Raw genomic sequence first — 113,138 nt, forward strand, 5'->3', positions numbered from 1 at the left:
ACTTGATCTCCGGGTGGGCGTGGAAGTCACGTCGCCACTCGGTCATGTCGGCGTGGAACTCCGCAATGCGGTTGTTGACGGGCATCGATCGACTCCGAAGACGGGGCGGCGGCGCGGGCGGCAACGGCGGGCGCACAGGCCCGGCCCGCCCGGTTCACCGGATGAGACTGTGGCGATCATAGGCCGCAACCGGGGCTGTCAGGCAACTGCCAAAGCGAGGGGCCGGCATCGCACCGGCGCGTGCCTGGTCCCGAAGGGGCTTGACGTCATGCCGGACAGGCATCATTGTAAGTGAATGTTTACTAACTAAACAATCGCAGCCCGGGTCGGCGGTTTCCCCGAGGGACCGATCCGCGCCGCCCGTCGGAGTGACCGACCATGAGACAGTCCGAGTTCGCCCTGCTTGGGTCCCGCCGCTTCCTGCCGCTGTTCATCACCCAGTTCCTGGGGGCGATGAACGACAACGTGTTCAAGAACGCGTTCGTCATCTTGGCGCTCTACGGCATGGCCGACATTACGGGGCCCGCCGCCCAGGTGATGGTGACGGCGGCGGCCGGCGTTTTCATCCTGCCCTACTTCCTGTTCTCCGCCACCGCCGGCCAGCTCGCCGACGCCGTCGAGAAATCCAGCCTGATCCGGCGCATCAAGCTCGCCGAGATCGCCATCATGGCGGTCGGCGCGGTCGGCCTGCAGCTCGGCGATCCCTGGATCCTGATGGCGGTGCTGTTCCTGATGGGCGCGCAGTCGGCGTTCTTCGGGCCGGTCAAGTATGGGATCCTGCCGAACCATCTGGCCGAGAACGAGCTGGTCGGCGGCAACGGGCTGATCGAGGCCGGCACCTTCCTGGCCATCCTGGTCGGCACCATCGCCGGCGGGCTGCTAATCCTGCGGGCCGACGGCATCACCCTGGTCTCGGTCGCCCTGTTGGCGGTCGCCGTCGCCGGCTGGCTGGTGAGCCGGGCGATCCCGGTCGCCCCGCCCGAGGTTCCAGGCCTGCGCGTGCGTCGCAACTTCGTGGCCGAGACCGTCCGGATCGTCGCCCATGCCGGCCGCGACCGGACGATCTTCCTGACCATTCTCGGGCTGTCCTGGTTCTGGCTGGTCGGCGCCACCTTCCTGGCGCAGTTCCCGACGCTGGCGCAGGCGGTGCTGGGCGCCGACGAGACCGTGGTGACCCTGTTCCTGGTCGCGTTCGCGGTCGGCATCGCGGTCGGCTCGCTGGCCTGCAACGGCCTGCTGAAGGGCGAGGTCTCGGCCCGCTACGTGCCGCTGGCCGCGATCGCCATGACCGTGTTCATCGCCGACCTCTGCCTGGCGCTCGGCAGCCGGGCGCCCGGAGCGGCGACCGTGGACGCAGTCGCCTTCGTCGCCGCGCCGCAGAACTGGCGGATCCTGGTCGACCTGATCGGCCTGGCGATCGCCGGCGGTCTCTACAGCGTGCCGCTGTTCGCCATCCTGCAGGCCCGCAGCGAGCCCGCGCACCGGGCGCGCAACATCGCCGCCAACAACATCCTGAACGCCCTGTTCATGGTGGCCGGCGCGCTCTGGGCCTCGGTCATGCTGGCGCTCGAACTGGACGTGGTGGCGGTGTTCGCCTCGGTCGCGGCGGTGAATGCCGTGGTCGCCCTGTACATCTGCCGCCTGCTGCCCGACGAGCTGCTGAAGAGCCTGTTCGCGATCCCGCTGCGCCTGCTGTTCCGGGTGCGGGTGCACGGCCTCGCCAACTACCGCAAGGCCGGGCCGCGGGCGATCGTGGTGGCCAACCATGTCTCGTTCCTGGACGGCCTGCTGCTGGCGGTGTTCCTGCCAGGGTCGCCGGTGTTCGCAGTCGACACGCAGATCGCCCGGCGCTGGTGGGCACGCCCGATCCTGGCGCTGGCCCGGGTGTTCACGGTCGACCCGGGCAATCCGTTCGCCACCAAGGCCCTGGTCAAGGAGGTGCGGGCCGGCAATCACCTGGTGATCTTCCCGGAGGGTCGGATCACCGTGACCGGTGCGCTGATGAAGGTCCACGAGGGCCCCGGAATGATCGCCGACAAGGCCGACGCCGAGGTGATCCCGGTCCGCATCGACGGCGCCGAGGCCAGCGTGTTCTCGCGGATGCGGGGCAAGCTGCGGCGGCGGCTGTTCCCACGCATCGCCGTCACGGTGCTGGAGCCGCGCCGTTTCACCATCCCCGGGGAGATCCGGGGGCGGGCCCGCCGCCGGCTCGCCGGCGACCAGCTCTACGACGTCATGTCGGAGATGATGTTCGAGACCCGCAACCGCGACGAGACGCTGTTCGAGGCCCTGCTGGACGCCCGCCGGCTGCACGGCGGCCGGGCCGCGATCCTGGAGGACATCGAGCGCAAGCCGGCGAGCTACGACCGGGTGCTCACGGGTTCGCTGATCCTGGGTGCCAGGCTGGCCCGCCTCGCCGCCCCGGGCGAGCGCGTCGGTGTACTGCTGCCGAACTCGGTCGGCGCGGCGGTCTGCCTGTTCGGGCTGCTGGCCCGCGGCCGGGTCCCGGCGATGCTGAACTTCTCGACCGGGCCGCGCAACGTCGCCGCCGCCTGCCGGACCGCGACCCTCGGGACCGTCGTGACCTCCCGCCGGTTCGTCGAACTCGCCCGCCTGCAGGAACTGGTCGACGCCATCGAGCCGCTGGCACGGGTCGTCTATCTGGAGGACGTGCGCGCCGAAGTGACTGCGCTGGACAAGCTGCTGGGCGTCCTGGCGCGGCCGTTCGCCGGGCTGATCCACCGCCACCACCGGGTCCGCCCTGACGACCCTGCGGTGGTGCTGTTCACCTCCGGCTCCGAGGGCACCCCGAAGGGCGTCGTGCTGAGCCATGCCAACCTGCTGGCCAACCGCCACCAGATGGCGGCCCGGGTCGATTTCAACAGCACCGACCGGGTGTTCAACGCCCTGCCGGTGTTCCACTCCTTCGGCCTGACCGGCGGCCTGATCCTGCCGCTGCTGTCGGGGGTGCGGTCGTTCCTGTACCCGTCGCCGCTGCATTACCGGATCGTCCCGGCACTGGCCTACGACACCAACGCCACCATCCTGTTCGGCACCGACACCTTCCTGGCCGGATACGCCCGGCTGGCGCACCCCTACGACTTCTTCAACGTCCGCTACGTGTTCGCCGGCGCCGAGAAGGTGAAGGACGAGACCCGGCGGCTGTGGGCGGACCGCTTCGGCATCCGCATCCTCGAGGGCTACGGCGCCACCGAGACCGCCCCGGTGATCGCGGTCAACACGCCGATGCACTTCCGCGCCGGCACCGTCGGCCGGGTGGTGCCGGGCATGACGGTGCGGCTCGACCCGGTTCCCGGCGTCGACCGCGGCGGCCGGCTAGTGGTCGACGGGCCGAACGTGATGCTCGGCTACCTGCTGTCCGACAAGCCCGGTGCGCTGCAACCGGTCGAGAGCGGCTACGACACCGGCGACATCGTCGACATCGACCCCGAGGGCTTCGTCCACATCCTCGGCCGGGCCAAGCGCTTCGCCAAGGTGGCCGGCGAGATGGTGTCGCTCGCCGCCGTCGAGGAGCTGGCGTCCCGGACCTGGCCGGAAAGCGCCCACGCGGTCGTCGCCCTGCCGGACCCGCGCAAGGGCGAGCAGCTGGTCCTGGTGACCGAGCGCGGCGACGCCGAGCGCGGGCCGCTGCTGACGGCGGCCAAGGCGGCCGGGGTGGCGGAGCTCGCGGTGCCCCGCCGGATCGTCCCGGTCACCTCCCTGCCCCTGCTGGGGACCGGCAAGACCGACTACCCGGCGGTCGAGCGCATGCTGCGCGACGCCGACCGCGACGCCGGGCCGGCCGCCGTCGAGCCTTCCGGCGCGTCGCCCGCGACATCTTAGTGTTTCGTTAGCGCGTCGCCCGTATCATGCGAGTGGATCCGGCCGTCTGCGACGCAGCGGACGGCCGGACCGCTGGCCCGATGGACGGGTCGGGCGCAGCCCACCTGGAACCGCTCGATGTCGACTCCGGTGTCGCCTTTTCGGTCGTTGACGGCCCGGCTCCTGGCGCAGACCGCCGTGGTATCGCTGGTGCTGTTGCTGGCGGTCCTGGCGATCAACCTGGAGCTGACGATCCGCCAGACCTGGGAGCGCGCCGAGAAGGCGATCGCCGCCAGCGTCGTGTCGGTCGAGGGCGCCGCCGAGGAAGCGCTGTGGCAGTTCAACCTGCAGCAGGCGGAACGGCTCGTCCAAGGACTGACCAACAACCCCCTCATTCGCAGCGCGGTGCTGCGCGACGACTCCGACGATGTGGTCGCGGCATCGCGCCAGGACGCCGCCGGCGAGGACTGGCTGACCACGTCACTGCTGACCGGCGAGCGCCCGGACCTGGACCTGCTGCGGCCGATGGTGCGCCGCGGCGTGCTGCCCGGGGAGGTCAACCAGAAGGTCGGCAGCCTGGAACTGCAGATCGACTACGCCGCCCTGCACGCCCTGGTGCTGGACCAGTTCCTGAAGATCTTCTGGGCCGTCGTCCTGCTGGGCTTCGTGCTGATGGCCTCGGTGTCCGTGATCGGCCTGCTGAACGCCGCGCGACCGTTGCGCCGGCTTGCAGAGACCATCCGGGCCGCCGGCGGATCGCTGGAGCCCGGCAGCCTGACCGCCGACGAACTGGTCCGCCGCAACGACGAGATCGGTCAGGTGTCGCGCGCCTTCGTGTCCACGGTCCGCGACCTCGCCCACCGCACGCGCGAGGCCGAGGACGCCCAGACCAAACTGCGCAACATCCTGCACGGCTCGATCCAGGCGATCATCGTGCATCGCGACCTGAAGCCGATGTTCGTGAACGATGCCGCGGCCGCCATGTTCGGCTACGCCGACCCCAACGAGATGCTCGAGCAGTGCGACCTGCGCGAGACCTTCCCGAAACTGCCGGACGGCACCCTCGAAGGCTTCGTCGACATCCTGGGAAGCAGCGAGCTGGACGAGGTCCGCCTGCTGATCCGCCCACGCCTGCGTCGCGACGGCAGCCGGTTCCTGGCCGAGATCGCCGCCCGCAAGATCCGCTGGGAAGGCGAATGGGCGGTCCAGGTGGCACTGATCGACGTCAGTGCCCGGGTGCGCGCCGAGCAGGAACTGCGCGACCTGGCGACCCGCGATGCCCTGACACACCTGCCCAACAAGTCGCTGTTCCTCGAGCAGCTCGGCTTCGCATTGCGCGACGCCCGTCCCGGACGGCTCGGGATTCTTTTCGTGAACGTCAACCGCATGAAGGGCTTCAACGACGCCCTCGGGCTGGTCGGCGGCGACGAGCTGCTGCGCCAGATCGGCGAGCGGCTGCGCTCGCAGCTCGCCGGGCGGTCGCTGATCGCCAAGTTTCCGGGCGACAAGTTCGCCGTGCTGATGCCGGCCATCGACGACGAGAGCGACCTTATCGCCCTGGCCCAGCGCTTCGACGAGCTGCTGCGCGCCCGGTTCACCATCGCCAGCCAGTCGGTGCAGGCGACGCTGTCCTACGGGGCCGCGGTCTGGCCGTTCGACGGCCGCAACGCCGAGGAGCTCACGCTGGCGGCCGAGCGCGCCTGCGTCAGCGCCAACCTTCGGCGCGCCCGCCAGGTCGTGTTCTCCGACCAGTCGATGAACATCGAGGCGTCGCGCCGATACGACATCGAGCGTCAGCTCGCCGAGGCGCTGACGTCGGGCGGCCTGGAAGTGCACTACCAGCCGAAGGTAAGGGCCCGCGACGGCCGCATCGTCGGCGCCGAGGCCCTGATCCGCTGGCCGACCGCCGACGGCGGCTTCATCTCGCCGGCCGAGTTCATCCCGGTGTCCGAGTCCACCGGCCAGATCATCGATGTCGGACGCTTCGTCGTCCGCCGGGTCTGTGCCGACCAGGAACGGCTGGCCCGCGAGGTCGGGCTGATGGTGCCGGTGGCGGTGAACGTCTCGGCCATCCAGTTCCAGAACGACGACATGCTGCGGACCGCCCGCCAGGCGCTGGAGGCGCACCGGCTGCCGCCGTCGGCCCTGCAGTTCGAAGTGACCGAGAGCGCCACGATGGACCAGATCGACGAGGTGGTCCCGATGCTGGCGGCCCTGCGCACCTACGGCGTGCGGGTGGCGATCGACGACTTCGGCACCGGCTACTCGTCGCTCAGCCACCTCAAGCGGCTGCCGATCGACTACCTGAAACTGGACCGCAGCTTCACCCGCGACGTGCTCGGCGACGACGGCCGCTCGATCGCCTCGGCGATCGTCGGGCTCGGCCACGCCCTCGGTCTGACGGTGATCGCCGAGGGCGTCGAGACCGACGACGAGGCCGCGGTGCTGAGCCATCTCGGATACGACGAGTTCCAGGGCTTCCACTTCGCCCGGCCGATGCCGATCGAGAAGTACCAGGCATGGATCCTGGACCAGCGGGCGGTCGGCAAGGCCTGATGGCTGGGATTGCCTTGCCTGATATCGTCACCGATCGGTGCCGGTCCCTGCTCGGCCACTGGTTTAGCCTGCCGCGACCGCCACACAGCCTGATTCCGCTCAAGAGCGCGCTCGACCCGCTGGCGATCCCGAAACTCCTGCCACGTGTGCTGCTCCACGACCTCCGACAACCGGGCCGGGCGATCCTGCGGCTGGTCGGGACCGGTCTCGTCGAGCAGTACGGCTTCGATCCGACGGGCCACGACTACGAGCGCTATGTGGAGCCGGAGCGCTGGCCGTCGGCGCTCGCCGAGCTGGTGAAGGTGGCCGGGCATCCCTGCGGCATGCGCGTCCTGACCGAGCATGTGCATTCCGACGGACGGGTGCACGAGAACGAGGCGGTCGGCCTCCCGCTCGAAGCCGACGACGGCAGCGGCCGGTTCCTGCTGTTCGTGGACGAGATCGTGAAGGCCCCGGTGGGCATCGATCCGCGGCGGCGGCCGGTCAGGCATCTTGTCGTGAAGCAGCGCGACTACCTCGACATCGGCGGCGGCGCTCCCTCGGCCGGGGCGACCGCCGCGGTTCGATAAGCCGTCCGTCGCGCCGGTGCGTGATCCTTGCTTTCGCCCGGCTCCGCCCGGCACCCTTCCGGCAATGACGCGCCGCTTCCCCGCACCCTGGTTCCGAATCGCGATCGGCGCGCAGGCCACCCTGCTGGTGGGAATGGGCCTCGGGCGATTCTCCTACACGCCGATGGTGCCGGCGCTGATCGAGGGTGGCGGCGTCACGGCGGCCGGGGCGGGCTCGATCGGCGCCGCCAATCTCGGCGGCTACCTGATCGGCGGGCTCGCCGTGCCGTGGTTGCTGGCCCGGGCCCGTCCGGCCGACATCCTGCGGGCCTGCCTGCTGCTGTCCTTCGCCGCGCTCGCCGCCAGCGCCGTCCCGGCCGGCTTCGCCTGGCTGCTGGGCTGCCGCCTGCTGCTCGGAATCGCCGTCGCGGTCATGATGATCCTGGCGATCTCCGCCGTGACCGCCGCCGCCCCCGAACCGCTGCTCGGCCGGGCAACCGCCATCGCCTTCACCGGGGTCGGGCTCGGCATCCTGTTCTCCGCCACCGCGCTGCCGATGCTGCTGGCGCACGGTCTGGTCTGGGCCTGGCTGGGCACCGCCGCCATCGGCGCCGTTGGGGTCGGCGTCGGGCTGTGGGGCTGGTCCGGCGAACCGGTGACGGCACGACCCGCGACGGCGGCCCGGCACCGTCCGGGCCCGGACGCGGTTCGCCTGGTGATCGCCCAGGGGCTGTTCTCGATCGGGCTGGTGCCGCATTCGATCTGGTGGGTCGACTATCTGGTGCGCGGGCTCGGCTGGCCGATGGCGGCGGGCACCGCCCAGTGGTCGCTGTTCGGCCTCGGTGCCGTACTCGGGACCGTCGCCTGGGGCCGGCTGGCCGACCGCATCGGCTTCTCGACCGCCCTCGCGCTGGTGTTCGCCAGCCTGGCAGCCGGCATCGCCCTGCCGATGCTGGCGCCCGGGCCGGTCACGGTGGTGCTGTCCTCGCTGCTGGTCGGGGCCCAGCCCGGGCTGTCGGCGGTGATCGCCGGGCGGGCCCAGCGGGCGATCGGCCCCGGCTCGATGCTCGGGCTGTGGCGCTGGATGGTGCTGGCGGTCGGCACCGGGCAGCTGGTCGGCGGCTACGGACTGGTCGCGCTGTTCGAAGCCAGCGGCAGCTATCCGGCGGTATTCCTGGTCGGGGCCGCCGCGATGGCCGGGGGCGCGGTCCTGGCACTCGGGCTGCGGGCCGGCGACCGAGGCTAGCTCCTGCCCGTCGCCGGGACCGGCAACCGCTCGCGCACCGCATCCGCCAGCAGCGGAGCGAGGTCGATGGCGTTGGACGGATGGGCGATGGTGTTGCAGGTGACGATCCGGCCGGCACCGGCCGCCTGCAGGTCACGCCAGGCGTGGCCGGCGAACACCGCGTGCACGCCGACGCAGACCGGCGCCGCCAGCCCCGCCCGCCGCAGATGGCCGACCGTCTCGATCATGGTCCGGGCGGTCGAGACGATGTCGTCGACAAGCACCGGCGTGCGATCGCGCCAGCGCTCGACCGCCGGGACCGAGACCTCGACCGAGCGGTCGCCGTGCCGCGTCTTCTCGAGCACCAGACAGGGTGCCTCCGCCGCCGCGGCGACCGCCGAGACCCACTGCCCGCTCTCCTCGTCCGGACCGACCAGCAGGGGGGCGGGCACGGCCGCCCGGATCCAGTCCGCGATCGCCGGGGCGGCGTGCAGCACGGTGGCCGGCACCGCGTAGATCTCCGCCAGCGATCGCCGCCGGTGCAGGTGCGGATCGACCGTGATCAGCCAGTCGATCCAGGGGTCGAGCAGGCGCGCGAAGATCGCCGAGGTGACCGCCTCGCCGGACTGGAACCGGGCGTCCTGACGCATGTAGCCGAGATATGGGCAGACCAGTCCGACCGCGGTCGCCCCCAGCTCGCGGGCGGTCGCCGCCGCGAACACCAGCGGCAACAGTCGGTCGTCCGGGCGGTCCAGCGAGCAGACCAGCACCACCGGCCGGCCGGCCACCGGCGACTCAAGCCGGACATGGCTCTCGCCGTCGGGAAACCGATGGACCGTCAGGATCCCGGACTCGGCCCCCAGCCGCGACGCCAGGTCGGCGGCGAGCGCCTCGTTGCCGGGCAGCGGCAGCAGCAACGGGCGCATCACGCCGCCTCGACCCGGACGATCGGCGGGTGGGTGGCGACATAGTCCAGGGCATATTCGAGCTCGCCCGGGCTGTCGGCGTGCAGGGTGAACAGCGGCTGCCCGGGTTCGACCATGCGGTCCAGTCCGGCATGCAGCTCGAGGCCGGCGGCCTTGGCGACCGGTGCGCCGGCCAGCTTGGCCGCCATCGCCAGGGCGCGGTTGTCGATCGCCGCCACCCGCCCGGCCCGGACGGCCGTCACCGGCCGCCGATGGACCGCCTCCGGGGGTGTCCGCATGCCGCCCTGGGCCTCGCAGATCGCCTGGAACTTCCGCCACGCCCGGCCGTCGGCCAGCACCGCGCCGGCGATCGCGATCCCGGTGCCGGCGGCCGCCGCCCCGGCCATCTCCAGCAGCGCGCCGGCCAGCGCCAGCGACCGGGTCCGCAGGTCGGGCGGCGCATCCGGCCGGTTCTGCAGGACGTCCAGCACGTCGCGGGCCTCCAGCGCCGGCCCGATGCCGCGGCCGACCGGCTGGCGCCCGTCGGTCCGGATGCAGGACAGCCGGATGCCCAGGCTGGTCGCAACCACCGTCAGCGCGCCCTCCAGGCGCTCGGCGTCGGCCTCGGTCCGCACCTTCGCGGTCGGCCCCACCGGCAGGTCGAGCACCAGATGGGTCGAGCCGGCCGCCGCCTTCTTCGACAGTACCGAGGCGACCAGCTGGCCCTCGCTGTCGATGTCGAGGGCGCGCTCGACCCGGATCAGGGTGTCGTCGATCGGGCTCAGCCGCACCGCGCCGCCCCACACCACGCAGCCGCCCTCGCGCTCGACCACCCGGCGCATGGCCGGCAGGTCGAGGTCGACCGGCGCCATGGTCTCCATGACGTCGGCGGTGCCGGCCGGCGAGGTGATCGCCCTCGACGAGGTCTTCGGGATCGTCAGCCCGCAGGCCGCCACGATCGCGACCACGATCGGGGTAGTTCGGTTGCCGGGCAGGCCGCCGACGCAGTGCTTGTCGACGATCGGACCGGCGCCCCAGTCGAGCCGGTCGCCGGAGGCCACCATCGCCCGGGTCAGCTCCAGGACCTCGCCGTCGTCGAGTCCGCGCGCCGCGCAGGCGGTGATGAAGGCGGTCAGGTGGACGTCCGAATAGCGCCCGGCGGCGATGTCGCCGACGATCGTCGCGAGCGCGCGGTCGCCGAACCGGTTGCCGTAGATCTTGGCCCGCAGCAGGCTCAGGGAGTCGAGCGGGGCCGGATGGCTGAAATGCACCAGGTCCCCGTCCGACAGCGCCAGCCGCCGCCAGGCCGCCTCCGACAGCCCGACCTCGCCGGGGTCGAGCAGGTCGCCCAGGACCTGGTTCACCGTGGCGATGGTCGAGGCGCTGCCGCTGTGCACGCGAACCCGGGTGCGGGCGACGAAGCCCTCGGCCCGGCAGACCGGGCAGTCCCGGCGCATGTAGACCACCGCCTCCTGCTGGGTGTCGATCCCGAGACGCCGGGCCCGCAGCGCGTGGCGGCTTTCGTCCATCGGCTGCTCCTGTGTCGCCGGCATCGCTCAGTCCAGGGTCACGATGCGCCCGTGCTCCGGCACCTCGCAATCCCAGCCGAGCTCGTCGACGATCCGCCGGCGCAGCGCCTCCGACGCCGGCGGCTCGCCCTGCACCACGAAGGTCCGGCGCGGCGGCCGCCGGAAGCCGGACAGCCAGGCCATGATGTCGTCGGCGTCGGCATGGGCCGACAGCAGGTGCAGGTTCGCCACCTCCGCCCGGATCTGCACCATCCGGCCGTAGATCCTCACGGCCTCCGCGCCGCCGGCGATCGCCGCCCCGCGGGTGCCCTCGGCCTGGAGCCCCCCGAACACGATGGCGTTGCGCGGGTCGGAGGCGAAATGCGCGAGGTGGTCGAGGATCCGCCCGCCGGTCGCGCGGCCGCTCGCCGAGACGATCACCTTCGGGGCCGGGTCCCGGTCCAGGGCCGCCGACTCCCCGGCGTCCTGCACATAGGTCGCGACGTTGCAGGCGGCCCGGCACTCCGCCGCGGTCAGGCGGTGCTCGGCCAGGTACCGGCAGAAGATCTCGGCGGCGTTCAGCGCCATCGGGCTGTCCACGAACACCGGCAGGTCCGGGATCCGGCGCCGGGCCTTGAGGCGGTGCAGGTGGAACAGCAGGGTCTGCGCCCAGCCGACCGCCAGCGCCGGGATCAGCACCGTGCCGCCGCGGGCGGCGGTGCGCGAGATCACCTCGGCCAGCAGTTCCTCCGGATCCTCGGCGGCGTGTCGGCGGTCGCCGTAGACCGACTCCACCAGCAGGAAGTCGGTCTCCTCGACCCGGGCCGGGTCCGGCATGATCGTGCTGTTCCAGCGCCCGAGGTCGCCCGAGAACAGCACGCTGCGCGCCTCCCAGGACAGCGCCGCCAGCGCCGCCCCCAGGATGTGGCCGGAGGGTCGGAACCGCAGCGTCAGGCCGCCGCCGACGTCGAACGGCGCGTCGAACGGCACCGGCGCGAACCGGCGCAGCGCCGCCGCCGCGTCGGCCTCGGTGTAGAGCGGCAGCGCCGGGCGGTGCCGCGAGAACCCGTGGCGGTTGGCCAGTTCGGCGTCGCGTTCCTGTAGCCGCCCGTTGTCGCGCAGCAGGATCTCGCACAGGTCGCGGGTCGCCGGCGTGGCGTGGACCGGGCCGTCGAAGCCGTCACGGACCAGCCGCGGCAGGTAGCCCGAGTGATCCAGATGCGCGTGGGTCAGGACCACCGCGTCGACCGACCGGGGGTCGAACGGCATCGGTTCCCAGTTGTGCCGGCGCAGCGGCTTGGACCCCTGGAACAGCCCGCAGTCGACCAGGACCCGCCGGCCGGGTGCCTCCAGCAGATATTTCGAGCCGGTCACCGTTCCGGCGCCGCCGAAGAACCCGAGGCTGACCGCCATGTACCGTCCTCCCGGCCCGATGGGTGGGGCCCGATGGGTAGGGCATCGCCCATCCTGGCCAGCCGCCGGGGGCGGGCATTGACCTGCGTCAAGCGGATCCAGGCCCCCGTTGAACTGCCCCGCGCGGCCGTGACATCCTCGCCCGAGTGCCCGGGCCAACCGGGCCGAACACCAGGAAACGCCCTTGACCTCCTCGCCTTCGGCCGCCGACGGCGCCCCCGCCCCGCGCTCGCATCTGTTCGCGATTCCCGACTTCCGGCGGCTGTGGCTGGCCGGGCTGACCTCGTTCGTGGTGCGCTGGCTGGAGATGCTGGCGGTCGGCGTGTTCGCCTACCAGGCCACCGGCTCGGCCTTCCTGGTGGCCATGCTGACCATGCTGCGGCTGTTGCCTATGGGGCTGTTCGGGGCGCCGCTCGGCGCCTTCGCCGAGCGCATGGAGCGGCGCAGCGCCCTGATCGTCATCATGGCGTCGATGATGGCGACCTCGGCGGCCATCGCCGTCCTCGCCGGCCTCGACCGGCTCGAGGTCTGGCACCTGGCGGTCGCCGGCTTCCTCAACGGCCTGTGCTGGGCGGCCGACAACCCGGTCCGGCGCATGATGATCGGCGACGCGGTCGGGCCGGAGCGCATGGGCCCGGCGATGTCGCTCGACGTCGGTGCCAACAACGCCAGCCGCATGCTGGGCCCGACCGTCGGCGGGCTGATCCTGGCGACCCTGGGGATCGCCGGGGTGTTCTGGCTGGGCGCGGCGCTGTACGCGGTCGGGCTGGTGGCGTCCCTGCGCATCGGCACCCGCAGCCGTCCGGCCGCGGCCGACGCGGTGTCGGTTCTGACCCGCATGCGCGAGGGCCTGGCCTGGGTGCGCGGCGACCGGCGGATGACCGGCGTGCTGCTGGTCACTGTGATCTTCAACGTCTTCGGCTGGCCGTCGACCAGCATGATCCCGGTGCTCGGCAAGGACGAACTGCTGCTCGGCCCGGAGGGCGTCGGCCTGCTCGCCGGCGTGGATGGGGTCGGTGCCTTCGTCGGCGCGCTGGTCATCGCCTGGCTGACGCGGCCCGAGTGGTATGCCCGCATCTATCTCGGCGGGATCTCCCTCTACCTCGCCTCGATGATCGCCTTCGCGGCGCTTCCGGCGATCGCCGGGCCGGTGCCGGAACTGGCCGCCGCCGCCCTGCTGACCTGCGGCATCGGCGGCGCCGGCTTCAGCGTGATGCAGGCGACCCTGGTCTACCTGCACTCGCCGGCCGAGATGCGCGGCCGGCTGCTCGGCCTGCTGTCGGTCTGCATCGGCGTCGGGCCGATCGGATTCTTCTACCTCGGCTTCATGGCCGAGGCGTTCGGCGCCCAGGCCGCCACCGTGGCCCTGGCCGCCCAGGGCCTGGCGGCCCTGGCGCTGACGGCGCGCTGGTGGCGGGCGGTGTTCTAGCCGGCCTTCAGCAGCTTCGCCGCCTCCGCCCAGGCGTCCATGACGTGCTTCACGTCGGCGGCGTCGTGGGCGACCGAGACGTAGTACTTGCTCTCGCCCTTCAGGATGCCGCGCTCCCGCAACAGGGCGTTGAAGCGGCGCAGCAGCCCGGCGTCGGCGGTGATGGTGGTGCGGTAGTCGGTGACGTCGCGGTCGGTGAACAGAACGTCGAACAGCGGCGGCTCGCCGACCACGCGGACCGCGAAGCCGGCGCCGCGCAGGGTCTCCTCCAGGCCGGCCATCAGCGTCCGGCCGGTCTGGAACACCGCCTCGTAGGTGCCGGGGCGCCGCAGAATCTCCAGGGTGGCGAGGCCGGCGGCGGCGGCCACCGGGTTGCCGCTGAGCGTGCCGATCTGCGGCGCGAATTCGTCCTCGGCCACCCCGTCCTTGTCGAAATGCACCATCAGCTCGTCGCGGCCGGCGACCGCCGCCAGCGGGAAGCCGCCGCCGACGATCTTGCCGAGCGCGCACAGGTCGGGCGTGACCCCGTAATAGGCCTGGGCGCCGCCATAGGCGAACCGGAAGCCGGTCACCACCTCGTCGAAGATCAGCGGGATGCCGAGCTCGGCGGTGACCGCGCGCAGGCCCTCCAGGAAGCCCGGGCGCGGCGGCAGCAGCCGCTGGAACGGCTCGACGATCACGCCGGCCAGCTCGTCCCGGTATTCGCGGATCAGGCCGACCGCGGTCTCCAGGTCGTTGAACGGGGCGATCAGCATCTCGTCGCGCACCTTGGCCGGAATCCCGGCGGAGTCCGGCACCGCCTGCGGGAAGTTGGCCGGTCGCTTCGGCGCCATGCTCATCAGCGCGTAGTCGCTCATGCCGTGGAAGCCGCCCTCGAACTTCAGGATGCGGTCGCGCCTGCGGTGCGCCCGGGCGATCCGCATGGCGTAGAACGTCGCCTCCGAGCCGGTCGACACGAACCGCACCTTGTCGGCGCAGGCGACCGCGTCGCAGATCGCCTCGGCGAGCCGGATGCCGGCGGCGTTGTTGGCGAAGAAGGTCGTGCCCTTCGGCACCTGGGCCAGCACCGCCTCGGTCACCTCGGGACGGGCGTGGCCGACGAACATCGGGCCGGAGCCCAGCAGGAAGTCGACGTATTCGTTGCCGCTCTCGTCCCAGACCCGGCCGCCCCGGCCCTCGCGGATCACCACGTCGGCGGAGAAGTTGCCGAATGTCCCGGCCGGCAGCACCCGCCGGGCGGTTTCGATCAACGCCGTCTCCGCCTCGCTCTTCGCCGGCCCGCTCATTCCACACCTCTGGCTGTCGCTCGATTTCCGCAGGATCGCCCCGCGACCGTAAGCCCTGGCCAAGGCCGCGGGCCGGCGGCAAGCTTCGCTCCCACCGGACCCTCCGTACAAGCCTTCAATCGACCAGAGCGCCGCCCATGGAACTGTGGATCCCGATCACCATCGTCGGCGCGTTCATGCAGAACCTGCGCTCGGCGGTGCAGAAGCACCTGAAGGGCCGGCTGACCACGCTGGGCGCGGCCTATGTGCGGTTCCTGTACGCCGCCCCGTTCGCGCTGCTGTACCTGTTCGGCCTGAAGGCCGGCACCGGCCTGCCCTGGCCCGAGCCGAACCTGACCTTCCTGGCCTACTGCATCGCCGGCGGGGTGTCGCAGATCGTGTTCACCGCCCTGCTGGTCTGGCTGTTCTCGTTCCGCAACTTCGCGGTCGGCACCACCTACTCGAAGACCGAGGTGGTGCAGGTCGCGGTCCTCGGCTTCGTGCTGCTGGGCGACACGGTCTCGCTGGTCCCGATGATCGCGATCGCCATCGCAATGGTCGGGGTGATGGCGATGTCGGCCGGCCAGGCGCAGATCTCGGTCGGGCGGCTGCTGGCCGGGATGACCGAGAAGTCGACCCTCATCGGCCTGACCTGCGGCGCCTTCCTGGGTGCCTCGGTGGTGTTCTTCCGCGGCGCCTCGCTGTCCCTCGGCTACGAGCACGGCGCCTGGATGCCGGCGGCGTTCAGCCTGACCGTCGCGGTGGTGCTGCAGACCGTCGGCATGGGCATCTACCTGGCGGTCACCGAGCCGAGGACCCTGCGCGACGTGATCGTGCACTGGCGCTGGTCGTCGGTGGTCGGCATCGCCGGGGTGCTTGCCTCGATCGCCTGGTTCACCGCCTTCACCCTGCAGAACGCCGCCTATGTCAGGGCATTGGGCCAGATCGAGCTGGTGTTCACCTTCTTCGCGTCGGTGGTGGTGTTCCGCGAGAAGACCACCCGCGCCGAGGTGATCGGCATCCTGCTGGTGGTGGTGGCGATCCTGATGCTGGTGCTGGGCCGCTGACCGGAGTCGCGGTTCTTTGCACCGACAGGGGTCGGCGATAGAATAGAACATGTCTAATCGACGGCGCCCTCGAATCCTGGAGAGCGCGCTGGCGGAGGGTGTCTGGGCCTTCCGCCCGCCGCCGGCAGTGGCCGTGCGCACCGCGCTGTGGTTCCTGGTCGTCGCGGTGCTGGTCTCGCTGCTGTACGCCACCGCCCATCGGGTGACCCTGAAGCCCGCCGATCCGCTGACCTCCTATCTGTGGACCGCGATGCTGGCCTCGGCGGCGACCGCGGTGCTGGCGACCCTCGCGGCGTTCGAACTCGGCCAGCGGGAACGTTCTACATGGTGGGTGCTGCTGCCGATGCCGGCCCTGGGACTGTGGTTCGCCGCCACCGGCGTCGGCTGCGTCGATACCCTGTTCGCCCCGGACAGTTGGGGCATCGTCCGGTCCGAGGCACTGCGCTGCCTGATGTTCATCGTCGCCGTCTCGCTGCCGTTGTCGGCCGCGCTGCTGGCGCTGGTCGGCTGGGCTGCGCCGCCGCGTCCCGGGCTGGTCGGCGCGGTCGGCGGACTGGCGATCGCGGCGGCCGCCGTCAGCCTGCTGACCCTGGTCCACCCGCACAACTCGGCCCTGCTCGACATGGTGGCCCACGGTGCCGGGGTGGCCGCGGTGGTAAGCGTCAACCTGATCCTGGCGGGCCCGGCGGCGCGGCACCGGACCGTCGACGCCTGAGCCACAGGAAATTCGTCATCGCGTGGATCTTGTGGCGGCCGGTCAGCACCGCGATATAATGATCGACTAGACGGGCCGGCCTCCACGACGACGTTGCGTTCGCGTGCCGACCCCGCCGGAGCCGACGGTCGACGACCCGGCTGCCGGACCGAGGGAGCGGACGGACCTCCATGACGGGGGCTCACGACAGGAACCAGGGACCGGACGACGGCCGACGGCCGCGGCTAGCCGCGTTGCTGTGGCTGCTGGTCGTGCTGGCGGTCCTGCAGTGGGCGGTTCCCCCGGTCGGCCCGACACTGGCCGCTCGGCCGGCGGCGGAGGCGCTCCAAGCGGCCGGCCTGACCGCCGTCGAACGCCAGATGCCCGCCATCGAGGCTGCGGCCCCGGCCCCCTCCGTCACCTTCGAGAAACGCTCGCCCGGCAGCCGCTCGCTGCCTTCGGGCGGCGACCTGGAACTGCTGGCCGGCGGCCATCCGCCGGTCGACATGGCCGGGCGGACCGCTGCCGGAACCGCCGCCCCGAAGCACGGCCACGGCGGCCTCGCCGGGTTCACCTGCCCGGCTCGCGCTCCCCCGCCGGCCGGATGAGGCCCGGCCGCGCCTGAGCGGCCCCTCCATCGTCTTCGATCCGTGCCGTCGCGCGCTGCCCACTGGCGGTCGGGCGTCGGGCACTCCGTCCGGGCCACGGCTTCCGCGTGATGCCGTTGCACACCGGGTCCGCCTGAAAGGTGTCCACCCCATGTTGTCGTTCCTCGAGCATGCGGCCATCGGGGCCGTACTCATCGCCGTCGCCGCGATCGGCCTGGCCCGCGCCGCCGTCTACTTCCGCCGGACCACGTCGACCGGCGACCGGTTCTTCTCGACCTCGATGACCTCGGTCCTGCTGGTCGCGCTGACCATCGGCGGGGCGTTCTACCTGGGCCGTGCGGCCTTCGAGGCCGACGGCATCGCCGGGATCGCCGTGGCCGTGGCCGGCCTTGCCTATCTGGTCGTGGTGCCGACGGTCGCGTGGCGCGCATTCGGTCCGCGCCCCGAGGCCCTTGCCGTGCCGGTCTCCGCGTGAGTCTGACGTCGGAGGCCGGCTTCCCGGCGCCGGCGGCTGCCGCGATCACCCGGCCGCCCGCCGCAATCGTCACCGCCGCAATCGTCACCGCCGTATCGGTCGGCCTGCTGGTCGCCGGCACCCTCGGGATCGTCGGGGCCGTGATCGTGGGAACGTCCCTGCACCTGCTGGGGCTCCCCGACGACTGGTCGATGGTGGCGGCCGTCGCCACCGCGGCGGCCAGCCTGGTCCCGACCGCCGCCCTCATCCGCCGGGTCTGGCGGATCGAGCGCGACGGACCGGACGCCTGAAACGGACCGGACGCCTGAATACGCCATCACCCTCGTCACCCGTGCCTTGAAAGGACGCGGTTATGCTTACCGGACTTGAGTTCGTCTTCGCCGTCGCCGCCATCGCCGGCGGCATCGCGATGTTCGTCGTCGCCCTGCGCCGGCGCCCGGCCCGCGGAGACATCCCCAACAGCGACACCGGCACCGTCGGGATCATGCAGGCCAACCTGTACTCCCTGACGGTGATCGGCCTGATCTTCTTCGGCACCGCCTTCCTGGTCGACGTGTTCTCGTGACCGTCACCCGGTCATGAAGCCGGGACGCCGGTCGCCGCGGTCGAACCTTCGACCCGGCGGCCGGCGGTTCCCCGCCGGGCCTCCCTGATCATGTCCGCCGCCTTTTCGGCAATCATCAGGGTGGCGGCGTTGGTGTTGGCCGACACCATGGTCGGCATCACCGAGGCATCGACCACCCGCAACCCCTCGAGCCCTCGGACCCGGAGATCGGGCCCCACCACCGCATCGGGATCCGCACCCATCCGGCAGGTGCCGATGGCATGATACACCGTCGCGCCCTTGGCACGGGCGTAGGCCAGAAGCTCGTCGTCGGATCGGGCGGCCGGGCCAGGCAGGGTCTCCGGCCCGCGATACGGCTCCAGCGCCGGGCTCGCCAGCAGCCGGCGTCCCCAGCGCAGGCCGTCGACGATTGCCCGCCGGTCGGTTTCGTCCGCCAGGTAGTTCGGCTGGATCGCCGGTGGTTGGTCGGGATCGGCCGAGCGTGCCCGGACATGGCCGCGGCTTTCCGGCCGCATCTGCCAGACCCCGAGTGTCATGCCGGGCTCGCGCTGCAACTGCCCCACGACCCCGTCGGTGTAGCTGGCCGGCGTGAACACGAACTGCAGGTCCGGCAACTCCAGTTCCGGGCGCGAGCGGGCGAACGCCCCGACATGGGCCGGGCTGAACGCCAGCAGCCCGCCGCCGGTCGCCAGCCAGCGCGCCACCTCCCACCACAGCCGCAGGCCTCGGGCCCGCTCGTTGAGGGTCGCCGACCCGATCACCCGATGGACGACGCGCACCGCGTAGTGGTCCTGCAGGCCCTCGCCGACCCCGGGCAGATCGTGCGCCACCGGGATGCCGAGATCCCGCAGCCGGGCCGCCGGACCGATCCCCGAAAGCTGCAGCAGGTGCGGCGAGTTGACTGCGCCGGCCGCCAGGATCACCTCGGCCGCGGCGGTCGCGTGCTCGACCCGGCCGTGCCGCCGCCAAGTCACGCCGGCTGCCCGCCCGTCCTCGAGCACCACCCGAAGCACATGGGCGTCGGTCTCGACCCGGAGGTTGCGGCGGCCGCGGACCGGATGCAGGAAGCCGGTGGCGGCGCTGTGACGGCGGCCGTTGCGGATGGTGCGCTGGTAGTAGCCGACACCTTCCTGGACGGCACCGTTGTAGTCCGGGTTGCGCGGCACCCCGGCCTCCTCTGCCCCGGCGATGAAGGCCTCGCACACCGGGTGCCGCTCGTGGATGTCGGAGACGTGCAGCGGGCCGCCGGTTCCGTGGAAGTCGTCGGCGCCGGTGGAGCGGTCCTCGGCGCGCCGGAAGTACGGCAGCACGTCGTCGTAGGACCAGCCACGGTTGCCCATCTGCGCCCAGGTGTCGAAGTCCCGGGCTTGACCGCGGACGTAGAGGTGGCCGTTGATCGAGCTTGAGCCCCCCAGCACCTTGCCGCGCGGGAAGAAGATCGCCCGGCCGTCGACCCCCGGTCCCGGCTCGGTCGTGTAGCACCAGTTGAAGCGCGGATCCTGGAAGGTCTTCAGGAACCCGACCGGGGCCCGGACATAGGGATGGGCGTCGGAGCCGCCCGCCTCCAGCACCAGCACGCGGACGCGCGGGTCTTCCGACAGCCGGTTGGCCAGCACGCAGCCGGCCGATCCGGCACCGACGACGATGTAGTCCCAGTCGCCCGACGTGCTTGCTCCCGACATGCTTGGCGCTGACAGGCCGACCTCCCTCACGCCGCGACGTGCGGCACCGCCACGGTCGGTCCGTCGCCGGCGATCGTGGTGCGAACCATGTGCCGGGCCTCGGCGCTGCCGCGGAACGGGGTCGCCCGGTGCAGCACCGCGCGGTTGTCCCACAGGACCAGGTCGTGCGGCCGCCACTGGTGGCTGTAGACGTAGCGCTCCTGGGTCGCGAAGGCCATCAGTTCGTCGATCAGCGCCCGGCCTTCGGCCTCCGGCATGCCCTCGACGCGTGCGGCATGGGCGCCGAGATACAGCGAGCGACCGCAGGCCCCGTGGTCGAGCACCATCGCCTGGCGAACCGGCGGGACCACCCGCTTCTCCTCCTCGGTCACCAGTTCCGGATCGACCCTGCCGCGCGACCAACCGTAGTCGTGGATCGCCACCCGATGCTCGACGGCGTCCTTGAGACGCTGTGGCAGGTCGGCATAGACGGCACGCATGCAGCAATACTGGGTGTCGCCGCCGGCCGACGGGATGATCCGGGCCGACAGCATCGACGCACGCGCCGGCACCGGCTTGAACGAGCTGTCGGCATGCCAGAACTGGTTCGCCCTGTTGTTCAGCATCTGCCGCGAGGTCGGCGGGACGATCGTGCCGTCCGCCCCGAGGTTGGACAGAACGACCAGTTGGCTGCCGGCCCCATTGGTGCCGACCTTGGTGGTCTCAAGCGGCCCGAAGCGACTGCTGAACCGGATCTGCCGCTCGTCGTCGATGTCCTGGTCGCGGAACACCAGCACCGAGAAGCGCTCGAACGCATCGCGGATGCGTTCGAAGGTGGCGCCGTCCGGCCCGGCGACGAGGTCGAGCCCCCTCACCTCGGCGGCGAACAGGTCGTGCAAGGGAGTTATCCTGACCATCGGCGGGTTCCTCGGTACGGAAGGGAGCCCATGGTGCCGGATCGGCATTCACGCAAAAACCGGGAAAATACGGGAAATTCCATCCCGAAAATCGGGATCAACGCATACCGGACGAGGCCAGGAATGTCTGCAGATGCGCCACGAAGGCACGGGTCTTCGCCGGCACCAACGGGGTGCGTGCGTGTACGGCGTAGATCTCCTCTCGATACCCTTCCGGATAGCAGACGGATTCGGCGAGGCACCGCACCAGGGCTCCGTCGCGCAGGTCCCCAGCGACCATCCAGGTCGGCAGCAGCGCCAGGCCCAGCCCGTCGAGGGCGGCTGCCCGCAACGCCTCGCCACTGTTGGACCTCAGCGGGCCCGGCACCTGCACCTCGCGCCGGCCATCGGCGGTCTCGAACACCCACACCGGCGGCTCGAACGCCCGCCGGTAGCCGAGGCAGGCGTGGCGGACCAGGTCGTCGGGCCCGGCCGGCGGCGGGTTGGCGGCGAAATAGCCGGGGCTGGCGCACATCGCCCGCTCGGCCGACGCCAGGCGGTGGGCCTCCAGCGACTTCTCGGCCGGCCGGCCGAGCCGAATCACCAGGTCGACCCCACGGGTCGGGGCGATCTCGACGGTCTCGGTCAGCATCAGATCGACCTCGACATCCGGGCAGGCGGCGCGGAACGACGGCATCGCCGGCATCACATGCAGCATGCCGAAGGAGCGCCGGGCGGTGACACGCAGCACGCCGGTCGGCCGGGCCTGCAGCTCGCCGACCTGCCGCAGGGCCGAGTCGAGATCGTCGAGCAGGTCGGACACCCTCTCGTAGAGGTGCCGGCCGGCCTCGGTCGCCGAGACCGCCCGTGTGGTCCGGTCGAGCAGCCGCACCTTCAGATCGGCCTCGAGATCCTGCATGCGCTTGGACGCGGCGGTGCCGGAGAGACCGAGCGAGCGGCCGGCCCCGGTGATGCTGCCGGTATCGACGATCCGGACGAACAGGCGGAGGGCGGACAGGCGATCCAAGTCGCGATCCCCTTCGGCGGTTGACCGGACCGACTGTAGCGGCAGGCCGGACCGGACCGGAAGCGGCACCCGGCCGGCGCGCCCGATTGACCCCCCGGCAGGGCGGCTCTACCGTTTCGGTCCGTCTGCAGCGGAGGCCGCGATGTCTGGGTCCAACGTCTATGTCGCCGTCGCCCGGACCTTCGGGCGCCCCGACGCGCCGGGCGCGGTCGGCCTGTTCAGCCGCCCGACCGACGGCGGCGACTGGCGCCACGTCATCCAGGACGTCGAGGCACTGTCGATCCTGGTCCACCCGGCCGATCCGGACATCGTGTACGCCGGCACCACCGAGGGCGTGTGGCGCAGCACCGACCGCGGCGCCAGTTTCCAGCCCGCCGCCTCGCCGGACGGCCGCCGGCAGATCTGGAGCCTGCTGGCCAGCGGCGCCGACCCGGACCGGCTGTACGCGGGCGCCTCGCCGATCGGCGTCTACCGCTCGGACGACCGCGGCGAGAGCTGGCGCCTGCTGCCCGATCCCGGCATCGCCGAGCGCTGCGCCGGACCGTTCAAGCCGCGGGTCATGCGCCTGACCCAGCACCCGGAGCGCCCGGACGAGATCTACGCCGCCATGGAGATCGCCGGTGCCATGCGCACCGTCGACGGCGGCGAGACCTGGCAGGACCTGAGCGATCACCTGGTCGAGCTGTCGGCGCTGCCGCATCTGAGCAGCCGCATCGTGCAGGACGTCAGCGACGCCGAGGGCATGCTGGACGGCCACGCCATCACCATCAGCCCGGCCGACCCGGACGCGCCGATCATCGCGCTGCGCACGGGCCTGTTCCGCACCCGCGACGGCGGCACCACCTGGCAGGACATGGAGATCGGGCGGTTCTCGCCGACCACCTACGCCCGCGATGTCAGGGTATCGCCGCATGACCCGAAGACCCTGTACGCCGCCCTGTCGGTGGCCGCCGCCAGCCACGACGGCGGGGTCTACCGCAGCCAGGACGCCGGCGAGACCTGGAGCCGCTTCGACAAGGTGCAGGTGCACGGCACCATCATGTCGGTCGGCCTGCACACCGGCGATCCCGACCAAGTCTACGTCGCCGCCCGCTACGAGGGCGAGGTGTTCGGCACCCGCGACGGCGGGGCCACCTGGGATGCCATCTCCCTGCCCGGCCCGGTGCAGGACATCTACGCCGTCGCCGCCGGCTGACGCCGGACCGGCCAGTAACCGCCTCGCCTGCCCGCCCGCCTGTCGCCTGCCCAACCGAGACCCACCGTCCCGTTCCAGTCAGTCCGGAGGATTCCGATGCCCGCGACCACCGTGATCCGCAACGCCGCCTGGGTGGTCGCCTGGAGCGCGCGCGACAGCCGCCACGTCTATCTGCAGAACGCCGATGTGGCCTTCGCCGACGGCGCGGTCGTGCATGTCGGCGGGCGCTACGCCGGCGAGGCGGCGGTCGAGATCGACGGCAGCGACCGAATGGTCATGCCGGGCATGATCAACGTGCACAGCCATCCGACCAGCGAGCCGCTGCGCAAGGGTATCACCGACGAGATCCGCAGCCCCGGCTTCTACCACTCCTCGCTGTACGAGTTCCTGACGATCTTCGAGAACGACGCCGAGGGGCTGGCGGCCAGCGTGCGGGTCGCGATGGCCGAGCTGCTGAAGAGCGGCGTGACGACCGTGGTCGACTTCTCGGCCCCGTTCGACGCCTGGCTCGACGTGCTGGCGGAGTCCGGCATCCGGGCCTGCGTGGCGCCGGCGTTCCGCGACGCCCGCTGGTTCACCAAGGACGGCCACATGCTCGACTACGAATGGAGCGAGACCTCGGGCCGCGCCGGGTTCGAGAAGGCCCAGCGGGTCATCGACCTCGCCAACCAGCACCCCTCGGGCCGGCTGATGGGCATGATGGCGCCGTCGCAGATCGACACCTGCTCGGCCGACCTGCTGCGCGACGCCTACGACTACGCCGAGGAGAAGAACCTGCCCTGGCAGACCCACGCGGCGCAGTCGGTCAACGAGTTCCAGGAGATGATCCGCCGCCACGGCCGCACCCCGATCCAGTGGATGGAGGACATCGGCGTGCTGGGCGAGCACAGCATCATCGGCCACGGCATCTTCCTCGACCATCACCCCTGGGTGCACTGGTCGACCCGCGACGACCTGCGCCTGCTGGCCGACCGCGGCGCCACGGTCGCGCATTGCCCGACCGTGTTCATGCGCCGGGGCATCGCCCTGCAGACTTTCGGCGGCTATGTCCGCGAGGGCATCAACATGGGCATCGGCACCGACACCTACCCGCACAACTTCCTGGAGGAGATGCGCAACGTCGGCACCATCGCGCGCGCCGTCGCCGAGACCGTCGACGACCTGAACACCTCGGACATCTTCAATGCCGCCACGGTTGGCGGTGCGAGGGCGCTGCGCCGCGACGACATCGGCCGCCTTTCGGTCGGCGCCCGCGCCGACCTGGTGTGCGTCGACCTCACGGCACCTTCGATGATGCCGGTGCGCGAACCGCTGCGCAGCCTGGTATTCGCCGCCTGCGACCGGGCGGTGCGCGACGTGTTCGTCGACGGCAACCAGGTGGTGAAGGACGGCGAGGTCACCACCATCGACCTGCGCTCGGCGCTGGACGAGTTGCAGGCCGCCCAGGCGCGATCCATGCGCAGCATCCCCGACCTGGACTGGGCCGGCCGCAGCGCCGACCAGCTGTCGCCGATGGTGTTCGAGACCCGCGACAGCCTGAACTGAGACCGGTGACGCCCGTCGCCCCGTGGGTCCCGGAGCCGGGCGCTCACGCACCCCCTCCGGGATGACGGCCATCTTCTTTCGTGATCCCGGAGGGGCTGCGCCAGCAGCCGGCTCCGGGACCCACGGAGCGACCGGCACGTGAACGGGAGAACGCTGCCATGAAGACCCTCACCGCCGACGCCCTGCTGTCCGCCGTCCGGGAGTGGGTCGAGATCGAGAGCCCGACACAGGACGCTGCGGCCGTGAACCGGGTCGCCGATCTCGCAGAATCCCAGCTCCGCGCCATGGGGGCGGCGATCGAGCGGGTTCCCGGCACCGACGGCTTCGGCGACATCCTGATCGGCCGGATCCCGGGCGCGACCAACGGCGACGGCATCCTGCTGCTCGGCCACATGGACACCGTGCACCCGGTCGGCACCATGGCCGGCCCACTGCCGTTCCGGGTCGAGGGCGACCGCGCCTACGGGCCGGGGATCTACGACATGAAGGGCGGCAACGTCATGGCCCTGCAGGCCCTGGCGCATATCCACGCCCGGGGCGGCCGCCCCAGGCTGCCGGTCACCGTCATGCTCGTCCCCGACGAGGAGATGGGCAGCCCGAGCTCGCGCGCCCGCATCGAGGCCGAGGCCCGCAAACACCGCATGGCCCTGGTGGTCGAGCCCTCGGGCGACGGCGGGCGGATCACCGTCGCCCGGCACGGCATCGCCCGCTATCACCTGCGCACCGCCGGCCGGCCGGCCCATGCCGGCGCCTACCACGCCAAGGGCCGCAGCGCGATCCGCGAGATGGCGCACCAGGTGATCGCCGTCGAGGCGATGACCGACTACGCCCGCAACATCACGCTGAACGTCGGCACGATCGCAGGCGGCCGGCACGAGAACCAGGTGCCGATCCATTGCGAGGCCAAGGTTCTGGCCATGGTGGCGACCGCCGAGGCCGAGGCCGAGGTGCGCGAACGGCTGCTGGCGCTGCGCCCGGTCGACCCGGACGTCGAGCTGACGGTCACGCCCGGCCTGTTCCGGCCGCCCTTCGCCAAGAGCCCGGAGATCCAGGCGCTGTACGACCACGCCTGCGGGCTGGCCCGCGAGATCGGCTTCGAGATCCCCGGCGAGCGGGTCGCCGGCGGCGGCAGCGACGGCAACTTCACCGGCGCCCTGGGGGTGCCGACCCTGGACGGGCTGGGCGTGGTCGGCGACGGTCCGCACACCCACGAGGAGCACCTGCTGGTATCCTGCCTGGTGCCGCGCACGACCCTGCTGGTGCGGCTGTTCGAGACCCTGGAATAGCGGGGGGCGACGCGCATGTACGAGATCCTGCTGTATGACGGGGTCGAGCCAATCGACGTCGGTGCCGCCTTCGGCGCGCTGTCGATGGCCCGGCGGATCGCCGGCGAGACCGCGCCGCTGGACCAGCTGGCCGAACGCCACGAGACCGACACCGCCGCGATCGTCGACTCCGGCGACGTGGTGACCGGCGGCGTCACCCTCGGCCTCGACCTCATGTTCCACTGCCTGGCGCGCAGCCACGGCGCGGCGGTGGCGGCCGAGGTCGCCCGGGTCATGGAGTATTCGCGGGCCCTGGCGGCGAACCGGGCGGCGCTCGGCTACCGCTAGCCGGGCCCGTCGCGGCCGATCCGACAGTTCCCGGCGCCGGGCGTCTTTGCCAGAAAGGGCGTCGCGCGGCCGGACCGAGCCGCGGCCGGCGCCCGGGAGAGCAATGCGATGCAGCGTGATGCGGCGCTGGCCTACTTCACCCGGGCGATGCCGGGAACCATCGCGGTCGCCGCTGCCGGCTACGCGCTGAACACCCTGCTGTTCATCAGCATGGCGCGGTTTCTCGATCCCGCGAACTTCGGCAGCCTCAAGGTCGCCGGGTCGACGATGCTGATCGCCTCGCTGGTGGTCGGCCTCGGGGGACACCGGGCCGCCGGCCGGTTCCTGCCTGTGCGGCTTTCGGGCTCGCGGCAGGCCGTCGCCTATCTCCGGTTCTTCGGGTTGGCGATCCTCGGTCTCTCGATCCTGCTGGCGGCGGCGATCTGGGCGGTGGTCCTGACCGGCTCGGATCCGCTGCCGGACGACATCCACGGCCACCACCCGGTCTCCTTCGTCGTGATGCTGGTGCCGATCTGGGCCGGGCTGGACCTACTGTCGCAGACCTACATGGCGACCCGCCGCCCGGTGCTGGGAACGTTGCCGGCACGGTTCGTGTTTCCAGCCGTCGGCCTGGTCGTGATCGGCGTCGCGCACTGGAGCGGCTGGCGGCTCTCCGACGTGATGTTCGTGGCACTGCTGACGGCCTCGGGCACGCTGACCCTGTTGGCCTTCGCCGGCCATCTGGCGATCGCCGAGAAGGTCGCACCGCCGGACTCCGGATCGCAAAGCCCGGACACCGGCCGCCGGGCCACCTCCGCGGAGCCGCGCGACTGGCTGGCGCTGTCGCTGCCGATGATGGGGTCGAGTCTGCTGGTCATGCTGGTCGCGGAGACGCCGCTGCTCGCCCTCGCGCTGCTCGACCGGTCGCATTCCGCCGGTCTCTACGGCGCGGCCGCCCTGCTTACCCAGAGCTTCCTGGTGATCGTCGCCTGCCAGCGACAGATCTACGGCCCGGCGGTCGCCGGCGCGCTGGCCGAAGGCCCGGCGGCGGCGCGACGGCTGTACGCACATTCCCAGCGCCAGGCCCTGCTGTTCGTCGTCCCGCTGGCCGCGGCACTGGTCCTCGGAGCCGACCGGCTGCTCGGCCTGTTCGGCCCCGGCTTCGCCGAGGAGCGGGTGATCCTGTGGATCCTGGTTGCCGGGTTGACGGTCCAGGTCCCGATGGCGATGGCCAGCCGGTGGCTGAACTACGCGGGCCTCGCCCGCCAGGTGCTGATCGCGGAGGGGACTGCGGCGGCGGCCATGGTCGTCGGCACCGCCGTCTCGATCCCGCAGTTCGGGCCGGTCGGCGCGGCCGCCACCTATGCCGGCGTGGTCGCCGCGAAGTCGATCGCCCTCGCTCTCCTGGCGCACCGGCGGCTCGGTCTGCCGGTCCTGGCGGCCGGTACCGGGGCCTGACCGCGGCGGCGATCGGGCGCTTCGGGGAACTGGAAATCGCGAGGGGTTCGGTTACCCTGCCGCCATGACCATCGCCCTGCCCGAATGCCGGATCGTCTGGGATCCACTGGACAGTCCGGCCTGGGACGAGGCGTTCGCCGGGATCCGGCGCTCCAACCTGCTGCAGTCCGCCGGCTATGCCCGCGCGGTCTGCCCGCCCAAGGGGCAGCGCCCGCGCCGCGGCCGGATCCTGATCGACGGCGAGCCGGCCGGCCTGTTCCAGATCCAGGAGGCGCAGATCCTGTGGCGGGCGATCCACGCGGTGATCCTCGACCGCGGGCCGTTGTGGCTGGACGGCCATGGCGGCCCCGCTCATGTCGCGGCGTTCTTCCGGGCGTTCGACGCCGCGGTCCCGCGCCGGATCGGCCGGCGCCGGCGGATCCTGCCGGAGGTGTCCGACACGCCCGAGATGCGCGCCGCCCTGGACGGCACCCGGCTGCGGCGGCGCAGCGGGTCGGTCGGCTACCAGACCGTCTGGGTCGACCTGCGGCCCGAGCCGGAGGCCCTGCGGGCCGGCCTGAAGGGCAAATGGCGGGCGGAGCTGGCCAAGGGCGAGAAGTCCGGCCTGGCGACCGACTGGTCGTGGAGCGGCGCCACCCTGCCCAGGTTGCTGAAGGGCTACGAGCGCGATCGGACCGCCCGCGGCTATCCCGGGCCGGAGCCCCGCACCGTCGCCGAACTGTGTCGGGCGCTGCTGCCGGAACGCCGGGTGCTGGCCGGAACCGCGGCCCTGGATGGCCGGCCGGTCGCCGCAGTCCTGCTGTTCGGACACGGCGGCTCGGCGACCTACCAGATCGGCTGGACGACGCCGGACGGCCGTGACGCCCGGGCCGGCCACCTGCTGCTGTGGCAGGCCATGGAGCGGCTCAGGGAGGCCGGCTACCGCGACCTCGACCTGGGCGGCGTGAACGACGCCGAAGCCAGGGGCGTGAAGACCTTCAAGTCCGGCCTGGGCGGCGAGACGGTCACGCTGGTCGGGCAGTACGAGTGAGGGAGCGGCGGTACGCAGCTGCCCGTCGTCCCGTGGGTCCCGGAGCCGGCCGCTGTCGCGGCCCCTCCGAGATGACGACAATCCCCCATTTCGTCATTCCGGAGACGCGCGAGCGGGCTCCGGAACCCACCCGCCGCTCCATCGCCCGGGCCCAAAGGCTCAGTGCGCCTCGGCCCAGCTCCTGGCCCAGCCGGCGTCGGCGACCAGCGGGACCGACAGGTTCAGGGTCGGCGCCGCCGCCCCCTCCATGACCTCGCGGACCAGCGCCGCGGTCGCCTCGACCGCGTCCTCCGGCACCTCGAACACCAGCTCGTCATGGACCTGCAGCAGCATCCGGGCCGGCGAGTTCGCCTTCTCCAGGGCCGGCCGCAGCCGCACCATGGCGCGCTTGATGATGTCGGCGGCGGTGCCCTGGATCGGCGCGTTGATGGCGGCGCGCTCGCCGAAGCTGCGCATCGCCGGGTTCTTGTCGCGGATCGCCTGGATGTGGACCTTGCGGCCGAACTTGGTCTCCACGAAGCCGTGCTCGCGGGCGAACGCCTTCATCTCGTTCATGTAGTCGCGGATCCCCGGGAACCGCTCGAAATAGGCGTTGATGTAGGCCTGCGCCTCGCCCTGCGGGGTCTGCAGCTGGCGCGCCAGCCCGAAGCCCGAGATGCCGTAGATGATGCCGAAGTTGATGGCCTTGGCCTTGCGCCGGATGTCCGGCGTCATCTCGGCCAGCGGCACCCCGAACACCTCGGACGCGGTCTGCGCGTGAATGTCGATGCCGTCCAGGAACGCCTTGCGCAGGCTCTCGATGCCGGCAATGTCCGCGACCAGCCGCAGCTCGATCTGCGAGTAGTCGACCGACAGCAGGACGTTGCCCGGCTCGGCCACGAACGCGGTGCGGATCTTGCGCCCCTCCTCGCTGCGGATCGGGATGTTCTGCAGGTTCGGGTCGTTCGACGACAGCCGGCCGGTGGCGGCCCCGACCATCGAATAGGAGGTGTGGACCCGCCCGGTCTCGGGGTTGATGGTCTCGACCAGGGCGTCGGTGTAGGTCGACTTCAGCTTGGCGATCTGCCGCCAGTCCAGCACCTTGCGGGCCAGTTCCGAGCCCTCGGCGGCCAGGGTCTCCAGCACGTCGGCGCCGGTCCCGTAGGCGCCGGTCTTGCCCTTCTTGCCGCCCGCCAGCCCCATCTTGTCGAACAGGATCTCGCCGAGCTGCTTGGGCGAGCCGACGTTGAACGGCTCGCCCGCCAGGTCCTGGATCTCCTGCTCGAGCGCCACCATACGCTTGGCGAAGTCGGCCGACATGTCGCGCAGGATCGCCGGGTCGACCTTGATGCCGTTGCGCTCCATCGCCACCAGCACCGGGATCAGCGGCCGCTCCAGGGTCTCGTAGACCGTGACCATGCGCTCCGGCACCAGCCGCGGCTTCAGCAGGGCGTGCAGGCGGACCGTGACGTCGGCGTCCTCGGCGGCGTAGTCGCGCGCCTTGTCGACCGCCACCTCGGCGAAGCCGATCTGGGTCTTGCCCTTGCCGCACACCTCCTCGAACTTGATGTTGGTATGGCCGAGATGCAGGGTCGCCAGCTCGTCCAGGCCGTGGCCGTGCAGCCCGCCCTCCAGCACGTAGGACAGGCACATGGTGTCGTCGATCGGCGCCACCGCGATGCCGCCGTTGCGCGCCCGCCCCAGCACCTGGATGTCGTATTTGGCGTTGTGCGCGATCTTCAGCACCGCCGGACTCTCCAGCAGCGGCTTCAGCAGCGAAATCGCCTCGTCGAACGGCACCTGCCGGGGCGCCGCCTCGGCCGGCGCGCCGCCCAGCAGGTCGCCCTGCGGCTGGCGGCCGACATGGCGCAGCGGGATGTAGCAGGCCTTGCCGGGCGACAGCGCCAGCGACACCCCGACCAGGTCGGCCCGCATGGCGTCCAGACCGGAGGTCTCGGTGTCGAACGCTACGAAGCCCTGCTCCTCGGCCGCCGCGATCCAGCGCTTCAGGGCCGCGGCGTCCTGCACCAGCTCGTAGTCGGCAGCCTCGCCGGCGGCTTCCGAGATCGCCACGGTCGCCTGGCTGCGGCCGCCGGAAGCGTCGCCGTTGGACTGCGCCGCCTCGCTCTCGAACCGGGCGATCAGCCGCTTGAAACCCTGTTCCTTCAGGAACGGCAGCACCATCGTCGGGTCGATGTGGCGGACCGCCAGGTCTTCCAGCGGCTCCGGCACCTCGACGTCGTTCCGCAGGGTGACCAGCCGCTTGGAGATCCGCGCCTTCTCGGCATGCTCGATCAGGGATTCCCGGCGCTTCGGCTGCTTGATCTCGCCGGCCCGCGCCAGCAGGGTCTCCAGGTCGCCGTATTCCTCGATCAGCTGGGCCGCGGTCTTGATGCCGATCCCCGGCACCCCCGGCACGTTGTCGACGCTGTCGCCGGCCAGCGACTGCACGTCGACCACCTTCTCCGGCGGCACCCCGAACTTCTCGATCACCTCGGCCCGGCCGATCGGCCGGTTCTTCATCGGATCGAACATGTCGATGCCGTCGGTGACCAGCTGCATCAGGTCCTTGTCCGACGACACCACGGTGACCCGCCAGCCGGCCTCGCTCGCCAGCCGGGCGTAGGTCGCGATCAGGTCGTCGGCCTCGAAGCCCTCCATCTCGATGCAGGGCACGTTGAAGGCGCGCGTCGCGTCGCGGATCAGCGGGAACTGCGGGACCAGGTCCTCCGGCGCCTCCGGGCGCTGGGCCTTGTACTCGGGGTAGATCTCGTTGCGGAAGTTGGTGCGGGCGGCGTCGAAGATCACCGCCATGTGGTCGGCGTCCAGGTCGTCGATCAGCCGCACCAGCATCGACGAGAAGCCGAACACCGCGTTCACCGGGGTGCCGTCCGGACGGTTCATCGGCGGCAGCGCGTGATAGGCCCGGAAGATGTAGCCGGAACCGTCGACCAGGTAGAGGTGGCTCTGGCCTTCCTTGGCGGGCGGCGGGATGTCGACCTGGGCGGTCTCGGTCTTCGGGTCGGACTCGGCCATCGTCGGGCCTTTCTCGGGCGGGTTCGGACGGGCGTCGGACTCTACCCCGCCGGGCGCGAGGGACAAGGGGGCGCGGCCGGGGTTGACCGGCGGTCGTCGGCAGCTAGAGTGTTCCCGTATTGTTCCGATCGGTCAACCGCCCCCGGAGGCCCGGATGGACACCACCGAGACCGACCTCGACCGGCTGCGGCGGGACCTCGCCGACCGCCTGGACGGGCTGCGGCGCAGCACCGCGGCCACGGCGGACGACCGCAGGCCGGTGGCGCTCGACCAGTCGTCGGTCGGCCGGCTGTCGCGGATGGACGCCCTGCAGATGCAGGCCATGGCCCAGGCGACCGAAGGCCGCCGCGCCCTGGAGATCCTGCGGATCGAGGCGACGCTGAAGCGGATCGAGGCGGGCGACTACGGCTGGTGCGTATCCTGCGGCGAGGCGATCGCGCCGAAGCGGCTGGCCGCCGACCCTACCGTTGCGACCTGCATCGACTGTGCGGCCGCCGGCGGCTGACAGCGGCCGCCCCGGCCGGGGCAACCTCAGCCGGGGACACGCTCAGCCGGCGGCGCCGACATTGACCAGGACCACCTGGCCGGACTCCATGGTGATCGGCATGAACGGCTTGCTCTCGGGCGTCCGCATGAACTTGTTGACCGCCACCCGGGCGCCGATCATCGCCCCGGAATGGCCGGCGTCCTCGCAGATGATCACGCCTCTCGGCGCCATGCGGGGCGCCAGCGCGAGCAGCCCCGCATAGACCGCGTCATACATGTCGACATCCAGGTTCGCCACGGCGATCGGGTCGAGATCGCCCGGGAACTCGTCCGAGATGATGTTATGCCGCCGGACGTCCACCGTGACCCCGTCGCCGGCCATGGATCTGAGGCGCTCGGCCACGATGTCCATCGGGTCGCCGTTCACGTGGGTCGCCATCCAGAACGCGTCGGCGCTTTTCAACGCCTCTGCATAGACGAACCCCTCGAACACATCCATGAACACGCAGGACCGCTCGACACCGGTCAGGCGCATGTAGTTCAGCGCGAACATGCCGCTGACCCCATTGAAGACCCCGACCTCCACATACTTGCCCTCGACCTCGCGCGTGACGTCGATGAACTGGGCGATGTTGCAGAAGTCGAAAACGTCGACATGCGCCAGGCCCAGCGCGCCCGCCGTCTCCCGGGTCTGCGTGATCGCCTGCCGCGTCGGCCGGCTCACATGCATGTACAGCGCCGTGTCGGTCACCGACGCGGCGATGTAGGGGATGCCGCGGTCGATCAGATACTCCGCCATGCGAGCGGCGCTGTCGTCGCAGTCGAAAGCCAGCAAGGGCATGACGCCGCCCCGCTTCAGGGTGGCGACGGCGGGCGGGATCGGGTCGCCGGCGACGAAGGCGATCGGGGCCAGGTCCCATCCGAGGCCGGCGGCCTGGACCAGGTCAGGCGCATCGGTGATCACCTGCGCGACACCCTTCGGGTACCGGAGTTCGAAGCGCGTCTTTATGGCCCCCAGGACGTCGTTGTCCAGACGACGTTGCTTCCAGTTGCGTCGCGCCATGGTCCGCCCCTCTGACTTGGAGAACACCCTGACGGACATCTCCCCAACGGGACAACCGCTGCACCCGTCGATCCGGCAAAGCTAGTCCATCGGAATGACGCTGAGAAGCGCGACGCCGCTCGGCCGGCCGGCACGGGCGCGCCGCCCCTGTAACCCGGGCGCCCCCGGCGGCATTGGACGCCCGAGAACCCGACCACGGAGGTCCCATCATGCGGAAAGCCTGTATCGGCCTGCTGCTGGCCGCAGCCGCACTGGTCATGATCGCGGCGGTGCCGGCACGCGCTGGCGAGGCCCCGGTCTACACCGGCTTCCTGTCGAGCCTGGCGGTCAACGGCTACGACCCGGTCGCGTATTTCACCGATGGCGGGCCGGTCGAGGGATCGCCGGCATTCGAGAGCACCTACAGGGGCGCCACCTGGCGGTTCGCGTCGGCGGCTAACAAGGCCACGTTCGACGCCGACCCGGCGGCATTCGCCCCACAATACGGCGGCTACTGCGCCTGGGCGGTTTCCCAAGGCTATACTGCCAAGGGCGACCCGGCGATCTGGCGGATCGTCGACGGCAAACTGTACCTGAACTACAACGCGGCGGTGCAGCAAAACTGGGAGAAGGACGTCGCCGGCAACATCACCGCTGCCGACGCCAACTGGCCGAAGGTCCTGAAGTAGCCGGTCAGGCCGCCCGGTCGTCCTCGCCCGGCGCCACCTGGACATAGGTGCGTGAGCAGTACGGGCACACCACCTGGTGCTCGTCCTCGGGGATCTCCAGGAACACCCGCGGATGGCCGAGCGCGCCGCCGCCGCCGTCGCAGGCGACGGTATGGCTGGTGACCTCGATGGTCTCGAACGGCTGGGCCATCTGATGCTCCCCCGAACTCGGATGCGGTCGCGGCTGGCGGCCGGCTCGCCGGCCGCCACGCCCCATATGCGGGACCGGGCGCCGCTTGTCCAGCGCCACGCCGGATGATACCCAGGGCCGCGCCGACCGCAAGGATCCCAGGGCCCATGGCCGCCTGCGTCACCCCGTTTCCCGGCTCTCCCGCCGCCGTCACGCCCGCCGCCGACAGGCCCGACCGGCATGCGGCCTGACCGCCGCCGCGCCGGCGCCGTCCTGGCCGTCCTGCTGGCCCTGCTGCTGTCGGCCTGCGCGCCGACAGTGGTGTCTCCGGGGCCGGCCGACCGGAAGCCCTGGCTGGTCGACGGTCACGCCGCGCTGATGGCCGACGGCACCCGGCTGCCGCTGCGGGGCTGGCGACCGGCCGGCGAAGCGGTCGCTGCGGTGGTGGCCCTGCACGGCTTCGGCGACTACTCCAACGCCTTCGCGGAGCTCGGGCCGACGCTGTCCGGCGCCGGGGTCGCGGTGTTCGCCGCCGACCAGCGCGGCTTCGGCCGGGCCGGGCGCTGGGGCCGCTGGCACGGCGTCGATACCCTGGTCGACGATGCCCGCACCCTGGTCGCACTGGTGCGGGACGCCTATCCGGGCCGGCCGGTCTACCTGATGGGCGAGAGCATGGGCGGAGCGGTCGCGATGCTGGCCATGGCCGGCGACGATCGCCACGGGCCGGCCGCCGACGGCGCCATCCTGTCGGCCCCGGCGGTCTGGGGCCGCGAGTGGATGCCGTTCTATCAGGTCTGGGCCCTCGAACTGGCCGGCCACACCATCCCATGGTTGCCGCTGAACCCGCGCGGACTGCCGTTCAAGCCGTCCGACAACATCGCGATGCTGCGGCGGCTCGCCCGCGACCCGCTGTTCGTCAAGAACCCGCGGGTCGACGCAGTGTACGGACTGGTCGACCTGATGGACGCCGCCCAGCGGGCGGCACCGATGGTGCACGGGCCCCTGCTGGTGCTGTATGGCGGCAAGGACGACCTGGTGCCGAAGAAGCCGACCTGCGCGGTGCTCGGCAAGCTGCGCGCCCGGCCCGGCGACGGCATGCGGGTCGTGCTGTACCCGGACGGCCACCACATGCTGTTCCGGGATCTCGACGGCGCCCGGGTGGTGGCGGACATCGCCGCCTGGGCCGGCGACCCGCGCGCGGCCCTGCCGTCCGGCGACGAGCGCGATCCCGACGGCGCCTGGCTCGACCGGTTCTGCGAGCCGAAGGACTGACCGTCCCGTTGCGTGAAATGCCGTTTTATTTACTTTCCGCCCGCGACCGCCCTATGCTTCCCGTTCCTGGTTGAGACGGCCCGCAGAAGGCCGGCGCCTCGGCGCCCCGACGCAGGCCCGGCGCAGGGAGGAACCATGGCCCGCCCGCCCAAGCGGCCGCGTATCGCCTCGGTCGACGACTGGCAGACCGGCAGTGCGACCGAGCCCGGCTTCGTGACCGCCCTGGCGCGCGGCCTGGACATCCTGCGCGCCTTCGGACCCCAGGACGAACTGCTCGGCAACGGCGACCTCGCCGACCGCACCGGCATTCCGCGCTCGACCGTCTCCCGGCTGACCCAGACCCTGACCTCGCTCGGCTACCTGCGCCATGTCGGGCGCTACGAGAAGTACCAGCTCGGGGCCGGCATCCTGGCGCTCGGCTACCACCGTCTGGCGGCCTCCGGGGTCCGCGAGGCCGCCCGGCCGCACATGCAGGCGCTGGCCAACGCCGCCGACTGCGCGATCGCCATGGGTGCCGCAGACCGGCTCACCATGATCTACATCGAGGTCTGCCACGGCGCCGGGCCGATGATCCTGCGCCTGGGCGTCGGCTCGCGGGTCCCGATCGCGCTCACCGCCATGGGCCGGGCCTATGTGGCGGCCCTGCCGGAGCGTGAGCGCGACCTGGTGATGCGCCGGCTGCGCGATGCCGACCCGGAGGGCTGGGCCGAGACCCGGCGGGCGCTGGACGAGGCGCAGCGGCAGTGCCGGACCGAGGGCTTCTGCGTCGCGATCGGCGCCTGGCACAACGGCATCTCTTCGGCCGGCGTGGCGCTCCCCATGGACGGCGGCTCGCAGATCCTGGCGTTCAACTGCGGCGGCGCCAGCCACCGGCTGACGCGCCCGCTGCTGGAGCGCAGGCACGGCCCCGCGCTGCTCGACATGGCGGAACGCATCCGGCGCGACCTGTTCACCGCGCCGACGGCGGCGATCCCGCCGGGAGCATCGCACTATGCCGTCTGACGGGCCCATGTTTCCACAATACGGAATATAATTTCATTTTGTTTGACACGGTTTGCGGGCCGGTCAAACTGTCACCCGTGCTCCGCGACCACAGACCGCGGGGCCGATCCGAAACGACGGCGATCAACGACCGTCCGAGGATCAGGGAGGAAAACGATGGTCTGCTGGAACGGGCGTGTCCGACCCGGAGCGGGTGCTCGACACCCGCAGGAGCCGCAATGACAGCGGCGGCAGCTCCCCTGCTCGAGGTCGAGAATGTCCGCGTCACGTTCGGCGGGATCGTCGCCCTCGACGGCGTGTCCTTCTCTGTCCAGCGCGGCTCGATCGCCGGCCTGATCGGGCCGAACGGCGCCGGCAAGACGACGATGTTCAACTGCATCAGCCGGATCTACCAGGTCGACTCCGGCGACATCCGGGTCGACGGCCGTCCGATGCTGGACACCCCGATCCACGGCATCAGCCAGGCCGGGCTGGGCCGGACGTTCCAGAACCTGGCGCTGTTCGGCAAGCTGTCGGTGCTCGACAACGTGATGATCGGCGCCCACCCCCGCACCACCGGCAACTTCGTCAGCGACGCCCTGCGGCTGCTCGGCGTGCGGCCCCGCGAGACCGCGATCCGCGACGAGGCGATGGCGCTGCTCGAGGAGCTGCGGCTCGACGGTGTCGCCAACGACATCGTCTCGTCGCTTCCCTTCGGCACCCAGAAGCGGGTCGAGCTGGCGCGGGCCCTGGCCTCGAGGCCGACCCTGCTGATGCTCGACGAACCGGCCGGCGGCCTGAACCACGACGAGGTCGAGGAGTTCAAGGACGTGGTCCGGCGGATCCGCGACCACCGCCAGATCTCGGTGCTGCTGGTCGAGCACCACATGAACCTGGTGATGAGCGTCTCCGACCAGGTCGTGGTGCTGAACTTCGGCCGCAAGATCGCCGAGGGCACGCCGTCCGAGGTCCAGCAGAACCCCGAGGTGATCGAGGCCTATCTCGGCTCCGGGTCGGAGGTGCACTGAGATGGCGGCGCTTCTCGAAGTCAGCGACCTCTCGGCCTTCTACGGCCCGACCAAGGTCCTCCACGGCATCAGCTTCTCGCTCGACGAGGGGGGCATCACCACCATCCTCGGGGCCAACGGGGCCGGCAAGACCACCACCCTGCGGGCGGTCTGCGGCATGGTGCGGGCGACCGGGCGGATCACGCTCGACGGCGAGGCGATCACCGGGCTCGCCACCGAGTCGGTGGCGCGCCGCGGGGTCGCGCACGTGCCCGAGGGCCGCGGAACCTTCACCCGGCTGAGCACCGAGGAGAACCTCATGCTCGGCACCATGGGCCGCCGCGACCGAAACGGCATCGAGGCCGACATGGAGCGCATGTTCGGCTACTTCCCGGTGCTGCGCGAACGCCGCACCCAGCAGGCCGGCACGCTGAGCGGCGGCGAGCAGCAGATGCTGGCGATCGCCCGCGCCCTGATGCTCCGGCCCCGGCTCATGCTGCTGGACGAGCCGTCGTTCGGCTTGGCGCCGCTGATCGTCCGCGAGATGTTTCGGATCCTGCGCCGGATCAACGAGGAGGAGCGGGTCAGCATGCTGCTGGTCGAGCAGAACGCGGCCCTCGCCCTGGACCTCGCCGACACCGCCTACCTGCTGGAAACCGGCCGCGTCGCGATGACCGGGCCCGCCAAGGAGATCGTCGCCGACGAGCAGGTGCGACGATCCTACCTCGGATACTGAGGACCACCGGATGGAACTGTTCCTGAGTCAGGTGTTTTCCGGCCTCGCGACCGGGGCGATCTATGCGGCGGTCGCGCTCGCCGTGGTCATGATCTTCCTGGCCATCGACCACTTCAATTTCGCCCAGGGCGAGATGGCGATGTTCAGCACCTTCGTATGCTGGGCCATGCTGGATGCCGGGGTACCGTATTGGCTGGCCTTCGTGCTCACCATCGTGTTCGCCTTCGGTTTCGGCGTGGTGGTCGAGCGGGTGCTGTTCCGGCCGCTGCACGCCGCCCCGGTGCTGAGCCACATCATCGCATTCCTCGGACTGTTCTTCATTCTGAACAACGGCGCCGGCTGGGTCTGGGACTTCACCATCAAGCCGATGGCGAGCCCGTTCCCGGAAGGCTCGTTCGGGGGCCTGATGAGCTACCATCAGGTCGGCATGGTCGGCGTGGTGCTGCTGATGCTGGCGCTGCTGTACCTGTTCTTCCGCTTCACATCGGTCGGCCTCGCCATGCGGGCGGCGGCGCAGAACCCGGATTCCGCGCGGCTGTGCGGTATTCCGGTCGGCTGGATGATCGCGCTCGGCTGGGGCATGGCCTCGGCGATCGGCGCGGTCGGCGGCATGCTGATCGCGCCGGTGGTGTTCCTGGAGCCGAACATGATGCTCGGTATCCTGCTCTACGGCTTCGCCGCGGCGATCGTCGGCGGGATCACCAATCCGGCCGGCGCGGTCGCCGGCGGGTTCATGGTCGGCGTGCTGGAGAACCTGGTCGGCACCTACATTCCGTTCGTCGGCAGCGAGCTCAAGCTGACCGTCGCGCTGGTGCTCATCATCGGCGTGCTGATGGTGAAGCCGAGCGGGCTGTTCGGGCGTACAACCGTGACGAGGGTGTAGGGCGATGGCGGCTGAATCCGAAGCCACGGGCCGGGCCGTGGACCCGATGCGGCGGATCGCCGGCCTCACCGCCGGCGGCTGGCGCCTGGCGATCTCGGCGGTGCTGCTGCTCGCCGCGGTCGCGCTGCCCTTCGGGCTGGGCAGCTTCGAGACCTTCCAGATCACCCTGGTGCTGATCTACGCGATCGCCATCCTCGGGCTCAACATCCTGACCGGCTTCAACGGCCAGTTCTCGCTCGGGCACAGTGCGTTCTTCGCGATCGGCGCCTACACCGCGGCGATCATGATCGAGCGTTTCGGCGTCTCGTCCTACCTGACGATCCCGGTCGCCGGCCTGTTCGGCTTCGCGGCCGGCTTCCTGTTCGGGTTCCCGGCACTGCGGCTGAGCGGGCTGTACCTGGCGCTGGCCACCTTCGCGCTGTCGGTCGCGACCCCGCAGCTTCTGAAGTACAACCACTTCGAGGACTTCACCGGCGGCGTCCAGGGCATCAATCTGCTCAAGGACTCGGCCCCGTTCGACCTGCCGCTCAGTGTCGACCAGTGGTGGTACTTCGTCACCCTGGCGGTGGCGCTGTTCTGCTTCTGGATGGCCCACAACCTGATCCGGAGCCGGACCGGCCGGGCGATCATGGCGATTCGCGACAACCCGATCGCGGCCGCGACCATGGGCGTCAACACCGCCCTGTACAAGACACTGACCTTCGGGGTGAGCGCCCTGCTGACGGCGGTCGCCGGCGCGCTCAGCGCGATCGTCGTCGAGTACGTGGCCCCCGACAGCTTCACCTTCCTGCTCTCGGTCTACTTCCTGATCGGGCTGGTGGTCGGGGGCGTCGGCTGGATCCCGGGCGCGGTGATCGGCGGCGCCTTCGTGCTGTACGTGCCGAACCTGGCCGAGGGCATCTCCACCGGCCTGGCCGGGGTGCTGTTCGGCGTGATCATCCTGCTCGTCATCTACCTGATGCCGTCCGGTGCATCCGGGCTCGTCCGCCTCGCGGTCACCCATTTGCAGCGACGGTTCGACCAAGACAACAACAAGGCGTGAAGAATCGCCGATCAGCGCGTCTGGAAGGAGGAAATGCCATGAACAGAAGAACAGCACTCGCCTTGCTTACGGCCGCCAGCCTGTCACTGCCCGCGGCCGCGGTCGCAGCCGGGAAATACGACGACGGTGCCAGCGACACCGAGATCAAGATCGGCAACACCAACCCGTATAGCGGTCCGGCCTCTGCCTACGGGCAGATCGGCAAGACCATCGCCGCCTACTTCAACAAGGTGAACGAGGAAGGCGGCATCAACGGCCGCAAGATCAACTTCGTCTCGCTGGACGACGGCTACAGCCCGCCGAAGACCAAGGAGCAGTTCCGCAAGCTGGTCGAGAGCGAAAAGGTGCTCGCCATCTTCCAGTCGCTCGGCACCCCGACCAACTCGGCCGTGCACGCCTACATGAACCGCGAGAAGGTGCCGCAGCTGTTCGTGGCGACCGGCGCCACCAAGTGGGGCGATCCGGAGAACTTCCCGTGGACCATGGGCTGGCAGCCGAACTACCAGACCGAGGGCCGGATCTACGCGGCCTACATCAAGAAGAACATGCCCAACGCCAAGATCGCGATCCTCTACCAGAACGACGACTACGGTAAGGATTACGTCAAGGGCATGAAGGACGGCCTCGGCAGCATGGCCGGCAAGATGATCGTCGCCGAGGAGAGCTACGAGACCACCGAGCCGACGATCGACTCGCAGATCATCAAGCTGAAGTCCAGCGGCGCCGACGTGTTCTTCAACGTCACCACGCCGAAGTTCGCGGCCCAGGCGATCCGCAAGATCGCCGAGCTCGGCTGGAAGCCGACCCACTTCCTGAACAACGTCTCCAACTCGGTGGGCTCGGTGATGAACCCGGCCGGCGCGGACAACGGCGTCGGCATCATCTCGACCTTCTACACCAAGGACCCGACCGACCCGCAGTGGAAGGACGACGCCGCGTACAAGACGTGGAGCGCCTTCATGGACAAGTACTATCCGGACGGCGACAAGAAGTCCTCGTTCACGGTCTACGGGTATTCGGTGGCCCAGACCATGGTGCAGGCCCTCAAGCAGTGCGGCGACGACCTGACCCGCGCCAACCTCATGAAGCAGGCGGCCAGCATCAAGGACCTCGAGCTCGGCATGCTGCTGCCGGGCATCAAGGTCAACACCGGCCCGAAGGACTTCTTCCCGATCGAGCAGATGCAGCTGGCCAAGTTCAATGGCACCAGCTGGGAGCTGTTCGGGGAGATCCTGAGCGGCGAAGCCGGCAGCTGACGACAGAAGTCCACTCCTGACCTCCAGGGCCGCCGGATCCTTCCGGCGGCCCTTTTCCATGGCTTCGCGAATTGCGCGGCAAGCCGCGGAGTGAAGCCGGCCGTCGCATCGACGACCGTCGCCGGACCGGGCACCCCTGCCCGGCCTGCAACGGGAGACACCGATGTCCGACGCCACCACCCGCACCGATACCGCCGGGGCGCCGCGCCGCGGCGCACTTGCCGGCAAGACCGCCATCGTCACCGGAGCGAGTTCCGGAATCGGCCGGGCATCGGCCCGGCTGTTCGCCCGGGAAGGCGCCAAGGTCGTGGTCGCCGCCCGCCGCCTGCCGGAACTGGAGACCCTGGTCGCCGGGATCGAGGCCGAGGGCGGGACCGCCGTCGCGGTCGCCGGCGACGTCCGCGACGAGGCCTTCGCCGAGGCGCTCGTGCGCATCGCCGTCGAGCGGTTCGGCGGCCTCGACGTGGCGTTCAACAACGCCGGTACGCTCGGCCCGATGGGACCGACACCGACGGTCTCGCGCGCCGACTGGACGAACGCCCTGGACGTCAACCTCACCGGCGCCTTCCTCGGCGCCAAGCACCAGGTTCCGGCGATGCTGGAACGCGGCGGCGGGTCGCTGATCTTCACCTCGTCCTTCGTCGGCCACACCGCCGGGATGCCGGGGGTGGCGGCCTACGCGGCGGCCAAGGCCGGGATGATCGGGTTGACCAAGGCGCTCGCCGTCGAGTTCGGGCCCCGCGGCGTCCGGGTGAACGCCGTCCTGCCCGGCGGCACCGACACCCCGATGGCCCGCGAGATGATCGACACCGAAGAGGGCTGGGCATTCGTGGAGGGGCTGCACGCCCTCAAGCGGACCTCGACCCCGGACGAGATCGCCGGGTCGGTGCTGTTCCTGGCCTCCGCCGCCTCGGGCTTCACCACCGGCAGCGCCCTGCTGGCCGACGGCGGCGTGTCGGTCAACAGGACCTGACGCAACCGGCGGCGGGTCGGGTTGCGCTTGCCCGGCCCGGCCGCCGGCGCCACGCTCCCTCCGGGCGTTCCCGTAGCGGAGGATATGCGATGCCGATCGAGAGACTGATGGTGGCGGGCCAGATGGTGCCGGTCAGCCACTACTGCCACGTGGTGAAGGCCGGCGACTGGATCTGGCTGTCCGGCATGGTCGGCATGCGCGCCGACGGCAGCATCCCGGAGGACACGGTCGGGCAGTTCGAGATCGCGCTGGAGTCCATCGACACCTGCCTGCGCGCCGCCGGCGGCCGGCCGGACCAGATCGTCAAGGTCCAGGTGTTCATGACCGACATCGCCGAGCGGGCCCGCATCAACCCGGTCCGCCAGCGCTATTTCGGCGAGCACCGGCCGGCATCGACCCTGGTCGAGGTCTCGGCCCTGGTCGATCCCCGCATGACGGTGGAGATCGAGGCGGTCGCGTATATCGGCGCGTGAACCGCTCGACGAGGCCGGCCGCGTAGGGCGAGGCGTCCTCGACCCGGCTGCGATCCATGGAATCGGCCGGCCGGGCGCAACGGGCCGCGGCCGGGCGGATCGCCGTTGCCGAGCGGAAGGGTCATCCACCCGCAATCGATGGCACCTTCCACTTTATCAATTACTACATATGGATAGACTCTGGGCTCAGTGTTTTTTGCTTGAAATGTTCTTTATTTGTTCTCATTCTGACTCCCTGCCGCATCGCGCCGACTTCGATGCATTTCCCGACGCGGCCGGTCCATAGCCAGAACTAGAACAGATCATGAATATGAAGCGCCTCAGCTCATCGCCCCCCACCGGCCGTCAGGACCCGCCCCGACGCCCGTCGCCGGCCGCGCGCCGCGGGCCGGTGGCGGTTCCGCTCGGCGAGCCCCGGCTGGACGCCGCCCTGCCCGAGGGCGGGCTGGAACTCGGCGTGGTGCACGAGATCGTCCCCGCCGGCCCCGGCGACATGGCCGCGACCCTCGGCTTCGGGCTCGGCCTGCTGGCCCGCATCGCGGCCGCCCGGCCGGGACCGGTGCTGTGGGCCACGACCCGCGATCCCGGCCGGCACGGCACCGCCTATCCGCCCGGCCTGGCCGCCGCCGGTTTCGACCCGGGCCGGCTGATCCACCTGGCCGTCGGCACCGCGCAGGACGTGCTGTGGGCGCTGGAGGAGGGCCTGGCGACCCCCGGATTCGCCGCCGTCCTCGGCATCCTGGCGCGCGACGGCAGGCGCTACGACTTCACCGCCAGCCGCCGGCTGTCGCTGCGCGCCGCCGCCGGCGGGGGCACCGCGATCGTGCTGCGCGCCGTCGGCGGCGCCACGGATGCCGCCGGCACCACCGCCGCCGCCACCCGATGGGCGGTGGCCGCCCGGCCGAGCGTGCCGGTCCGCCACCCCGGCCATGCGATGCCGGGGCTCGGCCCGCCGCGCTGGCATGTCGAACTGCTGCGCTGCAAGAGGGGCCGGCCGCACGACTGGCTGGTCGAGTGGGATCATGAGACGCTTCGTTTCCATCTGGCTGCCCCGCTGGCCGATCGAGCGCCGGTTCCGCAAACCGCCGTCCGCCCCCAGGCCGCCACGGGATGGCGCGCCGCCTGACGGTTCCCCGTCCCATGCCTACCCGCCCGAACCCCTCCAGGCCCTGGCCGAGCCGTCGCGGCACGGCCTGCGGGTGACCGCCGTCGCAGCGGCGGCCGAGCGCGCCGGGGTGACGCCCGGCATGGCGCTGGCCGATGCCCGCGCGCTGTGCCCGGCGCTGGCGGTCGCGCCCGCCGACCCCGACGGCGATGCCGCCGCCCTCGGCCGCCTGGCGCTCTGGTGCGGCCGCTACAGCCCCTGGACAGCGGTCGATACCCCGACCGCCGACGCTCCCGACGGCATCGTCCTCGACATCACCGGCTGCGCCCATCTGTTCGGCGGCGAGGCCGCCATGCTCGGCGATATCGCCGGCCGGCTCGCCGACTTCGGCCTGACCGCGCGGCTGGCCGCCGCCCCGACCCCGGGGGCGGCCTGGGCGGTCGCGCGCCACGGCGTCGGGACCCGCGCCATCGTTCCCGACGACGCGCTCGCCGAGACCCTGGCGCCGCTGCCGCTGGCCGCCCTCCGGCTCGGCACGAGCGTCGTGGAGGCGATGTCGCGGGTCGGGCTCAAGCGGGTCGGCGACCTGCTGGGCAAGCCGGCGGCGCCGCTGGCCGCCCGCTTCGGGCCCCGGCTCGTCACCCGGCTCGACCAGGCGCTCGGCCGCCAGGCAGAGACCGTGCACGGCCTGGCCCCGCCGCCCCGCCACGAGGCCCGCCGGGTGTTCGCCGAGCCGATCGTGCTGCGCGCCGACGTCGAGCGCACGGTCGCCGAACTGGCCGACGGCCTCGCCGCCCGGCTCGCCGACGCCGGCGTCGGCGCCCGCCGCCTGGACCTGCGGCTGTACCGGGTCGACGGCCGGGTCCGGGAGACGACGGTGCGGACCAGCGCGCTGTGCCGCGAGGCCGCGCACATGGTCAGGCTGTTCCGCGAGCGGCTGGATGCGGAGGTCGAGGAACTCGACGCCGGCTTCGGCTTCGACCTGGCGGTGCTCGGGGCGCTGGCGGTGGAGCCGGCGATCGCCTGCCAGGACGGGCTCGGCATCGCCGACGCCGACCGGGCCGGCGGTCACCCGGACGAGGTCGCCCGCCTGCTCGACCGCTTCGGCAACCGCTTCGGCTTCGACCGGGTGGTGCGCTACGTCCCTCGGGAAAGTACGGTTCCCGAGCGCGCGGTGCGGGCGGTGCCGGTGCTGGATGCGGCCCGCCCGCAGGACTGGCCGGCGCATCTGCGGGCCCTGCAGGGCGGCCGCCAGATCGGCCGGCCGCTGCTGCTGGTCCTGCCGCCGGACCCGGTCACCACGCTCGCCGAGGTGCCGGACGGGCCGCCGATGCTGTTCGAATGGCGCCGCCGTACCCACCGGGTCGCCCGGGCCGACGGGCCTGAGCGGCTGGCCCCGGAATGGTGGCGGCCCTGGGCCGGGACCGGCAGCCGCACCACCCGCGACTATTTCCGGGTCGAGGACACCGAGGGCCACCGCTTCTGGCTGTATCGCGAGGGCCTGTACGACCGGCCGGGCGACAGCCCGCGCTGGTTTCTGCACGGGGTGTACGGGTGAGCGCGCGGATGCATCTTTCCGCACCCGGCCGCTGCGCCCGTCGCTCCGTGGGTTCCGGATGCAACCCGCCTCCGGCGGTTCGCTCCAGAATGACGACGGGGGAAGGGGGGCGAAGTACGCCTTCCCTCCCCTTTTCTTTCGTCATTCCGGACGGCTGCGCTGTGGCGCGGGCGATCCGGACCCCACGAAGCGACGGGCGCAGCGGGACGCACGAACCGCGGTGTCCCCCATGACCGGCTTCGCCGAACTGGCCGTCGCCAGCAACTTCAGCTTCCTGCGCGGTGCCTCGCATCCGTGGGAGCTGGTGGCGACCGCCGCCGCCCTCGGCCTCGCCGCGGTCGGGATCGCCGACCGCAACACGCTCGCCGGCGTGGTGCGCGCGCACAGCGCCGCCAGGGAGCGCGGGATGCGGCTGGTGGTCGGCACCCGGCTGGTGCTGGAGGACGGCTTCGAGACCCTGTGCCTGCCGACCGACCGGGCCGCCTATGGCCGGCTCGCCCGGCTGCTGACCCGCGGCAACCGCCGGGCACCCAAGGGCCAGTGCCGGCTGGGCCTCGACGACGTGCTGGAGTTCCGGGACGGCCAGCTGTTCGTGGTCATGCCGCCCTATGACCGGGTCGACGCCGTCGCGCCCGGCCTCGCCCGCCTGGCCGCCGCCTGCCCCGATGCCGTGTACCTGGCCGCCTCGCTGCCGCGGCGCGGCGACGACCGGCCCCGGCTGGCCCGCCTGCGGGCGCTGGCCGAGGCCCACGGCACGCCGCTGGTGGCGACATCCGACGTGCTGTACCACGCCCCCGAGCGCCGGCCGCTGCAGGACGTGCTGACCTGCATCCGCGAGCACTGCAGCATCGACACGGCCGGCTTCCGGCTCGAGGCCAACGCCGAGCGTCACCTGAAGCCGGCCGACGAGATGCGCCGCCTGTTCGCCGGCTGCGAGGACGCCGTGGCGCGCAGCCTGGAGATCGCCGATCGCTGCCGGTTCTCGCTGGACGAGCTGGCCTACGAATACCCGGACGAACCGGCCGGCGACAGCGCCAGCCCGCAGGCGGAGCTGGAGCGGCTGACCTGGCTGGGTGCCGCCGAACGGCTGCCCGGCATGACCGCCGCCCTGCGCGACACCATCCGGCGCGAGCTCGAGCTGATCGCCGCCAAGAACTACGCCCCGTACTTCCTGACCGTGCACGACATCGTCCGGTTCGCGCGCTCGCTCGATCCGCCGATCCTGTGCCAGGGCCGCGGCTCGGCCGCCAACTCGGCGGTCTGCTTCTGCCTCGGCATCACCGCGGTCAACCCGACCGAGGTCGACCTGCTGTTCGAGCGCTTCATCTCCGAGGACCGCGACGAGCCGCCGGACATCGACGTCGACTTCGAGCACGAGCGCCGCGAGGAGGTGATCCAGTACATCTACGCGAAATACGGCCGGCACCGCGCCGGGCTGACCGCCACCGTGATCAGCTACCGCACCCGCAGCGCGATCCGCGAGGTCGGCAAGGCCATGGGGCTGTCGGCGGACGTGATCGCGGCACTCGCCGGCACCGTCTGGGGCTGGTCGTCCGACGGCATCGGCGCGAAGCAGATCGCCGACGCCGGGCTCGACCCCTCGGATGTCCGGCTCGGCCAGGCCCTGCGGCTGGCGCGCGAGCTGATGGGCTTCCCGCGCCACCTGTCGCAGCATGTCGGCGGCTTCGTCATCACCCGCGGCCCGCTGGAGGAACTGGTGCCGGTCGCCAACGCCGCCATGGCCGACCGCACCATGGTCGAGTGGGACAAGGACGACCTGGACGAGCTCGGCATCCTGAAGATCGACGTGCTGGCGCTCGGCATGCTGACCTGCCTGCGCAAGGGCCTCGACCTGCTGCGCGAGCACTACGGCCGCGACCTCGGCCTCGCCACCGTGCCGCGCGAGGACGCCCGCACCTACGCGATGATCCAGAAGGCCGACACCGTCGGGGTGTTCCAGATCGAGAGCCGGGCCCAGATGTCGATGCTGCCGCGGCTGCGCCCGGCGAATTTCTACGACCTGGTGATCGAGATCGCGATCGTCCGGCCCGGGCCGATCCAGGGCGACATGGTGCATCCCTATCTGCGCCGCCGGCAGGGGCTGGAGCCGGTGCAGACCCTGTCGCCGGAGCTCGACGCGGTGCTGGGCAAGACCATGGGCGTGCCGCTGTTCCAGGAGCAGGCGATGAAGATCGCCATCGTCGGCGCCGGCTTCACGCCGTCGGAATCCGACCGCCTGCGCCGGGCCATGGCGACCTTCAAGCGCAACGGCGACATCGGCCGGTTCCGGGACCGCTTCATCGACGGCATGGTCGGCAACGGCTATCCGCGCGAGTTCGCCGAGGGCTGCTTCCGGCAGATCGAGGGGTTCAGCGACTACGGCTTCCCGGAAAGCCATTCCGCCAGCTTCGCCCTGCTGGCCTATGCCTCGTCCTGGCTGAAATGCCATTACCCGGACGTCTTCACCTGCGCGATCCTGAACGCCCAGCCGATGGGCTTCTACTCCAGTTCGTCGCTGGTCCGCGACCTGCGCGAGCACGGCGGCGAGGTCCGGCCTGTCGACGTCAACCACAGCGGCTGGGACCACTCGCTGGAGCCGGCGGCGCATCGCGGCGGGACCACGCCGGCGGGCGGCGGCCGGCTGGCCCTGCGGCTCGGCCTGCGCCAGGTCGACGGCCTGGGCGAGGCCGCCGGCCGGCGGCTGGCGGCGGTGCGCGGGCGCGGCTTCGACAGCGTGCGCGACGTGTATTTCCGGACCGGCCTGCCGGTGCGGGCGCTGACCCGGCTGGCCGACGCCGACGCCTTCCGGTCGATCGGGCTCGACCGTCGCGCCGCACTCTGGGCGGTGCAGGGGCTGGGAGGAAGCGAAGGCGGGCGCGGCGCCGTCGAGGACCTGCCGCTGTTCGCCTCGCCCGACGACGGGCCGGTGGCGGTGCTGCAGGACGAGGCCGAGATCGCGCTGCCGGCGATGCCGCTCGGCGAGCATGTGGTCGAGGACTACCGGGCGCTCAGCCTGTCACTGAAGGCCCACCCGGTGTCGTTCCTGCGCAGCCGCCTGACCGCCCGCCGGGTGGTGCGCGCCGCCGCCCTGGCGGAGCATCCGGCGGGCCGCCCGGTGCGGGTCGCCGGCCTGGTGCTGGTGCGCCAGCGCCCCGGCACCGCCAGCGGCGTGATCTTCATGACCCTGGAGGACGAGACCGGCATCGCCAACGCCATCGTCTGGCCGACGGTGTTCGAGCAGTGGCGCCGGACCGTGCTGTCCGGCCGGCTGGTGGTCGCCGAGGGCATGCTGCAGAGGGAGCAGGAGGTGATCCACGTGGTGGTCCGGCGCTTCGAGGACCTGAGCGCCGAGCTGTTCGACGTGCTGGCCGACCCGGAGGCCCCGGCGGCGCCCCGGCCGACCGGCCGGTCCACCGACAACCCGCGCCGCCATCCGCGCGACGTGCGCGTGCTGCCGAAGGGCCGGAACTTCCAGTGAACGGGAGGGCAACGGACCACGGCATCGCAAGCGAAGCGCGATCCGGCTCGGCCACGCCGAGGGCGTGCCCGTCCGGAATGACGTCAGGAAGAGGGTGAACGGGGAACCGCTCGCCCCCCTCTTCGTCATTCCGGGCGAGCGAAGCGCGCCCCGGAACCCGACCCCGCCCCGTTCAGGCCGCCTTGACGTCCGACAGGAAGCCGTCGACCAACTGGTTCAGCGTGCCGGTGTTCTCCGACAGCTTGCCGGCCGCCGCCGCGACCTCGCCCGAGGCCGAGCCGGTGCTGCTGGCGGCCCGGGTCATCGCCTCGATGCCGCCGGTCACCTCCTCGGTGCCCTGCGCCGCCTGATGGGCGCTGCGCCCGATCTCCTGGGTCGCCGAGTTCTGCTCCTCGACCGCCGACGCCACCGACGCCGAGATCTCGGTCATCTCGTGGATCAGGCCGACGATCGACTCGATGGCCTGGACGGTCGAGCTGGTCTGCGACTGCACCGCCTGGATCTGGCTGGCGATCTCCTCGGTCGCCCTGGCGGTCTGGGTCGCCAGGGACTTCACCTCGGAGGCCACCACCGCGAAGCCCTTGCCGGCGTCACCGGCACGCGCGGCCTCGATGGTGGCGTTCAGCGCCAGCAGGTTGGTCTGCTCGGCGATGTCGGTGATCAGCTTAACGACCTCGCCGATCCGCTCGGTCTGCTGCGACAGTTCGCGGACCTGCTGCCGGCTGCCCTCGGCCGCGTCCGAGGCGCTGCGGGCCATGCCGGACTGCCGCTGCACCTGCTGGCTGATCTCGCTGATCGAATGGCCGAGCTCCTCGGCCGCCGCCGCCACCGTCTGGACGTTGCCGGACATCTGCTTGGCGGTCGCCGCCATCGACACCGCCTGGGAATTGGTGGCGCCGGCCGCGTCGGTCAGGGTCGCGGAGGTGCTGTTCATGTCGCTCGCGGCAGTCGCCAGGACCTCGAGCAGGTTGCGGACCTTGGCGTCGAAGCCGGCGGTCAGGCGCTCGAGCCGTTCGGCCCGCGCGGTGCGCTCCTTCTGTTCCTCGGCGGCCTGCCGGCTCAGTTCGACGTTGCGGATCATGTTGTCCTTGAAGACCTGGACGGTCCGCGCCATCCGGCCGATCTCGTCGCCGCGGTCGCCGCCGGTGATCTCGGCGTCGGTGTCGCCCTCGGACAGCCGGCTCATGGACTCCGTCAGCGCCAGCGTCGGGCGGGCGATGGCGCGGCCCAGCAGGATCGCGACGCCGACCGACAGCACGGCACCGATGCCGGCGCTCGCCAGCACCGCGATCAGCGTGACGTTGAGCGACGACTTGACCGCCTCCGCGACCGCGGCGTCCTGCCGCACGACCTTGTCGAGCAGCGCCTGGGTCGCCTTGACCAGCTCGCCCTGCCGCAGCTCGGTGTCGTTCAGGAACATCACCGCCATGAACGCGTCGGCGGGAATCGTGTCGAGGGTCTGCTCGGCGGCCTGGCGGTAGGCCGCGAAGAGCTCGGTCACCTTGGCCACCTCGGCCTGTTCTGACCCCGCTTCGCCGGCTGCAAGCGTCGCCAGCCGGGCCTGTACCTGATCCAGGGTCCCGCGCGCCGACTCGATGACCTTGGCGATCAGCTCGTCCTGGACCTGGCTCTGCTTCCAGCTCGTGGCCTTCAGTGTCTCGAGATGCGCCGTGGACAAGCCGAGCACAACGTCCTGCAGGTCGACCCGAAGCGCGGAGATGTGGGCCTGCTTGCCGGTTTCCTCCCGCACTTCCAGATAGGCCCCGGTAAAGACCGCCGCGATCACGACGATCATCACGGTCGCCAGCACCGGCGACACCAGGGACTTGATCAGAATGGACGCGTTGCTTATCGACTTCACGGCTGTGACCTCCCGGTATTCGGACGAAGAAGGGGCGGACACCGCGCCCGCCCCCTTCGCTTCCTTCACTTCACGTAGGCGCCGACACCGACCACCACGTCGCCTTCGCGGATCACATAGGAGCGCTTCGGCTCGACCTTCTTGCTCGCCGGGTTCTGCCAGACGTAGTCGACCCAGCCATTGTCCTTGATCTGGGTCATCTCCTTGACGAACTGCTTGCCCGACGGGTCGCGGACCTCCATCAGGTTCTTGCCGATCAGCCCGGCGTTGGCGCCATGCGCCACGGTGACGCCGGCATTGTCGACCACGAACACGTAGAGATCGCGATCCTTGTATGCGGCGTCGCCGTTGAACGCCGCGAACGCCTTGTCCTTGCCTTCGGCCTTGAGCAGGGCGGCGGCCTTCTCGGCCATCGCCTTCGCCTCGTCGACGCTGCCCTGCTCGGCCGCGGCGACCGGCGCCACGGCAAGGACCAGAGCGAGAAACAGACCGGCAGTGCCGGCGAGCAGCTTGGAGAACATGGTTCCTCCCATCCTGGGTTTGGGCGACTGCTGGAGTCGCGGATCGATCGGATTCCGCTGCGCTCAAGGGAGCGTGCTTGGAGTGGTCAATACTGCAGCAGATATTAACAGTTGGTTTAAGCGAAACCGGTTCAATATCACCGTCATTATTTCATTTTATTTCATTCGTATTTTATCGAATATTGATGAACGCAGCATTAACCAAAATGATCAATCTCACATTGCTGCATTTTTGAGATTTTCTCTCTTTTTGATTGTGATTCCGAGACGGGACGGAACGACCCCTACAGGCGGAGCAACCCTTCGCAGGTGTCGACGAAACTTCACTCCCGGCGGCCAATTTGATCTATCAATGCCGCCATGATCGGACGTCGCAGCATCGTGGTCGCGCTGACGGTCGCGGTGGGCGTCATGGCCCTGTCGGCGGCGGTCTGGCAGATCACCGTGGACGCCGGCCGGGCCCGCCTTTCGCGGGCGCTTGCCGACAAGCTGACGGTGACGGGTCGCGCCGTGCTCAGCGAGGTCGAGCGGTTCCGATACCTGCCCGGCGTGCTGGCGCTGGATCCGCGGGTGACCGCCTTGATCGACCGGGACGGCAGCCCGGACCGGATCGAAGTCGCCAACCGCTTCCTGACCCGGCTGCGCGACCATGCCGGCGCCGACGAACTGTACGTGCTGGACGCCGACGGAACCACGTTGGCCGCCAGCAACTGGGCCGAGGAGACCAGCTTCGTCGGCCGCAACTACCGCTTCCGGTCGTATTTCAAGGACGCGCTCGCCAAGGGCGAGGGCCGCTTCTACGCGGTCGGCGTGACCACCGGGAAGCCCGGCTACTTCCTGGCGTCCCGGATCGCGACCGGGTCCGGCGCGCTGGGGGTCGCGGTGGTGAAGGTCGACATGGCGCCGCTGGAGCTGGCTTGGTCGCGGGCCGGGGAACGGGCCGGCGTGGCAGATCCGGCCGGGGTGATCTTCCTGACCGGCCACCTGCCCTGGAAATACCGTCTGCTCGACCCGCTGCCGGACCAGGCCCTCGCGAACATCCTCGAGGCCCGGCAGTATGACGGCGTCCGGCTGGTCGCCACCCCGCCGCTGACCGCCGGAACGCCCTATGGCGACGAGGCCGAGGCCGTGTCCGACGCCGGCGGGGACTACCTGCTGCGCCGCCGCCGGATCGCCCCGGAGGGCTGGCAGCTGTTCGCGACCGCCTCGCTCGCCCCGGTACTCAGCCAGGCCCGCCTGGCCGCCCTGCTGTCGACGGCCGGGGCGCTGCTGGCGGCCGCGGTGGTGCTGTATCTCCGCCAGCGCCGGCAGATCGTGCGCATGACCCTGGACGCCCATGCGGCGCTGGAGCGCCGGGTCGCCGAACGGACCCGCGAACTGGCCCGCGAGGTCGAGGAACGCCGGCGCGCCGAAGCCGAGCTGCGCGACGCCCAGGAGGACCTGATCCAGGCCGCCAAGCTGGCGGCGCTCGGCCGCATGTCGACCGCCATCGTGCACGAGGTCAGCCAGCCGCTCGCGGCGATGGAGACGACGCTGGCCTCGACCGCCCTGCTGGCCGACCGCGGCACCCCGGACGACGTCAAGCGGACCGTCGGCGCGGCCCGCGACCTGGTGCGCCGGATGCAGCGCACGGTGCGGCACCTCAAGAGCTTCGCCCGCCGCGACCGCGGCGGCGCCGGCCCGGTCGACCCGGCCCGGGCGGTCGAGGCGGCGGTCGAGCTAGCGCAGCACCGGGCCCGCGACCAGGGACTGGAGATCGCGGTCGATGCCGCCGCCGTGCCGGCGGTGCTCGGGCATGCGGTCCGGCTGGAGCAGGTGGTCCTGAATCTGCTGGTCAACGCCCTCGACGCGGTGCAGGCCGCCGCCGAGCCGTCGGTCCGGGTTTCGCTCGCCACGGCCGACGGCACCGTCAGCATTGCCGTCCTGGACAACGGCAGCGGGGTCGACGAGGCCCTGCGCGACCGCATCACCGAGCCGTTCTTCACCACCAAGGAGACCGGCGAGGGCCTGGGCCTCGGCCTGGCGATCTCGCGGGCGATCGTCGAGGACCTGGGCGGCAGCCTCGACTTCGCCGGCAATCCGGGCGGCGGCAGCGTGTTCACGGTGCGCCTGCCTGCGGTCGGCCGGATCGCCGCCGCCGAGACCGCAGCCGAGGCCGCCGAATGACCGGGCGCGGCGCCGTGCTGGTGGTCGACGACGAGGCCGCGGTCCGCAACTCGGCCGCCGAGTGGCTGGCGCTGTCCGGCTTCGCGGTCGCGACCGCCGACGGCGCCGGCACGGCCGAGGCCGAGCTCGCCGGCCGGCCGTTCGACGTGGTGGTCACCGACCTGCGGATGCCCGGTGGCGACGGCATGGCGGTGCTCGACACGGTCGCCCGTCTAGAGCCCGAGCTGCCGGTGGTGCTGCTGACCGGCCATGGCGACGTGGGCGCAGCGGTCGAGGCGATGCGGCGCGGCGCCCACGACTTCCTGGAGAAGCCCTACGACGCCGACCATCTGGTGGCGGTGCTCGACCGGGCGGTGCGGCAGCGAAGGCAGGCGGCCGAGCTCGGCCGCCTGCGCGCCGGGGCCGGCGACCGCCGCGCCATCGAGGACCGGCTGGTCGGGACCTCCGCCGCGATCGCCGAGCTGCGCGAGCGCGTGCTGCAGCTCGCCGGCATCGACGTCGACGTCCTGGTGGTCGGCGAGACCGGAACCGGCAAGGAGATCGTGGCGCGGGCGCTGCACGACCTCGGGCCGCGCTCCGCCGGCAGCTTCGTCGCCATCAACTGCGCGGCGGTGCCGGAATCGGTGTTCGAGAGCGAGATCTTCGGGCATGTCCGGGGCGCCTTCACCGGGGCCGCCGCCGACCGGGTCGGCAAGCTCGCCTTCGCGAGCGGCGGGACGGTGTTCCTGGACGAGATCGAATCGATGCCGCCGGCGCTGCAGGCCAAGGTGCTGCGGGCGATCCAGGAGCGCCTGGTCGAGCCGATCGGCGGCAACCGGCAGGTCGCGCTCGACGTCCGGTTCGTCGCCGCCACCAAGGTCGACCTGCTGGCGGAGAGCCAGGCCGGTCGGTTCCGCGCCGACCTGTACTACCGGCTCGCCACGGTCGAGCTGGCGATCCCGCCGCTGCGCGCGCGCCGCGACGACATCGCCCTGCTGTACCGCAAGTTCCTGGGCGACGCCGAGCGCCGGTTCGGACTCGGCGCGCGCCCGCCGACGGCCGCCGACCTGGCCGAGATCGAGGTCCGGCCGTGGCCCGGCAACGTGCGTGAACTGAAGGCCCAGGCCGAGCGCGCGGCCCTGGCCATGCACCGGCCGCCGCGCCCGGCGGCGCCGGATGCCCGCCTCAGCCTGCCCGACGAGGTCGCCCGGTTCGAGGCCCTGCGGATCCGCGAGGCGCTGGAAGCCGCCGGCTGGTCGACCGCCGAGGCGGCCGAACGTCTCGGCCTGCCGCGCCGCACGCTGAACGAGAAGATTGCGCGCTACGGCCTGAAGCGCGCGGTTTAATGGGGCGGACTTTCGCCCGGCCGGGCGGCGGCGGGGCGGATAGCCGCCCGGCACCACCGGCGGTCACGTCGGATGTCACGACTAAGCCCTTGATAAACAATCCGCCCGGTCCTTCGGCGCGGGTTGGCAAGGCAATTGCCCCTGCGGCCCGTCGGCGGCGGAGACCTGCCGCTCGAACGAGAACCTCGGGAGGATATCAATGACGTTCCGCATGAAGGGCGCGCTGCTCGCCTGCGCCATGGCCGTCACGGTGGGGGCCGGCGCGGCGACCGCCAAGGCCGACCAGTTCATCAACATCCTGACCGGCGGCACCGCCGGCGTGTACTACCCGCTGGGCGTGGCGCTGGCGAAGATCTACGGCGACAAGATCGACGGCGCCCGCACCCAGGTGCAGTCGACCAAGGGCTCAGTCGAGAACCTGAACCTGCTGCAGGCCGGCAAGGGCGAGTTCGCGCTGACCCTCGGCGATTCCCTGAAGCTGGCCTGGGCCGGCGACGCCGATGCCGGCTTCAAGACCAAACTCGACAAGATCCGCGGCATCGCCGCCGTGTACCCGAACTACATCCAGATCGTCGCGTCCAAGGAGTCCGGCATCAAGTCGCTGGCCGACCTGAAGGGCAAGAGCCTGTCGGTCGGGGCGCCGAAGTCCGGCACCGAGCTGAACACCCGGGCGATCATGGCGGCCGCCGGCATGAGCTACAAGGACCTGGCCAAGACCGAGTACCTGCCGTTCGCGGAGTCGGTCGAGCTGATCAAGAACCGCCAGCTCGACGCCACCCTGCAGTCCGCCGGCCTCGGCGTCGCCTCGATCCGCGACCTCGCAAGCTCGGTGCCGATCCAGGTCGTGGCGGTGCCCGCGGACATGGTCGCCAAGCTGGGCGCCCCGTACATCGGCGCCACCATCCCGGCCAACACCTACAGCGGCCAGGACGCCGACGTCGCCACCGTCGCGGTGGTGAACTTCGCGGTCACCCATGAGGGCGTGTCCGAGGAGATGGTCTACCAGATGACCAAGCAGATGTTCGAGAACCTCCCGGACATGGTCGCGGCCCACAAGGCGGCGGCGGCGATCAAGCTGGAGAAGGCGCTCGAGGGCATGCCGGTGCCGCTGCACCCGGGTGCCGCCCGCTACTACAAGGAAAAGGGCCTGATGTAAGGCCCGCACGGACGCCGCCCGCCGGATCGACGAGGTCCGGCGGGCGGAGGATCCGTCGCAGAACGACAAGAAAAGCCATCAAGAAGATCTTCGGGGAAGGAACCGGGCGATGAGCGAGTCCGCCGACCGTCGCGACGTCACGCACGATACCGCCGAACTGCGCCGCCACGAGCCGCTGTCGGCACCGTTTCCGGGCTCCGCCGAGGGCCGGATGCTGTACTGGATCGCCTTCGCGTTCTCGGCCTTCCAGATCGCCACGGCGGCCCACCTGATCGACCTGCCGAGCCAGGTCACCCGGGCGGTCCATGTCGGCTTCCTGGTGTCCCTGACCTTCCCGCTGATCGCGCTCGGCCGCCACTACGCCCCGGGGGCGCGGGCCGCCGCCTGGGCGCTGGGCGTCGCCGGCCTCGGCGTCGCCGTCTACCAGTGGATCGAGTACACGCCCCTGCTGCTGCGCGCCGGCGACCCGCTGCCGCTCGACCTGGCGGTCGGCGTGCTGGCGCTGGTCACGGTGTTCCTGGCGGCCTTGGCGATCATGGGCCCGGCGCTGCCGATCATCGCCGGCGCCTTCCTCGCCTATTGCCTGTTCGGCGAATACCTGCCGGCACCGCTCAACCACCGCGGCTACGACGTCTCCCAGGTGATCGACCACATGGCCTACGGCACCGAGGGCATCTACGGCATCCCGACCTTCGTGTCCTCGACCTACATCTTCCTGTTCATCCTGTTCGGCGCCTTCCTGGAGAAGGCCGGGATGATCGGGCTGTTCACCGACGTGGCCATGGGCCTGGTCGGCCACGCCCGCGGCGGCGGCGCCAAGGTCGCCGTAGTGTCGTCCGGACTGATGGGCACGATCTCCGGCTCCGGGGTCGCCAACGTCGTGGCGACCGGCCAGTTCACGATCCCCCTGATGAAGAAGTTCGGGTATCGCGCGGAATTCGCAGGCGGCGTCGAGGCGACCGCCTCGATGGGCGGCCAGATCATGCCGCCGGTCATGGGGGCGGTCGCCTTCATCATGGCCGAGACCCTGGACGTGCCGTACTACGAGGTCGTCAAGGCCGCGATCATCCCGGCGATCCTGTATTTCGCCAGCGCCTTCTGGGTGGTGCATCTGGAGGCCGGCAAGCACGGCCTGCTGGGCCTGCCGAAGAACGAGCTGCCGTCGGTGACGGCGGCGCTGCGCCGGAACTGGCACCTGCTGCTGCCGCTGGCGGCCCTGGTCTACCTGCTGTTCTCCGGCTACACGCCGCTGTTCGCCGGCACCGTCGGCCTGGCGCTGACCGTGCTGCTCATCCTCGGCGGCTCGATCGCGCTCGGCATGGGATCGGCGGCGCTGCGCTCGGTGTTCTGGGTCTGCCTCGGACTGGTCTCCGCCGCCTTCCTGCAGTGGGGCATCACGGTGATCGTCGCCGCGGTCGCAGTACTGATCGCCGTCAACCTGGCGTCCAGGGGCGGGCGCGAGACCCTGGCGCTGTGCCGCGACAGCCTGGCCGAGGGTGCCAAGACCGCGCTGCCGGTCGGCGTCGCCTGCGCGATCGTCGGCATCATCATCGGCACCATGACCCTGACCGGCGCCGCCAACACCTTCGGCCAGTACATCGTGTCGGTCGGCGACACGAGCCTGTTCCTGTCGCTGCTGCTGACCATGGTCACCTGCCTGATCCTCGGCATGGGGATCCCGACCATCCCGAACTACATCATCACCGCCTCGATCGCCGGCCCGGCACTGCTCAAGCTCGGCGTGCCGCTGATGGTCAGCCACATGTTCGTGTTCTATTTCGGGATCCTGGCCGACCTGACCCCGCCGGTGGCGCTGGCCTGCTTCGCGGCGGCGCCGATCGCCCGGGCCAGCGGCCTGAAGATCTCGTTCGAGGCGATCAAGGTGGCGACCGCCGGATTCGTGATCCCGTTCATGGCGGTCTACACCCCGGCCCTGATGCTGCAGGACGGCGGCCCGTTGTCGGAGGCGCTCGGATACCCGGTGGCGGTCGCCTACATCCTGTTCAAGACCACGCTGGCGATCGGGCTGTGGGGTGCGGCGGTGATCGGCTTCCTGCGCACGCGCATGGCGGCATGGGAGCGGTTGGCGGCGGCGGCCGCGGCGTTCTGCCTGATCGCGGCCCTGCCGATCACCGACGAGATCGGCTTCGCGCTCGCCGCGCTGACCATCGCCGGCCATCTGTGGCGCAGCCGACGCCTGGCCGCGGCACAGGCGTAGACCGGACCACGGACCGCAGGCGGCGGCTGGGTCGACCGGCCGCCGCGTGCTACAACCGGGCCGGTCGGTGGCACGGGAGGGATTGCCGGTTTGAGTCGTCTGTTCGAGGAACTCGCCTTCCAGGCGACGCCGATCGGCGAGCTCAGCCTGCGCCGGCGCCGCGAGCTGTCGCTCGGGGTCGACGTCTACGAGATCAAGCTCGGCGACGAGTTCCTGATGTCCAGCCTGTTCACCGCGTCCGAGATCGAGCTGGCCCGGCTCGGCCTGGCGGCGACCGACGGCAGCGCGCTCGACATCGTGGTCGGCGGCCTCGGCCTCGGATACACGGCGCGGGCGGTCCTGGAGAATACCGGGGTCGGGTCGCTGCTCGTGGTCGATGCCCTCGAGGCCGTGATCGAATGGCACTGCAGCGGACTGCTGCCGCTCGGCCCGGAACTGACCGGTGATCCGCGCTGCCGGTTCGTGCACGGCGACTTCTTCGCCATGTCGGCCTCGGCGGCCGGCTTCGACCCGGAGCAGCCGGGACGGCGGTTCGACGCGATCCTGGTCGACATCGACCATTCGCCCGACGCCCTGCTGGCGCCCGGCAGCGCCGGCTTCTACCGGCCCGACGGCCTGCGCGGCGTGGCGTCGCATCTGCGGCCCGGCGGGGTGTTCGGCCTGTGGTCGAACGAACCGCCGGACGACGCCTTCACCGCTCGCCTCGCGCAGGTGTTCGCAGAGGCCCGCGGCGAAGCCGTGGTGTTCCACAACCCGCTGCAGGACCGGGATTTCACCCAGACCGTCTACCTGGCCCGGACCTGAGCCCGGGCATCAGGCGACCGGGGCGTCCGGATCGTCGAGAACGCGCACGAACACCGGTACGTAGTCGTCGGCGTCGTCGATCCGCCCGAGGCCCGACCCCGACCTGCCCTCGAACACCTGGCAGCCGACATACTCGACGGTCTGGCCATCGCGCCCGAGGATCGGGCAGGTCAGGCGTTCCGTCGTGATCTCGGGTCTCCAGTCCGACCACCGGTAGGTACCGCGCGAATGCACCGGCTTCCTGAACCTTCCGGCCGACCGGTAGAGTTCGCGGATGTGCTCGGCATAGGCCTCGCGGGAGCCGTTGATCCGGTTCGGCAGGTCGGCCACGCAGGTGCCCGATATCTCCTTTCCGCGCACGTCGTGGGCCAGGGAGCCGACGAGCACGTAGAAGAAGTCGCCGAGAGCCTCGTCGAAGGTCATCAGGTTGACCTTCGGCAGCAGGCGACGCGGAATCGTCAGCGGATCGACCTGTACCCGCGACGGAAGTTCGCCGCTGCCGCGAATTCCGACCCAGTAGCGCAGAAACTCTGCGATCTCGTCGTGCATGACGGCTCGTACACCTGGGGCCAGCAGATGCGGAAGCCTAGGCGATGCCGCGCATCGTCGCCAGCCTCCCGGCGAAAAGCCCGGCCCGCCGGGGCTGTCGCCGTAAGGTGCGAGGAATCGCGATCGGGGACGGCGCTTCACCGATCGCCGGATCAGGTGATTTCGGTGTCCAGGTCCTCGATGACGCGGACGAACTCCGAGACGTAGTCATCCGCGTCATTGAGCGGAACCGGTCTCGACGGCGCCGCGTGCTCGACGGACTGGAAGCCGGTGAACTCGATCGTCCGGCCGTCGCGTCCCAGGATCGGGCATACGATGCGTTCCGTGATCACGTCACGCTGGCCGGCGATCCAGCGATAGGCGCCGCGTGAATGCACCGGCCGGCGAAGTCGCCGGGCCATTCGGTAGTGGTCGCGGATGTACTCGGCATAGGCCTCGCGCGTGCCGCCCATCCGGTTGGGCAGGTCCGCGGCATATGTCCCGGACAGTTCCATGCCCCGGGCGATGTGGGCATAGGATCCGACCAGCGTGAAACAGACATCGTCCCGGTGGTCGTCGTACACCATCAGGAAGACGTTACTGAGCAGCCGCCGCGGGATCGCGAGAGGATCGATCCGATCCTTGGCCGGGAGGTCCGCACCGTCCCTGAGACCGTCCCAATAACGCAGGAATTCGGAAATCTGCTCGTGCATCATACTTGGACAACCGTGGACAGGGCACGCTGTCTGCGCGGAAACCCTCGGATGCTACTTTACCGCCCCCGGTTTTCGCGCGCAGCGGCTTAATGAACGGTAAAGGAACCCCGTGAGACGCGAAGACATCCCAGCCGGACCAGACCGCGACGGAGTAGTCCGGGAAGGATGCCCGGTCTGCAGAGCCATCGGGTCAAGGCCGTTCCAGCGTGTGGAGGGCCTGACCTACCGGCGTTGCCGGACCTGCGAGGCAAGCTTTCTGATCCCGTCCGAGTTGCCGTCCAGACCGGTCGAGCACGCGCACTACCTGACCCACCGCAACGACCCGGACGACCCCGGATATCGCCGCTTCCTGGACAGGCTGGCCGGCCCGCTGCTCGACCGCCTGGCCCCGGGCTCGAGCGGACTGGACTACGGCTGCGGCCCCGGCCCGGCGCTGGCCGCGATGCTGCGGGAGTCCGGCCATCGGATGGCGCTGTACGACCCGTTCTTCGTGCCCGACCCGGCGATCCTGGAGGCCAGCTACGACTTCGTGACCTGCACGGAGGTGGCCGAGCACTTCCACCGGCCGGCCGAAGAGTTCGACCGGCTGGGCCGCCTGCTGCGGCCGGGCGGCCTGCTGGCGGTGATGACCAGCTTCCTGATCGACGATGCGGGCTTCGCCGACTGGCACTACCGGCGCGATCCGACCCATGTGGTGTTCTATCGCGAGGCCACCTTCCGGACGCTGTCGGCGCAGCGCGGCTGGCACTGCACGATCCCGGCGACGAATGTCGCCCTGATGCGAAAGTCCGGAAACAACGAATGATATAATGCACGCATTGTTTTTGGCATTGAGATCCGCTAGACCGGACGGCAGCGGCGGGACACCCCTGCCGCGAGCGGCTTCGCGGAGGTTCGGCATGCGCAGGCAATTCACCATCGCGGTGTTCGAGGGCGACGGCATCGGCCCCGAGATCATGGCGCCGACGGTCGCCCTGCTGCGCGACCTCGCGCGCGACGCCGGCAGCTTCGCCCTCGACTTCCGTTCGGTCCCGGCCGGGGCCGGCCACTACCGCGACACCGGCGAATCGCTGCCGGCAGCCTCGATGGAGGCGGCGCGGGCGGCCGACGCCATCCTGCTGTCGGCCATGGGCCTGCCGGCGGTGCGCTATCCGGACGGCACCGAGATCTCGCCGCAGATCGAGCTGCGCATGCAACTGGGGTTGTTCGCCGGGGTCCGGCCGGTGTTCGTGCAGCCGGGCCAGGACGTGCCGCTGAAGTCGCCGCGGGTGACCGACATCGACTTCGTGATCGTCCGGGAATCGACCGAAGGCCTGTTCGCCTCGCACGGCAAGGGCGTCGTCGAGGGCGACCGCGAGGCTCGCGAGACCCTGGTCATCACCCGCGCGGTGTCCGAGAAGCTGTTCGACTTCGCGTTCCGGCTGGCGCGGCGGCGCAAGGCGGCGGGCCGCGGCAAGGGCCTGGTGCACTGCGTCGACAAGGCCAACGTGTTCCAGGCCTTCGCGTTCTTCCGCCGGATCTTCCGCGAGCGCGCGGCCGCGTTCCCCGACATCCGGGCCGACGCCGCCTATGTCGACGCGACGGCGCTGGCCATGGTCCGCAACCCCTGGGATCTCGACGTGCTGGTGACCGAGAACATGTTCGGTGACATCCTGTCGGACCTCGGCGCCGGGCTGATGGGCAGCCTCGGCCTGGCACCGTCGGCGGACATCGGGGAGCACCATGCCGTCTTCCAGCCCTGCCACGGCAGCGCGCCGGACATCGCCGGCCGCGGCGTCGCCAACCCGATGGCGATGATCCTGTCGGCCGCCATGATGCTGGACTGGCTCGGCGACCGGCACGGCAACGCCGAGATGGTCCGGCTCGGCGAGGCGCTGCACCGCGCCGTCGCCGACGTGCTCGCCGACGGCCGGGTGCTGACCGCCGACCTCGGCGGCAGCGCCGGCACCGAAGCTGTGGCGGCGGCGGTCGCGACGGCGGTCCGGATCCCGGCCGCCGCATGACCGCGAAGCTGAAGGTCGTCACCGTCGGCGCAGGCTACTTCGCCGGCTTTCACGTCGACGGCTGGCTGCGCAACCCGGACACCGACCTCGCCGGGCTGGCCGACCTGGACCGGGCCAAGGCGGAGCGGCTGCTGGCCGACCGGGCCGGTCGCGACCACTCGGTGCGGGTCGGGACCGATGCGGCGGCCCTGCTCGACGCGGTCCGGCCCGACATCGTCGACATCGCCGCCCCGCCGCCGGCGCATCTCGACCTGATCCGCCTGGCGCTCGCAACCGACGCCCGCGCGATCGTCTGCCAGAAGCCGTTCTGCACCTCGCTCGAGGAGGCCCGGGAGGCGGTCGCGCTGATCGAAGCCAGCGGCAGGCTGGTTGTGGTGCACGAGAACTTCCGGTTCCAGCCCTGGTACCGGGCGATCCGCGACGAGATCGCCGCCGGCCGGGTCGGCGAGTTGTACCAGGTGAGCTTCCGGATGCGACCCGGCGACGGCCAGGGACCGGATGCCTACCTGGCGCGCCAGCCCTATTTCCAGAAGATGCCGCGGTTCCTGATCCACGAGACCGCGGTGCACTGGATCGACACCTTCCGGTTCCTGATGGGCGAGCCGGAGTCGGTTTTCGCCGACCTGCGCCGGCTGAATCCGGCAATCGCCGGCGAGGATGCCGGCACCCTGCTGTTCCGCTACGCCGACGGCCGCCGGGCGCTGTTCGACGGCAACCGGCTGGTCGATCACGTTGCGGCCAACACCCGCTTCACCATGGGCGAATGCCTGGTCGAGGGCTCCGCCGGCTGCATCGCGCTCGACGGCGACGGCACCCTGACCTTCCGCGCCAGGGGCAGCCGCGACTGGCAGCGGATCGCCGGCGACCATCCGACCGCCGGGTTCGGTGGCGATTCCGTCTACGCGCTGCAGAAGCATGTCGGCGACCATCTGCTGCGCGCCACCCCGGTCGAGAACGACGCGGCCGGCTACCTGCGCAACATCGAGATCGAGTACGCGCTGTACGACTCCGCCGAGACCGGCCGGATCGTGGACGTCTCGCGACCATGACCGTGGCCCGGGCGCCATCCCAGACCCAGCGGGCGACCGCGCTGCTGCGCGAGATGATCGTCACGAACCGGCTGCCGGCCGGCTCGAACCACCTGGAGACCGAGCTGGCGGACCTGCTGGGGATGTCCCGCACGCCGGTCCGGGAGGCCGCGATCGCGCTGGAGGCCCAGGGGCTGGTCGAGGTGCGGCCGCGCCACGGCATCCGGGTCCTGCCGATCTCGCCGGCCGACATGGAGGAGATCTACTCGATCCTCACCGAGTTGGAATCGCTGGCGGCATGGAACCTGGCGACGGCGCGGCCGGCGGCCGACCGACTGGACGGGCTTCAGCGGCTGATCGACGAGATGGACGCCGCCCTGGACGCCGGCGACCGCCACCGCTGGGCCGAGGCCGACGACGCGTTCCACGGCGAACTGGTGCGGCTGGCCGGGAACCGCAGGCTGGAGTCGGTGGTGGCAACCATGTCCGACCAGGTCCGCCGGGCCCGAATGGTCACCCTGTTCATGCGGCCGGAGCCACGCACCTCAAATGCCGACCACCGGCTGCTGGTGAAGGCGATCGCCGCCGGCGACGCCGACGCCGCCCGCGAGATCCACCGCTCCCACCGGATCGCTGCCAAGGACATGATGATCCGGCTGCTGGCCCGGCATGGCTTCGCCGCGGTGTGAGGGCCGGGAGCCGCGGATGCTACGTCCCGTCGTGCGCCGCCCGGCTGTCGGCCGGCGCCTGCTCGCGGCGCTCGGTCATGCCGTAGTCGCGGATCACCGAGGCGACCCGCAGCCGATAGTCCTTGAAGACGCCGCCGCGGCCGGCCGCCTGGGTGGCGCGGTGACGCTCCTGGTTGCGCCACTCGGCCACCGCCTGCTCGTCGCGCCAGAACGACAGGGACAGCATCTTGTCGGGGTCGGTGATGCTCTGGAACCGCTCGACCGAGACGAAGCCGTCGATCTTCTGGAGCTCGTCGCGGAGCTTGGCGGCGTGGGCGAGATAGGCGTCGCGCCGGCCGTCGGCCGGCGTGACCTCGAAGATGACGGCGATCATCGCGGTGTCCTCCCGGTTGGCATCGACGGCCGCGTTCAGGCCGCCGGCTCGACTTTGCGCAGGAAGCTCCGCTCCTCGGCAAGGATGAACTGCCCGCGCTCGGCCATCTCGAAGTTGGCGCGGCCGGCGTCGTCGCTGCGCAGCCTTGCCCGGTAGGCCTCGTAGGACGCCAGGCTGTCGAACGAGATCAGCCCGAAGGCGATGTCGTTGGTGCCTTCGTGCGGCATCCAGTAGCCCAGCAGCTCGCCGCCGCAGGCCGGGATGATGGTCAGCCAGTTCCGGGCGTAGGCCTCGAAGGCGGCGCGCTTGAACGGGTCGATCCGGTAGCGGATGAAGACGGTGACGGTCATGGCTGGCTCCTGGCGCCGGTGTGATTGACCGCGGTGGTCTCGCATGCCCGTTCCCCCCGATGCTTCGGCCGGCGCCGTAGCGAACCGCTTCTCAGTCGAGCCGCACCCCGAACGCGTCCCGCAACGCCAGCCGGCCCTTGGGAGTGACCGAGACCGCGCGGGAACCCTCGACCCGGCGGATCCAGCCCCGCTCGAACGAGTGCGTGCAGATCGCCGCCCCGACCGCACCGGCCAGATGCGGCCGGCGCTCGCTCCAGTCCAGGCAGGGCCGGCAGAACACCCGGGTCGACCGCCGCCCGCCGCGGCCGGGCGAGCGGTCGAGGTCGACCCCCAGCGCCGCGAACAGCGCCAGGCCGCTGTCGGTGACTTCCCCGGCATCGCCGTCGATCTCGGCATGGCCGGCGTCCAGCAGCGCGTCGGCCAGGGCCACACCCAGCCGGCCGGCCAGATGGTCGTAGCAGGTCCGCGCCGCCCGCAGCGCCAGGTCGCGCGGCCCGGTCGAGAGATTCCGGCGCGGCGGCTCCAGGGTCGACGCCACTTGCGAGATACTCTCGATCATCTGGGCGATGGCCTGCGACGCCAGCCGGTGATAGCGGTGGCGGCCCTGCTTCTCGACCGCCAGCAGCCCAGCGGTGGTGAGGCGCGCCAGATGCCCGCTGGCGGTCTGCGGGGTGATCCCGGCGACCGACGCCAGCTCGGTCGCGGTCAGGGCGCGGCCGTCCATCAGGGTGTTCAGCATCGCCGCCCGCGCCGGGTCGCCCGCCAGGGCCGCGATCTCCGCGATCATCGCCGTGGACACCATCGCTCGTCCTCCTCATCGGCCGCGGTCGCGCCGGCCCGGCACCCCGACAATGGCAGCCAGCCGGCGGCAATGCTTCGGCGCCGACCGTAGCATCGAAGCCGCCCGCGGCGCGAAACCTCCGGCATCGGGACACACGGATGGGAGGCGACGATGGCGAGCAGCCGGACGTTCTACGGGTGGCGGGTGGTGTCGGCGGCCTTCGTGCTCGCCATGTTCGGCTGGGGCTTCGGGTTCTACGGACCGCCGGTGTTCCTGCACGCGGTGCAGCGCAGCCATGACTGGCCGCTCGCCGTCGTCTCGGGCGCGGTGACCGTGCACTTCCTGTTCGGCGCGCTGGTGGTCGCCAACCTGCCGCGGCTGTACCGCCGGCTCGGCGTCCCGGCGGTGACCATGGCCGGTGCGGCGGCGCTCGCCCTCGGCATGCTGGGCTGGGCGAGCGCGCAGACGCCCTGGCAGCTGTTCGCGGCGGCGCTGCTGAGCGGTTCCGGCTGGGTCGCCATGGGGGCGGCGGCGGTCAACGCGATCATAGCGCCCTGGTTCGTGCGGGCCCGGCCGGCGGCGCTGGCGACCGCCTACAACGGCGCCAGCGTCGGCGGCATCCTGTTCGCGCCCTTGCTGGCCGCGGGGATCGCCCGGTTCGGATTTCCGGCCACCGCCGCCCTGTTCGGGGCCGTGATGGTGATCGTGGTGTGCTGGCTCGCTCACCGGGTGTTCGCCCGCAGCCCGGAGGCGATGGGCCAGGCGCCCGACGGCGACGCACCGGGCGCGCCGGCCCCGCCGGTAGTCGCCGGCGCGCGGCCGCTGCCCGGCCGGCAGGTCTGGCGCGACCGCGGTTTCCTGACCCTCGCCGCCGGCATGGCGCTCGGTCTGTTCGCCCAGGCCGGGCTGCTGGCGCATCTGTTCTCGCTGCTGGTGCCGACGCTCGGCGCCGAGACCGCCGGGCTGGCGATGGGGCTGGCGACCGCGGCGGCGATCGGCGGCCGCACCCTGGTCGGCTGGCTGATGCCGGCCGGTGCCGACCGCCGGCTGGTGGCCTGTGCAAGCTACGGCGTGCAGATCGCCGGCTCGCTGGTGTTCGTGGCGGCGGCCGGCAGCAGCATCCCGCTGCTGCTGCTCGGGGTCGTGCTGTTCGGCGCCGGCATCGGCAACGCCACCTCGCTGCCGCCGTTGATCGCCCAGGTCGAGTTCGCGAAGGAGGACGTCGGCAGGGTCGTCGCCCTGGCGGTGGCGGTCGGGCAGGCGACCTACGCCTTCGCGCCGCTGGCGTTCGGCCTGGTGCGGACGGCGGTCACCGACGGCGCGGCCCCGCAGGTCTTCGTGGCGGCGGCAACGGTCCAGGCCCTGGCGATCGCGGCCTTCCTGCTGGGGCGGCCGTGCCGTACGCGGAGAGCATCGCCGGCCGGTATGCCGGGCTGATTGCCGGCCGTGCCGGCGCATTCACAATGTCTTCACGACCTTCGGGTCGACTGTCCGGCATACTGTGTTGCCCGCCTATACCCCCGCCACGACCCGGACGAGACATTGCCATGAGCCAACCGAGCCCCCTGCCGCTTCTCGGCGCGGCGATGCCGAGCGACGCGCTGCCGACCTACCGCGACTGGCTGGTCGACGGCCAGCGCGACCTGGAGCTGCAGGACTTCTTCAAGGCCGAGGTGCTGAACGGCGACTGGCGCCCGCTGGCCCGGCGGATCCGCGCGGAACTGCAGGGCCATAGCGGCCGGCTCGGCATCCACGGGCCGTTCTGGGGATTCAACATCGACACCCAGGACCCGGACGTCCGGGCGGTGGTGCAGAAGCGGATCGACCAGGGCCTCGACGTCTGCGAGGAGCTCGGCGCCGACCAGATGGTGGTGCACAGCCCGTACACGACATGGTCCTACCACAACCTCGACAACCAGGCCGGCGCCCGCGGGAAGCTGCAGGAGCGGGTGCACGCCTGCCTGGGCGAGGCGGTGGCCCGGGCCGAGCGCATCGGCGTCACCCTGGTGATCGAGAACATCGAGGATATCGACCCGCATGCCCGCGTGCGGCTGGCGCAGTCCTTCGGCAGCGAGCGGGTCCGGGTCTCGATCGACACCGGGCACGCCTACTACGCCCATGTCTCGACCGGCGCGCCGCCGGTCGACTACTACGTGGTGGCGGCCGGCAACCTGCTGGAGCACGTCCACCTGCAGGACGCCGACGGCTATGCCGACCGGCACTGGGCGATCGGCGAGGGCTCGATCCTGTGGCCCGGCGTGTTCCGGGCGCTCGGCGAGCTGACCTCGAACCCGCGGCTGATCCTGGAGTTGCGCGACAACTCCCTGATCGGGCAGGCCGCCGAATACCTGGTGAAGGCCGGGCTGGCGCGCTGAGGCGGCGGCCGCCGCCGGCTCGCCGGGCTTGGTCGACCGGACGGCGGCTGGCACACTGCGCTCTCGGAATATAGAGGCGGGAGACGGCTGTGCGGGGGTGCCACGGAGATCGGGTTGAATGCTGAGCCGGGAGGTCCTCCCGTCGCTGCTCGCGGTCGCCGCGTTCCTGCCGCCGTCGTTCTACCTGTGGTCGGTCGCGTCCTTCGACCGACGGTCCGAGCCGGCCGCGGCCGTGATCGGTACTTTTGTCCTCGGCGCCGTCGCCGCCATTCTGCTGAACAGCCTCATCGCGCCGGTCGCCGACACCGCATTCGGGTCGCGGGACATGCTCGTCGCCACCTGCCTGCGGACCTTCTGGCTGGTGTCGGCGCCTGAGGAGGCGGCGAAGTTCGTCGTGCTGATCGCCGTCGCCAGGCGCTTCATGGCGCCCGACAACCCGATGTCCGGCGTGACGTTCGGTGCCGCCGTCGGTCTCGGCTTCGCAGCCGCCGAAAACGTCGGCTACCTGCTGGTCAATGTCGAGCGGTGGACCAGCGTCGCCTTCGTGCGCTCGGTGGTGACGGTCCCGGTTCACGGTGTCCTCGGGATCATCGCCGGCGTCTACGTCGCGCGGGCCCGCGCCGCGGCCGCGGCGACCGGGCGCCGGGCGACCGGGCACCGGATCGGCAGCTATGCGGCGGCGCTGGTCATACCGGTCCTGCTGCACGCGGCGTACGACTTCCCGTTCGCCCTGACACGGGCCTGCGAGGATCCGGACGGCGCCGCGATCTCCGCCCTGAAGGCGCTCGGTCTCGCGGTCGGACTGGCGATCGTCGCCGTCGGCACATCGATCACTTTCCGCCTGGCTGGCTCGCGGGATCCGGCGTTCGAGCCGCGTTGCCTGAGCCCGTATCTGCTGCGCGCGCCCTGGCGGAAGTTTCTGCTCGGCAGCCTGGCCGCCCTGCTCGGCCTTCTGATCCTGGCGGCGGAGGTTTCGGCGTTGCTGTATGGCGCCGAATTCTCGCGCGACCGCGCACTGGTGCTCCTGGTCGCCCCTGCTCTACTTTTGCTGACCGCCCGCCTTCATTTTCAAGCATGGCGACAGCAAAAATATCACCAGAACAGTGATAAGTCGCAATCACCGAACATTTGATCTATGTCAACGTTAATACGTTGGCAATATCCACGTTGCTTCATAGATCGGCAGTACCACCGTCACCGGCACCGGAAATGCGGAAGAGGGTCATTTGTCTCCGGCCAACAGGACCAAGCTTGGGATCGCGATCGTTGCCGCGGCCGGCATCGGCATCGTCGCCGTCGCCCGACTGGCCGGCTATGACGTGATCGAGGCGGCCAACACCATCGTCCTGCAGGGGACCGTTGCCCAGAACTGTTCGGTCGACGTCACAGTCAACGCCGGCGCCGGCAGCCTCCCGCTCGCCAGCGCCGGCGCCCAGCGCGTGGCGGTCGGCACGGTCCTGCAGAACTGCAACAAGAAGACCGGCTACACGCTCGAGGTCACGTCGCAGAACTGCTCCGGCGCGCCGACCGGCGCCAAGGTCGTCGACCCCGTATCGACCGAGTACCTCGCCTACTCGACCGAGTTCCAGAACCCGACCACCGGCGGCAGCCAGGCCAGCGTCACCGGCCTGCTGGCGGCGACCTGCGGCGGGCAATACGGCCGCAACGTGACCGACGCCAAGGTCTCCGGCGAGACCAGCACCGTCTACGTCAACTTCACCGGGTCCGAGACACTGTCGGCCGGCACTTATCAGGACACGCTGACCATCACGATGAACGTGAAATGACCGCCGGCAACGCCGTGGGCGTTGACGCAAGTCAACGCCGCCGGCCGCGCACCGGACTACTCAGACACCAACCCGTCGCCAGCAGAGGAAAGCGCGATGCCTGGGATGACCCGCAAGAAGTGGCTGCTGGCCGGTGCCGCGGCAGTCGTCGTGATCGGCACCGGCGTCGGCCTGGTGCTGCGCCCGGACGGCTGCGACATCTGCCAGGCCGCCAACGACATCCTGTTGCAGGGCTCGGTCGCGCAGAACTGCACGGTCGACGTCACCACCGAGGCGGCCGCCGGAAGCCTCCCGCTGACCACTGCCGGTGCCCAGCGCGTGCAAGTCGGGACGGTCCTGCAGAACTGCAACAAGAAGGTCGGATACACCCTGGCCGTGACGTCGGCCAACTGCGCCGCCGCACCGACCGGCGCGAAGGTCGTCGATTCCGTGTCGACCGAGTACCTGGCCTACTCCGGGGAGTTCGCGAACCCCACCACCGGCGGCAGCACCGCCAGCGTCACCGGGCTGCTGGCCAGCGCCTGCGCCGGCCAGACCGGGCGCGATGTCACCAATGCCAAGATCATCAGCGAGACCAGCACCGTGTTCGTCAACTTCACCGGCAACACCGGGCTGGCGGCGGGCACCTACCAGGACACGCTGACGATCACCATGAACGTGAAGTGACCGGTGTCGCCGGCCCGGACCAGTGCCGGAGTTGGGACATCGAGCGCCGCGGATGAACTCGGAGCGGAACATCATGCGCCTGCGCGGCGCCGCAGCCACAGCCGTCGCCCTGGCGGTCGCGGGCCTGTTGGCGGCGCCGTTCCTGGTGCGCGAATGCGACGTCTGCGAGGCGGCGACCAGCATCTTCCTGTCCGGCTATGTGGCCGGGAAGTGCACGATCGGCGTCACCCCGGACATCCAGGCCGTGAACCTCGCGGTCGACACCACGGCGCCGCAGCGCGTGCTGATCGGCTCGGTGCTGCAGGACTGCAACGGCACCCGCTCCTACGCGATCGCCGTGACCTCCTGGAACTGCGCAGCACCCCCGACCGGCGGCAAGCTCATGGCCGACGGGACCGACGACTATCTGCCGTACACCGTCGAGTTCAACAATCCCACCACCGGCGGCAGCCAAGGCGTCGTCACCAACCTGCTGGCGACCGCCTGTACCGGCCAGATAGCCCGCACCGTCACCTCGCACAACGTCAGCGACGAGACCAGTACGGTGTACCTGAACTTCACGGGCTCCACGGAGCTGGAAGCGGGCACCTATGAGGACGTCGTCACCATCTCGATCACCATGATGTGAGGCCGACCATGTTATCCACCTTTGCCCCGGCGCTCCGCGCCATGCGTCGTGCCGCCGCCGCCGGCGGCCTGCTCGCCCTGCTGGCAGTGCCGGGCCAGGCCTTCCAGGTCGTGCCGATCACCCAGGACTTCGAGCCCAGCGGCCGCGGCGCCAAGCAGGTGTTCCAGGTCGAGAACGACCGCGACGAGCCGGTGAACGTGACGATCGCCATGGCCAAGCGGATCGTCGACATCGACGGCCGCGAGACCCTCGGGGAGACCGACGACTTCACGGTCTTCCCGACCGAGATCATCCTGCAGCCGAAGACCAGCCGCGCCGTGCGCGTCCAGTGGATCGGCGATCCGGCGCCGGCGGCCGAGCTGGCCTACCGCATCATCGCGGAGGAGACGCCCCTCAACATGCGCCGCGAGACGCCCGGCGCCTCCGTCTTCCTGACCGTCCGCTACATCGGCTCGATCTATATCGTCCCGAAGCGGGCCCGCCACGACGTCGTGGTCGCCTCGGCGGGGCCGGCCGGGCCGGCGCAACTCGAGGTGGTGATCGAAAACCGGGGCACCCTCCATGCCATCCTGGACGCGCCGTCCCTGACCGTCACCGCCGGCGGCGTCACCAAGACGGTCGACGCCGAGGCGCTGAATGCCGTGCTGAACGGCGAGAACATCCTGGCCGGCGCCAAGCGGCGGATCGTCCTGCCGTGGCCGCCGGGCCTGCCCGCCGGCCCGGTCTCCGCCAACCTCGCGTACTCGGCGCTGTAGCCGGCCGGCGGGGCAGCCCGCGGGGGGCGGGACAGGTGACAACGGCGACTCCGCGGACCGCCGTCGGTGCGCGGCAGCGGCTCGGCGGCCGGTGCCGGCGGGCCTGCCTCGTCGCCGCCCTGGCCGGCCTGCTGCCGGTGACGGCCGACGCCCAGGGCGCCGACCGGCCGTCGACCCCGCCTCTCGACCCGACCATCTTCCTGGCGCCTCCGGCCCCGGTCCCGAAGCAGATCGTCCCGGAGACCGTGCAGCTGGAGATCCCGCTGCGGCTCGGCCCCGACGAGCCCAGCGAGATCGGGGCGGTCGTCTCGTCGAGCGACCAGCTGCTGTCGTTCGACGGGGCGGCCTTCGTGGCGCTGGTCGAGACTCACATGCTGCCAGGCCCGCTCGAGGCGGTCCGCCGGCAGATCGATGCGGCGGGACGGCTGGCGGTCAACGACCTCAGGGCCCTGGGACTGAATGTGGCCTACGACGTCGCTCAGGTCGAAGCGCGGGTCGAAATCCCGACCACCATGCAGAAGGTCCGGACCCTCAGCCTGACGCGCGGCTTCTTGTCGGAAGGCGCCGCACCCAGGGGGCCGGCCGAGGTCAGCGGCTACGTGAACCTGCTGGCGGCCCGCGACTTCGTCTCGGGCGGCGACGCCGACGAGCCGACGGTCGTGGACTTCGACGGCGCCGCCGACATCCTGGGCGTGGTGGTCGAGAGCGTGGTCACCTACCGGGACGACGGCCAATCGCGCTGGGAGCGCGGCGACACCCGGCTGGTCCACGACGATCCCGAGGCGCGGACCCGCTACTCCGCCGGCGACCTGAGCTATGGGGTCAACGGCTTCCAGTCGTTCCGGCGCGCCGGCGGGGTGGCGGTGGAGCGCAACTTCGGCCTGCAGCCCGACCGCGCCAGTTCGCCGGCCGGTCAGTCGGAGCTCGACCTGGACCGGGTCTCGCGCGTCGAGGTGATGGTCAACGGCCAGCGGGTCCGCACCCTCGACCTGCCGCCCGGCCGCTACAACGTGCGCGATTTCCCGTTCGTCAGCGGCACCAACGACGTCACCCTGCGCGTCACCGACGAGGTCGGGCGGGTCGAGGTCCTCCGCTTCCCGTTCGTGTTCGACACCACCGTGCTGGGCGAGGGCGAGCACGACTTCGCCTACGCCCTGGGCGTCCCGTCGGAGAGCACGCCGAGCGGCAAGAGCTACGACGAGAGCGACGTCCTGGCCTCGGCCTTCCACTCCTACGGCTTCACCGACCAGTTGACCGTCGGGGCCGGGCTGCAGGCTTCGCGCGACGTCCAGGTGCTCGGTGCCGAAGGTCGGCTGGCGACCCCCCTCGGCACGTTCCGGCTCGACGGCGCCCTGAGCCGTCTGGACTCGGAGCCGGACGACAGCGGCGGCGCCGGGCAGACCGGCACCGGGACGGCGCTGCGCCTGCAGCACCGGTTCGCCGAGAAGCCCGAGATCGGCGGCGCCAACCGCAACCTGTCGACCAGCGTCACCTTCCGCAGTCCGGACTTCTCTGGCCTCGGGCAGCAGACCGCCAGCAATCCGATCGCCCTCGACATCGGCGCGCTCTACGGCCAGCGGATCCACGGCGACCTGTATGGCAGCATCGGCGTCAGCCATCAGTTCGCGCGCTACGACCAGCCGGACGTCACCACCGCCGACCTGAACTTCAGCCTGCCGATCACCGACGACGTGACCGCGTACCTGCAGGTCGGGCGGCGGCAGCTGGACCCCGGCGAGGACGACAACCGGCTGTTCCTGTCGATCGCCTGGTACCCGGGCCGCTCGGGCCACCGGGTCGAGAGCTCCTACGATTCCAGCAGGCAGACCCAGCGTGTCGACTACACCTACACGCCGCTGTCCCGCGTCGACGCGGTCGACGCCGACCTCTCGCTGAGCCGCGACGACAGCAACGACCGGCTGACCGGCGACATCGGCTACACGGGATACCGTTTCGACGGCCGTATCCTGCAGTCCTCGTCGGTCGACCGCGACGGCGAGGGCAGCGAGAATCGAACCACCCTGAACTTCGGAACCGCGCTCGCCTTTGCCGACGGCCATTTCGGTGTGACCCGGCCGATCCGTGACAGTTTCGTGCTGTTCGCGCCGCACCCGGCGATCGCCGACCAGGATCTGGAGATCAACCGCGTCGGCGACACGCCCGCGGCACGGAGCGACCTCCTCGGCGCCCCGGTGCTGCCGGACCTGAACCCCTACTATCAGCACCAGGTCGTGATCGATGCGCCGGACCTGCCGCTGGGATACGAGCTCGGCCGGCAGATCTACGACGTGCGGCCGACCTACCGCAGCGGGATCCTGATCCCGGTCGGCACCGGCGCCACCGTGCTCGGCGACGGCGTCCTGGTCGACGCCCAGGGCCAGCCGCTGCCGCTCGAACTCGGCACCATAACAGCGATCACCGACGCCGAACGCCCGCCGATCGAGTTCTTCACCAGCCGCAAGGGCCGGTTCCGCGTCGAGGGCCTGTCGCCCGGCCGGTGGCGGCTCACGTTGGCCAATGCGCCGGACCGCGCCATCGAGTTCGAGATTCTCGACGGCAGTGCCGGCCGGGTCGATCTCGGCAACCTGACCTACGTGATGGACCAGCGGTGACGCCCCGGGGAGGCCGCATGCGCAACGCCGTACCACATCTTGCCCGACTGCCAGCGATGCTCGTGCTGGCGGCAATGCTCGCGCTGGCGGCGATGCTGCCGGCGGCGCCGGCATGGGCCTGCTCGCTGTCGATCATGGACGTCACCTCGACGACCTGGGTCGGCCGACACGGCAAGGGCTACGAGGTCTTCGACCCCGAGAGCCGGTCGCTGGCAGTCTCGTTCCGGGTGCGCGGCCGGGACGGGTCCTGCCCGTTCTTCGTCACGGTCGCGGCGGCCTCCACCACCGACGGCACGACCGGCGAACTGCGTGGCGGCGGCTCCGCACTGCGCTACGAGGTCCAGAAGGACGCCAGCGGCTCGAAGCCGCTGAAGCCCCTCAACCTGGCCTCGGAGAGCGACGTGTTCATCGGTGCGATCGCCGAGGAGGACGACACCGTCGCGTTCCAGTTCGCGCTGCGGGTGCCACCGCAGCAGGTCGTTGCGCCGGGCCGCTACGGCGGCGACATCGAGATCACAGCCTACGAGGGAACCCTGGGCGACGGCATCCTGCGGGACCGCCGGCGGGTGAGCGTCTCCGTTCCGGTGCCGGCGGTCGCCGAGCTGTCGTTCGCGGAGGGCGCCGGATTCGATCCGAACTACGGCAGCTACACGGTGAGCTTCAACGTCCTGCAGCGCGGCAAGCGTCGGGCCGTCACGCTCAAGGCCCGCAGCAACGGCGGCTACCGGGTCACCCTGGAATCGGAGCACGGCGCCCTGCGCCACGTCGACCCGCGCGAGAACAGCGAGATCCCCTACCAGGCCTCCATCGACGGCGGCAGCGTGACGCTGCCGCGCCGGGTACCGACCCCGGCCATCACCCACGCCGCAGCTACCGACCCGGGCGGCCGCAGCCATTTCATCGAATTCACGGTCGGCGAGATCGGCGACGCCTCGCCGGGCGACTATCGCGACGTCATCACCCTGACGGTGGTCAGCTTGCGGTGAGAGAGCATGTTCATTAGAATTTTCTGTTCAACATGTTGCCAAGGGGCTGCGATGGCCAGGGCTCGACGGCATTTCCGCAGCGCGCACCGGCAGATCCAGGCGGCGGCCCTCGGCGTGCTGGCCGGCCTTCTCTCGGCCGCCCAGCCGGCCGGCGCGGCCGGAGCCTCGGGGTCGATCCGGCTGAGCGGCCATGTGCCGGCGCAGGCGGCCGTCCAGCTGTCGCGCTGGACGCTGACGCCGCTGGCCCCGCATCGGTCCGGGAGCCGGCTCCGCCTGGGCATTGCCGGTCTGTCGATCCTCGCGAACAACCGCAGCTTCACGGTCAGCCTGGTCTCGGCCGGCGCGCGCGGCCGGCCGGGCTTGGTCGAGTCAGCGACCGGCAGGGTGGTGCCCTACGACCTGGCCTATGGCGGCGTCGGGCTGGCGGTCGTCGACGGCGAGGTCCCGCTCGACCGGGTGCTGCAGTCGGCCGCCGCCGGAGCCGGCGGCAACGACATCGAGCTCCGCCTGCGGCCGGACAGCGCACTCGGCCAGGGCCGCTACCAGGACCGGCTGGTGCTGATCATCAGGGCGCGCTGACCGCCGGTCGGACCGCCGTCAGCCTGGCGCAGAGGCGCGCAGCGCATGGCCCTGCGCCCAGCGGCGCAGAGCCGAGATCTCCTCGGCCCGCAACCGCGCCAGCGGCACCGTCCCGTGCGCCGACTCCTCGAAGTCCGGCAGGCCCACGTCCGGAGCCTTCTCCCCCTGCTCCACGCGGCGGTGATAGGCGTTGATCATCGCCTCGTTGATCCAGGCCGCCAGCTCGGCACCGGTCAGGGCGACGTCCGGCCCGTGCACGGCCGGGCCCGACAGCTCGACCAGGCGGTCCAGGTCGATCGCCTGGGGGTCGCGGCCGGCGCGCCGGATGTGGATCGACAGGATCTCCCGGCGCTCCTCCTCGTTCGGCAGGTCGACGAAGAAGATCTCGTCGAAGCGGCCCTTTCGCAGGATCTCCGGCGGCAACAGGTCGATCTGGTTGGCCGTGGCGAACACGAAGACGCTGCTCTGCTTCTCCTGCATCCAGGTCAGGAAGGTGCCAAGGACGCGCAACGACACGCCGCTGTCGCCGATATGGGCACCGGGGCGCGGCAGCCCTTTCTCGATCTCGTCGAGCCACAGGACGCAGGGCGCCACCGCCTCCGCCACCTGCAGGACCTGGCGGATATGCTCCTCCGACGAACCGACCAGGGACGAGTAGATCCGCCCCATGTCGAGCTTCAGCAGCGGCAGCTTCCAGGCCGCGGCGACGCATTTGGCCGACCAGGACTTGCCGCAGCCGGGCACCCCGGTGACCAGCACGCCCTTCGGCGCCTGCACTCCGAACGCCCGGCCGTCCTCCGAGAACGCCAGGCGGCGACGCTTCATCCAGGCCTTCAGGCGGTCCAGCCCGCCGATGTCGTCCAGGGACAGGTCGAGGTTCTCGATGAAGTCGAGCAGCCCGGACTTGCGGACGATCTGCCGCTTCTGCAGGAACACGTGCCGGACGTCGCGGTCGTCGATCCGCAGATCGTCGACCACCGCGTAGGATACCGCGTTCCGGATCTCGGACAGGGTCAGTCCGACCGCCGCCTCGGTGAAACGCTCCTTGAGCCGCTCCCCCTCGGTGACGGCGATGGCCGGCGACAGCGCGAGATGCGCGAACAGCCGGTCCACATGGATTCGGATCTCCTCGCGGGTCGGCAGCGGGAAGTCGAGCAGCGTGATGTCGCGCTCCAGTTCCTTGGGCATCGCGCTGCCCGGGGTGACGATCAGGCAGGTCGCGACCCGGTTCTCGCTGCGGATCCGATGGATCAGGTCGCGCAGCTTGCGGGCATAGATCGGATTGGCGTTGCGGTCGGTCAGGTAGGTCGTGGGATCCAGCAGAACGAATATCAGTCCCTTCTTCTCGGCCTGCTTGGACTGCAGCATCTGCTCGAAGGTCTCGAGCGCCGCCGCCAGGTCCGCCATCGCCAGCTTGCTGTCGATCACGCCGTGGTCGTGATGGTCGATCTCGAACACGCCGTGGCTGGCCGACCAGCCGAAGATCGAGCAGGTCAGGTCGCCCGCCAGGTCCTTCACGACCTCGAGCACCCGTTCCTCCTCGTAGGTGCTGATATGCACCGCCGGGAAATGCGCCCGCAGAAGCCGGTCGAGCTCGGCCTTGAACTCGTCCCTGGTCATGACCTGCCCGTTCATCGCGCTGCGCCCCCGGCCGTCGTTCCTGCCCATCCGCGTCGGACGGGGCCTCCCAGTTCGCTTTCCTATCAACGCGCTATCATGATGGCCGACCGGCGGGATTGACGCACGTCAAACCGCCTCCGCTTGACAGTCCAGGTCCAACCGGCCGATAAATTCAAAAATTCATATATATATTTACGGAGAAAGTCATGGCCACCGGATCGTCGCAGCTTCCGAAGCGCGGCCAGAACTGGTCCCGGCGTGCGGTGCTCGGCGGCGCCGGGCTGACGGCACTCGGCCTCGGGGCGACCGCGCCGGCCGGCCGGCCGCTTGCCGCCTCGACAGGCGCCGCCGCACCCGCCCGGTTGGCGCTCGGCGACACCGAGGTCACGGTGCTGAGCGACGGCGGCCTGGTTCTGCCGATGGACCTCTACCTGCCGGACACGCCGGAACCTGAGATCGCCGCCCTGCTGGCGCCGCACGGCATGCCGACCGACATGGTCCGCCCGGACTGCAACCTGACCCTGCTGCGCAGCGGCGACCGCGTGGTGCTGTTCGACGCCGGCGCCGGACCGCTGTTCCAGGATACCGCCGGCAAGCTGCCGGCCAGCCTCGCCGCCGCCGGGGTCGATCCGGCCGAGGTCACCGACCTGTGCTTCACCCACGCCCACCCCGATCACCTGTGGGGCGTGCTGGACGACTTCGACGAGCCGGTGTTCCCGAACGCCCGCTGCTGGATGGGCCGGGCCGAATGGGACTACTGGCGGGCGCCGGCAACATTGACGACCATATCCGAGGCCCGGCAGAGCTTCGTGGTCGGTGCCCGCAACCGGATGGCGGCGATCGAGGACAGGGTCGAGCTGTTCGACGCCGGCGCCGAGATCCTGCCGGGGATCGAGGCGGTCGGCAGCTTCGGGCATACCCCCGGCCACGTCTGCTTCATGATCCATCGCGGCGACGGGCTGCTGGTGGTCGGCGACGCCATCGGCAATGCGGTGATCTCGTTCGAGCGCCCGGACTGGCACGCCGGCAGCGACCACGACGTCGAGCAGGGGGCCGCCACCCGGCGCCGGCTGCTCGACCGGCTGACCGCCGACCGCACGCGGATCGTCGGCTTCCACCTGCCCTATCCGGGAATCGGCATGGTCGAACGCAGCGGCGCGCACTACCGGTTCGCGGCGACCGGCTGACCTACTCCGCAGGACCCGGGCCCGACTGCCGGCCGCGGAACATCGCCCAGGCGTTGCCCTCGACCATCCAGGACAGCCCGAGCCGGGCGCCCATCAGGATCGACGCGAAGGCGATCGGCGCCGACAGCGCCAGGGTCGAGAAGCCGGTCACGCCCTGCCCGATGGTGCAGCCCATGGCGAACACCCCGCCGACGCCCATCAACGCACCGCCGGCCAGGTGCCGGCTGAGTTCGCGGGCATCGTCGCAGGCCTCCCACTGGGCGTCGTGCCGGTACCAGGCCGCCAGCCCGGCGCCGATCACCGCCCCGACCACCAGCCCGACGCCGTAATCCGGCACCGTCCCGGTGTAGGTGATGACGTGGACGATCACATCGCCGACCGGCACCGAGAACGAGCCGGCCTCGATCTGCACCGGCTCGAACGAGATGGTGGCGAAATAGCTGGTGGCGGCCCAGCCGAACGCGATTACCAGGCCGATCGCCGTGCCGGTGAGGATCAGGGCGCCGCGACGGCGGAACGCGGGGTCGACGAAGATCCAGGCCAGCAGCCCGCCGCCGAGCAGGCCGACGACGGCGACGGTCGCGTCGAATCCAAGCAGCCTCGAGACCAGGGCGGGGATCGACTGGCCGCCGACCGCGGTCAGGTCGATCGCCCAGTCGTCGACCAGCGCGATCCGAACCTGACCCAGCAGGCCGCGCTGGGTCGCGACCGCGACCAGCCCGAGGACCAGCAGCACGATCAGCGAACGCAGGCTGCCGCCGCCGAGCCGGACCACCGCGCCGAACGCGCAGGTCCCGACCATGGCCATCCCGAACCCGAACATCAGGCCGCCGAGGATCGCCCCGCTGAGCCCCAGATAGGGCCGGAGATAGAAGCTGTCGCGGATGTCGGCGAGCCCGAACGCGGCCAGCGCCTGGGTCGCCAGCATCGCCACGGTCGCGGCCAGCACCCAGGTGCGCAGGCCGGTGGCGTCGCTCGAGTACCAGTACCGCTCGAGCGCCGACAGCGTGCAGAATCGGTTCAGGCGGGCGACGAATCCCAGGACGATGCCGGCGGCGACGCCGACCAGGGGAAGCGCCACATGCGCCTCGAGGGTGTCCACGGCGTTTCTCCCCGACGGAGTCTCGCCCGGGCGGGCCGACACCGTTCGTTGTTCTGGACCGCGTCGGGCCCGGGCAGTTCCGTTCGTCCCCTGCGCCGCCGCCGCGCGCCGCCGGTCAGTCGGCCGGCGGTGTGCGGACCTTGCGGCAGAAGATGTCGTAGAGCGCGCCGATCAGGGCGGCCACTTCCTCGTCGGCGATACTGTAGTAGATCGACCGTCCGTCGCGCCGGGTCTTGACCAGCCGGTCGAAGCGCAGCCGTGCCAGCTGCTGGGACACCGCGGCCTGCGACATCGACAGGGTGTCCTCCAGTTCCGAGACCGACTTCTCGCCCTCGGACAGCAGGCACAGGATCAGCAGCCGCGTCTCGTGCGACAGTGCCTTCAGCATCTCGCTGGCCCGGTGCGCCTGCTCCAGCAGTTCCTGCAGGGCCGCAGGATCCGACGGCAGTCGCGTCTTCCAGGCTGTAACAGGCGTATCCACTATCCACTCCGCCTTCGGATGGTCCGGCACCACGGCATCGCCGGGTCGGCGCCGGCGCCAGCAGTCATTCTACATCGCCGGGACCGGCCCGAGCTTCCCCAGCATTTCGGCCAGCAGCGGCCAGAAGAAATTGTCGCCCGGATAGCCGCGCAACCGCGCGACCTCCCGGCCGTCATCGGACAGCAGGATGAAGGTCGGTGTCAGCCGCTCCGGCGCGATCGCCGCCAGGTCGGCGGGCCACGACTCGGTCACGTCGACCCGCCGCAGCGGCGCCCGACGACCCTCCTCGGTGTGCGGGTAGCCGGGCGCGATCTCGTTGTTGAAGCGCGCGCACCAAGCGCAGCCCGGCTGCTCAAGCACGAGCAGTTCGGCTGCCCGCGCCGACTCCGGCACGGCCACGGAAACCATCAGGACGACCGCTGCCGCGGTCATGCTGCGCGCCATGAGCATGGCGAGAACATACCCGTGCAGAGAGCATTTGTCATACATAGAAAAATGTAAATATGATTGAGCGAATGAACGACCGGCCGACCGGCCGGCAACGGGAGCGAAATACCGAGATGCTCGACGTCACCTTCGCGGGCGCCTTCGTGGCGGGGCTGCTGTCCTTTGTGTCGCCCTGCGTACTGCCGATCGTACCGCCCTATCTGTGCTACCTGACCGGACTGAGCTTCGAGCAGCTGGCGGGCGACGACGCGCCGCCGCCCGGCGCGTCGCGGCGCATCGTGCTCTCGGCGGTGGTCTTCGTGCTCGGCTTCGCGACGGTGTTCGTGGCGCTCGGCGCCACCGCCAGCATGGTCGGGCAGACCGTGGCGCGCTACTTCGACGTGCTGTCGATCGTCGCCGGCGCGATCATCGCCGTCCTCGGCCTGCACTTCCTCGGGGTGTTCCGCATTGCGCCGCTATTCCGCGACATGCGGTTCACGGTCGAGCGGCGGCCGGCCGGCCCGCTCGGGGCCTATGTGATCGGCCTCGCCTTCGCGTTCGGCTGGACTCCCTGCGTGGGGCCGGTGCTGGCGGCGATCCTGTTCGTCGCCGGGTCCGCCGACGCCGCTTGGCGCGGCGCCGCGCTGCTGGCGGTATACGCCCTCGGGATCGGCCTGCCGTTCATCCTGGCCGCCGTCTTCGCGCCGCGGTTCGTGGCCTGGGCCAGCCGCTTCCGCCGCCATCTCGCGACCGTCGAGAAGGCCATGGGCGGCCTGCTCGTGGTCACCGGCGTGCTTTTCATGACCGGCCAGATGTCGGCGATCGCCAACTGGATGATCGAGACGTTCCCGGTATTCTCGGAAATCGGCTAGGGAGGAACCCAGTCATGACCGCCCGCTTCGCGCCCATCGCTTCGATCCTGTCGCTGCTCACGGTGGTGCTCGGCCTCGCCGTGGCGTCGGTGCCGGCCGCCGCCGCAACCATGGGCGATGACGGCCTGCACAAGGAGGACTGGTTCGCCATCACCTTCCGCGACATCGCGGAGGACATCCAGGCCGCCAACCAGGCCGGGAAGCGCCTGGCGATCGTGTTCGAGCAGCGCGGCTGCATCTACTGCCGCAAGATGCACGAGGAGCTGCTCGCCGACCCCGAGGTCGCCGGCTACATCAAGGCGAACTTCATGGTCGTCCAATACAACATGTTCGGCGACGAGGAGGTCACCGACCTCGACGGCGAGTCCCTGACCGAGAAGACAGCGGTCCGCAAGTGGGGCTACGTCTTCACGCCGACCGTGGTGTTCCTGCCGGAGACCGCGCCGGCCGGCAAGACCGTCGCCCAGGCGGCCGTCGCCACCATGCCGGGCTCGTTTGGCAAGGGCACGTTCCTGGACATGTTCCGCTGGGTCCGCGAGAAGGGCTACGAGACCGACGAGCACTTCCAGAAATACCACGCCCGCATGATCGAGCAGCGCCGCAAGGCGAGCGGCAAGAGCAACTGAGAGTGTGGGGTCGGAGGCCCCGTCGGCCCGGCGTTACCGGCGTCCCGGCCGAGGGCGGTTGACGTCGACGCTTGCATCAATCTATATATTGCAATAATCATATTTATCGCATGAGCGTCCCGGCTGTCTGTGCAGAGGGCCGCTGTCGAGGTACGAGGCCGGAAAACCGGCTCGCGATGGGAGGATACAGTGCGCGACACCTGCAAGATGGGCCTGATCGGCGCGGCGCTGCTGATGGCGGTGGGATCCAGTGCATGGGCCGCCGGACCGGTGGGGCCGAATGACGTCAAGTTCGACGAGACCGCCGTGAAGGCATCGCTGACCGGCCAGCCGGGCGACCCGGCCGCCGGCCGCAAGACCTTCATCGACAAGAAGCTCGGCAACTGCCTCGCCTGTCACAAGAATTCCGAGATGAGCGAGCAGCAGTTCCATGGCGAGGTCGGCACCCCGCTGGACGGTGTGGCCGACCGCTGGAAGCCGGAGGAGCTGCGGGCGATCCTCGTGAACTCCAAGAGAGTGTTCGGTCCGGAGACCGTCATGCCCGGCTTCTACTCGCTGGAAGTCGGCGCGCATGTCGCGAAGGATTTCGAGGGCCAGACCATCCTGAGCGCACAGCAGGTGGAAGACATCGTCGCCTATCTCGGCACGCTGAAGGATTGAAGCCGGGAAGGCTGGGCGGGAAACCAAGGAGATGACCATGAACCTCACCAGACGGCAGGCGCTCGCGCTGTCGGTCGGTGCGACGACCCTCGCGGTCCTGGGCGTTTCGACGCCCCGGGCATGGGCCAGCGCCGAATCGACCGAGAAGGCGATCAAGGAATTCACCGGCGGCGCCACCCCGGCGACCGGCCGGATCACGCTCGACGCCCCGGAGATCGCGGAGAACGGCAACACCGTGCCGATCTCGGTGTCGGTCGAGAGCCCGATGACCGCCGACGACTATGTCGAGTCGGTGACCTTCCTGGCCGAGGGCAATCCGAACCCGGCGGTGGCCACCTTCCACTTCACGCCGTTGAGCGGTACCGCCACGGCAACCACCCGGATCCGGCTGGCCAAGACCCAGAACGTCGTCGCCGTAGCCAAGATGAGCAACGGTTCGACCTTCGTGGACACCAAGCTGGTCAAGGTCACGATCGGCGGCTGCGGCGGCTGAGCGAACAGGAGGCACTCGAGCAATGGCTACGCCGAAACCCCGCGTAAAGGTCCCCGCCAAGGCGACCAAGGGCGAGATCGTCACCATCAAGACGCTGATCAGCCACGAGATGGAATCCGGTCAGCGCAAGGACAAGGAAGGCAAGGTGATCCCGCGCAAGATCATCAACAAGTTCACCTGCACCTTCAACGGGCAGCCGGTGTTCTCGTGTGACATGGCGCCGGCGATCTCCGCGAACCCGTATCTCGAATTCACCGCCAAGGTGATGGAGAGCGGCACCTTCGTGTTCACCTGGCTGGACGACGACGGCTCGACCTACACCGCCGAAAACAAGATCACGGTGTCGTAAACCGAGTTCGAACTACCCGGCGGACAACGAAGCCGCCGGATTGGGAGGAGGAACGCCGTGAAACTGAATTCGATCCTGCCCGTGGCTCTGGGAGTGCTGGCCGTCGGCTTCGCAAGCTCGACCCTGCGGGCCGAGCCGGTGGACGACAAGCTCGTCATCGACGGCGAGCGCGAGATGATCACCCGGGCGGCCCCGCCGCCGAACCATCCGTTCGACGAGGTGCTGTCGGGCTGGCTGTACCGCACGCCCGAGACCCGGGCGCTGGAGGCCGACAGCTTCCAGAACCCCGGCATGCTGTATGTCGAGCGCGGCCAGGAGATCTGGAACACCGTGGACGGCGCCGCCGGCAAGTCCTGCGCGTCCTGCCACGGCGACGCCGCCCAGTCGATGAAGGACGTCGGCGCCCATTATCCCAAGTGGAATGCCGCGGCCGGCAAGCCGTTCAACCTCGAACTGCAGATCGACGCCTGCCGCAAGGGCAACATGCAGGCCGAGCCCTACAAGTTCGACCATGCCGACCAGAAGGCGCTGGTCACCTATATCAAGAACCAGTCGCTCGGCACGCCGATGGCGGTCGACCTGACCCAGGGCGAGATGCAGAGCTGGTGGGACAAGGGCAAGGACCTTTACTACACCCGGACCGGCCAGCTGAACCTGTCCTGCGCGAACTGCCACGAGCAGAACAACGGCAAGTACATCCGCGCCGACCATCTGAGCCAGGGCAACGTCAACGGCTTCCCGACCTATCGCCTGAAGCAGGCCACCGTCATCTCGCTGCACAACCGCTTCCGCGGCTGCATCCGCGATACCCGGGCGACCCAGCCCAAGGCGTTCTCGGAAGAGCTGATGGCGCTGGAGGTCTACGTCACCTGGCGCGGAACCGGCCTGTCGATCGAGACGCCGGCCGTCCGCCAGTAAACCCCGACGGCGGCGCGGTCCCGAGCGGTCCGCGCCGCCGCCTGAGGACCTGATTGTATCGCAGCCGCGGATGGGGGATCGCCGGTCGATCCCCGAAGCGGGTGAGTGTTGCCGGAGGATCGGATGTTCTCGAGGCGTGAATTCCTGATGGCCGCCACCGCGGTCACCGCCATCCTCGGACCCGGCGCCGCCGGACGCTGGAGCCGGGCCGCCGCGCAGCAGAAGCTGACCGAGGCCGAACTGCTGGACATGGCGCCGCACGGCAACGTCACCCTGGTCCACATCACCGACCTGCACGCCCAGCTGAAGCCGCTGTATTTCCGAGAGCCCTCGATCAATCTCGGGGTCGGGGAAGTGGCCGGCCTACCGCCGCACGTGACCGGCGCGGACTTCCTGAAGCTGTACGGCATCGCGCCCGGCACGCCGCACGCCTATGCGCTGACCTCCGAGGACTTCGAGGGGCTGGCGCGCAGCTACGGCCGGATGGGCGGCATGGACCGGGTGGCCCGGGTCGTCCGGCGGATCCGCGACGAGCGCGGCGACGCCATGCTGCTGCTGGACGGCGGCGACACCTGGCAGGGCAGCTACACCGCCAACAAGACCCTCGGCGCCGACATGGTCGAGGTGATGAACGCCCTCAAGCCGGACGCCATGACCGGGCACTGGGAGTTCACCTACGGCACCGAGCGGGTCAAGGAGCTGGTCGAGGGCCTGCCGTTCCCGTTCCTCGGCGGCAACATCTACGACTCCGAATGGAACGAGCCGGCCTTCGAGGCCTACCGCATGGTCGAGCGCGGCGGCGTCAAGATCGGCGTGATCGGCCAGGCCTTCCCCTATACCCCGATCGCCAACCCGCGCTGGATGTTCCCGAACTGGTCGTTCGGCATCCGCGAGAGCGACGTCGCCAAGAATGTCGCCGCGGTCCGCGAGGAAGGCGCCGAGCTTGTGGTCCTGCTGTCGCACAACGGCTTCGACGTCGACCGCAAGCTGGCCAGCCGGGTGCCCGGAATCGACGTCATCCTGACCGGCCACACCCACGATGCCCTACCGGAACCCGTGCTGGTCGGCGACACCCTGGTGATCGCGTCCGGCTCCAACGGCAAGTTCGTGTCGCGGCTCGACCTCGAGGTCCGCGACGGCAAGGTCAAGGGCTACGCCTTCCGCCTGATCCCGGTGTTCTCCGACGTGATCGCTGCCGACCCGGAAATGACCGCGCTGGTCGACAAGGTGCGCGCGCCCTACGAGGCCGAGCTCGGCCGCAAGCTGGCGACCACCGACTCGCTGCTGTACCGGCGCGGCAACTTCAACGGCACCTTCGACGACCTGATCTGCCAGGCGCTGCTGGCCGAGCGCGACGCCGAGATCGCGCTGTCGCCCGGCTTCCGCTGGGGCACCTCGCTGCTGCCGGGCCAGGCGATCACCGTCGAGGACCTGCACAACGCCTGCGCGATGACCTACCCGGCCGCCTACCGGACGCCGATGACCGGCCAGCTGCTCAAGGACATCCTCGAGGACGTCGCCGACAACCTGTTCAACGCCGACCCCTACTACCAGCAGGGCGGCGACATGGTGCGGGTCGGCGGCATGGGCTACCGGATCGACCCGACGGCGGCGATCGGCAACCGGATCTCGGAGATGACGGTGCTGAAGACCGGCGAGCCGGTGGCCGCCGGCCGCGAATACGTGGTCGCCGGCTGGGCCTCGGTCAACGAGGCCACCGAAGGGCCGCCGATCTGGGACGTCGTCGAGTCCCACCTCGCCCGCAACCCCGTGGTCAGGCTGGAGGAGAACCGGTCGGTGAAGGTGACGTCATGAGCCGTTCGTCCACGTCGAGAAATCCTATGACCGAGAAACCCGAAGCGAAGCAGACGCTCGAGCCGACCAGCCGGCGCCGGTTCCTGTCCGGTGCCGTCGGCGGCGCTGCCGCCGCGGCCGGCCTCGCCGCCGCCCGACCGGCGGTGGCCGAGGGCGAGTCGGTGATCACCGAGGTGCAGGACTGGAACCGCTACCTGGGCGACGGGGTCGTCAGCCGGCCCTACGGCACCCCGTCGCAGTACGAGGCCAACGTGGTCCGCCGCGACGTCGAGTGGCTGACCGCCTCGCGCCAGAGCTCGGTCAGCTTCACGCCGCTGCACGAGCTCGACGGCATCATCACGCCGAACGGCCTGTGCTTCGAGCGTCACCACGGCGGCACCGCCGAGATCGAGCCGTCGCAGCACCGGCTCATGGTCCACGGCCTGGTCGACACCCCGCTGGTGTTCACCATGCCGGACCTGATGCGGTTCCCGCGCGAGAACCACGTCTACTTCCTGGAATGCGCCGCCAACTCAGGCATGGAGTGGCGCGGCGCCCAGCTGAACGGCTGCCAGTACACCCACGGCATGGTGCACTGCGTAGCCTATACCGGCGTCAGGCTGAAGGATCTGCTGGCCGAGGCCGGCATCAAGACCAACGCTAAGTGGCTGCTGGCCGAAGGCGCCGACGCCGCCGCCATGACCCGGTCGATTCCGCTGGAGAAGGCGCTGGACGACTGCCTGGTCGCCTTCAAGATGAACGGCGAGGCGCTGCGCCCCGAGCAGGGCTACCCGCTCCGCCTGGTCGTTCCCGGCTGGGAAGGCAACATGTGGATCAAGTGGCTGCGCCGGATCGAGGTCGGCGACCAGCCCTGGCAGCAGCGCGAGGAGACCTCGAAATACACCGACCTGCTCGCGAACGGGAAGGCCCGGCGCTTCACCTGGGTGATGGACGTGAAGTCGGTCATCACCAGCCCGAGCCCGCAGGCGCCGATCCGGCACGGTCGCGGCCGGGCCGTGATCACCGGCCTCGCCTGGTCCGGCAACGGTCGCATCAAGCGGGTCGACGTGTCGCTCGACGGCGGTCGCAACTGGACCACCGCGCGCATCGACGGGCCGAGCCTGAGCAAGGCCATGCACCGGTTCTACCTGGACATCGACTGGGACGGCTCGGAGCTGCTGCTGCAGTCGCGGGCGATCGACGAGGCCGGCTTCGTGCAGCCGACCAAGAACGAGTTGCGCGCCGCCCGCGGCGAGAACTCGATCTACCACAACAACGGAATCCAGACCTGGTATGTCAAAGCCGACGGGACGGTCGAGAATGTCGAAGTTTCCTAGCGCCGCCCTGCTCCTGGGCGCCACCCTTCTGATCGCCGGGCCGGCCGCCGCCGAGGGCGACGCCGCCCGCGGCGAGACCGTGTTCAAGAAATGCGCGGCCTGCCACCAGGTCGGCCCCGGCGCGAAGAACCGGGTCGGGCCGCACCTCACCGGGGTGATGGGCCGGACCGCCGGGTCCCTCGACGGGTTCAAGTACTCCAAGGCCATGACCGAGGCCGGCAACGGCGGGCTGGTCTGGGATTCCGCGTCCCTCGACGGCTACCTGGAAGCGCCGCGCACCTTCATCAAGGGCAACCGGATGGCGTTCCCGGGCCTGAAGGATGCGAAAGACCGGGCCGACGTCATCGCCTATCTGACGCTGAAGCCCGGGCAGGCCGCCGCCCCCGCCGCCGAACCGGCGGAGACCAAGGCGGCCGACGCCGCCTCCGCCGCAGCTGCGGCGCCGGCCGCCACCGACCAGGCCGCGGCTAGCCACGGCGTCCTGCATCTCGGGCGGGTCGCCACCGCGGACGAGATCGCCGCCTGGGACATCGACGTGCGCCCGGATGGCGCCGGCCTGCCGGCGGGCCGCGGCACGGTCGCCGACGGCGAGGCGCTGTTCACGGAGCGCTGCGCGTCGTGCCATGGCGACTTCGGCGAGGGCACCGGGCGCTGGCCGGTGCTGGCCGGCGGCCGCGACACCCTCACGGCCGACCGGCCGGAGAAGACCATCGGCTCGTACTGGCCGTATCTGTCGACGGTCTACGACTACGTCCGCCGCTCCATGCCGTTCGGCGACGCCCGGTCGCTGAGCGACGACGAGGTGTACGCGATCACCGCCTACCTGCTGTATCTGAACGACGTGGTCACCGACACCGACTTCGAGCTGTCGCGCGACAACTTCGCCGAGGTCCGGCTGCCCAACGAGGCGAACTTCATCGCCGACGACCGGGCCGGGGAAAGCCACTACGCGGCCAAGGGCGAGCCCTGCATGCAGGACTGCAAGCCGGCCGCCAAGATCACCATGCGGGCGCGGGTGCTGGACGTCACACCGGAGGCCGGCAAGGACAACGAGGCGACCACCAAGGTCGATTGAGGACAGGCATGCGGTGTCGCCGGCCTCGCGCTATGCTGGCGGCACACGGACCATTGCCGGCGGACGCGCGGCGGGACTGCCGCCTCGCCGAGCCGGGCGATCGGACTGATAGGGGGCTGGGGATGAAGGGTGTGCCGCGATCGACGGACAGCGAGGCCCGCCGCCCCGCCATCCTCGCGGCCTCGTCCCTGCTGGCGCTGCTTCTGCCGCTGCCGGCTTCCGCTTCCGGCGAGCCGGTGCCGACCGGCGGCGACCCGGCCTATGGTGAATACCTGTCGTCGCAATGCGTCACCTGCCACCGCAAGCCCGGGGCCACCGACGGCAACATCCCGCCGATCGTCGGCCTGCCGCCCGCCGCCTTCGTCGATGCCCTGCTGGCCTACAAGAACGGCGAGCGCGCCAACCAGGTGATGCGCAACGTGACCAGCGCGCTCGGGGTCGAGGAGATTGCCGCACTCGCCGCCTATTTCGCATCCCTTTCAACCGACTGATACGAGGTTCTCGTCAAGGAGGTCCGCCATGCTGCCGCTCACTCGCCGTCGCTTCGCCTTCGCCGCCGGCACCGCTCTCGCCGGACTGACGGCGCCCCGCATCTTGCGTGCCCAGGGCAAGCCCCGGGTGGTCGTCATCGGCGGCGGCGCCGGCGGCGGCACCGCGGCCCATCAGATCGCCAAGGACAGCGCCGGCGCGATCGACGTCACCCTGATCGAGCAGAACAAGCGCTACACGACCTGCTTCTTCTCGAACCTGTATCTCGGCGGCTACCGCGACCTGGAGTCGATCACCCACGGCTACGACAAGCTCGCCTCGGGCTACGGAATCGCCGTCGTGAACGCCCGCGCGGCCGCCATCGACCGGGCCGCCAGGCAGGTCGTCATGGCCGACGGATCGAAGATCCCCTACGACCGGCTGCTGGTGTCGCCCGGGATCGACCTGATCTGGGACTCGGTTCCCGGCTACTCGGAGGCTGCCAGCGAGGTCATGCCGCACGCCTGGAAGGCGGGCCCGCAGACCCGGCTGCTGAAGGCGAGGCTGGACGCCGTCGAGAACGGCCAGCAGATCGTCATGGTGGCCCCGCCGAACCCCTACCGCTGTCCGCCGGGGCCATACGAGCGGGCCTCGATGATGGCCCATGTTCTGAAGGCCAAGGGCCATACCGGGGCCAAGATCGTCATCCTCGACCCGAAGCCGAAGTTCTCCAAGCAGGGGCTGTTCGCCGAGGGCTGGGAGAAGCACTACCCGGGCATGGTGGAGTGGTACGGCCCGGACGTGCATGGCGGCATCAAGGGCGTCGACCCGGCGGCCGGCACGGTCCAGACCGACTTCGACACCTTCAAGGGCGCGTTGGTGAACGTGATCCCGGCACAGCGCGCCGGCGCGATCGCCGCCGAGGCCGGGCTGACCGACGCCAGCGGCTTCTGTCCGATCGACCCGGCGTCGATGCGCTCCAAGGTGGACGAGGCGGTCTTCGTGGTCGGCGACGCCAGCATCGCCGGCGACATGCCGAAGTCGGCGTTCTCGGCGAACAGCCAGGCCAAGGTGGCGGCCATGACGATCCGCGGCGACCTGACCGGCTCGCGGACCTTCCCGGCGCGCTACAGCAACACCTGCTGGAGCCTGATCGAGACCGATGACGGGGTGAAAGTCGGTGCGCAGTACTCACCGGCCGACGGCAAGATCGCGTCGACGACGAGCTTCGTCAGCAAGACCGGTGAGCCGGCCGACCTGCGGCGGGACAACTATGGGGAATCGGTCGGCTGGTACGAGAGCATCACGACCGACATCTTCGGCTGACCGGAACCGACCATCGGTTGCTTCGCGGCACGGCGCATCGCCCGGACCAGGGTCTGGCAATGCGCCGTGCGCAGTCCGATTTCTCATGCAGGTCGTCGGTTTGACCTAGGTCAACGCATCTCAAACAGAACCTCCTAATGTAACGAATACGGGCGTCGGCCGGGCACCGCACGGTGCCCGCGCCGGCCTGTCCCGCTGGCTATGTTCGGAGGAACCGATGTTTAACGTGTCGTTGCGGGACCGGGCGTGGTCCCCGTATCTCGCCGGCGTGGTGATCGGGCTGTTGCAGGTTCCCGCCTTCCTGCTGATCGAGACGGCGCTCGGTGCCTCTTCGTCCTATGTGACGATCGGCGGCCTGCTGGCGTCCACGGTCGATCCGTCGATCGCGAAGATCGACTACGTTGCCAAGCATCTCGCCGCGACCGGAAAGAACTGGTGGCAGGTCGCACTTGTGGTCGGGATCGCGCTCGGCGCCTTCGCCTCGATGCGGCTTTCCGGCGCGCGCCGGCAGCCGGTCTCGCCGATCTGGACTCGGGCGCTGGGCACGGCGAGCGCGCCGGTCCGCTATGCGGTGGCCTTCGCCGGCGGCTTCCTGATGCTTCTCGGCGCCCGCCTCGCCGACGGCTGCACGAGCGGCCACGGCCTCTCCGGGGTCGCACAGCTCGCCGTGAGTTCGACGATCGCCGTCGCCGCGATGTTCGCCGGCGGGATCGTCGTGGCGCTCCTGCTACTCCGCCGCATCTGAGCGGCATCCCGTCGGAGGACCGGACATGTCAATCGCTACGGCAGTGCTGATCGGCTTGGCCATGGGCGCCGTCTTCGGCTTCGCCCTCGAGAAGTCCCGCGTGTTCGAGCCGGGCATGATCGTCGGGCAGATGCAGCTCGGGAACTTCATCATGCTGAAGGTGTTCCTGACGGCGGTCGCGACCGGCGCGGTGGCGATCGCCGCGCTGCACGGCTTCGGGATCGTCAAGCTGCATCCCAAGGCGACGTTCTACCTCGCCGATGTCGTCGGCGGGCTGCTGCTCGGGGGCGGCATCGCCCTGGCCGGCGCGTGCCCGGGGACCGTGCTGGCACAGGTCGGGACCGGATACCGGGACGCTATCTTCACCCTGCTGGGCGGCGTCGCCGGAGCCGTCGCCTTCAGCTACGCGCAACCGGCGCTCCAGCCGGTGCTGCTGGCCGGCGGCCCCGGGAAGCTCACCTTCGCGGAGCTGGCGGGGCTGCCGTACTGGGCGGTGGCCCTGGCATTGGCGGCCGCGCTGATCGCCGGCCTCTACGCCTTGGAGCTCTGGCGTCCCTGGCGCCGCGACCTCGGCCAGGACGTCGACGGCGACACGGGCACCAGTGCCCAAGGCCACGATGCCGGCATCGAGCGGAGCCGCATGGCAGGCTGATCCGATGCATGTCACCGGATGGACGCATCAACGTCACAACCCGGAAGCGGCTTTCGGCTGTACTGTCGGCGGGGACTGCAAGGGGGCATCCGACCAGAAGGAGGACGCCAGATGACGCGCGCGCAATCCTCGACCGCCGATCATGACACACCCGGCGGCGAGCAGCCGGGACCCTGGCCGGTGCCGGCCGCCTCGCTCGCCGCGCTGACCGATCTCGGCATGTCGGACGACGCGATCGGCCGATACTTCGGCGTCGACCCGAAGGCCGTGCACACCGCACGGAACGCCGGTCAGAGCAACTGCTCGGCGTTGATGGCCGCCAATTCAAGGTAGTCGTGGGCCCGGCCGCGCCAGCGGTCGGGATCCCGGCAGTCCGGCTCGTCCAGATGCCACGCGGCCAGCTTGGCGCGCTGCATCGCCCGACAGCCCTTATGGAAGGCGATCAGGTCGCCGGACGGCCAGTCGCCGCTGGCCTCGCCGTAACCCGCGAACAGCCACTCGTGGACATGGGTGGCGCCGATCAGGTCGCATTCCATGGCCAGGTAGCCGAGTTCGTCCGCCGGATCGATCAGCCGGAGATCGCGGTCGAATTCGAGGCAGTCGGTGACCAGCAGGTCCGGTTCCAGATAGACATGCTCCGGCCGCAGGTCGCCATGACCCTCGACGATGCGGTCCGCCCGGGCCCGGGCGTCGAGCCGCTCGCCCTCGACATCGATGAAGCGGGCGAGCCGGTCGACCGCGCGGTCGACCACGTCCAGCGGCAGCGCGAAGGACGGTCGCCGCAGTTCGCGCTGGGTCTCCGCGAGCGTCCGACGAAACCGCCGGCGATAGTCGGCGGGCGCGACCGGCTCGGGCGTGCATCCGGCATAGAAGCCGGCCATCAGCCTCGCGACGGCGCGGGCATGATGCTCCCGCAGGCTCCCGTCCAGCGCCATGGCCTCGAGCGTCCCGTCGGCCGGAAGCCGGCACATCTTCACGATCCACTCGACGGCGTGCCCGGTGCCGCCCAGCGCCAAGGTCCGGTCGGCGGCCGCGGTCAGCGGCACGGTCCCGAGATAGACGTCGGGCGCCAGCCGCCGGTTCAGCCGGACCTCCTCCTCGCAGAAGAACCGCCGCCGCTCGAGCGTCCCGAAGTCGAGGCGCTCCTGGCGCATCGGTTTCTTCATCTTGTAGGCGTGTCGAGCGGTCAGGAAGACCCAGGACATGTGGGTCTCGCGGGTCTCGACCGGCCCGGCCTCGCCGGCATAGGCGTCCGGACGCGACAGGAACGCGACCTTGTCAGCGAGTGTGACGGCGCGACCTGCCGGCATGGTCGGTCTCCGGCCGTTGGTGGGCCCGACCGGGCCGACGGCCACCGGTCGGCAACCAGCCTGACCGCCGCCGGCGAGGTCGTCGTTGACACGGATCAATCGGCGGCGGACGGCCCGGCGCTCTGAAGCGCCGCCGCCGCCGGGTGTCAGCCGATCGCGAGGTACGGGGTCACCGCCAGCCCCGCGAACACCGCGGCCAGCGGCACGTCGCCCTCGCCGTACCAGTTCGCCTCGTGCAGCAGGTTGATGGTGCCGAGCATGGTATCGTTCCACACCACCGGCATGTTCAGCACGGAGTCGCAGCCGAGCGAGGCGATCAACTCGTGGTCGAAGAACACCGATCTGATGTCGCCGGCGTCGTAGCCGATATAGGGCTTGCGGCCGTGGATCACGTGGCCGGCCCAGAAGGTCGGGTTCAGCGCCTTGCGGCCCCCGACCGGATAGCTCGCCGGCTGGTTGGTGTAGACCCTCTCGGATTCGCCGCTGTCGGCATGGAACCGCAGCACGGTGAACAGCTTGTGGCCGATCGCCGCGTCCATGGCGCGGTCGATGGCGGCGAAGGCGGCGGTCGGCTGGCCGCCGGCTGCGAGCGCGCGGGCGGCGGCCTCCAGGTGCGGCAGCGGGTCGACGGTTCCGACGTGGCTCATGTCGCTTTCTTCTCTTCGGTCAGGGTGGCATCCGGCAGGTCGATGCGCGGCATCCGCTCGGGGATCAGCCCGTCCGGCCGCAGGCGGAGGATCACGATGAGGGCGCCGCCGATCATCATTTCGCGCAGCGCCGCCACCTGCACCGCCTGCAGGCCCGGCACCACCTCGGTGATGAAGCGCGTCGACTCCATGAAGAACACCACCAGCAGGCTGCCGATCACCGCCCCGTAGTTGTTGCCGGTGCCGCCGGCGGTCAGCGCCAGCACGATGTAGATGGTGATCAGCGGCACGAAGCCGTCGGGCGCGATGTAGGAGGTGTAGTGGCCGTAAAGCGCGCCGGCGAGGCCGATGACCGAACAGCCCAGCGCGAACGCCTCGACCTTGAAGCGGATCACCGTCTTGCCGGCGACCGCCGCCACCTGGTCGTCGTCGCGCAGCGCCCGCAGCACCCGGCCGTAGGGGGCGTGGCGCACCCGCTGCAGCAGGAACACCACGATCGTCACCACCACCGCGACCAGGGCGAGGAAGATCAGGTTGAAGGCCTCCGGCGTCACCTCGCCGCGCCATGGGCCCGGGATGCCCGAGATGCCGTCGGTGCCGTTGGTCAGCCAGATCTCGTTCGAGGCGGTGATGCGGATAACCTCGGAGAATCCGAGCGTGACGATGGCCAGGTAGTCGCCACGCAGCTTGGCGGTGACCAGCGCCACCACCATGCCGGCCCCGGCCGCCCCGAGGGCGCCGAACAGCACGCCGACCGCGATCGGCATCCCCAGCACCTTGGTGAGCAGCGCCGAGATGTAGGCGCCGACCGCGAAGAAGCCGACCAGGCCGAGATTGATCATCCCGGCCATGCCCCAGACGACGTTGAGGCCGAGCGCCATCAGCCCGTACAGGCCGGCGAACACGAGCATGGCGATCAGGTAGTTTTCCATGCCGCCCTCAGAACGCCCGTTCGCCGAGGATGCCGCGCGGCCTGAGCGTCAGCACCAGCAGGATCGCGAAGAACCCGACCGCCGTGCGGTAGGCCGGGTCGAGCACCAGCAGCGACAGCTCCTCGGCGACGCCGATCGTCAGCGCCCCGACCACCGCCCCCGGGATACTGCCGAGGCCGCCGACCACCGCCGCCGCGAACACCGTCAGCACGGCCCGGAAGCCGGTCAGCGGGTCGATCGAGGTGTCGAGGCCGAGCAGCATGCCGCCGAGCCCGGCCAGCCCCATGCCGACGAAGCTGACCAGCCGGCCGATGGTGACCGAGTCGATGCCCTTGATCGACGCCAGGGTCGGGTTGTCGGCGACCGCCCGCATCGCCTTGCCCATGCGCGAGAACGCCAGGAAGGCGAACAGGCAGGCCATGGCGATGATCGCGATCACCCCGTTCTCGACCTGCTGCGGGCTGACCCTGAGGCCGGCGAAGCGCCAGTCGCGCAGCACCGGCAGGTCGTAGCCCCGCAGGTCGTTGCCGAACCAGAACCGCACGACGTTCTCGAGCACGATGGTCAGCGCCACCGCGGCGATCGCCGCGGCCAGCGGCCCGGTCGGCCGCATCGGCCGCAGCACGAACTCGTCGCAGATCAGCCCGGACAGGCCGGCGACCAGAAACGCGACGGTCACCGCCACCGGCGCCGGCAGGCCGAAGGTGACGTTCGCCACATAGCCGGCGAACGCCCCGATGGTGACCTGCGAGGCGACGCTGAAGTTGGGGAAGCGCAACACCGCGTAGATCGCGGTGAAGCCGATGGCCGGGACCGCGAGAATGGTCCCGGCCATCAGCCCGTTCAGCACGAGCTGGGCGACCTCGGTCAGCATGGGTAGTCCCGTCCGAGCGCGATCACGCGATCTTCAGGGTCTTGAAGGCCCCCTTCTCCACCTGCTCGTACCGGAAGTTGGTGGTCAGGATGTCGCCGATGTCGTCGAAGTCGCAGGCGCCGCTGGCGCCCTCGAAGTTGATCTCCTTGCCGGCCGCCAGCGCCTTCAGGCCGTCGACCACGTCGTCGACCTTCTCGCCCGGGCCCTGCGAGATCTTGCGGATCGTCTCCTTGATCGCGGTGCCGCTGGAATCGCCGGCCTTGGCCATCGCCAGGCACACCAGGCTCGCCTGGTCGTTGCACTGGCAGGAGTACGGATCCAGGTCGTCCTTGCCCAGGAACGCCGCCAGCCGCTTGTAGGCGGCCGAGTTGACCGACGGCGACGGGGCCACGGTGTAGGTGCCCTCGGTCACTTCCGGCGGCAGCGAGGCCAGCAGCTTCTGGTTCACGGCGTAGGCCTGGCCAATCTTTCCGCCCTCGTAGCCGGCCTTGTACAGCTCGCGCAGCACGACCGTGACATCCGGGGTGTAGCCGTTCAGGTAGATCATGTCCGGATTGGCCTTCAGGGCCTGGTCGATCTCCGATCGGAACGAGGTCTTGTCCTTGTCGTAGATCACCCCGCCGATCATCTGCGAGCCGCCGGCCGTCAGCACCTCGGTCAGGCGCTCCTGCGACGGCAGCGCGAACGGGGTCTGGGCGGCCAGTACGAACACCCGCTTGTTGCCGAGCTCGAGCAGGAACTCGCCGAGGCGCCGGATCTGCAGGTGGGTATTCGGCTGGGTGCGGACCAGGTAGCCCTGGTGCGGCAGCTTGGTGATCGTGTCCGAGCCGGAGACCGTGGTGATGAAAACCTTGCTCTCCCAGCACAGCGGGGCGACCGCGGTGGTCACCGACGACGCCCAGGTGCCCATGATCGCCGAGACCTTGTCGACGTCGATCAGCTTGCGGGCGGCGCGCACCGCGGCGTCCGGGTTGGTCTGGGTGTCCTCGCCCGCCAGCTCGACCTTACGGCCGTTGATGCCGCCGGCCTCGTTGACCCGGCTGACCACACCCTCGATGGCCTTGCGCATGGTCGGGCCGTAGGAGCCGCCGGCCCCGGTGAGCGGATTGAGTGCGCCGAGCCTGATCGGCTCGGACTGGGCGCGGACGATGGACGGCATCGCCAGACCGGCGACGACCGCCGCGGTTCCGGTGAGCACCTGACGGCGGGACGGATGCAAGATGATCGACATGACCTCTACCCCCTCTGTTATGCGGCCTCTCCGCCGAGAAACACCCGGCGGACGCTTGGATCGGCCGCTAGTTCGTCCGCGCGTCCGGACATGCTGTTGCGCCCGTCGACCAGGATGTAGCCGCGGGTCGCGATCGACAGGGCCTGCAGGGCGTTCTGCTCGACCATGGCGATCGACAGGCCCTCGGCGTTGATCGCCACGATGGTCTCGAACAGCTGCTCGGCCGCGATCGGCGACAGGCCGGCCGAGGGCTCGTCCAGCAGCAGCACCGCCGGCTCCACCATCAGCGCCATCGCCATCGCCAGGATCTGCCGCTGGCCGCCGGACAGCGTGCGCGCCATCTGGCGACGCTTCTCGGCCAGGATCGGGAAGCGCTCCAGGATCCGCTCGATCCGCGCCGGCGTGTTGGCCGGATCGACGTAGCCGCCCATCTCCAGGTTCTCGCGCACGCTCAGCGTGCCGAACACGTTGTGCTCCTGCGGCACGAAGGCCAGGCCGAGCCGGGCGATCTCGCGCGGCGGCCGGCCCTGGATCGGCTTGCCGTCCAGCATGATGGTCCCGCGGCTCGGCTTCAGGATCCCGGCGATCGCCTTCAGCAGGGTCGACTTGCCGGCACCGTTCGGGCCGATGATGCTGACGATCTCGCCGGGCTGCACCTCCAGGTCGACGCCCTTGAGGATCTCGTCGGCGGCGGTGTAGCCGGCCACGATCCCGGACACGCTCAGGAGGCCCATCGGCGCTTCCCCATGTAGGCGTCCTGGACGCGCTCGTCGGCGGCAACCTCGGCGAAGCTGCCCTGGGCCAGGTGACGGCCCTCGGCCATGACGATCACCGGGTCGCAGAGCCGGGCGATCATGTCCATGTGATGCTCGATCACCAGGAAGGTGATGCCCTCGTCGCACAGCGACCGCAGGTGGTCGGCGATCTGGTTGGCCAACGTCGGGTTGACCCCGGCGATCGGCTCGTCCAGCAGGATCAGCTTCGGCTCGGTCATCAGCGCCCGGCCGATCTCCAGCAGCTTCTTCTGGCCGCCGGACAGGTCGGAGGCCGCGTTGTTCAGCACATGCCCGAGGTTGAGCCGCCGGGCGATGCCGACCGCGCGCTCGCGCACCTCGTCCTCGCGCGCCGCCTGGTCGCCGGTCCACAGCAGCGCCTTCCAGAGCGTCTCGCCGGGCTGCCGGGCGCCGTACAGCATCAGGTTCTCCAGCACCGACAGCCGCGGGAAACCGCGGGCGATCTGGAAGGTCCGCACCAGCCCGGCCTGGGTGATCCGCTCCGGACGCCAGCCGGTGATGTCGTGCCCGTCGAAGGTGACGCTGCCGCTGTCGGGCGGCACCAGGCCGGTGATGCAGTGGAACAGGGTGGTCTTGCCGGCGCCGTTCGGACCGATGAGCCCGGTGATGGTGCCGGCCTCGACGGCAAGGTCCACGCCCGCCAGGGCCTGGACGCCGTAGAAGTTCCGGTGGAGGTCGCGAACCTGGAGAAGCCCCATGACGGGAGAACTCTAGCTGGAACTATTCGAACGGCGATAGGTCAATTCGTATCTCCTCCGGAATGAATGCCAGTGTTACCAGCCGAGGGCGTAGGTCGGGCGGCGATGGTCCGAGGCCGCCACGAGGCTGCCGCCGGGACCCGGCGCGATGGCGCAGACCGACCCGGCGAGATAGGTGCTGTCGGGCCAGCGGCCGACGGTATGGCCGAGCTTCCCGAGCCCGGCGAGCGTGTCCTCGGCGATCCGCCCCTCGGCCTTGACGAGGCCCGGGAAGGCGGTGTGCGGCTCGAAGGTGTCGGGCTGGCTGTAGGTCGCGACCCGCGGCATCTCGACCGCCAGCTGCGGCGGCATCTCCCACACCAGCAGGTTCAGGAGGAACTGGGTCATCGCCTGGATCTGGACGTCGCCGCCCGGCGTGCCGAACGGCATCGCCCGCCCGTCCGGCGCGATCCACATCGCCGGGTTCGGGGTGAGCCGCGGACGCTTGCCCGGCGCGATGCCGCTCGGATGGCTCGGATCGCCCCAGCTCGCCGAGCCGCGCGACGACGGCACCAGGCCGGTGCCGGGGATCACCGGGCTCTGATAGGAGACGTCGCTGGGCGTCGCCGAGAACGTGTTGCCCCAGCGGTCGACCGCGCAGACATAGGAGGTGTCGGGCGGCGGCGGCGGGTCGCCGGCACCGATCGCCGGGGTCCGCCGGCCCGGCGCGTCGAGCCCGGGCGGCGGCAGGTCGGGCCAGGCCCGGTCAAGGTGCAGCTGGCCGCGGCGCTCCTGGGCATAGGCCTCGCTCAACAGCCAGTCGACCGGCACGTCGACGAAGTTCGGGTCGCCGAACATGTGCTCGCGGTCGGCGAACGCCAGCTTGATGCTCTCGAGCAGCAGGTGGAGGTGCTCGGGGCCGTTGTGCGGCAGGCTGGCCAGGTCGTAGCCCTTCAGCAGGTTGACGACCATCGCCAGCACCGGCCCCTGGCACCAGGCGTCGCAGCACAGCAGCGTGCCGCCGGCGAAGCCGGTCTGCACCGGCGGCGCGATGTTCACCCGGTAGGAGGTCAGGTCGGCCTCGCGCAGCAGGCCGCCATTGGCCTCGTGGTAGGCGACGATGCGGCGGCCGAGGTCGCCGCGGTAGAACGCGTCGCGCGCCGCCTGCAGCCCGGCCGCCCGGCCGCCCGAGGCCTTCGCCGCCTCCTGGTCGACCATGTATTGCAGCGATCGGCCGAGATCCTCCTGCCGGAAAATGTCGCCGGCCCGGGGCAGCTTGCCGCCCGGCAGATAGATCGAGGCGTTCTCGTCCCACTCCCGGTATTCGTCGGCGTGCTCGGCGATCACCGAGGCGGTCAGGCGGTGCAGCGGGAAGCCGTCGCGGGCCAGCCGGACAGCACCCTGCGCGACCTCGCCGAACGACATCGTGCCGTAGCGCTGCAGCGCCTCGATCCAGGCGGCGGGCGCGGCCGGTACAACCGTACGCTGAAGCCCCCGGGGAATCCGGCCGCCGTGCTCCCGGCAGAAGCTTTGCGGATCGAGGGCGCTCGGCCAGCCGCCCAGGCCGTCGATGGTGATGGTCTCGCCGGCCGCCGTCCGGATCATGATCGGCGCCACGCCGGCGATGTTCACCAGGTCGCTCTGCACCACGCCGAGGGCCAGTCCGCCGGCGACGCCGGCGTCGATCGCGTTGCCGCCGGCCTCCAGCACGGTGAACGCCGCGTGCGCCGCCAGATAATGCCCAGCAACTACCATGTGGCGAGTTCCGGCGACTTCGGTCTTCCAAGGATCGGTCATGGCGGGGAGGCTCCGGGAGGAAGGCGACCACCCAACGATAGGCCGTCTCCGTGCGGCTACAAAGGGGGCAATGCGGCGGAGCATTTGCCGAATTCGCGGTCACGTTGACGCCGCCGCGTTTCTGACCTTTGCTTCCGGGGTCACGGACATGGATGTGGAGGGGTGCGGTGGGTCAAACGCTGTTCCGGAACTTCCGGATGCTCGACCCCGAGCGGGACGAGACGGTCGGAGGCTTCGAGCTGCTGGTCGAGGGCGAGCGCATCCGCGAGGTGTCCGAGCGCCCGATCAGGGCCGACGGCGCGGCGGTCGTCGACTGCGGCGGCCGGACCCTGATGCCCGGGCTGATCGACAGCCATGTGCACGTGGTGCTGAGCGAGGTGTTCCTGCGCCAGCTCGAGAACGTACCGCTGACGCTCATGACCGCCCGGTCGATGGGCCTGATGCGGGCCATGCTGGACCGCGGATTCACCACCGTGCGCGACACCGGCGGCGCCGACTGGGGGCTGAAGGCGGCGGTCGACCAGGGCCTGTCGCCCGGTCCGCGGCTGTTCATCGCCGGCCGGGCGATCGGCCCGACCGGCGGCCACAGCGACGGTCGCCGCCGCACCGACAACGGACCGAGCTGCTACTGCTGCAACGCCATGGCCTTCACCATGCGGGTCGCGGACGGCGTGTCGGACGTCCGCAAGGCGGTGCGCGAGGAGATGCGCCAGGGCTGCGATCACGTGAAGATCATGATGTCCGGCGGCGTCGCCTCGCCGTTCGATCCGCTCGACAGCATGCAGTACTCGCCGGGCGAAGTGGCCGCGGCGGTCGAGGAGGCGACCAGCTTCGGGCGCTACACCTGCGCCCACGCCTACACCCCCGAGGCGATCACCCGGGCCGCCGAGAGCGGCGTGCGCACCATCGAGCACGGCAACCTGATCGACGAGGCCAGCGCGAAGCTGATGGCCACGAAGGACATGTTCCTGATCGCCAACCTGGTCGCCTACTACGCCATGCGCGAGCGGGGCGCCGAGTTCAACATGCCGGCGGATATGCTGGAGAAGAACGAGATGGTGATCGACGGCGGGCTGCGGTCGCTGGAGATCTGCAAGCGGGCCGGGGTGCCGGTCGCCTATGGCAGCGACCTGCTCGGCCAGCTCCAGGTCGACCAGGCCCGCGAGTTCGTGATCCGCTCCGAGGTGCTGTCGCCGATCGAGATCATCCGTTCCGCCACGCTGGTAGGCGCCCAGGTGGTGCGCCGCGAGGGCGAGCTCGGCTGCCTGCGGCCGGGCGCCCTCGCCGACCTGCTGGTGATCGACGGCGACCCGTTGAAGAACCTGAGCCTGTTCCTGAACCCCGACGCCAACCTCGCCGCGATCGTGAAGGGCGGCAGTTTCCACAAGAACACCCTGAACTGACGCGCCGGGTATTTCCGTTCGCGCCCGCCTGCCCTAGCCTTGCCGCTCTCCCGCCTTGGGGTCGCACCGCGCCTCTCGCCGACCCGCCCAAGACGCAATACCGAGGACGACCCGCCATGGCCCCGACCGGTAGCTTGCTGTTGTTTCGAAACCTGCGCCTGCTCGACCCGCGTTTCGATGAGGCGCGCGGCGGCTACGAGGTGCTGGTCGAGGGCGATCGCATCCGCGAGGTCACGGACGGGCCGATCAAGGCCGACGGGGCCGCGGCGATCGACTGCGGCGGCCGGGTGCTGATGCCGGGCCTGATCGACAGCCACGTGCACTGCATGCACAGCGAGGTCTACATGCGGCGCATGGAAGACGTGCCGCTGACCCTCGCCACCGCGCGTTGCGCGGTCCGCCTCAAGTCCATGCTGGACCGCGGCTTCACGACGGTGCGCGACACCGGCGGCACCGACTGGGGGGTCAAGACGGCGCTCGAACAGGGCCTGATCGTAGGGCCGCGGCTGTTCATCGCCGGGCGCTCGATCGGCCCGACCGGCGGCCACTCCGACGGCCGCGGCCGCACCAACCAGGGCTATCCCTGCTACTGCTGCAACGCCTTCGCCAACCTGCGCGAGATGGTCGACGGCGAGGAGGACCTGCGCCGGGTGGTGCGCGAGCAAATGCGGCAGGGCGCCGATCACGTGAAGATCATGGTCTCGGGCGGCGTCGCCTCGCCCTTCGATCCGCTCGACTCCCTGCAGTTCTCGGTCGGCGAGATCCAGACCGCGGTCGAGGAGGCCGAGGCCTTCGGCCGCTACGTCTGCGCCCACGCCTACGGCGCCGAGGCAATCGAGCGGGCGGTGGCGAACGGGGTGCGGACCATCGAGCACGGCAACCTGATCGACGACAGCCGGGCCGAGCTGATGGCGCGCGAGGGCGCCTATCTGGTCGCCAACCTGGTGGCCTATGTGGCGATGAAGGAACGCGCCGCCGAATACGGCATGCCGGCGGAGATGCTCGAGAAGAACGACATGGTGCTCGAGGGCGGCTACCGCAGCCTGGAGATCTGCAAGCGCGCCGGCGTGAAGGTCGCCTACGGCTCCGACCTGCTGGGCGCCCTGCTGGACGACCAGAGCCGCGAGTTCTCGATCCGCACCGAGGTGGTCTCGCCGCTCGAGGTGATCCGCTCGGCGACGCTGATCGGCGCCGAGGTGGTGCGCCGGCCCGGCAAGCTCGGGGTCGTCGAACCCGGTGCCTGGGCCGACCTGATCGTGGTCGACGACGATCCGCTGCAGGACATCACCCTGCTCGAGGGCCAGGGCAGGCATCTGGCGGCGATCATGAAGGATGGCAGCTTCCACAAGAACCGGCTGCACTGAGGGAGACGGGGCGGGATGATGGGAACGGTCGGCATCGACACACGGGCAATCGGGCGCTGGGCGCTCCTCGCGGCGGCGGCGCTGACCCTGCTGTACATCCTGCTGCCGCTGTTCTCGGTCACCTGGCTGTCGTTCTACCGCCAGGAGATCCCGTCCTTCCCGCCGGACGGCTACACCCTGCGCTGGTACTCCTCGATCATCGACAATGACCGGTTCGTCGACGGCCTGCTGCTGAGCATCCAGCTCGGCGTCAGCGCGACCGCCATCGGTCTGGCGGTCAGCGTGCCGGCGGCGCTGTGCATCTCCCGGTTCCGGTTCCCCGGCCGCGAGGCCCTGAACAACCTGCTGCTGCTGCCGCTGATGGTGCCGGGGGTGGTGCTGGGCACGGCGCTGTACGTCTTCCACGTCGAGGCGGAGATCGCGACCGGCGGCGAGTACGGGATCCTGGGCTCGACCATGGGCCTGCTGTCCGGCCACGTGCTGGTGGTGATCCCGTGGGTGGTCCGGCTGGTGCTGGCCAGCCTCGCGGGCTTCGACCGCACGCTCGAGGAGGCCGCCCACAACCTGGGCGCCGACCGCCTGACCACGTTCCGCCGGATCACCCTGCCGGGGATCCTGCCGGGCGTGGTGGCCGGCGCGATGTTCGGGTTCGTGGCGTCGTTCGGCAACCTCGAGATGAGCCTGTTCCTGGTCGGCCCCGGCCGCACGACCCTGCCGATCGCCATCCTGCAGTACCTGGAATGGAAGATCGACCCGTCGATCGCGGCAGTGTCGGTGGTGCAGATCGCCCTGATCGGCGCCGCCATGCTCATTACCGACCGTTTCGTGAAGATCAGCCGCGTGGTGTGAGAGAACTATGGCCCGTCTCGAACTGAACCAGCTCTCGAAGCGCTACGGCGACTTCTTCGCCGCCCGTGACGTCACCCTGGACGTCGCCGACGGCGAGTTCCTGGTGCTGCTCGGCCCGTCGGGCTGCGGCAAGACCACGACCCTGCGGATGATCGCCGGTTTCATCGAGCCGACCGCCGGGACCGTCCGGCTCGGCGACAACGACGTCACCCGGCTGCCGGCCTGGAAGCGCAACACCGGCCTGGTGTTCCAGAGCTATGCGCTGTTCCCGCACCTGACGGTCGCCCAGAACGTCGCCTTCGGGCTGGAGATGCGGAAGGTCCCGAAGCCGGATGCCGACCGCCAGGTCGCCGAGGCCCTCGAGCTGGTCCGGCTCGGCCATCTCGGCGACCGGCTGCCGCGGCAGCTGTCCGGCGGCCAGCAGCAGCGCGTCGCCCTGGCGCGCGCGCTGGTGTTCCGCCCGGACGTGCTGCTGCTTGACGAGCCGCTGTCGAACCTGGACGCCAAACTGCGCCAGGAGGTCCGGGTCGAGATCCGCAAGCTGCAGCAGTCGCTGAACCTGACCACCGTCATGGTGACCCACGACCAGGAGGAGGCGCTGACCATGGCCGACCGCCTGGTGGTGATGAGCGAGGGCTCGGTCAAGCAGGTCGGCACCCAGCGCGACCTTTACGAACGACCGGCCGACCGCTTCGTCGCCGGCTTCGTCGGCCGCAGCAGCTTCGTGTCCGGCACGCTCGAGACGCCGCAGCTGTTCCGGACCGCGGGCGGCGTCCCGGTGGCCTGCAACACCACGCTCATGCCCGGGCCGGCGACCGTCGCCCTGCGGCCGGAGCGGGTGATGGTGGCGCCGGTGCCGCTGTCCGAGATGGACAACGATTTCCCCGGCGCGGTCGAGTTCGTCTCCTACCTCGGCGGCCTGATCGACCTGCATATCCGTCTGTCGCCGAAGGATCTGGTGATCGCCCAGATCCCGAACCGCGAGGACGGCTTCATGCCGGCGGTCGGCGACAGGGTTCACGTGGGATGGACGGCGGCCTCGGCCGCGGTGTTTCCGGGAGCCGGCGACGCCGCCGGCTCCGACGAGCTTCAGCCGGACTAGCTGGACCGGCCGAGGAGTATGGAACGACAGACTGGCAACCAGGAACAGGGAGTGCGGAACATGGACAAGATCAGGCAAGGCTCGGGGATCTCGCGCCGCAGCGTGATGAAGGGCGCGGCCGCCGTCGCCGGCACCGCGGCGCTCGGCCGCGCCGGCGGTGCGCTGGCGCAGTCGAAGGGCAAGATCGTCGTCGGAACCTGGGGCGGCGACTACGCCCGGCTGCTGAACAAGAACATCGAGCAGCCCCACCTCATCTCGCAGGGCTGGGAGGTCATCCAGGACCAGGCCGGCGACCCGCAGCGGCGCAGCAAGATGCTGGCCGAGCGCCGGCTGCCGCGCGGCACCAGCGACGTGCAGGGCCTGTCGGCCCTGAACATGTACCAGATGTTCGAAGTCGGGGTGACCGACGAGATCGACTACTCGCGGCTCAAGAACGCCAAGAACCTGCTGCCGTCGATGAAGTACAAGTACGGCATCGGCCACATCTATTCCGGGAAGGTCGCGGTCTACAACGCCAACCTCGTGAAGACCCCGCCGACCAGCTACAAGGACGTCTTCGATCCGAAGCACGGCAGCAAGCTGGCGATCATCGACATCCAGTACCAGTACACGCTGGTCGCGGCGGCCCTGGCGGCCGGCGGCGGCGTCACCGACATGGACGGCGCCAAGAAGCTGCTGCTCGAGGTCCGCAAGGCCGGGGCCCGCATCTACCCGACCAACGAGGCGTTCGCCCAGGGCCTGGCCGCCGACGAGTTCGAGGTCGGCATCATGTGGAAGGCCCGGACCGTGCAGTGGCAGGATAAGAACATCAACGTGAAGTCGGTGGCCCCCTCCGAGGGCACGCTGGCCTATACGTCCGGCTTCGTGATCCCGAAGAACGCCCCGAACAAGGACGGCGCCTACGCCTACCTCGACGCCATGATGGAGCCGTCGGCCCAGGAGGCCTTCGCGATCGACATGGGCTACAACCCGACCGTCACCAACGCCAACGTGCCGGCGGAACGGAACGAGCGGATCGGCTTCACGCCGGAGCAGATCGCCAAGCTGGTCGACATGGACTACGGCTTCATGACCGACCACGACGTCGAGCTGAAGGAGTGGTGGGACAAGGAGTTCAAGGCCTGATCGCGGGCCTGGACCCTAGACCTTCCGGTCGGACGGACGCCTGCCGCGATGCGGCGGGCGTCCACGGCCACGCCGCAGTGACCGCCGCAGTGCAGGGGAACTAGCCAGATGGCCGCAGGGACGACCTCCGCCGGGAAGACCGCCGCCGGAACCGTCGAGGAACGGGGCGGCTCCGCCTGGTCGGCGGCGGCACTGATCGGCCCGGCGACCTTCATCGTCGCCGCCGGCCTGCTGATCCCGATCGTCATCCTGTTCCGCTACAGCCTGAACCAGTACGTGCCCAGGCTGCTGATGGTCGACGCCCTGACCATCGAGAACTACGTCAAGTTCTTCACCGACGCCTACTACATCGGCGTGTTCATGACGACGGTCCAGGTCGCCTTCGCCTGCACGGTGATCTGTCTGATCCTGGGCTTCCCGCTGGCCTATGTGCTGGCCCGCACGCGCACCCGGTTCAAGAACATCCTGGTCATGCTGGTGGTGCTGCCGCTGTTCGTCGGCAACGCGGTGCGCGCGGCCGGCTGGATGACCCTGTTCGGCAGCAAGGGCATCATCAGCGTCGGCCTGATGGGTATCGGCATCACCTCCGAGCCGACCGAGATCATGTTCACCACCGGCGCGGTCATCGTCGGCATCATCGCCGTCAACCTGCCCTTCATGGTGCTGACCCTGCAGAGCGTGATCGAGAGCATCGACCGCTCGGTCGAGGAGGCGGCGTTCAGCATGGGGGCCGGCCCCTGGCACATGTTCTGGCGGGTGCTGTGGCCGCTGGCGCTGCCGGGCATCGCCGCCGGCGTGATCCTGACCTTCATCCTCGGCATGAACGCCTATGCCACCCCGGTGCTGCTCGGCGGCCCGGAGTTCAAGATGCTGGCGCCCCTGGTGTTCGGGCAGATGCAGCTCGGCAACTGGCCGTTCGGCGCCGCGGTGTCGTTCATCCTGATGATCACCACCCTGGTGCTCACGGTGATCGCCAGCCTCCGCCTGCAGAAGCGCTACCGGCGCTGAGTCGCGGGAGGGGAACCGACGGGCCCTCCTCCGCGCAGCACCCGGAGCCAGGGCGCGGCGTGGAACACGCACATCAGCCCGTACATCAGCACCATGCCGCCCAGAGGCGCGCCCGCCGCTCCTGACGTGCAAGGACCGGGCTGGGTGGTATCGACGACCGGCGACAGCGCCGCCATCAGCGCGAAGGTCGGCGCCGCCGCCAGCGACAGGATATCGGCGGCGACAGCGGCGTGGCGGATCCGGGGCATGGCCGCCGCCTCAGTACCGGTCGTGGCGGCGCAGCCACGCCATCGTGAAGCTCAGCCACTCCTCGCGCGAAGCCACTTGATTCTGCATCCTCTGTCTCCTGATCTGCCGAACTGCCGGTTGTCGGCGCAGCCCAGGATCGCGAGGCGCGGCATCGACCGGGAGTGACAAGTCTGTCGGGATTCGCATGGACTCGCTGATCACCGCCGCCGCCCGCGCCCTGGCCATGGGCGACCCGCTCGGCGCCCTGAACCGGGTCGCGTTGCGCGGCGACGCGCCGGCGCTGGCGTTGCGCGGCATCGCGATGGCCCAGCTCGGCGGCCTGGCGCGGGCCCGCGAACTGTTGCGCGAGGCCAGGCGGGCCTTCGGCCCGGACGAGACCGTGGCGCGCGCCCGCTGCACGGTGGCCGAGGCCGAGATCGCACTGGTCTCGCGCGACCTCGGCCGGGCGCCGACCGCGCTCGGCGCGGCGCGCACGACGCTGGAGCGGGCCGGCGACCGGGCCAACGCCGCGCATGCCGGCTACCTGCAGGCCCGGATGCTGCTCCTGGTCGGGCGGCTGGACGACGCCGAGCGGGTCGCCGCCGGGATCGACGCCACCGCCCTGCCACCCGCGGCGGTCGTCGGCTACGAACTCGTCGCCGCCGGCATCGCCACGCGGCGGCTGCGCATACGCGACGCCGGCGCGGCGGTCGCCCGGGCCCGGCTCGCCGCCGAGCGGACCGGCATCGCATCGCTGACCGCCGAGGTCGAGGATGCCGCCCGACTCCTCGACGTCCCGGCGGCACGCCTGGCCGGGGGCAGCCGCGACCGCCTGCTGACGCTGGAGGAGGTCGAGGCATTGCTGGCCTCCGACGCACTGGTCGTCGACGCCTGTCGCCACACGGTCCGCCATGCCGGCACCACGGTCCCGCTCGCCACCCGCCCGGTCCTGTTCGCGCTCGCCCGCGCTCTGGGCGAGGCATGGCCGGCCGACGTCTCCCGGGAGGCCCTGCTGGCCGGCGCCTTCGGCGCCCGCCACGCCGACGAGTCGCACCGGGCTCGCCTGCGGGTCGAGATCGGGCGGCTGCGCAGCGCGCTATTGCCGGTCGCCGGGGTCGACGCCACCAAGCGGGGCTTCGTTCTGGCGCCGCGCCGGACCGACAAGATCGCGGTCATCGCGCCGCCGGTCGAGCAGTCCCACGGCACGGTCCTCGCCTTGCTCGCCGACGGCGAGGCGTGGTCGAGCTCCGCGCTGGCGCTGGCGCTCGGGACCAGCCAGCGGACCGTGCAGCGGGCGCTCGACGCGCTGGCCGCCGCCGGCAAGGTGCAGGCCGTCGGCCGCGGCCGGGCCCGCCGCTGGAGCGCCCCGACGCTGCCCGGTTTCCCGACAACCTTGTTACTCCCGGCCATGCCGCCGGGCGGCTAGCATCGCGCCATGAAAAACGCATCGGCAGAGATCGTCGGCGAATACGGGCCGTTCCCGGGCGTCGACAGCATAGGCGGCGTCTCCTATGACGGGCGGCACGTCTGGTTCGCGTCGGGCGACAGGCTGAACGCCCTCGATCCGGCGGAGAAGCAAGTCCAACGGACGATCGATGTCCCGGCCCATGCCGGCACCGCCTTCGACGGTCGGCACCTGTTCCAGATCGCCGAGGACCGCATCCAGCGGATCGACCCGGGGACCGGCAAGGTGCTGGACAGCATCCCGGCACCGGGCGGCGGCGGCGACTCCGGGCTGGCCTGGGCCGAGGGATCGCTGTGGGTCGGGCAGTACCGCGAGCGCCGGATCCACCAGGTGGATCCCAGCACTGGGACGGTCCTGCGTACGATCGAGAGCAACCGCTTCGTCACCGGCGTGACCTGGGTCGACGACGAGCTGTGGCACGCCACCTGGGAGAACGACGAAAGCGAGCTGCGCCGGATCGACCCGGCCACCGGCGAAGTCCGGGAGCGCCTGGAAATGCCGGCCGGCACCGGGATTTCCGGATTGGAATCCGACGGCGGCGACCGCTTCTTCTGCGGCGGCGGCAACAGCGGCAAGGTGCGGGTGGTCCGCCGGCCGGGCCGGGGCGTCCCGGCAGCCTGACCCGGCCCCTCGGGCGCCGGGCCTCAGGAAACCGCGACGCAGCCTTCCAGCAGGGCGGTCAGCGCCTCGGCGTCGAGCGAGCCGGTGCGGGCGATCGCCACCAGCACGGTTTCCGACGGCGCCGCGCCGGCCGCCGCCGCCAGGCTGTGGCGCTTGCCGACCATCTGGAACACCGCCCGCTCGCCCGGCCGGTCGGCGAAGGCCAGCACGCCCTTCATGCGCAGCAGGCCGGCCGGCAGGCGGCGGGCGGCGTTGCGGAAGGCGGCGCGGTCGAGCGGCGCCGTACTGCGCCAGGACCAGGCCCGGAACTCCTCGCCGTGATCGTGGTGACCGTGATCGTGCGCATGATCGTGGTCGTGGTGATGGCCATGCGCCGCCGGCCGCCCGGGCGCGACATGCGCGGTCCCGAACAGCACCTCGCGCGGCACCTCGCTGAACCGGGCCGGCAGGAGGCGAATGTTCGGCATCGGCCCGCGCAGGGTGGTCTCGACCGCCGCCAGGTCCTCGGCGCTGGCGATGTCGATCTTGTTCAGCACCACCACGTCGGCCGAGCCGGCCTGCTCGATCGCCAGCTCGGTCGACGCGAAGTCGAGGTCGCGGAACCCGGCGGCGTCGACCAGGCAGAACACCCCGTCGACCGCCGCCCGGCCGCCGAGCGCCGGGTCGAGCACCGCGTCCATCACCGCGATCGGCCGCGACACCCCGCTGGTCTCGATCAGCAGGTGCTCGGGCGCCGGGTCCTGGTCCATCAGTCGGCCGATCGCCTCGACCAGGTCGTCGCGGATCGTGCAGCACACGCAGCCATTGGCCAGCGACACCTGGTCGGCACCGGTCTCGACCACCAGCTCGGCGTCGATGTTGATGGCGCCGAAGTCGTTGACCAGCACCCCGTAGCGCACGCCGCGCGGGTCCTCGAGGATGCGCTTCAGCAGGGTGGTCTTGCCGGCGCCGAGGAAGCCGGCCAGCACGGTCACCGGCGTCGGCACGGCGCCGGTCACGACGGCGTCTCCGGCAGCCGGGTGACGTGGCGCGCGCGGTTCCAGCCGGCGGCGGCCGCGACCGCCCGCTCGGCGTCCTCGGCCAGCATCCGGCCCTCGGCGACCAGCGCCTCGGCGGCCTTGCGAATGGCGGCCTGATACGCCGCGGCGTCGGCATAGCGCTCCAGGATCGCCGGGCGCGGGTCGCCGGTCTGGGCGCGCTCCTCGGCGGTGTCCGGGAACGGGAGGTAGCAGCCGGTGATGCCGACCATCGCCCCCTCACCCAGCTCCGGGCGCCGCAGGCTCCAGCCGGCATAGGTGCCGAGCGGGGCCTGCACCATCGGCGCGCGCTGGCCGGCGCGGTCCAGGCCGTCGGCGTCGGTCGCCGGCACCAGCACCGGGTACTCCTCGCCCTCGATCACACGCGGCGGCTCGTGCTCGATCACCCCGGTCGCGTCCACGTCGGCGCCGAAGTCGAGCTGCTCCAGCCGGCTCGGGCCGCGCGGCAGGGCGATGCCGGGGATCGCCGGGAACCCGGCCCGCCAGGCATCCGCCGTCACCAGGGTACCGTCGGCGACGCTGGGCGCCGTGCTCGGCGGCGGCGGCGTGCCGTCGGTCGCCCAGCGGTCGAGGGCGTCCAGGTTGGCCCGGAAGAACGCCGAGGTGGCGACGGTGTTGTGGAACTGAGCGGCGATCCCGCGCTCGGGCTTCGCCACCAGCGGCGAGGCGTAGTGCTGCGAGCTCGACCACAGCTGCACCCGCACCCCGTCCGGTTGCGGCAGGTCGCGTCCCCGGGAGTCGGTCACCACCAGCGACGCGCGGCGGTGCCAGTACTCGGACGCGCTGTCGGTGTGGATCACCAGCGGGTCGGTGTCCGGCCGCTTCAGGATGGCGTCCTCGCGGCCGGTCAGGTGGTCGGTCGAGCGGGCGTAGGAGAACGGGAAGCGGTCGACCAGGGTGTAGTGGTTCTCGTGCTCCTGGCCCGGCAGCACGGTCAGCTGGGCGAACCGGTGGTTCATCCACATCTTGCCGCCGCCGGCGACATGCGGCAGCACGCCGTCGAACACCCGCCGCCCCTCGGCGTCGGCGTTGAAGCCGAGATAGACGAAGTCGCGGATGCAGCGGCCGGTCTGCGAGCGTCCCCAGGCATAGGCCTTCTCGATCCGCCCGCCACCCTCGCGCAACGGGTTCGGGGTGCCGGCCGCGTCGGCCTCGGCGTGCTTGAGGAAGCTGACGAAGTCGCGCACCGCCAAGTGGCCGAGGCCGAGCACCCGCGGATCGCGGGCCTCGTAGATCAGCTCGTAGATCCAGCCGGTCTCGAAGCCGGCATGCAGGTGCAGGTGACTGTCGGACGGGATCACCGCGCGGTCGCGCCCCAGGCCGTCGACCGCCGGGGATTCCTCGATCCGCGAGAACGACCAGGCGTCGGCCGGGATCGACTCGCGCCGGCTGGCGGCGTAGCGGCGGCGGGTCAGCGCCGCCCCGGCGGTGTCGAGCGTGGCCGCCGGGTAGCTGCGGGACGGCGCCAGGCCGCTCAGCGGCAGCACATGGGTCCCGGGCGCGTTGACGATGTATTCGACCCGCACCGTCCCGGTGATCGGCCGGCCGGCGTCGGTCGCCACCGGCACGTCCAGCAGCATGCGGCCGTCGCCGGGCAGCAGGTCGCCCTGCCAGGCCAGCCAGGCCACCGTGTAGCCGCGCCGCATCAGGAAACCGTTGCCGGCGTGCTCGATGGCCGAGGGGCTGTTCGACCCGACGGCGTCGTTGAAGAACTGCAGGGCGCGCTTGTTGCCGCGGTTGCCGTAGTCGAAGAACACCCGGCCGTTGCCGCGCGCCGCCTCGACCGGCTTCAACAGGCAGAAGTCGGCGCTGTATTCGACCAGCCCGTCGCCGTCGCGTGGGGCCTTGTCCAGGTCGACGATGCGCGGCTGCCCGCCGTTCGGGTCGGCCCGCAGCCGGACCCGGCCGGTCAGCCGCTCATAGGCGCCGGCGTCGCCGAAATCGTGGCCGGCGGCGAACGGGACGCGCTCGTCGATCGACAGGGTGGGGGGCACGCTCATGACGGCCGGCCTTTCGGGCTTGGGGGCGGCGGCAGCGATGCCGCGGGAAGGATCTAGACGATACGGCGTCGGCGCCCCCGGGTTCAATCGGCACGCCGCCGCCCTTGACGGCTGCCGGGCGCGCTTCCGACACTGGCGCCGCGCGCGCTTCCCAGGAGACCCCCGATGGCCGACCCCGATTCCTTCGCCGCCGGTGCGGCCTTCGTCGACGGCGGCTTCGTGCCGATCGGCCGGGCCGCGGTCTCGGTGCTCGACTGGGGCTTCACCAAGTCGGACGTGACCTACGACGTGGTGCATGTCTGGCGCGGATCGTTCTTCCGCCTGGACGACCATCTGGCGCGCTTCGCCCGCTCGATGGCGGCGCTGCACATGAGCATTCCCTACGGCGTCGACGAGCAGGCCGGGATCCTGGCCGAGTGCGTGCGGCGGGCCGGGCTGCGGGATTCCTACATGGCGATGGTCACCACCCGCGGCGTCCCGCTGCCCGGCATGCCGCGCCGCCCGAGCCTGATGAGCAACCGCTATATTGCCTACGCGATCCCGTGGATCGACGTGATCCCGGTCGACGTCCAGGAGCGGGGCGCCCACCTGATCGTGGCAAAGACCCCGCGGATCGCGAGCGAGAGCGTCGATCCGACGGTCAAGAACTACCACTGGGGCGACCTGGTGCAGGCGATGTTCGAGGCCGAGGCCGCCGGCGCCGACAACGCGGTGCTGCTGGACGCCGACGGCTACGTCACAGAGGGCCCGGGCTTCAACGTATTCGCGGTGCGCGACGGCAGCGTGGTGACGCCCGACCGCGGCGCCCTGGAGGGCGTGACCCGGCAGACCGTGATCGACATCTGCGGCGAACTCGGCCTGCCGGTGCGGATCGCGCCGATGACCCGCGACGACCTGCTGGCGGCCGACGAGATCTTCACCTCGACCACCGCCGGCGGCGTCATGCCGGCCGCCCGCATCGACGGCCGGATCCTGCAGAACGACCGG

At 70.7% G+C, this 113,138-nt stretch carries 108 protein-coding genes (2 of these 108 only partly in view); 75 read left to right on the top strand and 33 right to left on the bottom strand.

Going from position 1 to position 113,138, the window contains the following annotated elements:
• Nucleotides 1–85: the 5' portion of a M20 aminoacylase family protein gene (locus RIC31_RS22165; RefSeq protein WP_350113062.1), read on the bottom strand. The gene continues 1,088 nt to the left of window position 1, outside the view; the window shows 85 of its 1,173 coding nt (coding positions 1–85); its start codon is at nt 83–85; its stop codon lies off the left edge, out of view.
• Nucleotides 86–378: 293 nt separating this feature from the next.
• Between RIC31_RS22165 and RIC31_RS22170 the strand changes: the two genes are divergently transcribed.
• From RIC31_RS22170 to RIC31_RS22185, 4 genes are all read left to right on the top strand, one after another.
• Nucleotides 379–3,843 carry an acyl-[ACP]--phospholipid O-acyltransferase gene (locus RIC31_RS22170; RefSeq protein ID WP_350113065.1) on the top strand — a complete coding sequence of 1,155 codons (3,465 nt, stop codon included), beginning with the start codon at nt 379–381 and terminating at the stop codon, nt 3,841–3,843.
• 117 nt (nt 3,844–3,960) lie between these two features.
• Complete coding sequence (locus RIC31_RS22175; protein ID WP_350113068.1) at nt 3,961–6,378, top strand: EAL domain-containing protein; 2,418 nt, start codon at nt 3,961–3,963, stop codon at nt 6,376–6,378.
• Complete coding sequence (locus RIC31_RS22180; RefSeq protein ID WP_350113071.1) at nt 6,378–6,947, top strand: PAS domain-containing protein; 570 nt, start codon at nt 6,378–6,380, stop codon at nt 6,945–6,947. Before RIC31_RS22175 ends, RIC31_RS22180 begins: the two co-directional genes overlap by 1 nt.
• Before the next feature lie 64 nt (nt 6,948–7,011).
• Nucleotides 7,012–8,172 (top strand): YbfB/YjiJ family MFS transporter, encoded by a 1,161-nt coding sequence (locus tag RIC31_RS22185; protein WP_350113074.1) that lies wholly within the window; start codon nt 7,012–7,014, stop codon nt 8,170–8,172.
• Here the strand turns inward: RIC31_RS22185 and RIC31_RS22190 are convergent.
• Genes RIC31_RS22190 through RIC31_RS22200 form a run of 3 tightly spaced genes read right to left on the bottom strand, consistent with a single transcriptional unit; the run spans nt 8,169 to nt 11,977 of the window.
• Nucleotides 8,169–9,077: a ribose-phosphate pyrophosphokinase gene (locus RIC31_RS22190; protein WP_350113077.1), complete on the bottom strand. Its 909-nt coding sequence runs from the start codon at nt 9,075–9,077 to the stop codon at nt 8,169–8,171. The two genes, RIC31_RS22185 and RIC31_RS22190, sit on opposite strands and share 4 nt — an antisense overlap.
• A complete protein-coding gene (locus RIC31_RS22195) occupies nt 9,077–10,585 on the bottom strand; it encodes a thymidine phosphorylase family protein (protein ID WP_350113080.1) in 1,509 nt (502 codons plus the stop codon). Before RIC31_RS22195 ends, RIC31_RS22190 begins: the two co-directional genes overlap by 1 nt.
• Nucleotides 10,586–10,612: 27 nt before the next feature.
• Nucleotides 10,613–11,977 carry an MBL fold metallo-hydrolase RNA specificity domain-containing protein gene (locus RIC31_RS22200; protein ID WP_350113083.1) on the bottom strand — a complete coding sequence of 455 codons (1,365 nt, stop codon included), beginning with the start codon at nt 11,975–11,977 and terminating at the stop codon, nt 10,613–10,615.
• A gap of 184 nt (nt 11,978–12,161) precedes the next feature.
• On the opposite strand from RIC31_RS22200, the gene RIC31_RS22205 reads away from it, so the two are divergent.
• A complete protein-coding gene (locus tag RIC31_RS22205; RefSeq protein WP_350113086.1) occupies nt 12,162–13,406 on the top strand; it encodes an MFS transporter in 1,245 nt (414 codons plus the stop codon).
• Here the strand turns inward: RIC31_RS22205 and RIC31_RS22210 are convergent.
• Complete coding sequence (locus RIC31_RS22210) at nt 13,403–14,692, bottom strand: aspartate aminotransferase family protein (protein ID WP_350113089.1); 1,290 nt, start codon at nt 14,690–14,692, stop codon at nt 13,403–13,405. The two genes, RIC31_RS22205 and RIC31_RS22210, sit on opposite strands and share 4 nt — an antisense overlap.
• Nucleotides 14,693–14,829: 137 nt before the next feature.
• Between RIC31_RS22210 and RIC31_RS22215 the strand changes: the two genes are divergently transcribed.
• The 6 genes from RIC31_RS22215 (at nt 14,830) to RIC31_RS22240 (ending at nt 18,080) form a co-directional block, all read left to right on the top strand.
• The gene (locus RIC31_RS22215) at nt 14,830–15,738 is read left to right on the top strand and encodes an EamA family transporter (protein ID WP_350113092.1); all 909 of its coding nucleotides are present in this window, start codon (nt 14,830–14,832) and stop codon (nt 15,736–15,738) included.
• Nucleotides 15,739–15,787: 49 nt separating this feature from the next.
• Nucleotides 15,788–16,453 (top strand): NrsF family protein, encoded by a 666-nt coding sequence (locus RIC31_RS22220; protein ID WP_350113095.1) that lies wholly within the window; start codon nt 15,788–15,790, stop codon nt 16,451–16,453.
• Nucleotides 16,454–16,623: 170 nt separating this feature from the next.
• Nucleotides 16,624–17,040, top strand: a complete 417-nt coding sequence (locus RIC31_RS22225; protein WP_350113098.1) for a hypothetical protein — start codon at nt 16,624–16,626, stop codon at nt 17,038–17,040.
• A 151-nt stretch (nt 17,041–17,191) separates the two neighbouring features.
• Nucleotides 17,192–17,515 (top strand): hypothetical protein, encoded by a 324-nt coding sequence (locus tag RIC31_RS22230; protein ID WP_350113101.1) that lies wholly within the window; start codon nt 17,192–17,194, stop codon nt 17,513–17,515.
• Entirely contained in the window at nt 17,512–17,805 is a 294-nt protein-coding gene (locus RIC31_RS22235; RefSeq protein ID WP_350113103.1) for a hypothetical protein, read from the top strand. The genes RIC31_RS22230 and RIC31_RS22235 overlap by 4 nt, the downstream gene beginning before the upstream one ends.
• A 62-nt stretch (nt 17,806–17,867) precedes the next feature.
• A complete protein-coding gene (locus RIC31_RS22240) occupies nt 17,868–18,080 on the top strand; it encodes a hypothetical protein (RefSeq protein WP_350113106.1) in 213 nt (70 codons plus the stop codon).
• 11 nt (nt 18,081–18,091) lie between these two features.
• Here the strand turns inward: RIC31_RS22240 and RIC31_RS22245 are convergent, their stop codons facing one another.
• The 3 genes from RIC31_RS22245 to RIC31_RS22255 form a co-directional block, all read right to left on the bottom strand.
• Nucleotides 18,092–19,762, bottom strand: a complete 1,671-nt coding sequence (locus RIC31_RS22245) for a GMC family oxidoreductase (protein ID WP_350113109.1) — start codon at nt 19,760–19,762, stop codon at nt 18,092–18,094.
• Between the two features lie 26 nt (nt 19,763–19,788).
• Nucleotides 19,789–20,640: a TauD/TfdA dioxygenase family protein gene (locus RIC31_RS22250; protein WP_350113112.1), complete on the bottom strand. Its 852-nt coding sequence runs from the start codon at nt 20,638–20,640 to the stop codon at nt 19,789–19,791.
• Nucleotides 20,641–20,755: 115 nt separating this feature from the next.
• A complete protein-coding gene (locus tag RIC31_RS22255) occupies nt 20,756–21,664 on the bottom strand; it encodes a LysR family transcriptional regulator (RefSeq protein WP_350113115.1) in 909 nt (302 codons plus the stop codon).
• A 142-nt stretch (nt 21,665–21,806) separates the two neighbouring features.
• Between RIC31_RS22255 and RIC31_RS22260 the strand changes: the two genes are divergently transcribed.
• The 6 genes from RIC31_RS22260 (at nt 21,807) to RIC31_RS22285 (ending at nt 28,484) form a co-directional block, all read left to right on the top strand.
• Nucleotides 21,807–22,859: a WD40/YVTN/BNR-like repeat-containing protein gene (locus RIC31_RS22260; RefSeq protein WP_350113118.1), complete on the top strand. Its 1,053-nt coding sequence runs from the start codon at nt 21,807–21,809 to the stop codon at nt 22,857–22,859.
• 96 nt (nt 22,860–22,955) lie between these two features.
• Nucleotides 22,956–24,404 carry an amidohydrolase family protein gene (locus RIC31_RS22265; protein ID WP_350113121.1) on the top strand — a complete coding sequence of 483 codons (1,449 nt, stop codon included), beginning with the start codon at nt 22,956–22,958 and terminating at the stop codon, nt 24,402–24,404.
• A 158-nt stretch (nt 24,405–24,562) separates the two neighbouring features.
• A complete protein-coding gene (locus RIC31_RS22270) occupies nt 24,563–25,690 on the top strand; it encodes a M20/M25/M40 family metallo-hydrolase (protein WP_350113124.1) in 1,128 nt (375 codons plus the stop codon).
• Between the two features lie 15 nt (nt 25,691–25,705).
• Nucleotides 25,706–26,017: a type 1 glutamine amidotransferase family protein gene (locus RIC31_RS22275; RefSeq protein ID WP_350113127.1), complete on the top strand. Its 312-nt coding sequence runs from the start codon at nt 25,706–25,708 to the stop codon at nt 26,015–26,017.
• A 108-nt stretch (nt 26,018–26,125) separates the two neighbouring features.
• On the top strand, nt 26,126–27,454 hold the full coding sequence (locus RIC31_RS22280; protein WP_350113130.1) for an MATE family efflux transporter: 1,329 nt from the start codon (nt 26,126–26,128) through the stop codon (nt 27,452–27,454).
• 64 nt (nt 27,455–27,518) lie between these two features.
• Nucleotides 27,519–28,484: a GNAT family N-acetyltransferase gene (locus tag RIC31_RS22285; protein WP_350113133.1), complete on the top strand. Its 966-nt coding sequence runs from the start codon at nt 27,519–27,521 to the stop codon at nt 28,482–28,484.
• A 159-nt stretch (nt 28,485–28,643) separates the two neighbouring features.
• On the opposite strand, the gene polA is transcribed toward RIC31_RS22285, so the two are convergent.
• Nucleotides 28,644–31,499, bottom strand: coding sequence for a DNA polymerase I (polA, locus tag RIC31_RS22290; RefSeq protein WP_350113136.1), 2,856 nt, complete (start codon nt 31,497–31,499; stop codon nt 28,644–28,646).
• Between the two features lie 154 nt (nt 31,500–31,653).
• On the opposite strand from polA, the gene RIC31_RS22295 reads away from it, so the two are divergent.
• Nucleotides 31,654–32,004, top strand: a complete 351-nt coding sequence (locus RIC31_RS22295) for a TraR/DksA family transcriptional regulator (RefSeq protein WP_350113139.1) — start codon at nt 31,654–31,656, stop codon at nt 32,002–32,004.
• Between the two features lie 42 nt (nt 32,005–32,046).
• On the opposite strand, the gene RIC31_RS22300 is transcribed toward RIC31_RS22295, so the two are convergent.
• Nucleotides 32,047–33,048: a TylF/MycF/NovP-related O-methyltransferase gene (locus RIC31_RS22300; protein ID WP_350113142.1), complete on the bottom strand. Its 1,002-nt coding sequence runs from the start codon at nt 33,046–33,048 to the stop codon at nt 32,047–32,049.
• A gap of 209 nt (nt 33,049–33,257) precedes the next feature.
• On the opposite strand from RIC31_RS22300, the gene RIC31_RS22305 reads away from it, so the two are divergent.
• On the top strand, nt 33,258–33,716 hold the full coding sequence (locus RIC31_RS22305; RefSeq protein ID WP_350113145.1) for a YHS domain-containing (seleno)protein: 459 nt from the start codon (nt 33,258–33,260) through the stop codon (nt 33,714–33,716).
• A 4-nt stretch (nt 33,717–33,720) separates the two neighbouring features.
• On the opposite strand, the gene RIC31_RS22310 is transcribed toward RIC31_RS22305, so the two are convergent.
• Nucleotides 33,721–33,906 carry a zinc-finger domain-containing protein gene (locus RIC31_RS22310; protein ID WP_350113148.1) on the bottom strand — a complete coding sequence of 62 codons (186 nt, stop codon included), beginning with the start codon at nt 33,904–33,906 and terminating at the stop codon, nt 33,721–33,723.
• 219 nt (nt 33,907–34,125) lie between these two features.
• Between RIC31_RS22310 and RIC31_RS22315 the strand changes: the two genes are divergently transcribed.
• The 12 genes from RIC31_RS22315 (at nt 34,126) to RIC31_RS22370 (ending at nt 48,649) form a co-directional block, all read left to right on the top strand.
• On the top strand, nt 34,126–35,157 hold the full coding sequence (locus tag RIC31_RS22315) for an alpha/beta hydrolase (protein ID WP_350113151.1): 1,032 nt from the start codon (nt 34,126–34,128) through the stop codon (nt 35,155–35,157).
• 135 nt (nt 35,158–35,292) lie between these two features.
• Nucleotides 35,293–36,159, top strand: coding sequence for an IclR family transcriptional regulator (locus RIC31_RS22320; protein ID WP_350113154.1), 867 nt, complete (start codon nt 35,293–35,295; stop codon nt 36,157–36,159).
• A gap of 218 nt (nt 36,160–36,377) precedes the next feature.
• Complete coding sequence (locus tag RIC31_RS22325; protein WP_350113157.1) at nt 36,378–37,166, top strand: ABC transporter ATP-binding protein; 789 nt, start codon at nt 36,378–36,380, stop codon at nt 37,164–37,166.
• Nucleotide 37,167: 1 nt separating this feature from the next.
• Nucleotides 37,168–37,881, top strand: coding sequence for an ABC transporter ATP-binding protein (locus RIC31_RS22330; RefSeq protein ID WP_350113159.1), 714 nt, complete (start codon nt 37,168–37,170; stop codon nt 37,879–37,881).
• Nucleotides 37,882–37,891: 10 nt separating this feature from the next.
• On the top strand, nt 37,892–38,764 hold the full coding sequence (locus tag RIC31_RS22335) for a branched-chain amino acid ABC transporter permease (protein WP_350113162.1): 873 nt from the start codon (nt 37,892–37,894) through the stop codon (nt 38,762–38,764).
• A 4-nt stretch (nt 38,765–38,768) separates the two neighbouring features.
• The gene (locus tag RIC31_RS22340; RefSeq protein ID WP_350113165.1) at nt 38,769–39,806 is read left to right on the top strand and encodes a branched-chain amino acid ABC transporter permease; all 1,038 of its coding nucleotides are present in this window, start codon (nt 38,769–38,771) and stop codon (nt 39,804–39,806) included.
• A 38-nt stretch (nt 39,807–39,844) separates the two neighbouring features.
• Nucleotides 39,845–41,062 carry an ABC transporter substrate-binding protein gene (locus RIC31_RS22345; protein WP_350113168.1) on the top strand — a complete coding sequence of 406 codons (1,218 nt, stop codon included), beginning with the start codon at nt 39,845–39,847 and terminating at the stop codon, nt 41,060–41,062.
• 163 nt (nt 41,063–41,225) lie between these two features.
• The gene (locus RIC31_RS22350; protein ID WP_350113171.1) at nt 41,226–42,035 is read left to right on the top strand and encodes an SDR family oxidoreductase; all 810 of its coding nucleotides are present in this window, start codon (nt 41,226–41,228) and stop codon (nt 42,033–42,035) included.
• An 89-nt stretch (nt 42,036–42,124) separates the two neighbouring features.
• The gene (locus RIC31_RS22355; RefSeq protein ID WP_350113174.1) at nt 42,125–42,508 is read left to right on the top strand and encodes a RidA family protein; all 384 of its coding nucleotides are present in this window, start codon (nt 42,125–42,127) and stop codon (nt 42,506–42,508) included.
• A gap of 391 nt (nt 42,509–42,899) precedes the next feature.
• Entirely contained in the window at nt 42,900–43,634 is a 735-nt protein-coding gene (locus RIC31_RS22360) for an ImuA family protein (RefSeq protein WP_350113177.1), read from the top strand.
• Between the two features lie 73 nt (nt 43,635–43,707).
• Complete coding sequence (locus RIC31_RS22365) at nt 43,708–45,171, top strand: DUF6504 family protein (protein ID WP_350113180.1); 1,464 nt, start codon at nt 43,708–43,710, stop codon at nt 45,169–45,171.
• Nucleotides 45,172–45,400: 229 nt separating this feature from the next.
• On the top strand, nt 45,401–48,649 hold the full coding sequence (locus tag RIC31_RS22370) for an error-prone DNA polymerase (RefSeq protein WP_350113183.1): 3,249 nt from the start codon (nt 45,401–45,403) through the stop codon (nt 48,647–48,649).
• A gap of 172 nt (nt 48,650–48,821) precedes the next feature.
• Here the strand turns inward: RIC31_RS22370 and RIC31_RS22375 are convergent, their stop codons facing one another.
• Nucleotides 48,822–50,510, bottom strand: coding sequence for a methyl-accepting chemotaxis protein (locus RIC31_RS22375; protein ID WP_350113186.1), 1,689 nt, complete (start codon nt 50,508–50,510; stop codon nt 48,822–48,824).
• 65 nt (nt 50,511–50,575) lie between these two features.
• Nucleotides 50,576–51,031 (bottom strand): cache domain-containing protein, encoded by a 456-nt coding sequence (locus tag RIC31_RS22380; RefSeq protein WP_350113189.1) that lies wholly within the window; start codon nt 51,029–51,031, stop codon nt 50,576–50,578.
• Here RIC31_RS22380 and RIC31_RS22385 point away from each other — a divergent pair.
• The 6 genes from RIC31_RS22385 (at nt 51,030) to RIC31_RS22410 (ending at nt 58,700) form a co-directional block, all read left to right on the top strand.
• Nucleotides 51,030–51,395: a hypothetical protein gene (locus tag RIC31_RS22385; RefSeq protein ID WP_350113192.1), complete on the top strand. Its 366-nt coding sequence runs from the start codon at nt 51,030–51,032 to the stop codon at nt 51,393–51,395. The two genes, RIC31_RS22380 and RIC31_RS22385, sit on opposite strands and share 2 nt — an antisense overlap.
• Complete coding sequence (locus tag RIC31_RS22390; RefSeq protein WP_350113195.1) at nt 51,392–53,197, top strand: sensor histidine kinase; 1,806 nt, start codon at nt 51,392–51,394, stop codon at nt 53,195–53,197. The genes RIC31_RS22385 and RIC31_RS22390 overlap by 4 nt, the downstream gene beginning before the upstream one ends.
• Nucleotides 53,194–54,522: a sigma-54-dependent transcriptional regulator gene (locus RIC31_RS22395; RefSeq protein ID WP_350113198.1), complete on the top strand. Its 1,329-nt coding sequence runs from the start codon at nt 53,194–53,196 to the stop codon at nt 54,520–54,522. The genes RIC31_RS22390 and RIC31_RS22395 overlap by 4 nt, the downstream gene beginning before the upstream one ends.
• Nucleotides 54,523–54,721: 199 nt before the next feature.
• Nucleotides 54,722–55,678 carry a TAXI family TRAP transporter solute-binding subunit gene (locus RIC31_RS22400; RefSeq protein WP_350113201.1) on the top strand — a complete coding sequence of 319 codons (957 nt, stop codon included), beginning with the start codon at nt 54,722–54,724 and terminating at the stop codon, nt 55,676–55,678.
• 109 nt (nt 55,679–55,787) lie between these two features.
• Nucleotides 55,788–57,896, top strand: coding sequence for a TRAP transporter permease (locus tag RIC31_RS22405; protein WP_350113204.1), 2,109 nt, complete (start codon nt 55,788–55,790; stop codon nt 57,894–57,896).
• A gap of 90 nt (nt 57,897–57,986) precedes the next feature.
• Complete coding sequence (locus RIC31_RS22410) at nt 57,987–58,700, top strand: polyamine aminopropyltransferase (RefSeq protein WP_350113207.1); 714 nt, start codon at nt 57,987–57,989, stop codon at nt 58,698–58,700.
• Between the two features lie 9 nt (nt 58,701–58,709).
• Here RIC31_RS22410 and RIC31_RS22415 read toward each other — a convergent pair whose 3' ends face one another.
• A complete protein-coding gene (locus tag RIC31_RS22415; protein WP_350113210.1) occupies nt 58,710–59,249 on the bottom strand; it encodes a PAS domain-containing protein in 540 nt (179 codons plus the stop codon).
• A 152-nt stretch (nt 59,250–59,401) separates the two neighbouring features.
• Nucleotides 59,402–59,944 carry a PAS domain-containing protein gene (locus tag RIC31_RS22420; RefSeq protein WP_350113213.1) on the bottom strand — a complete coding sequence of 181 codons (543 nt, stop codon included), beginning with the start codon at nt 59,942–59,944 and terminating at the stop codon, nt 59,402–59,404.
• A gap of 271 nt (nt 59,945–60,215) precedes the next feature.
• On the opposite strand from RIC31_RS22420, the gene RIC31_RS22425 reads away from it, so the two are divergent.
• The 4 genes from RIC31_RS22425 to RIC31_RS22440 all read left to right on the top strand — a co-directional run bounded on the left by RIC31_RS22425 (nt 60,216) and on the right by RIC31_RS22440 (nt 63,664).
• A complete protein-coding gene (locus RIC31_RS22425; RefSeq protein ID WP_350113216.1) occupies nt 60,216–60,749 on the top strand; it encodes a class I SAM-dependent methyltransferase in 534 nt (177 codons plus the stop codon).
• 94 nt (nt 60,750–60,843) lie between these two features.
• Nucleotides 60,844–61,947 (top strand): isocitrate/isopropylmalate dehydrogenase family protein, encoded by a 1,104-nt coding sequence (locus RIC31_RS22430; protein ID WP_350113219.1) that lies wholly within the window; start codon nt 60,844–60,846, stop codon nt 61,945–61,947.
• Nucleotides 61,944–62,996 carry a Gfo/Idh/MocA family protein gene (locus RIC31_RS22435; RefSeq protein WP_350113221.1) on the top strand — a complete coding sequence of 351 codons (1,053 nt, stop codon included), beginning with the start codon at nt 61,944–61,946 and terminating at the stop codon, nt 62,994–62,996. Before RIC31_RS22430 ends, RIC31_RS22435 begins: the two co-directional genes overlap by 4 nt.
• Entirely contained in the window at nt 62,993–63,664 is a 672-nt protein-coding gene (locus RIC31_RS22440; protein WP_350113224.1) for a GntR family transcriptional regulator, read from the top strand. The genes RIC31_RS22435 and RIC31_RS22440 overlap by 4 nt, the downstream gene beginning before the upstream one ends.
• A gap of 19 nt (nt 63,665–63,683) precedes the next feature.
• Here the strand turns inward: RIC31_RS22440 and RIC31_RS22445 are convergent, their stop codons facing one another.
• From RIC31_RS22445 to RIC31_RS22455, 3 genes are all read right to left on the bottom strand, one after another.
• Nucleotides 63,684–64,037: an antibiotic biosynthesis monooxygenase family protein gene (locus tag RIC31_RS22445; RefSeq protein WP_350113227.1), complete on the bottom strand. Its 354-nt coding sequence runs from the start codon at nt 64,035–64,037 to the stop codon at nt 63,684–63,686.
• 35 nt (nt 64,038–64,072) lie between these two features.
• The gene (locus RIC31_RS22450) at nt 64,073–64,387 is read right to left on the bottom strand and encodes an NIPSNAP family protein (RefSeq protein WP_350113230.1); all 315 of its coding nucleotides are present in this window, start codon (nt 64,385–64,387) and stop codon (nt 64,073–64,075) included.
• Nucleotides 64,388–64,478: 91 nt separating this feature from the next.
• The gene (locus tag RIC31_RS22455; protein WP_350113233.1) at nt 64,479–65,189 is read right to left on the bottom strand and encodes an ArsR/SmtB family transcription factor; all 711 of its coding nucleotides are present in this window, start codon (nt 65,187–65,189) and stop codon (nt 64,479–64,481) included.
• 150 nt (nt 65,190–65,339) lie between these two features.
• On the opposite strand from RIC31_RS22455, the gene RIC31_RS22460 reads away from it, so the two are divergent.
• The 10 genes from RIC31_RS22460 to RIC31_RS22505 all read left to right on the top strand — a co-directional run bounded on the left by RIC31_RS22460 (nt 65,340) and on the right by RIC31_RS22505 (nt 75,556).
• A complete protein-coding gene (locus RIC31_RS22460) occupies nt 65,340–66,605 on the top strand; it encodes an MFS transporter (protein ID WP_350113236.1) in 1,266 nt (421 codons plus the stop codon).
• 110 nt (nt 66,606–66,715) lie between these two features.
• Nucleotides 66,716–67,543: a sugar phosphate isomerase/epimerase family protein gene (locus RIC31_RS22465; protein WP_350113239.1), complete on the top strand. Its 828-nt coding sequence runs from the start codon at nt 66,716–66,718 to the stop codon at nt 67,541–67,543.
• 118 nt (nt 67,544–67,661) lie between these two features.
• Nucleotides 67,662–68,675 carry a PrsW family intramembrane metalloprotease gene (locus RIC31_RS22470; RefSeq protein ID WP_350113242.1) on the top strand — a complete coding sequence of 338 codons (1,014 nt, stop codon included), beginning with the start codon at nt 67,662–67,664 and terminating at the stop codon, nt 68,673–68,675.
• Nucleotides 68,676–68,769: 94 nt separating this feature from the next.
• On the top strand, nt 68,770–69,330 hold the full coding sequence (locus tag RIC31_RS22475) for a hypothetical protein (protein WP_350113245.1): 561 nt from the start codon (nt 68,770–68,772) through the stop codon (nt 69,328–69,330).
• A 96-nt stretch (nt 69,331–69,426) separates the two neighbouring features.
• Nucleotides 69,427–69,996 (top strand): hypothetical protein, encoded by a 570-nt coding sequence (locus RIC31_RS22480; RefSeq protein ID WP_350113247.1) that lies wholly within the window; start codon nt 69,427–69,429, stop codon nt 69,994–69,996.
• Between the two features lie 52 nt (nt 69,997–70,048).
• Nucleotides 70,049–70,624 (top strand): hypothetical protein, encoded by a 576-nt coding sequence (locus RIC31_RS22485; RefSeq protein ID WP_350113250.1) that lies wholly within the window; start codon nt 70,049–70,051, stop codon nt 70,622–70,624.
• A gap of 41 nt (nt 70,625–70,665) precedes the next feature.
• Entirely contained in the window at nt 70,666–71,379 is a 714-nt protein-coding gene (locus tag RIC31_RS22490) for a fimbrial biogenesis chaperone (RefSeq protein ID WP_350113252.1), read from the top strand.
• A gap of 35 nt (nt 71,380–71,414) precedes the next feature.
• A complete protein-coding gene (locus tag RIC31_RS22495; RefSeq protein ID WP_350113255.1) occupies nt 71,415–73,991 on the top strand; it encodes a fimbria/pilus outer membrane usher protein in 2,577 nt (858 codons plus the stop codon).
• Between the two features lie 17 nt (nt 73,992–74,008).
• Nucleotides 74,009–74,977: a hypothetical protein gene (locus RIC31_RS22500; RefSeq protein WP_350113258.1), complete on the top strand. Its 969-nt coding sequence runs from the start codon at nt 74,009–74,011 to the stop codon at nt 74,975–74,977.
• A gap of 51 nt (nt 74,978–75,028) precedes the next feature.
• Nucleotides 75,029–75,556 carry a hypothetical protein gene (locus tag RIC31_RS22505; RefSeq protein ID WP_350113261.1) on the top strand — a complete coding sequence of 176 codons (528 nt, stop codon included), beginning with the start codon at nt 75,029–75,031 and terminating at the stop codon, nt 75,554–75,556.
• Between the two features lie 18 nt (nt 75,557–75,574).
• On the opposite strand, the gene RIC31_RS22510 is transcribed toward RIC31_RS22505, so the two are convergent.
• The gene (locus RIC31_RS22510) at nt 75,575–77,191 is read right to left on the bottom strand and encodes an AAA family ATPase (RefSeq protein ID WP_350113264.1); all 1,617 of its coding nucleotides are present in this window, start codon (nt 77,189–77,191) and stop codon (nt 75,575–75,577) included.
• A gap of 191 nt (nt 77,192–77,382) precedes the next feature.
• On the opposite strand from RIC31_RS22510, the gene RIC31_RS22515 reads away from it, so the two are divergent.
• On the top strand, nt 77,383–78,363 hold the full coding sequence (locus tag RIC31_RS22515) for an MBL fold metallo-hydrolase (RefSeq protein WP_350113267.1): 981 nt from the start codon (nt 77,383–77,385) through the stop codon (nt 78,361–78,363).
• Nucleotide 78,364: 1 nt separating this feature from the next.
• Here the strand turns inward: RIC31_RS22515 and RIC31_RS22520 are convergent, their stop codons facing one another.
• The 3 genes from RIC31_RS22520 to RIC31_RS22530 all read right to left on the bottom strand — a co-directional run bounded on the left by RIC31_RS22520 (nt 78,365) and on the right by RIC31_RS22530 (nt 80,378).
• Nucleotides 78,365–79,465, bottom strand: a complete 1,101-nt coding sequence (locus tag RIC31_RS22520; RefSeq protein ID WP_350113270.1) for a YeeE/YedE family protein — start codon at nt 79,463–79,465, stop codon at nt 78,365–78,367.
• A 115-nt stretch (nt 79,466–79,580) separates the two neighbouring features.
• Nucleotides 79,581–79,946 carry an ArsR/SmtB family transcription factor gene (locus RIC31_RS22525; protein ID WP_350113273.1) on the bottom strand — a complete coding sequence of 122 codons (366 nt, stop codon included), beginning with the start codon at nt 79,944–79,946 and terminating at the stop codon, nt 79,581–79,583.
• A gap of 69 nt (nt 79,947–80,015) precedes the next feature.
• A complete protein-coding gene (locus tag RIC31_RS22530; RefSeq protein ID WP_350113275.1) occupies nt 80,016–80,378 on the bottom strand; it encodes a thioredoxin fold domain-containing protein in 363 nt (120 codons plus the stop codon).
• Between the two features lie 83 nt (nt 80,379–80,461).
• Between RIC31_RS22530 and RIC31_RS22535 the strand changes: the two genes are divergently transcribed.
• The 14 genes from RIC31_RS22535 (at nt 80,462) to RIC31_RS22600 (ending at nt 92,020) form a co-directional block, all read left to right on the top strand.
• Complete coding sequence (locus tag RIC31_RS22535; protein ID WP_350113278.1) at nt 80,462–81,244, top strand: cytochrome c biogenesis CcdA family protein; 783 nt, start codon at nt 80,462–80,464, stop codon at nt 81,242–81,244.
• Between the two features lie 14 nt (nt 81,245–81,258).
• The gene (locus RIC31_RS22540) at nt 81,259–81,870 is read left to right on the top strand and encodes a SoxW family protein (protein ID WP_350113281.1); all 612 of its coding nucleotides are present in this window, start codon (nt 81,259–81,261) and stop codon (nt 81,868–81,870) included.
• Nucleotides 81,871–82,059: 189 nt separating this feature from the next.
• On the top strand, nt 82,060–82,530 hold the full coding sequence (soxX, locus tag RIC31_RS22545; RefSeq protein ID WP_350113284.1) for a sulfur oxidation c-type cytochrome SoxX: 471 nt from the start codon (nt 82,060–82,062) through the stop codon (nt 82,528–82,530).
• 37 nt (nt 82,531–82,567) lie between these two features.
• Nucleotides 82,568–83,023 (top strand): thiosulfate oxidation carrier protein SoxY, encoded by a 456-nt coding sequence (soxY, locus tag RIC31_RS22550; RefSeq protein ID WP_350113287.1) that lies wholly within the window; start codon nt 82,568–82,570, stop codon nt 83,021–83,023.
• 22 nt (nt 83,024–83,045) lie between these two features.
• Nucleotides 83,046–83,372 carry a thiosulfate oxidation carrier complex protein SoxZ gene (gene soxZ, locus RIC31_RS22555; protein ID WP_350113290.1) on the top strand — a complete coding sequence of 109 codons (327 nt, stop codon included), beginning with the start codon at nt 83,046–83,048 and terminating at the stop codon, nt 83,370–83,372.
• Nucleotides 83,373–83,429: 57 nt separating this feature from the next.
• On the top strand, nt 83,430–84,290 hold the full coding sequence (gene soxA, locus RIC31_RS22560) for a sulfur oxidation c-type cytochrome SoxA (RefSeq protein WP_350113293.1): 861 nt from the start codon (nt 83,430–83,432) through the stop codon (nt 84,288–84,290).
• 123 nt (nt 84,291–84,413) lie between these two features.
• Nucleotides 84,414–86,105: a thiosulfohydrolase SoxB gene (soxB, locus tag RIC31_RS22565; RefSeq protein WP_350113296.1), complete on the top strand. Its 1,692-nt coding sequence runs from the start codon at nt 84,414–84,416 to the stop codon at nt 86,103–86,105.
• Between the two features lie 26 nt (nt 86,106–86,131).
• The gene (soxC, locus tag RIC31_RS22570; RefSeq protein WP_350113299.1) at nt 86,132–87,421 is read left to right on the top strand and encodes a sulfite dehydrogenase; all 1,290 of its coding nucleotides are present in this window, start codon (nt 86,132–86,134) and stop codon (nt 87,419–87,421) included.
• Complete coding sequence (locus RIC31_RS22575) at nt 87,405–88,496, top strand: c-type cytochrome (RefSeq protein ID WP_350113302.1); 1,092 nt, start codon at nt 87,405–87,407, stop codon at nt 88,494–88,496. Before soxC ends, RIC31_RS22575 begins: the two co-directional genes overlap by 17 nt.
• A 131-nt stretch (nt 88,497–88,627) precedes the next feature.
• Complete coding sequence (locus RIC31_RS22580) at nt 88,628–88,987, top strand: c-type cytochrome (RefSeq protein ID WP_350113304.1); 360 nt, start codon at nt 88,628–88,630, stop codon at nt 88,985–88,987.
• Nucleotides 88,988–89,015: 28 nt separating this feature from the next.
• Nucleotides 89,016–90,290 carry an NAD(P)/FAD-dependent oxidoreductase gene (locus RIC31_RS22585; RefSeq protein ID WP_350113307.1) on the top strand — a complete coding sequence of 425 codons (1,275 nt, stop codon included), beginning with the start codon at nt 89,016–89,018 and terminating at the stop codon, nt 90,288–90,290.
• Nucleotides 90,291–90,507: 217 nt separating this feature from the next.
• Complete coding sequence (locus tag RIC31_RS22590) at nt 90,508–91,035, top strand: YeeE/YedE thiosulfate transporter family protein (RefSeq protein ID WP_350113310.1); 528 nt, start codon at nt 90,508–90,510, stop codon at nt 91,033–91,035.
• 25 nt (nt 91,036–91,060) lie between these two features.
• A complete protein-coding gene (locus RIC31_RS22595) occupies nt 91,061–91,687 on the top strand; it encodes a YeeE/YedE thiosulfate transporter family protein (protein WP_350113313.1) in 627 nt (208 codons plus the stop codon).
• 111 nt (nt 91,688–91,798) lie between these two features.
• Nucleotides 91,799–92,020, top strand: coding sequence for a hypothetical protein (locus tag RIC31_RS22600; RefSeq protein WP_350113316.1), 222 nt, complete (start codon nt 91,799–91,801; stop codon nt 92,018–92,020).
• Here RIC31_RS22600 and RIC31_RS22605 read toward each other — a convergent pair.
• From RIC31_RS22605 to RIC31_RS22640, 8 genes are all read right to left on the bottom strand, one after another.
• A complete protein-coding gene (locus tag RIC31_RS22605) occupies nt 91,978–92,997 on the bottom strand; it encodes a hypothetical protein (RefSeq protein ID WP_350113319.1) in 1,020 nt (339 codons plus the stop codon). The genes RIC31_RS22600 and RIC31_RS22605 overlap by 43 nt on opposite strands.
• 146 nt (nt 92,998–93,143) lie before the next feature.
• A complete protein-coding gene (locus RIC31_RS22610) occupies nt 93,144–93,644 on the bottom strand; it encodes a GAF domain-containing protein (protein ID WP_350113322.1) in 501 nt (166 codons plus the stop codon).
• A complete protein-coding gene (locus RIC31_RS22615) occupies nt 93,641–94,576 on the bottom strand; it encodes a branched-chain amino acid ABC transporter permease (RefSeq protein WP_350113324.1) in 936 nt (311 codons plus the stop codon). The genes RIC31_RS22610 and RIC31_RS22615 overlap by 4 nt, the downstream gene beginning before the upstream one ends.
• A 7-nt stretch (nt 94,577–94,583) precedes the next feature.
• Complete coding sequence (locus RIC31_RS22620; RefSeq protein WP_350113327.1) at nt 94,584–95,450, bottom strand: branched-chain amino acid ABC transporter permease; 867 nt, start codon at nt 95,448–95,450, stop codon at nt 94,584–94,586.
• Between the two features lie 22 nt (nt 95,451–95,472).
• Entirely contained in the window at nt 95,473–96,681 is a 1,209-nt protein-coding gene (locus RIC31_RS22625) for an ABC transporter substrate-binding protein (protein WP_350113330.1), read from the bottom strand.
• A 17-nt stretch (nt 96,682–96,698) separates the two neighbouring features.
• A complete protein-coding gene (locus tag RIC31_RS22630; protein WP_350113333.1) occupies nt 96,699–97,415 on the bottom strand; it encodes an ABC transporter ATP-binding protein in 717 nt (238 codons plus the stop codon).
• Nucleotides 97,403–98,173, bottom strand: coding sequence for an ABC transporter ATP-binding protein (locus tag RIC31_RS22635; RefSeq protein WP_350113336.1), 771 nt, complete (start codon nt 98,171–98,173; stop codon nt 97,403–97,405). The genes RIC31_RS22630 and RIC31_RS22635 overlap by 13 nt, the downstream gene beginning before the upstream one ends.
• A 75-nt stretch (nt 98,174–98,248) precedes the next feature.
• Nucleotides 98,249–99,949, bottom strand: a complete 1,701-nt coding sequence (locus RIC31_RS22640; RefSeq protein WP_350113339.1) for a gamma-glutamyltransferase family protein — start codon at nt 99,947–99,949, stop codon at nt 98,249–98,251.
• Between the two features lie 167 nt (nt 99,950–100,116).
• Between RIC31_RS22640 and RIC31_RS22645 the strand changes: the two genes are divergently transcribed.
• The 6 genes from RIC31_RS22645 to RIC31_RS22670 all read left to right on the top strand — a co-directional run bounded on the left by RIC31_RS22645 (nt 100,117) and on the right by RIC31_RS22670 (nt 106,800).
• A complete protein-coding gene (locus RIC31_RS22645; protein WP_350113343.1) occupies nt 100,117–101,352 on the top strand; it encodes a metal-dependent hydrolase family protein in 1,236 nt (411 codons plus the stop codon).
• Between the two features lie 116 nt (nt 101,353–101,468).
• The gene (locus RIC31_RS22650) at nt 101,469–102,716 is read left to right on the top strand and encodes a metal-dependent hydrolase family protein (protein ID WP_350113346.1); all 1,248 of its coding nucleotides are present in this window, start codon (nt 101,469–101,471) and stop codon (nt 102,714–102,716) included.
• A gap of 15 nt (nt 102,717–102,731) precedes the next feature.
• Nucleotides 102,732–103,565 (top strand): ABC transporter permease, encoded by an 834-nt coding sequence (locus RIC31_RS22655; protein WP_350113349.1) that lies wholly within the window; start codon nt 102,732–102,734, stop codon nt 103,563–103,565.
• A gap of 7 nt (nt 103,566–103,572) precedes the next feature.
• The gene (locus RIC31_RS22660) at nt 103,573–104,667 is read left to right on the top strand and encodes an ABC transporter ATP-binding protein (protein ID WP_350113352.1); all 1,095 of its coding nucleotides are present in this window, start codon (nt 103,573–103,575) and stop codon (nt 104,665–104,667) included.
• 60 nt (nt 104,668–104,727) lie between these two features.
• Complete coding sequence (locus RIC31_RS22665) at nt 104,728–105,792, top strand: ABC transporter substrate-binding protein (protein ID WP_350113355.1); 1,065 nt, start codon at nt 104,728–104,730, stop codon at nt 105,790–105,792.
• Nucleotides 105,793–105,900: 108 nt separating this feature from the next.
• Nucleotides 105,901–106,800, top strand: coding sequence for an ABC transporter permease (locus RIC31_RS22670; protein WP_350113358.1), 900 nt, complete (start codon nt 105,901–105,903; stop codon nt 106,798–106,800).
• On the opposite strand, the gene RIC31_RS22675 is transcribed toward RIC31_RS22670, so the two are convergent.
• Nucleotides 106,788–107,048: a hypothetical protein gene (locus RIC31_RS22675; protein WP_350113361.1), complete on the bottom strand. Its 261-nt coding sequence runs from the start codon at nt 107,046–107,048 to the stop codon at nt 106,788–106,790. The genes RIC31_RS22670 and RIC31_RS22675 overlap by 13 nt on opposite strands.
• Nucleotides 107,049–107,233: 185 nt before the next feature.
• Between RIC31_RS22675 and RIC31_RS22680 the strand changes: the two genes are divergently transcribed.
• The gene (locus RIC31_RS22680; protein ID WP_350113364.1) at nt 107,234–108,454 is read left to right on the top strand and encodes a hypothetical protein; all 1,221 of its coding nucleotides are present in this window, start codon (nt 107,234–107,236) and stop codon (nt 108,452–108,454) included.
• 9 nt (nt 108,455–108,463) lie between these two features.
• The gene (locus tag RIC31_RS22685; RefSeq protein ID WP_350113367.1) at nt 108,464–109,114 is read left to right on the top strand and encodes a Vgb family protein; all 651 of its coding nucleotides are present in this window, start codon (nt 108,464–108,466) and stop codon (nt 109,112–109,114) included.
• A gap of 23 nt (nt 109,115–109,137) precedes the next feature.
• Here the strand turns inward: RIC31_RS22685 and RIC31_RS22690 are convergent, their stop codons facing one another.
• Both RIC31_RS22690 and RIC31_RS22695 read right to left on the bottom strand, forming a co-directional pair.
• The gene (locus RIC31_RS22690; RefSeq protein ID WP_350113370.1) at nt 109,138–110,112 is read right to left on the bottom strand and encodes a CobW family GTP-binding protein; all 975 of its coding nucleotides are present in this window, start codon (nt 110,110–110,112) and stop codon (nt 109,138–109,140) included.
• The gene (locus RIC31_RS22695; RefSeq protein ID WP_350113373.1) at nt 110,109–112,151 is read right to left on the bottom strand and encodes an alpha/beta hydrolase domain-containing protein; all 2,043 of its coding nucleotides are present in this window, start codon (nt 112,149–112,151) and stop codon (nt 110,109–110,111) included. Before RIC31_RS22695 ends, RIC31_RS22690 begins: the two co-directional genes overlap by 4 nt.
• Before the next feature lie 165 nt (nt 112,152–112,316).
• Here RIC31_RS22695 and RIC31_RS22700 point away from each other — a divergent pair, with 165 nt between their 5' ends.
• Nucleotides 112,317–113,138, top strand: the 5' portion of a protein-coding gene (locus RIC31_RS22700; protein ID WP_350113376.1) for an aminotransferase class IV. It continues 111 nt past the right edge of the window; the window shows 822 of its 933 coding nt (coding positions 1–822); the start codon lies at nt 112,317–112,319; the stop codon falls past the right edge of the window.

Source organism: Thalassobaculum sp., assembly GCF_040219615.1.
GTDB lineage: Bacteria > Pseudomonadota > Alphaproteobacteria > Thalassobaculales > Thalassobaculaceae > Thalassobaculum_A.

Coding starts and splice junctions, on each gene's coding strand:
- RIC31_RS22335 (WP_350113162.1), top strand. CDS start 37,892: ATGGAACTGTTCCTGAGTCAGGTGTTTTCCGGCCTCGCGACCGGGGCG.
- RIC31_RS22185 (WP_350113074.1), top strand. CDS start 7,012: ATGACGCGCCGCTTCCCCGCACCCTGGTTCCGAATCGCGATCGGCGCG.
- RIC31_RS22510 (WP_350113264.1), bottom strand. CDS start 77,191: ATGAACGGGCAGGTCATGACCAGGGACGAGTTCAAGGCCGAGCTCGAC.
- RIC31_RS22300 (WP_350113142.1), bottom strand. CDS start 33,048: ATGGCGCGACGCAACTGGAAGCAACGTCGTCTGGACAACGACGTCCTG.
- RIC31_RS22430 (WP_350113219.1), top strand. CDS start 60,844: ATGCGCAGGCAATTCACCATCGCGGTGTTCGAGGGCGACGGCATCGGC.
- RIC31_RS22355 (WP_350113174.1), top strand. CDS start 42,125: ATGCCGATCGAGAGACTGATGGTGGCGGGCCAGATGGTGCCGGTCAGC.
- RIC31_RS22320 (WP_350113154.1), top strand. CDS start 35,293: ATGGCCCGCCCGCCCAAGCGGCCGCGTATCGCCTCGGTCGACGACTGG.
- RIC31_RS22315 (WP_350113151.1), top strand. CDS start 34,126: ATGCGGCCTGACCGCCGCCGCGCCGGCGCCGTCCTGGCCGTCCTGCTG.
- RIC31_RS22310 (WP_350113148.1), bottom strand. CDS start 33,906: ATGGCCCAGCCGTTCGAGACCATCGAGGTCACCAGCCATACCGTCGCC.
- RIC31_RS22675 (WP_350113361.1), bottom strand. CDS start 107,048: ATGCCCCGGATCCGCCACGCCGCTGTCGCCGCCGATATCCTGTCGCTG.
- RIC31_RS22515 (WP_350113267.1), top strand. CDS start 77,383: ATGGCCACCGGATCGTCGCAGCTTCCGAAGCGCGGCCAGAACTGGTCC.
- RIC31_RS22615 (WP_350113324.1), bottom strand. CDS start 94,576: ATGGAAAACTACCTGATCGCCATGCTCGTGTTCGCCGGCCTGTACGGG.
- RIC31_RS22350 (WP_350113171.1), top strand. CDS start 41,226: ATGTCCGACGCCACCACCCGCACCGATACCGCCGGGGCGCCGCGCCGC.
- RIC31_RS22395 (WP_350113198.1), top strand. CDS start 53,194: ATGACCGGGCGCGGCGCCGTGCTGGTGGTCGACGACGAGGCCGCGGTC.
- RIC31_RS22660 (WP_350113352.1), top strand. CDS start 103,573: ATGGCCCGTCTCGAACTGAACCAGCTCTCGAAGCGCTACGGCGACTTC.
- RIC31_RS22450 (WP_350113230.1), bottom strand. CDS start 64,387: ATGACCGTCACCGTCTTCATCCGCTACCGGATCGACCCGTTCAAGCGC.
- RIC31_RS22620 (WP_350113327.1), bottom strand. CDS start 95,450: ATGCTGACCGAGGTCGCCCAGCTCGTGCTGAACGGGCTGATGGCCGGG.
- RIC31_RS22325 (WP_350113157.1), top strand. CDS start 36,378: ATGACAGCGGCGGCAGCTCCCCTGCTCGAGGTCGAGAATGTCCGCGTC.
- RIC31_RS22625 (WP_350113330.1), bottom strand. CDS start 96,681: ATGTCGATCATCTTGCATCCGTCCCGCCGTCAGGTGCTCACCGGAACC.
- RIC31_RS22285 (WP_350113133.1), top strand. CDS start 27,519: ATGACCATCGCCCTGCCCGAATGCCGGATCGTCTGGGATCCACTGGAC.
- RIC31_RS22215 (WP_350113092.1), top strand. CDS start 14,830: ATGGAACTGTGGATCCCGATCACCATCGTCGGCGCGTTCATGCAGAAC.
- RIC31_RS22265 (WP_350113121.1), top strand. CDS start 22,956: ATGCCCGCGACCACCGTGATCCGCAACGCCGCCTGGGTGGTCGCCTGG.
- RIC31_RS22630 (WP_350113333.1), bottom strand. CDS start 97,415: ATGGGCCTCCTGAGCGTGTCCGGGATCGTGGCCGGCTACACCGCCGCC.
- RIC31_RS22170 (WP_350113065.1), top strand. CDS start 379: ATGAGACAGTCCGAGTTCGCCCTGCTTGGGTCCCGCCGCTTCCTGCCG.
- RIC31_RS22480 (WP_350113247.1), top strand. CDS start 69,427: ATGCCTGGGATGACCCGCAAGAAGTGGCTGCTGGCCGGTGCCGCGGCA.
- RIC31_RS22685 (WP_350113367.1), top strand. CDS start 108,464: ATGAAAAACGCATCGGCAGAGATCGTCGGCGAATACGGGCCGTTCCCG.
- RIC31_RS22490 (WP_350113252.1), top strand. CDS start 70,666: ATGCGTCGTGCCGCCGCCGCCGGCGGCCTGCTCGCCCTGCTGGCAGTG.
- RIC31_RS22275 (WP_350113127.1), top strand. CDS start 25,706: ATGTACGAGATCCTGCTGTATGACGGGGTCGAGCCAATCGACGTCGGT.
- RIC31_RS22445 (WP_350113227.1), bottom strand. CDS start 64,037: ATGATCGCCGTCATCTTCGAGGTCACGCCGGCCGACGGCCGGCGCGAC.
- RIC31_RS22470 (WP_350113242.1), top strand. CDS start 67,662: ATGCTGAGCCGGGAGGTCCTCCCGTCGCTGCTCGCGGTCGCCGCGTTC.
- RIC31_RS22610 (WP_350113322.1), bottom strand. CDS start 93,644: ATGAGCCACGTCGGAACCGTCGACCCGCTGCCGCACCTGGAGGCCGCC.
- RIC31_RS22600 (WP_350113316.1), top strand. CDS start 91,799: ATGACGCGCGCGCAATCCTCGACCGCCGATCATGACACACCCGGCGGC.
- RIC31_RS22455 (WP_350113233.1), bottom strand. CDS start 65,189: ATGGTGTCCACGGCGATGATCGCGGAGATCGCGGCCCTGGCGGGCGAC.
- RIC31_RS22465 (WP_350113239.1), top strand. CDS start 66,716: ATGAGCCAACCGAGCCCCCTGCCGCTTCTCGGCGCGGCGATGCCGAGC.
- soxY (WP_350113287.1), top strand. CDS start 82,568: ATGAACCTCACCAGACGGCAGGCGCTCGCGCTGTCGGTCGGTGCGACG.
- RIC31_RS22575 (WP_350113302.1), top strand. CDS start 87,405: ATGTCGAAGTTTCCTAGCGCCGCCCTGCTCCTGGGCGCCACCCTTCTG.
- RIC31_RS22330 (WP_350113159.1), top strand. CDS start 37,168: ATGGCGGCGCTTCTCGAAGTCAGCGACCTCTCGGCCTTCTACGGCCCG.
- soxZ (WP_350113290.1), top strand. CDS start 83,046: ATGGCTACGCCGAAACCCCGCGTAAAGGTCCCCGCCAAGGCGACCAAG.
- soxC (WP_350113299.1), top strand. CDS start 86,132: ATGACCGAGAAACCCGAAGCGAAGCAGACGCTCGAGCCGACCAGCCGG.
- RIC31_RS22195 (WP_350113080.1), bottom strand. CDS start 10,585: ATGGACGAAAGCCGCCACGCGCTGCGGGCCCGGCGTCTCGGGATCGAC.
- RIC31_RS22200 (WP_350113083.1), bottom strand. CDS start 11,977: ATGGCGGTCAGCCTCGGGTTCTTCGGCGGCGCCGGAACGGTGACCGGC.
- RIC31_RS22680 (WP_350113364.1), top strand. CDS start 107,234: ATGGACTCGCTGATCACCGCCGCCGCCCGCGCCCTGGCCATGGGCGAC.
- RIC31_RS22500 (WP_350113258.1), top strand. CDS start 74,009: ATGCGCAACGCCGTACCACATCTTGCCCGACTGCCAGCGATGCTCGTG.
- RIC31_RS22485 (WP_350113250.1), top strand. CDS start 70,049: ATGAACTCGGAGCGGAACATCATGCGCCTGCGCGGCGCCGCAGCCACA.
- RIC31_RS22245 (WP_350113109.1), bottom strand. CDS start 19,762: ATGTCGGGAGCAAGCACGTCGGGCGACTGGGACTACATCGTCGTCGGT.
- RIC31_RS22270 (WP_350113124.1), top strand. CDS start 24,563: ATGAAGACCCTCACCGCCGACGCCCTGCTGTCCGCCGTCCGGGAGTGG.
- RIC31_RS22220 (WP_350113095.1), top strand. CDS start 15,788: ATGTCTAATCGACGGCGCCCTCGAATCCTGGAGAGCGCGCTGGCGGAG.
- RIC31_RS22415 (WP_350113210.1), bottom strand. CDS start 59,249: ATGCACGACGAGATCGCAGAGTTTCTGCGCTACTGGGTCGGAATTCGC.
- RIC31_RS22535 (WP_350113278.1), top strand. CDS start 80,462: ATGAACGACCGGCCGACCGGCCGGCAACGGGAGCGAAATACCGAGATG.
- RIC31_RS22635 (WP_350113336.1), bottom strand. CDS start 98,173: ATGGGGCTTCTCCAGGTTCGCGACCTCCACCGGAACTTCTACGGCGTC.
- RIC31_RS22435 (WP_350113221.1), top strand. CDS start 61,944: ATGACCGCGAAGCTGAAGGTCGTCACCGTCGGCGCAGGCTACTTCGCC.
- RIC31_RS22695 (WP_350113373.1), bottom strand. CDS start 112,151: ATGAGCGTGCCCCCCACCCTGTCGATCGACGAGCGCGTCCCGTTCGCC.
- RIC31_RS22595 (WP_350113313.1), top strand. CDS start 91,061: ATGTCAATCGCTACGGCAGTGCTGATCGGCTTGGCCATGGGCGCCGTC.
- RIC31_RS22190 (WP_350113077.1), bottom strand. CDS start 9,077: ATGCGCCCGTTGCTGCTGCCGCTGCCCGGCAACGAGGCGCTCGCCGCC.
- RIC31_RS22295 (WP_350113139.1), top strand. CDS start 31,654: ATGGACACCACCGAGACCGACCTCGACCGGCTGCGGCGGGACCTCGCC.
- RIC31_RS22260 (WP_350113118.1), top strand. CDS start 21,807: ATGTCTGGGTCCAACGTCTATGTCGCCGTCGCCCGGACCTTCGGGCGC.
- RIC31_RS22230 (WP_350113101.1), top strand. CDS start 17,192: ATGTTGTCGTTCCTCGAGCATGCGGCCATCGGGGCCGTACTCATCGCC.
- RIC31_RS22420 (WP_350113213.1), bottom strand. CDS start 59,944: ATGATGCACGAGCAGATTTCCGAATTCCTGCGTTATTGGGACGGTCTC.
- RIC31_RS22655 (WP_350113349.1), top strand. CDS start 102,732: ATGATGGGAACGGTCGGCATCGACACACGGGCAATCGGGCGCTGGGCG.
- RIC31_RS22585 (WP_350113307.1), top strand. CDS start 89,016: ATGCTGCCGCTCACTCGCCGTCGCTTCGCCTTCGCCGCCGGCACCGCT.
- RIC31_RS22505 (WP_350113261.1), top strand. CDS start 75,029: ATGGCCAGGGCTCGACGGCATTTCCGCAGCGCGCACCGGCAGATCCAG.
- RIC31_RS22280 (WP_350113130.1), top strand. CDS start 26,126: ATGCAGCGTGATGCGGCGCTGGCCTACTTCACCCGGGCGATGCCGGGA.
- RIC31_RS22345 (WP_350113168.1), top strand. CDS start 39,845: ATGAACAGAAGAACAGCACTCGCCTTGCTTACGGCCGCCAGCCTGTCA.
- RIC31_RS22340 (WP_350113165.1), top strand. CDS start 38,769: ATGGCGGCTGAATCCGAAGCCACGGGCCGGGCCGTGGACCCGATGCGG.
- RIC31_RS22180 (WP_350113071.1), top strand. CDS start 6,378: ATGGCTGGGATTGCCTTGCCTGATATCGTCACCGATCGGTGCCGGTCC.
- RIC31_RS22390 (WP_350113195.1), top strand. CDS start 51,392: ATGATCGGACGTCGCAGCATCGTGGTCGCGCTGACGGTCGCGGTGGGC.
- RIC31_RS22175 (WP_350113068.1), top strand. CDS start 3,961: ATGTCGACTCCGGTGTCGCCTTTTCGGTCGTTGACGGCCCGGCTCCTG.
- soxB (WP_350113296.1), top strand. CDS start 84,414: ATGTTCTCGAGGCGTGAATTCCTGATGGCCGCCACCGCGGTCACCGCC.
- RIC31_RS22225 (WP_350113098.1), top strand. CDS start 16,624: ATGACGGGGGCTCACGACAGGAACCAGGGACCGGACGACGGCCGACGG.
- RIC31_RS22530 (WP_350113275.1), bottom strand. CDS start 80,378: ATGACCGCGGCAGCGGTCGTCCTGATGGTTTCCGTGGCCGTGCCGGAG.
- RIC31_RS22305 (WP_350113145.1), top strand. CDS start 33,258: ATGCGGAAAGCCTGTATCGGCCTGCTGCTGGCCGCAGCCGCACTGGTC.
- RIC31_RS22210 (WP_350113089.1), bottom strand. CDS start 14,692: ATGAGCGGGCCGGCGAAGAGCGAGGCGGAGACGGCGTTGATCGAAACC.
- RIC31_RS22405 (WP_350113204.1), top strand. CDS start 55,788: ATGAGCGAGTCCGCCGACCGTCGCGACGTCACGCACGATACCGCCGAA.
- RIC31_RS22380 (WP_350113189.1), bottom strand. CDS start 51,031: ATGTTCTCCAAGCTGCTCGCCGGCACTGCCGGTCTGTTTCTCGCTCTG.
- RIC31_RS22460 (WP_350113236.1), top strand. CDS start 65,340: ATGGCGAGCAGCCGGACGTTCTACGGGTGGCGGGTGGTGTCGGCGGCC.
- RIC31_RS22650 (WP_350113346.1), top strand. CDS start 101,469: ATGGCCCCGACCGGTAGCTTGCTGTTGTTTCGAAACCTGCGCCTGCTC.
- RIC31_RS22640 (WP_350113339.1), bottom strand. CDS start 99,949: ATGACCGATCCTTGGAAGACCGAAGTCGCCGGAACTCGCCACATGGTA.
- RIC31_RS22665 (WP_350113355.1), top strand. CDS start 104,728: ATGGACAAGATCAGGCAAGGCTCGGGGATCTCGCGCCGCAGCGTGATG.
- RIC31_RS22370 (WP_350113183.1), top strand. CDS start 45,401: ATGACCGGCTTCGCCGAACTGGCCGTCGCCAGCAACTTCAGCTTCCTG.
- RIC31_RS22590 (WP_350113310.1), top strand. CDS start 90,508: ATGTTTAACGTGTCGTTGCGGGACCGGGCGTGGTCCCCGTATCTCGCC.
- polA (WP_350113136.1), bottom strand. CDS start 31,499: ATGGCCGAGTCCGACCCGAAGACCGAGACCGCCCAGGTCGACATCCCG.
- RIC31_RS22670 (WP_350113358.1), top strand. CDS start 105,901: ATGGCCGCAGGGACGACCTCCGCCGGGAAGACCGCCGCCGGAACCGTC.
- RIC31_RS22605 (WP_350113319.1), bottom strand. CDS start 92,997: ATGCCGGCAGGTCGCGCCGTCACACTCGCTGACAAGGTCGCGTTCCTG.
- RIC31_RS22385 (WP_350113192.1), top strand. CDS start 51,030: ATGGTTCCTCCCATCCTGGGTTTGGGCGACTGCTGGAGTCGCGGATCG.
- RIC31_RS22540 (WP_350113281.1), top strand. CDS start 81,259: ATGACCGCCCGCTTCGCGCCCATCGCTTCGATCCTGTCGCTGCTCACG.
- RIC31_RS22440 (WP_350113224.1), top strand. CDS start 62,993: ATGACCGTGGCCCGGGCGCCATCCCAGACCCAGCGGGCGACCGCGCTG.
- RIC31_RS22240 (WP_350113106.1), top strand. CDS start 17,868: ATGCTTACCGGACTTGAGTTCGTCTTCGCCGTCGCCGCCATCGCCGGC.
- RIC31_RS22400 (WP_350113201.1), top strand. CDS start 54,722: ATGACGTTCCGCATGAAGGGCGCGCTGCTCGCCTGCGCCATGGCCGTC.